108 protein-coding genes (1 of these 108 only partly in view) are annotated in these 113,937 nt (G+C 68.3%); 21 read left to right on the forward strand and 87 right to left on the reverse strand.

The window, feature by feature from the left end; genetic code table 11:
- Positions 1-502 precede the first annotated feature (502 nt).
- The 12 genes from tyrS to argC form a co-directional block, all read right to left on the reverse strand.
- Entirely contained in the window at positions 503-1,810 is a 1,308-nt protein-coding gene (gene tyrS, locus AC5RV3_RS14525; protein WP_494122750.1) for a tyrosine--tRNA ligase, read from the reverse strand.
- Positions 1,811-1,823: 13 nt separating this feature from the next.
- The gene (locus AC5RV3_RS14530; RefSeq protein WP_494122751.1) at positions 1,824-4,082 is read right to left on the reverse strand and encodes a HelD family protein; all 2,259 of its coding nucleotides are present in this window, start codon (positions 4,080-4,082) and stop codon (positions 1,824-1,826) included.
- A 125-nt stretch (positions 4,083-4,207) separates the two neighbouring features.
- The gene (locus AC5RV3_RS14535) at positions 4,208-4,714 is read right to left on the reverse strand and encodes an adenine phosphoribosyltransferase (RefSeq protein ID WP_493977814.1); all 507 of its coding nucleotides are present in this window, start codon (positions 4,712-4,714) and stop codon (positions 4,208-4,210) included.
- Positions 4,715-4,756: 42 nt separating this feature from the next.
- The gene (locus AC5RV3_RS14540) at positions 4,757-5,386 is read right to left on the reverse strand and encodes a DNA-3-methyladenine glycosylase (protein ID WP_494113294.1); all 630 of its coding nucleotides are present in this window, start codon (positions 5,384-5,386) and stop codon (positions 4,757-4,759) included.
- Entirely contained in the window at positions 5,386-6,375 is a 990-nt protein-coding gene (locus AC5RV3_RS14545; protein ID WP_494122752.1) for an SRPBCC domain-containing protein, read from the reverse strand. The genes AC5RV3_RS14540 and AC5RV3_RS14545 overlap by 1 nt, the downstream gene beginning before the upstream one ends.
- A gap of 103 nt (positions 6,376-6,478) precedes the next feature.
- Positions 6,479-8,008, reverse strand: a complete 1,530-nt coding sequence (gene argH / locus AC5RV3_RS14550; RefSeq protein WP_494122753.1) for an argininosuccinate lyase — start codon at positions 8,006-8,008, stop codon at positions 6,479-6,481.
- Between the two features lie 50 nt (positions 8,009-8,058).
- Positions 8,059-8,574 (reverse strand): arginine repressor, encoded by a 516-nt coding sequence (locus AC5RV3_RS14555; RefSeq protein ID WP_493988252.1) that lies wholly within the window; start codon positions 8,572-8,574, stop codon positions 8,059-8,061.
- A 5-nt stretch (positions 8,575-8,579) separates the two neighbouring features.
- Positions 8,580-9,539 (reverse strand): ornithine carbamoyltransferase, encoded by a 960-nt coding sequence (gene argF / locus AC5RV3_RS14560; RefSeq protein ID WP_494122754.1) that lies wholly within the window; start codon positions 9,537-9,539, stop codon positions 8,580-8,582.
- A complete protein-coding gene (locus tag AC5RV3_RS14565) occupies positions 9,536-10,831 on the reverse strand; it encodes an acetylornithine transaminase (protein ID WP_494122755.1) in 1,296 nt (431 codons plus the stop codon). The genes argF and AC5RV3_RS14565 overlap by 4 nt, the downstream gene beginning before the upstream one ends.
- Positions 10,828-11,736 carry an acetylglutamate kinase gene (gene argB, locus AC5RV3_RS14570; protein WP_494122756.1) on the reverse strand — a complete coding sequence of 303 codons (909 nt, stop codon included), beginning with the start codon at positions 11,734-11,736 and terminating at the stop codon, positions 10,828-10,830. Before argB ends, AC5RV3_RS14565 begins: the two co-directional genes overlap by 4 nt.
- Before the next feature lie 9 nt (positions 11,737-11,745).
- Entirely contained in the window at positions 11,746-12,897 is a 1,152-nt protein-coding gene (gene argJ / locus AC5RV3_RS14575; RefSeq protein WP_494113299.1) for a bifunctional glutamate N-acetyltransferase/amino-acid acetyltransferase ArgJ, read from the reverse strand.
- On the reverse strand, positions 12,894-13,925 hold the full coding sequence (gene argC / locus AC5RV3_RS14580; protein WP_494122757.1) for an N-acetyl-gamma-glutamyl-phosphate reductase: 1,032 nt from the start codon (positions 13,923-13,925) through the stop codon (positions 12,894-12,896). The genes argJ and argC overlap by 4 nt, the downstream gene beginning before the upstream one ends.
- 181 nt (positions 13,926-14,106) lie before the next feature.
- Between argC and AC5RV3_RS14585 the strand changes: the two genes are divergently transcribed.
- The 3 genes from AC5RV3_RS14585 (at position 14,107) to AC5RV3_RS14595 (ending at position 20,445) form a co-directional block, all read left to right on the forward strand.
- A complete protein-coding gene (locus AC5RV3_RS14585) occupies positions 14,107-15,072 on the forward strand; it encodes a quinone oxidoreductase family protein (protein ID WP_494113301.1) in 966 nt (321 codons plus the stop codon).
- Between the two features lie 94 nt (positions 15,073-15,166).
- Positions 15,167-19,063, forward strand: a complete 3,897-nt coding sequence (locus AC5RV3_RS14590) for a Pls/PosA family non-ribosomal peptide synthetase (protein WP_494122758.1) — start codon at positions 15,167-15,169, stop codon at positions 19,061-19,063.
- Positions 19,060-20,445, forward strand: a complete 1,386-nt coding sequence (locus AC5RV3_RS14595; RefSeq protein ID WP_494122759.1) for a M1 family metallopeptidase — start codon at positions 19,060-19,062, stop codon at positions 20,443-20,445. Before AC5RV3_RS14590 ends, AC5RV3_RS14595 begins: the two co-directional genes overlap by 4 nt.
- Here the strand turns inward: AC5RV3_RS14595 and AC5RV3_RS14600 are convergent.
- The 3 genes from AC5RV3_RS14600 to pheS all read right to left on the reverse strand — a co-directional run bounded on the left by AC5RV3_RS14600 (position 20,411) and on the right by pheS (position 24,823).
- The gene (locus AC5RV3_RS14600) at positions 20,411-21,121 is read right to left on the reverse strand and encodes a 4'-phosphopantetheinyl transferase family protein (protein ID WP_494113302.1); all 711 of its coding nucleotides are present in this window, start codon (positions 21,119-21,121) and stop codon (positions 20,411-20,413) included. The genes AC5RV3_RS14595 and AC5RV3_RS14600 overlap by 35 nt on opposite strands.
- Before the next feature lie 83 nt (positions 21,122-21,204).
- On the reverse strand, positions 21,205-23,748 hold the full coding sequence (pheT, locus tag AC5RV3_RS14605; RefSeq protein ID WP_494122760.1) for a phenylalanine--tRNA ligase subunit beta: 2,544 nt from the start codon (positions 23,746-23,748) through the stop codon (positions 21,205-21,207).
- 4 nt (positions 23,749-23,752) lie between these two features.
- Positions 23,753-24,823 (reverse strand): phenylalanine--tRNA ligase subunit alpha, encoded by a 1,071-nt coding sequence (gene pheS, locus AC5RV3_RS14610; protein ID WP_494113304.1) that lies wholly within the window; start codon positions 24,821-24,823, stop codon positions 23,753-23,755.
- A gap of 108 nt (positions 24,824-24,931) precedes the next feature.
- On the opposite strand from pheS, the gene AC5RV3_RS14615 reads away from it, so the two are divergent.
- Positions 24,932-25,387 carry a hypothetical protein gene (locus AC5RV3_RS14615; protein WP_494122761.1) on the forward strand — a complete coding sequence of 152 codons (456 nt, stop codon included), beginning with the start codon at positions 24,932-24,934 and terminating at the stop codon, positions 25,385-25,387.
- Positions 25,388-25,443: 56 nt separating this feature from the next.
- The gene (locus tag AC5RV3_RS14620; protein ID WP_494122762.1) at positions 25,444-26,472 is read left to right on the forward strand and encodes an Rv2578c family radical SAM protein; all 1,029 of its coding nucleotides are present in this window, start codon (positions 25,444-25,446) and stop codon (positions 26,470-26,472) included.
- Positions 26,473-26,513: 41 nt separating this feature from the next.
- On the opposite strand, the gene AC5RV3_RS14625 is transcribed toward AC5RV3_RS14620, so the two are convergent.
- Entirely contained in the window at positions 26,514-26,954 is a 441-nt protein-coding gene (locus AC5RV3_RS14625; protein WP_494113342.1) for a (deoxy)nucleoside triphosphate pyrophosphohydrolase, read from the reverse strand.
- 213 nt (positions 26,955-27,167) lie between these two features.
- On the opposite strand from AC5RV3_RS14625, the gene AC5RV3_RS14630 reads away from it, so the two are divergent.
- On the forward strand, positions 27,168-28,373 hold the full coding sequence (locus tag AC5RV3_RS14630) for an MFS transporter (RefSeq protein ID WP_494122763.1): 1,206 nt from the start codon (positions 27,168-27,170) through the stop codon (positions 28,371-28,373).
- Between the two features lie 103 nt (positions 28,374-28,476).
- On the opposite strand, the gene AC5RV3_RS14635 is transcribed toward AC5RV3_RS14630, so the two are convergent.
- The 4 genes from AC5RV3_RS14635 to infC all read right to left on the reverse strand — a co-directional run bounded on the left by AC5RV3_RS14635 (position 28,477) and on the right by infC (position 31,556).
- Positions 28,477-29,400 carry a TrmH family RNA methyltransferase gene (locus AC5RV3_RS14635; protein WP_494122764.1) on the reverse strand — a complete coding sequence of 308 codons (924 nt, stop codon included), beginning with the start codon at positions 29,398-29,400 and terminating at the stop codon, positions 28,477-28,479.
- A gap of 44 nt (positions 29,401-29,444) precedes the next feature.
- The gene (gene rplT / locus AC5RV3_RS14640; RefSeq protein ID WP_494113309.1) at positions 29,445-30,107 is read right to left on the reverse strand and encodes a 50S ribosomal protein L20, sunset domain variant; all 663 of its coding nucleotides are present in this window, start codon (positions 30,105-30,107) and stop codon (positions 29,445-29,447) included.
- A 116-nt stretch (positions 30,108-30,223) separates the two neighbouring features.
- Positions 30,224-30,418 (reverse strand): 50S ribosomal protein L35, encoded by a 195-nt coding sequence (gene rpmI, locus AC5RV3_RS14645; protein WP_493977772.1) that lies wholly within the window; start codon positions 30,416-30,418, stop codon positions 30,224-30,226.
- A 145-nt stretch (positions 30,419-30,563) separates the two neighbouring features.
- A complete protein-coding gene (infC, locus tag AC5RV3_RS14650) occupies positions 30,564-31,556 on the reverse strand; it encodes a translation initiation factor IF-3 (protein WP_494122765.1) in 993 nt (330 codons plus the stop codon).
- Positions 31,557-31,895: 339 nt separating this feature from the next.
- Between infC and AC5RV3_RS14655 the strand changes: the two genes are divergently transcribed.
- Positions 31,896-32,315, forward strand: a complete 420-nt coding sequence (locus tag AC5RV3_RS14655; RefSeq protein ID WP_494122766.1) for a DUF1844 domain-containing protein — start codon at positions 31,896-31,898, stop codon at positions 32,313-32,315.
- A gap of 96 nt (positions 32,316-32,411) precedes the next feature.
- Here AC5RV3_RS14655 and AC5RV3_RS14660 read toward each other — a convergent pair whose 3' ends face one another.
- From AC5RV3_RS14660 to AC5RV3_RS14690, 7 genes are all read right to left on the reverse strand, one after another.
- Positions 32,412-33,260, reverse strand: coding sequence for an SseB family protein (locus tag AC5RV3_RS14660; protein ID WP_494122767.1), 849 nt, complete (start codon positions 33,258-33,260; stop codon positions 32,412-32,414).
- Between the two features lie 9 nt (positions 33,261-33,269).
- Positions 33,270-34,010: a bifunctional 1-(5-phosphoribosyl)-5-((5-phosphoribosylamino)methylideneamino)imidazole-4-carboxamide isomerase/phosphoribosylanthranilate isomerase PriA gene (gene priA / locus AC5RV3_RS14665; protein ID WP_494113312.1), complete on the reverse strand. Its 741-nt coding sequence runs from the start codon at positions 34,008-34,010 to the stop codon at positions 33,270-33,272.
- Between the two features lie 47 nt (positions 34,011-34,057).
- A complete protein-coding gene (locus AC5RV3_RS14670; RefSeq protein ID WP_493988203.1) occupies positions 34,058-34,219 on the reverse strand; it encodes a hypothetical protein in 162 nt (53 codons plus the stop codon).
- A gap of 2 nt (positions 34,220-34,221) precedes the next feature.
- Entirely contained in the window at positions 34,222-34,863 is a 642-nt protein-coding gene (gene hisH / locus AC5RV3_RS14675) for an imidazole glycerol phosphate synthase subunit HisH (RefSeq protein ID WP_494122768.1), read from the reverse strand.
- Positions 34,860-35,477, reverse strand: a complete 618-nt coding sequence (gene hisB, locus AC5RV3_RS14680; RefSeq protein WP_494122769.1) for an imidazoleglycerol-phosphate dehydratase HisB — start codon at positions 35,475-35,477, stop codon at positions 34,860-34,862. The genes hisH and hisB overlap by 4 nt, the downstream gene beginning before the upstream one ends.
- Positions 35,478-35,532: 55 nt before the next feature.
- Positions 35,533-36,642 (reverse strand): histidinol-phosphate transaminase, encoded by a 1,110-nt coding sequence (locus AC5RV3_RS14685; RefSeq protein WP_494122770.1) that lies wholly within the window; start codon positions 36,640-36,642, stop codon positions 35,533-35,535.
- Positions 36,643-36,714: 72 nt separating this feature from the next.
- Positions 36,715-37,068 (reverse strand): LysM peptidoglycan-binding domain-containing protein, encoded by a 354-nt coding sequence (locus AC5RV3_RS14690; RefSeq protein WP_494113316.1) that lies wholly within the window; start codon positions 37,066-37,068, stop codon positions 36,715-36,717.
- 298 nt (positions 37,069-37,366) lie between these two features.
- On the opposite strand from AC5RV3_RS14690, the gene lexA reads away from it, so the two are divergent.
- Positions 37,367-38,116 carry a transcriptional repressor LexA gene (gene lexA / locus AC5RV3_RS14695; protein WP_494122771.1) on the forward strand — a complete coding sequence of 250 codons (750 nt, stop codon included), beginning with the start codon at positions 37,367-37,369 and terminating at the stop codon, positions 38,114-38,116.
- A gap of 104 nt (positions 38,117-38,220) precedes the next feature.
- On the opposite strand, the gene AC5RV3_RS14700 is transcribed toward lexA, so the two are convergent.
- Positions 38,221-40,257, reverse strand: a complete 2,037-nt coding sequence (locus tag AC5RV3_RS14700; RefSeq protein WP_494122772.1) for an ATP-dependent DNA helicase — start codon at positions 40,255-40,257, stop codon at positions 38,221-38,223.
- On the reverse strand, positions 40,250-41,791 hold the full coding sequence (hflX, locus tag AC5RV3_RS14705; protein ID WP_494113319.1) for a GTPase HflX: 1,542 nt from the start codon (positions 41,789-41,791) through the stop codon (positions 40,250-40,252). The genes AC5RV3_RS14700 and hflX overlap by 8 nt, the downstream gene beginning before the upstream one ends.
- 433 nt (positions 41,792-42,224) lie before the next feature.
- On the opposite strand from hflX, the gene AC5RV3_RS14710 reads away from it, so the two are divergent.
- The gene (locus tag AC5RV3_RS14710; protein ID WP_494122773.1) at positions 42,225-42,836 is read left to right on the forward strand and encodes a class I SAM-dependent methyltransferase; all 612 of its coding nucleotides are present in this window, start codon (positions 42,225-42,227) and stop codon (positions 42,834-42,836) included.
- A gap of 10 nt (positions 42,837-42,846) precedes the next feature.
- On the opposite strand, the gene dapF is transcribed toward AC5RV3_RS14710, so the two are convergent.
- The 7 genes from dapF to AC5RV3_RS14745 all read right to left on the reverse strand — a co-directional run bounded on the left by dapF (position 42,847) and on the right by AC5RV3_RS14745 (position 49,222).
- A complete protein-coding gene (gene dapF, locus AC5RV3_RS14715) occupies positions 42,847-43,779 on the reverse strand; it encodes a diaminopimelate epimerase (RefSeq protein WP_494113321.1) in 933 nt (310 codons plus the stop codon).
- Complete coding sequence (gene miaA / locus AC5RV3_RS14720; protein WP_494122774.1) at positions 43,776-44,708, reverse strand: tRNA (adenosine(37)-N6)-dimethylallyltransferase MiaA; 933 nt, start codon at positions 44,706-44,708, stop codon at positions 43,776-43,778. Before miaA ends, dapF begins: the two co-directional genes overlap by 4 nt.
- A gap of 5 nt (positions 44,709-44,713) precedes the next feature.
- A complete protein-coding gene (gene miaB, locus AC5RV3_RS14725) occupies positions 44,714-46,231 on the reverse strand; it encodes a tRNA (N6-isopentenyl adenosine(37)-C2)-methylthiotransferase MiaB (protein ID WP_494122775.1) in 1,518 nt (505 codons plus the stop codon).
- 52 nt (positions 46,232-46,283) lie between these two features.
- Positions 46,284-46,973, reverse strand: a complete 690-nt coding sequence (locus AC5RV3_RS14730; RefSeq protein WP_494122776.1) for a hypothetical protein — start codon at positions 46,971-46,973, stop codon at positions 46,284-46,286.
- A gap of 222 nt (positions 46,974-47,195) precedes the next feature.
- A complete protein-coding gene (locus AC5RV3_RS14735; protein WP_494122888.1) occupies positions 47,196-47,672 on the reverse strand; it encodes a regulatory protein RecX in 477 nt (158 codons plus the stop codon).
- An 81-nt stretch (positions 47,673-47,753) separates the two neighbouring features.
- A complete protein-coding gene (recA, locus tag AC5RV3_RS14740; protein WP_494113325.1) occupies positions 47,754-48,806 on the reverse strand; it encodes a recombinase RecA in 1,053 nt (350 codons plus the stop codon).
- A 194-nt stretch (positions 48,807-49,000) separates the two neighbouring features.
- Positions 49,001-49,222, reverse strand: coding sequence for a DUF3046 domain-containing protein (locus AC5RV3_RS14745; RefSeq protein WP_493988188.1), 222 nt, complete (start codon positions 49,220-49,222; stop codon positions 49,001-49,003).
- Between the two features lie 130 nt (positions 49,223-49,352).
- On the opposite strand from AC5RV3_RS14745, the gene AC5RV3_RS14750 reads away from it, so the two are divergent.
- Positions 49,353-49,835 (forward strand): MarR family winged helix-turn-helix transcriptional regulator, encoded by a 483-nt coding sequence (locus AC5RV3_RS14750; RefSeq protein ID WP_493977755.1) that lies wholly within the window; start codon positions 49,353-49,355, stop codon positions 49,833-49,835.
- A gap of 111 nt (positions 49,836-49,946) precedes the next feature.
- Here AC5RV3_RS14750 and AC5RV3_RS14755 read toward each other — a convergent pair whose 3' ends face one another.
- The 7 genes from AC5RV3_RS14755 to AC5RV3_RS14785 all read right to left on the reverse strand — a co-directional run bounded on the left by AC5RV3_RS14755 (position 49,947) and on the right by AC5RV3_RS14785 (position 58,136).
- Positions 49,947-50,384, reverse strand: a complete 438-nt coding sequence (locus AC5RV3_RS14755) for a helix-turn-helix domain-containing protein (RefSeq protein WP_493988187.1) — start codon at positions 50,382-50,384, stop codon at positions 49,947-49,949.
- 103 nt (positions 50,385-50,487) lie between these two features.
- Positions 50,488-51,009 (reverse strand): CinA family protein, encoded by a 522-nt coding sequence (locus AC5RV3_RS14760; RefSeq protein WP_494122777.1) that lies wholly within the window; start codon positions 51,007-51,009, stop codon positions 50,488-50,490.
- Entirely contained in the window at positions 51,006-51,611 is a 606-nt protein-coding gene (gene pgsA / locus AC5RV3_RS14765) for a CDP-diacylglycerol--glycerol-3-phosphate 3-phosphatidyltransferase (protein WP_494122778.1), read from the reverse strand. Before pgsA ends, AC5RV3_RS14760 begins: the two co-directional genes overlap by 4 nt.
- Positions 51,612-51,673: 62 nt before the next feature.
- Entirely contained in the window at positions 51,674-54,526 is a 2,853-nt protein-coding gene (locus AC5RV3_RS14770) for an FtsK/SpoIIIE family DNA translocase (RefSeq protein ID WP_494122779.1), read from the reverse strand.
- Positions 54,527-54,601: 75 nt separating this feature from the next.
- On the reverse strand, positions 54,602-56,293 hold the full coding sequence (locus AC5RV3_RS14775; RefSeq protein ID WP_494122780.1) for a ribonuclease J: 1,692 nt from the start codon (positions 56,291-56,293) through the stop codon (positions 54,602-54,604).
- Positions 56,294-56,300: 7 nt separating this feature from the next.
- On the reverse strand, positions 56,301-57,212 hold the full coding sequence (gene dapA / locus AC5RV3_RS14780; protein ID WP_494113331.1) for a 4-hydroxy-tetrahydrodipicolinate synthase: 912 nt from the start codon (positions 57,210-57,212) through the stop codon (positions 56,301-56,303).
- Positions 57,213-57,332: 120 nt separating this feature from the next.
- On the reverse strand, positions 57,333-58,136 hold the full coding sequence (locus AC5RV3_RS14785) for an alpha/beta fold hydrolase (RefSeq protein WP_494122781.1): 804 nt from the start codon (positions 58,134-58,136) through the stop codon (positions 57,333-57,335).
- A 115-nt stretch (positions 58,137-58,251) separates the two neighbouring features.
- Here AC5RV3_RS14785 and AC5RV3_RS14790 point away from each other — a divergent pair, with 115 nt between their 5' ends.
- Positions 58,252-59,436 carry a heparan-alpha-glucosaminide N-acetyltransferase domain-containing protein gene (locus tag AC5RV3_RS14790; RefSeq protein ID WP_494122782.1) on the forward strand — a complete coding sequence of 395 codons (1,185 nt, stop codon included), beginning with the start codon at positions 58,252-58,254 and terminating at the stop codon, positions 59,434-59,436.
- A 5-nt stretch (positions 59,437-59,441) separates the two neighbouring features.
- Here the strand turns inward: AC5RV3_RS14790 and AC5RV3_RS14795 are convergent, their stop codons facing one another.
- The 10 genes from AC5RV3_RS14795 to AC5RV3_RS14840 form a co-directional block, all read right to left on the reverse strand.
- The gene (locus AC5RV3_RS14795; protein ID WP_494113334.1) at positions 59,442-59,948 is read right to left on the reverse strand and encodes a tetratricopeptide repeat protein; all 507 of its coding nucleotides are present in this window, start codon (positions 59,946-59,948) and stop codon (positions 59,442-59,444) included.
- Positions 59,945-60,700: a 4-hydroxy-tetrahydrodipicolinate reductase gene (gene dapB, locus AC5RV3_RS14800; protein ID WP_494122783.1), complete on the reverse strand. Its 756-nt coding sequence runs from the start codon at positions 60,698-60,700 to the stop codon at positions 59,945-59,947. The genes AC5RV3_RS14795 and dapB overlap by 4 nt, the downstream gene beginning before the upstream one ends.
- 16 nt (positions 60,701-60,716) lie before the next feature.
- On the reverse strand, positions 60,717-61,145 hold the full coding sequence (locus AC5RV3_RS14805) for a molybdenum cofactor biosynthesis protein MoaE (RefSeq protein ID WP_494122784.1): 429 nt from the start codon (positions 61,143-61,145) through the stop codon (positions 60,717-60,719).
- A gap of 57 nt (positions 61,146-61,202) precedes the next feature.
- A complete protein-coding gene (locus AC5RV3_RS14810; RefSeq protein ID WP_494122785.1) occupies positions 61,203-61,694 on the reverse strand; it encodes a MogA/MoaB family molybdenum cofactor biosynthesis protein in 492 nt (163 codons plus the stop codon).
- The gene (gene moaC, locus AC5RV3_RS14815; protein ID WP_494014178.1) at positions 61,691-62,167 is read right to left on the reverse strand and encodes a cyclic pyranopterin monophosphate synthase MoaC; all 477 of its coding nucleotides are present in this window, start codon (positions 62,165-62,167) and stop codon (positions 61,691-61,693) included. Before moaC ends, AC5RV3_RS14810 begins: the two co-directional genes overlap by 4 nt.
- Entirely contained in the window at positions 62,164-63,375 is a 1,212-nt protein-coding gene (locus AC5RV3_RS14820) for a molybdopterin molybdotransferase MoeA (RefSeq protein WP_494122786.1), read from the reverse strand. The genes moaC and AC5RV3_RS14820 overlap by 4 nt, the downstream gene beginning before the upstream one ends.
- Before the next feature lie 129 nt (positions 63,376-63,504).
- A complete protein-coding gene (locus tag AC5RV3_RS14825) occupies positions 63,505-64,557 on the reverse strand; it encodes a sulfate/molybdate ABC transporter ATP-binding protein (protein WP_494122787.1) in 1,053 nt (350 codons plus the stop codon).
- Positions 64,554-65,366: an ABC transporter permease gene (locus tag AC5RV3_RS14830; protein WP_494122788.1), complete on the reverse strand. Its 813-nt coding sequence runs from the start codon at positions 65,364-65,366 to the stop codon at positions 64,554-64,556. Before AC5RV3_RS14830 ends, AC5RV3_RS14825 begins: the two co-directional genes overlap by 4 nt.
- A 74-nt stretch (positions 65,367-65,440) precedes the next feature.
- On the reverse strand, positions 65,441-66,232 hold the full coding sequence (gene modA, locus AC5RV3_RS14835) for a molybdate ABC transporter substrate-binding protein (RefSeq protein ID WP_494122789.1): 792 nt from the start codon (positions 66,230-66,232) through the stop codon (positions 65,441-65,443).
- 1 nt (position 66,233) lies between these two features.
- Positions 66,234-66,638, reverse strand: coding sequence for a TOBE domain-containing protein (locus tag AC5RV3_RS14840; protein ID WP_494113809.1), 405 nt, complete (start codon positions 66,636-66,638; stop codon positions 66,234-66,236).
- A 113-nt stretch (positions 66,639-66,751) separates the two neighbouring features.
- Between AC5RV3_RS14840 and moaA the strand changes: the two genes are divergently transcribed.
- Positions 66,752-67,855, forward strand: a complete 1,104-nt coding sequence (gene moaA / locus AC5RV3_RS14845) for a GTP 3',8-cyclase MoaA (RefSeq protein WP_494122790.1) — start codon at positions 66,752-66,754, stop codon at positions 67,853-67,855.
- Entirely contained in the window at positions 67,856-68,200 is a 345-nt protein-coding gene (locus tag AC5RV3_RS14850) for a MoaD/ThiS family protein (protein WP_494122791.1), read from the forward strand.
- A 54-nt stretch (positions 68,201-68,254) separates the two neighbouring features.
- Here AC5RV3_RS14850 and AC5RV3_RS14855 read toward each other — a convergent pair whose 3' ends face one another.
- The 7 genes from AC5RV3_RS14855 to truB all read right to left on the reverse strand — a co-directional run bounded on the left by AC5RV3_RS14855 (position 68,255) and on the right by truB (position 75,407).
- Complete coding sequence (locus AC5RV3_RS14855; protein ID WP_494122792.1) at positions 68,255-69,628, reverse strand: M16 family metallopeptidase; 1,374 nt, start codon at positions 69,626-69,628, stop codon at positions 68,255-68,257.
- A gap of 2 nt (positions 69,629-69,630) precedes the next feature.
- Positions 69,631-71,874, reverse strand: a complete 2,244-nt coding sequence (locus tag AC5RV3_RS14860; RefSeq protein ID WP_494122889.1) for a polyribonucleotide nucleotidyltransferase — start codon at positions 71,872-71,874, stop codon at positions 69,631-69,633.
- 313 nt (positions 71,875-72,187) lie between these two features.
- On the reverse strand, positions 72,188-72,457 hold the full coding sequence (gene rpsO, locus AC5RV3_RS14865) for a 30S ribosomal protein S15 (RefSeq protein ID WP_493968104.1): 270 nt from the start codon (positions 72,455-72,457) through the stop codon (positions 72,188-72,190).
- Between the two features lie 163 nt (positions 72,458-72,620).
- Positions 72,621-73,595, reverse strand: a complete 975-nt coding sequence (locus AC5RV3_RS14870) for a bifunctional riboflavin kinase/FAD synthetase (RefSeq protein ID WP_494122793.1) — start codon at positions 73,593-73,595, stop codon at positions 72,621-72,623.
- 62 nt (positions 73,596-73,657) lie between these two features.
- A complete protein-coding gene (locus tag AC5RV3_RS14875; RefSeq protein ID WP_494113814.1) occupies positions 73,658-74,131 on the reverse strand; it encodes a hypothetical protein in 474 nt (157 codons plus the stop codon).
- On the reverse strand, positions 74,128-74,496 hold the full coding sequence (locus AC5RV3_RS14880) for a hypothetical protein (protein ID WP_493988249.1): 369 nt from the start codon (positions 74,494-74,496) through the stop codon (positions 74,128-74,130). The genes AC5RV3_RS14875 and AC5RV3_RS14880 overlap by 4 nt, the downstream gene beginning before the upstream one ends.
- A gap of 2 nt (positions 74,497-74,498) precedes the next feature.
- Positions 74,499-75,407 carry a tRNA pseudouridine(55) synthase TruB gene (gene truB / locus AC5RV3_RS14885; protein WP_494122794.1) on the reverse strand — a complete coding sequence of 303 codons (909 nt, stop codon included), beginning with the start codon at positions 75,405-75,407 and terminating at the stop codon, positions 74,499-74,501.
- 242 nt (positions 75,408-75,649) lie between these two features.
- On the opposite strand from truB, the gene AC5RV3_RS14890 reads away from it, so the two are divergent.
- Complete coding sequence (locus tag AC5RV3_RS14890; protein WP_494122795.1) at positions 75,650-76,777, forward strand: ScyD/ScyE family protein; 1,128 nt, start codon at positions 75,650-75,652, stop codon at positions 76,775-76,777.
- A 114-nt stretch (positions 76,778-76,891) separates the two neighbouring features.
- On the opposite strand, the gene rbfA is transcribed toward AC5RV3_RS14890, so the two are convergent.
- The 5 genes from rbfA to rimP all read right to left on the reverse strand — a co-directional run bounded on the left by rbfA (position 76,892) and on the right by rimP (position 82,460).
- Positions 76,892-77,353, reverse strand: a complete 462-nt coding sequence (rbfA, locus tag AC5RV3_RS14895) for a 30S ribosome-binding factor RbfA (protein ID WP_493988161.1) — start codon at positions 77,351-77,353, stop codon at positions 76,892-76,894.
- A gap of 83 nt (positions 77,354-77,436) precedes the next feature.
- Positions 77,437-80,262, reverse strand: a complete 2,826-nt coding sequence (gene infB / locus AC5RV3_RS14900) for a translation initiation factor IF-2 (protein ID WP_494122796.1) — start codon at positions 80,260-80,262, stop codon at positions 77,437-77,439.
- A gap of 143 nt (positions 80,263-80,405) precedes the next feature.
- Positions 80,406-80,780 carry a YlxR family protein gene (locus AC5RV3_RS14905; protein WP_494113862.1) on the reverse strand — a complete coding sequence of 125 codons (375 nt, stop codon included), beginning with the start codon at positions 80,778-80,780 and terminating at the stop codon, positions 80,406-80,408.
- Between the two features lie 86 nt (positions 80,781-80,866).
- Entirely contained in the window at positions 80,867-81,841 is a 975-nt protein-coding gene (gene nusA, locus AC5RV3_RS14910; RefSeq protein ID WP_494113863.1) for a transcription termination factor NusA, read from the reverse strand.
- Between the two features lies 1 nt (position 81,842).
- Positions 81,843-82,460 carry a ribosome maturation factor RimP gene (gene rimP, locus AC5RV3_RS14915; protein WP_494113864.1) on the reverse strand — a complete coding sequence of 206 codons (618 nt, stop codon included), beginning with the start codon at positions 82,458-82,460 and terminating at the stop codon, positions 81,843-81,845.
- Between the two features lie 127 nt (positions 82,461-82,587).
- On the opposite strand from rimP, the gene AC5RV3_RS14920 reads away from it, so the two are divergent.
- Positions 82,588-83,649, forward strand: a complete 1,062-nt coding sequence (locus tag AC5RV3_RS14920) for a DUF4439 domain-containing protein (protein ID WP_494122797.1) — start codon at positions 82,588-82,590, stop codon at positions 83,647-83,649.
- 27 nt (positions 83,650-83,676) lie between these two features.
- Here the strand turns inward: AC5RV3_RS14920 and AC5RV3_RS14925 are convergent, their stop codons facing one another.
- The 12 genes from AC5RV3_RS14925 to AC5RV3_RS14980 all read right to left on the reverse strand — a co-directional run bounded on the left by AC5RV3_RS14925 (position 83,677) and on the right by AC5RV3_RS14980 (position 97,365).
- A complete protein-coding gene (locus AC5RV3_RS14925) occupies positions 83,677-84,477 on the reverse strand; it encodes a sulfite exporter TauE/SafE family protein (protein ID WP_494122798.1) in 801 nt (266 codons plus the stop codon).
- Positions 84,474-86,273 carry a proline--tRNA ligase gene (locus AC5RV3_RS14930; protein WP_494122799.1) on the reverse strand — a complete coding sequence of 600 codons (1,800 nt, stop codon included), beginning with the start codon at positions 86,271-86,273 and terminating at the stop codon, positions 84,474-84,476. Before AC5RV3_RS14930 ends, AC5RV3_RS14925 begins: the two co-directional genes overlap by 4 nt.
- Before the next feature lie 143 nt (positions 86,274-86,416).
- The gene (locus tag AC5RV3_RS14935; protein WP_494122800.1) at positions 86,417-87,265 is read right to left on the reverse strand and encodes a GNAT family N-acetyltransferase; all 849 of its coding nucleotides are present in this window, start codon (positions 87,263-87,265) and stop codon (positions 86,417-86,419) included.
- 28 nt (positions 87,266-87,293) lie between these two features.
- Positions 87,294-88,460, reverse strand: coding sequence for a flavodoxin-dependent (E)-4-hydroxy-3-methylbut-2-enyl-diphosphate synthase (gene ispG, locus AC5RV3_RS14940; protein ID WP_494111361.1), 1,167 nt, complete (start codon positions 88,458-88,460; stop codon positions 87,294-87,296).
- A 92-nt stretch (positions 88,461-88,552) separates the two neighbouring features.
- Positions 88,553-88,843 carry a YciI family protein gene (locus tag AC5RV3_RS14945; RefSeq protein WP_494107934.1) on the reverse strand — a complete coding sequence of 97 codons (291 nt, stop codon included), beginning with the start codon at positions 88,841-88,843 and terminating at the stop codon, positions 88,553-88,555.
- A gap of 35 nt (positions 88,844-88,878) precedes the next feature.
- Positions 88,879-90,588, reverse strand: coding sequence for a hypothetical protein (locus AC5RV3_RS14950; protein ID WP_494122801.1), 1,710 nt, complete (start codon positions 90,586-90,588; stop codon positions 88,879-88,881).
- 254 nt (positions 90,589-90,842) lie between these two features.
- Positions 90,843-92,255, reverse strand: a complete 1,413-nt coding sequence (locus AC5RV3_RS14955) for a M50 family metallopeptidase (protein ID WP_494122802.1) — start codon at positions 92,253-92,255, stop codon at positions 90,843-90,845.
- Positions 92,252-93,466: a 1-deoxy-D-xylulose-5-phosphate reductoisomerase gene (dxr, locus tag AC5RV3_RS14960; RefSeq protein WP_494122803.1), complete on the reverse strand. Its 1,215-nt coding sequence runs from the start codon at positions 93,464-93,466 to the stop codon at positions 92,252-92,254. Before dxr ends, AC5RV3_RS14955 begins: the two co-directional genes overlap by 4 nt.
- Positions 93,467-93,883: 417 nt before the next feature.
- Entirely contained in the window at positions 93,884-94,273 is a 390-nt protein-coding gene (locus tag AC5RV3_RS14965; protein ID WP_494122804.1) for a universal stress protein, read from the reverse strand.
- Positions 94,270-95,820: a tripartite tricarboxylate transporter permease gene (locus AC5RV3_RS14970; protein ID WP_494122805.1), complete on the reverse strand. Its 1,551-nt coding sequence runs from the start codon at positions 95,818-95,820 to the stop codon at positions 94,270-94,272. Before AC5RV3_RS14970 ends, AC5RV3_RS14965 begins: the two co-directional genes overlap by 4 nt.
- Positions 95,813-96,352 (reverse strand): tripartite tricarboxylate transporter TctB family protein, encoded by a 540-nt coding sequence (locus AC5RV3_RS14975; protein WP_494122806.1) that lies wholly within the window; start codon positions 96,350-96,352, stop codon positions 95,813-95,815. The genes AC5RV3_RS14970 and AC5RV3_RS14975 overlap by 8 nt, the downstream gene beginning before the upstream one ends.
- Positions 96,353-96,354: 2 nt before the next feature.
- Positions 96,355-97,365, reverse strand: a complete 1,011-nt coding sequence (locus AC5RV3_RS14980) for a Bug family tripartite tricarboxylate transporter substrate binding protein (protein WP_494122807.1) — start codon at positions 97,363-97,365, stop codon at positions 96,355-96,357.
- A 193-nt stretch (positions 97,366-97,558) separates the two neighbouring features.
- Here AC5RV3_RS14980 and AC5RV3_RS14985 point away from each other — a divergent pair, with 193 nt between their 5' ends.
- Positions 97,559-99,154: an ATP-binding protein gene (locus AC5RV3_RS14985; RefSeq protein WP_494122808.1), complete on the forward strand. Its 1,596-nt coding sequence runs from the start codon at positions 97,559-97,561 to the stop codon at positions 99,152-99,154.
- Positions 99,151-99,996 (forward strand): response regulator, encoded by an 846-nt coding sequence (locus AC5RV3_RS14990; protein ID WP_494122809.1) that lies wholly within the window; start codon positions 99,151-99,153, stop codon positions 99,994-99,996. The genes AC5RV3_RS14985 and AC5RV3_RS14990 overlap by 4 nt, the downstream gene beginning before the upstream one ends.
- Here the strand turns inward: AC5RV3_RS14990 and AC5RV3_RS14995 are convergent.
- Genes AC5RV3_RS14995 through AC5RV3_RS15025 form a run of 7 tightly spaced genes read right to left on the reverse strand, consistent with a single transcriptional unit; the run spans position 99,986 to position 107,705 of the window.
- Positions 99,986-100,810 (reverse strand): HpcH/HpaI aldolase/citrate lyase family protein, encoded by an 825-nt coding sequence (locus AC5RV3_RS14995; RefSeq protein ID WP_494122810.1) that lies wholly within the window; start codon positions 100,808-100,810, stop codon positions 99,986-99,988. The two genes, AC5RV3_RS14990 and AC5RV3_RS14995, sit on opposite strands and share 11 nt — an antisense overlap.
- Positions 100,807-101,397 carry a MaoC family dehydratase gene (locus AC5RV3_RS15000; RefSeq protein WP_494111373.1) on the reverse strand — a complete coding sequence of 197 codons (591 nt, stop codon included), beginning with the start codon at positions 101,395-101,397 and terminating at the stop codon, positions 100,807-100,809. The genes AC5RV3_RS14995 and AC5RV3_RS15000 overlap by 4 nt, the downstream gene beginning before the upstream one ends.
- Positions 101,394-102,047 carry a CoA transferase subunit B gene (locus AC5RV3_RS15005; protein WP_494111374.1) on the reverse strand — a complete coding sequence of 218 codons (654 nt, stop codon included), beginning with the start codon at positions 102,045-102,047 and terminating at the stop codon, positions 101,394-101,396. Before AC5RV3_RS15005 ends, AC5RV3_RS15000 begins: the two co-directional genes overlap by 4 nt.
- An 11-nt stretch (positions 102,048-102,058) precedes the next feature.
- A complete protein-coding gene (locus AC5RV3_RS15010) occupies positions 102,059-102,838 on the reverse strand; it encodes a CoA transferase subunit A (protein WP_494122811.1) in 780 nt (259 codons plus the stop codon).
- Between the two features lie 27 nt (positions 102,839-102,865).
- A complete protein-coding gene (locus tag AC5RV3_RS15015) occupies positions 102,866-104,029 on the reverse strand; it encodes an acyl-CoA dehydrogenase family protein (protein ID WP_494122812.1) in 1,164 nt (387 codons plus the stop codon).
- A 2-nt stretch (positions 104,030-104,031) separates the two neighbouring features.
- The gene (locus tag AC5RV3_RS15020; RefSeq protein ID WP_494122813.1) at positions 104,032-106,104 is read right to left on the reverse strand and encodes an acetyl/propionyl/methylcrotonyl-CoA carboxylase subunit alpha; all 2,073 of its coding nucleotides are present in this window, start codon (positions 106,102-106,104) and stop codon (positions 104,032-104,034) included.
- Positions 106,101-107,705: a carboxyl transferase domain-containing protein gene (locus tag AC5RV3_RS15025; RefSeq protein ID WP_494122814.1), complete on the reverse strand. Its 1,605-nt coding sequence runs from the start codon at positions 107,703-107,705 to the stop codon at positions 106,101-106,103. Before AC5RV3_RS15025 ends, AC5RV3_RS15020 begins: the two co-directional genes overlap by 4 nt.
- A 171-nt stretch (positions 107,706-107,876) precedes the next feature.
- Here AC5RV3_RS15025 and AC5RV3_RS15030 point away from each other — a divergent pair, with 171 nt between their 5' ends.
- Both AC5RV3_RS15030 and AC5RV3_RS15035 read left to right on the forward strand, forming a co-directional pair.
- A complete protein-coding gene (locus tag AC5RV3_RS15030) occupies positions 107,877-108,494 on the forward strand; it encodes an SACE_7040 family transcriptional regulator (RefSeq protein ID WP_494111379.1) in 618 nt (205 codons plus the stop codon).
- Positions 108,495-108,529: 35 nt separating this feature from the next.
- A complete protein-coding gene (locus tag AC5RV3_RS15035) occupies positions 108,530-108,997 on the forward strand; it encodes a GNAT family N-acetyltransferase (RefSeq protein WP_494107947.1) in 468 nt (155 codons plus the stop codon).
- A 19-nt stretch (positions 108,998-109,016) separates the two neighbouring features.
- Here AC5RV3_RS15035 and AC5RV3_RS15040 read toward each other — a convergent pair whose 3' ends face one another.
- The 3 genes from AC5RV3_RS15040 to pdhA are packed head-to-tail and all read right to left on the reverse strand — an operon-like array spanning position 109,017 to position 112,580.
- Positions 109,017-110,447: a dihydrolipoamide acetyltransferase family protein gene (locus AC5RV3_RS15040; protein WP_494122815.1), complete on the reverse strand. Its 1,431-nt coding sequence runs from the start codon at positions 110,445-110,447 to the stop codon at positions 109,017-109,019.
- 4 nt (positions 110,448-110,451) lie between these two features.
- Positions 110,452-111,459, reverse strand: a complete 1,008-nt coding sequence (locus AC5RV3_RS15045) for an alpha-ketoacid dehydrogenase subunit beta (RefSeq protein ID WP_494122816.1) — start codon at positions 111,457-111,459, stop codon at positions 110,452-110,454.
- Positions 111,459-112,580: a pyruvate dehydrogenase (acetyl-transferring) E1 component subunit alpha gene (pdhA, locus tag AC5RV3_RS15050; RefSeq protein ID WP_494122817.1), complete on the reverse strand. Its 1,122-nt coding sequence runs from the start codon at positions 112,578-112,580 to the stop codon at positions 111,459-111,461. Before pdhA ends, AC5RV3_RS15045 begins: the two co-directional genes overlap by 1 nt.
- 192 nt (positions 112,581-112,772) lie before the next feature.
- Between pdhA and AC5RV3_RS15055 the strand changes: the two genes are divergently transcribed.
- Positions 112,773-113,249, forward strand: coding sequence for an Lrp/AsnC family transcriptional regulator (locus AC5RV3_RS15055; protein WP_494122818.1), 477 nt, complete (start codon positions 112,773-112,775; stop codon positions 113,247-113,249).
- Positions 113,250-113,344: 95 nt separating this feature from the next.
- A protein-coding gene (ald, locus tag AC5RV3_RS15060) for an alanine dehydrogenase (protein ID WP_494122819.1) crosses the window boundary here: on the forward strand, positions 113,345-113,937 show its 5' portion. The gene runs 496 nt beyond the window's last position; only the first 593 of its 1,089 coding nucleotides appear in the window; the start codon lies at positions 113,345-113,347; the stop codon falls past the right edge of the window.

Below are 113,937 nucleotides of genomic sequence, written 5' to 3' on the forward strand. Positions count from 1 at the left end.
ACACACCACAGGGGCGGCACGCCACGGCACTTTCAACCAATAAATAATTGGTATCAACAAACTTGGCACACTATTGAGTTCTCAAACAACAGGAGCAAACGAATACTTTGCATAAGAATCTCTTCCGAAAATCTTTTTGTTTTTCTTCGTTGCGATGTTTCTACTTTATTCCATCCCTTTTCTTTCTGTCAAATCCGCGTTTCCGCTTCATTTACCTAAAGAAAAGGCACGAACCCATCAGAAAAACCCAGCCAATTTGCCTGCGCACTCGGGCGCATGACAATCGCTGTCATTTTATCGAAGGGGCTTGCCGCGTTTCCTGCCGGCTGTTTCACAACCAGCGGCGGCGACTCAGAAAACATTACACGGCGCCGGCGCGGCCCGCAAATCGCCGGCGGGTGACGCCCGCCACCGATGCCGAAGGGCCCGCGGCCTCCCCTCAACACGGGAGACTGCGGGCCCTTCGGCGCGGCCGGGGCTGGCGTTTCGAACGCCGGCGAGATCAGGCAGACACTTCGACCATGGCGAGCGTGCGCTTCCCGCGGCGCATCAACAGGTATTTGCCGTGCAGGAACTCTTCACTGCCGACCGCGGCGTCCGGATCGGTGATCTTTTGGTTGTTAACATAGGCGCCGCCCTCGGCGACGGTCCGTCGCGCCGCGGAATTGCTGGCGGCCAGACCGGACCGGACCAACAGGTCGATGATGCCGGTGGTATCGGCATCGGTGACTGCGCTGGGCAGCTCGGCAGTGGCAGCGATAAGAGTCGCCTCGTCCAGCGCGGCCAGGTCACCCTGCCCGAACAGGGCCGAGGAAGCGGCGATAACCTTGTCGGTCGCTGCCGGGCCGTGCACAATCGATGTCACGTCATAGGCCAAGGCACGCTGTGCCTCACGGGCATGCGGGCGTTCGGCTACGGCGCGCTCAAGCTCTTCGATTTCTTCGCGGGAGCGGAAGGTAAAGACCTTGAGCCGCTGGACGACGTCCGCGTCGGCGGTGTTGAGCCAGAACTGGTACATGGCGTAGGGGCTGCACATGTCAGCATCCAGCCAGATGGCGTTGCCCTCGCTCTTACCGAACTTGGTTCCGTCCGAGTTCGTGATCAGCGGCGTGCCGATGGCGTGAACGGACTGGCCTTCCACCTTGCGGATCAGCTCGATGCCGCTGGTGAGGTTTCCCCACTGATCCGACCCGCCGGTCTGCAGGATGCAGCCGTACTGCCGGTACAGCTCCAGGTAGTCCATGCCTTGCAGGATCTGGTAGCTGAATTCCGCGTAGCTGATCCCCTCCTCTGAGTTCAACCGGGACGCGACGATGTCCTTCTTAACCATCGTCCCGACGCGGAAGTGCTTTCCGATGTCGCGCAGGAAGTCCAGCACACTCATCGGGGCTGTCCAGTCCAGGTTGTTGACCATGCGCGCGGGGTTCGCACCTTCGAAGTCCAGGAAACGCTGCACCTGTCCCTTCAGGCGGTCCACCCATTCGGCGACGGTTTCCTTGGTGTTCATGGTGCGCTCGGCGGTGGGCCGAGGATCGCCGACCAGTCCGGTGGAACCGCCCACAAGGCCCAGCGGCCTGTGCCCTGCCAGCTGCAGCCGGCGCATGGTCAGCAGCTGGACCAGGTTGCCCAGGTGGAGGCTTGGGGCGGTGGGGTCGAAGCCGCAGTAATACGTGATCGGGTCCCCCGCCAGCAGCTTCTCCAGTTCGGCTTCGTCGGTCGACACATGGATAAGGCCGCGCCACTTCAGTTCCTGCCAAACGTTGGCAAAACCAGGGTCGTTGCGTTGGGAAGCGAGAAACGTATTAGTCACGGATACCAAATTATCAGCCTTCAATGCCCTCGGGGACGTCGCCTTCGGCCAGCAGCCGGAGCCGCTGGGTCGGACGGGTCATGGCGACATAGAGATCCCCGACGCGGCCGCCGACACGGTGCAAAAGCTCGGCCGGCTCAAGCACTACGACGGAATCGAACTCCAGGCCCTTTGCCTCCTGCGGGCCAAGTACGCTGATGTCCTGTTCCATCCCCCCGGCACCCCCGCCCACGCGTGCCCCGTAGGCTGCGGTCAGCGCATCCCGGACTTCCGGCAGGCGGTGGTCGGAGGCAATGACAGCCAACAGGCCGCCGTCGGCAGCAGCAAGCTCCTCGGGCATGACCTCCAGAAGCCGTTCGGCCATGCGGCCCTCCGGCACCCGGTCCACGACCGGTGACCAGCGGCCGTCCCGCACCGCCTTCGGAGCCGACACGACCAGGCCCGCAGCGTTGGCCATCCGGACGGCCGCCTGCGCAATCTGGGAAGGAGTGCGGTAGTTCACGGTCAGTTCTTCAAGCTGCCAACGGTCGCCGGCGAACGGCTCGAGTGCCTGTTGCCACGATTCCGCACCGGCAGCCGAACTCGTCTGGGCGATATCGCCGACGACGGTGAACGACTTGAGCGGACAGCGGCGCATCAGCAGTCGCCACTGCATGGCCGACAACTCCTGCGCCTCATCAACCACGATGTGGCCGAAGGCCCAGGTGCGGTCGACGGCGGCCCGTTCGGCAGCCGTGAAGCGGGTCTGCTGCGCCTGGTTGTAACCGGCCAGGTCCTCGGCGCTGACCACGCCGTCGATCCCGATGTCACGCAGCATCTGGTCGACGTTCCGCAGCGACTGTTCGGCATTGGCGACGTCGCGGGCCCGCTCCGCATCCCGCTGGGCCTTGTCACGCCCGCCCGAGGCATCCATGTCGCCAAGCAGCTCCGCGGCTTCATCGAGTAGCGGCACGTCGGCTTCCGTCCACGGCGCGTCCGCGGGGCGCAGCAGCAGATTGCGTTCGGCTTCCGTCAGGTCGGGGGCGGCTGCCTCGAGGTGGGCCGGCTTGCTGAGCAGTTCTCCGATCAGCTTCTCCGGAGTCAGCGGCATCCACGCCAGGTTCAGCGCCACCCTCACATCGCGTGAAGTGCGCACGTCTTCGACAAGGTAGGCGCGATCGGCGTTGTTGCCCGGTCCGGACGATTTCTCCAGTGCCTCACCCAACTGGTCCGCCAGTTCGCGCAGCAGGATCTTCACGAACGTCACCCGGGCGGCGTTGTGTGGTTTGCCGGTCGCCCGTGCCCGGTCGCGTGCCCGTGCCACTTGGCGCGGTGTCAGGGTCAGCATGGTCCCTTCGACGTTGAGCTTGCGCGGTTCCGCCGGAAGTCTCTGGCGGTTGGCTACAGCGTTGGCGACCACGTCGGCCATGGCCAGGCGGCCCTTGATCTCGGCCACGGCGGGGTTGCTCTCGGACACGGCCCGGATCCCGGGCATGAGGCCGCCCAGGGTGGACATCACCACGCCGGTCTCGCCCAGCGAGGGAAGCACACGCTCGATGTACTTCATGAACGAGTTCGACGGTCCCACCAGCAGCACGCCGGCGGACTTCAGCCGTTCGCGGTGCGAATACAGCAGGTACGCCGCCCGGTGCAGGGCGACGGCGGTCTTGCCCGTTCCGGGACCGCCCTGGACCACGAGGATCCCTGACATCGGGGCCCTGATGATGCGGTCCTGTTCGGCCTGGATGGTGCCGACGATGTCGGACATGGCTCCGGTGCGCTTCGAATTCAACGCCGCCAACAGGGCGCCTTCGCCCTGCAGGGTGCCGCCCTCGGCGAGCATGGTCGGATCCAGCACGTCGTCTTCGATGCCCTTGACCTGGTGCCCCTGCAAAATCAGATGGCGGCGCCGCCGAACACCCAGCCGTTCGAAGGCCGTCGCCTGGTAGAACGCCCCGGCTTCCGGCGCCCGCCAGTCGACCATCAGCTGCTGCAGATCTGCTGTGCTGAGTCCGATTCGTCCGATGTAGCGACGGTCGCCGTCGTCCAGATCGAGTCGGCCGAACACCAACCGGTCATCCACGGCGTTCAGTTGCGCCAGCCGGTCCTCGTACATCGTTGCGAACGCGTCACGCTCGGAAATGTTCTGCATGCTTCCCACCGCACCGCTGCTGCGGACGCGGGCCAACTGTTCCTGTTTTTCGGCGCGCAGTTCTTCCAGCCGGCGGTACAGCCCGGCCACGTAGGCGCGCTCAATTTCAAGCTCGGCATGGGCCGAAGGCGATTCAGGCATACGAGTTTTCCCTCCCCAAAAGGCAGACCGTCCATTCTACTACCGGCGCGGTAAATTTTCTTCCGCCAGGAGGACCCTGGGCGGGTGGGCACGTGCCCTTTCGCCAAGGGCGCATAAGGGGGCGGCTATTCACGCACCAGCGAGCGGATGCGGTGTCCGGTCAGGGCGGACCTGCCCCGCAGGGCCGAGAGTTCGAGGACCACGCCGAATCCGGCAACTTGCACCCCGGCCCGTTCGAAAAGACGGCAGGCCGCACCGAGGGTCCCGCCGGTGGCCAGCACATCGTCCAGAATCAGCACGCGCGAACCCGGCACCAGTTCGTCGGCATGGATTTCCAGCGTGGCCGTGCCGTACTCCAGCGCGTAATCTTCGGAGATCGTCCTGCGCGGCAGTTTGCCTTTCTTGCGCACGGTGATGACTCCGGTGCCGGAGGCGTACGCGGCCGCGGCCGACAGCAGGAAACCGCGGGCCTCGACGCCGGCGACGGCGTCGAACTGGCCCTCGAACGGGTCGATCAAGGCGTGCACCAAGGCGTGCAGCGCCTCGCCGTCGGCAAATACAGGAGTCAGGTCCCGGAAGATGATCCCTGGCTTCGGATAGTCCCGGACCGTTTCCGAAAGACGGTTGACCATGGATTCAACTGATTCGCGGGGACGTTCATTCACCCGTCTACCCTACCCGCTGCCGGCGCGCCTCCGCGGCTTCGCGGCCCGGTACTGCGAGACCGTCGGGTCCCCTTCGAGCCAGAAACGCCACGGGTAGGCGGCGGTACCGCCCTCGCCGCTGACGCCCACCCGCGGCCCGGTCCGCACATGCTGATGGGACGCCCGGACCGCCGGTCGTGCCAATTCCAGTTCCCCCTCGGTGAAGGCCCTGCCGTTGTCCTCCAGCGTCAGCCCCAGCGCAGTGGCCAGCCGGGCCGGCCCCCGCGCCAATTCCGCGTCGTTCTTGGCCGAGGCACGCCGGCTTCTGGCAAGGTCAAGGCCTTGCGTGATCTCACCGGCGCGGAGCAAGGCTCCGGTGGCCTGGCCATCGTGGCCACACACGATATTCACGCAATGGTGCATGCCGTAGGTGAAGTAGACATAGATGTGGCCCGGCGGGCCGAACATCGCCTTGTTGCGGTTCGTGGGGCCGCGGAAGCCATGCGATCCCGGGTCGTGCTCGCCCATGTAGGCCTCTACCTCGGTAAGCCGGACGGCTACTGTTCCCTCAGGCGTGGTGTGTGTCAGCCGGGCGCCGAGCAGCCCCGGAGCAACGTCCACGGCGGACCGGCCGAGCCAGTGAAGTAAGGCTGCGTCCACTAGGCCGGCTGCACCCGCTGGTAGAAGCGCGTCAAGGCTTCGAGCCGGTGGGCCGAATCATGCACATGACCGCCGCCAAGCACCGTGGCGAGGGCATCCAGCCGCGCATGCCAGCGGGCCATCAGGCTTTCGGGCGAAATCTCCCGCCCTACGTTGTGCACCAGCAGCAAGCGGGTCTTGCCGTCGGCCGGTTCCAGCATCCAGTGCACGGTCCCGGTGCCCTCCGGAGCGGTCCAGGTGTAGTCGAGCCGGCTGTCGGCGAGCACATACTCCACGTCCCCGTTAACCGTGCGTTCCGGCAGGTTGAATTCGACGGCGCCGCCGGCCTGCAGCTCCACGCGACCGGGACCCAGCCACCTGCCGAGCAGATCCGGCTCCGTCAGGGCCGCCCAGACCTGGGTTTGGGCGGCATCGAGCAACCGATCGAAGCGCAGGCTGGTGCGTCCGGAATCCTTTTCGGCGGTGCCCATCGAATGCGAGAGCTGGTACTGGCGGGAATAGGCTTCCCGCAGCCGCGTCCATCGGTCGGGCTCTGGATCCGGTGGCCGCCCGGCCGCGACAGCGCCGAGCGCGTCCAGGATTGTTTGCCAGCCCGCGCTGCCTTCGGTGAGGAAGTCCGGCCCCTCGGCGCGGGATCGGAACTGCAGCAGGGTCCCGCCGTCGCTCTCCAGCACCCGCCATTCGATGACCGATTCCTGCCCCAACTCGTCCTCCCAGCTGATCTGCAGGCTGAGCGGCGGATTCAGCTGCAAGACCGTGCCGCTGGTGACGCCTCCGCCCAGGTCCAGCTCGTAGGTATGGCCCAGCTGCCAGTCGGCGTCAAGCGTGCCGAGCCATTTAGCGACGTTGTCCTTTTCCGCCAGGAGGCTCCAGATGTAGCTGCGCGGGTAGTCGAGCTGTCGGTCGAAGGCCAGGACGTAGTCGCCGTCAACCCGCTCGATCCGTCCCTCCGGCACCAGCTTTTCCTCGTCCTGGCTCAGCGTCGACATGCCTGCTCCCTCGGCTCAGTGGCTCTTGACCCGTCGCTTCACAAACTACCGCAGCACCATTTGCTACCGGCCGGTAACTTACCCGGGCCGGCGTGCGGCGGGTTCAGGGGCGGCCGCCGGCGGCGTAGCGGCGCGCGCTTTCCAGCCCTGTTTCAAGCGCCGCGATCTGGGCGGCCACGGCGGTCGGCGCGGTGCCGCCCTGCGAGCTGCGGCTGGCCAGCGAACCTTCAACCGTGAGCACTTCGCGCACCTGCGGAGTCAGGTCCGGGGAAATCGCGGCGAATTCCTCGTCCGTCAGGTCCCAGAGTTCCACTTTGCGACTTTCGGCCTGTTTGACGGCGGCACCGGAAAGTTCGTGTGCCTCCCGGAACGGAATGCCTTGCCGGACCAGCCATTCGGCGATGTCGGTGGCCAGCGCGAAACCCTGCGGGGCCAGCGCTTCCAGCCGCTCGGTGTTGAAGACCAGGGTTTCGATCATGCCGGCGACGGCGGGCAGCAGTAGCTCCAGGGTGTCGGCCGCGTCGAAGACCGGTTCCTTGTCTTCCTGCAGATCCCGGTTGTAGGCCAGCGGCAGGCCCTTGAGGGTGGCCAAGAGCCCGGTCAGGTCGCCGATCAGCCGGCCGGCCTTTCCGCGGGCCAATTCCGCGACGTCCGGGTTCTTCTTCTGCGGCATGATCGAGGAGCCCGTGGAGTAGGCGTCGTCCAGGGTCACGAAGGAGAATTCCTTGGTGGCCCAAAGGATGACTTCTTCCGATATCCGGGACAGGTCCACCCCGATCATGGCTGCCACCCAGCTGAATTCGGCAAAGACGTCCCGCGAGGCGGTGCCGTCGATCGAGTTCCAGGCCGCGGATTCAAAGCCGAGGTCCGCCGCGACGGCGTTGGGGTCCAGGCCGAGCGAGGATCCGGCCAGGGCCCCGGAGCCGTAGGGAGAGACGGCGGCCCGCTTGTCCCAGTCCGCCAGCCGCTGGACGTCCCGCAGCAGCGCCCAGGCGTGGGCCAGCAGATGATGGGACAGCAGCACCGGCTGCGCGTGCTGGAGGTGCGTGCGGCCGGGCATGGCAACATCCGGATAGCGGCGGGCCTGGCTGAGCAGCGCGTCAATGGTCGCCAGCACTCCCCCCGCGATGATCCGCGCGTGGTCGCGCAGGTACATCCGGCCCAAGGTGGCAATCTGGTCGTTGCGGGACCGGCCGGCCCGAAGTTTGCCGCCCAGCTGCGCGCCGGCCCGTTCGATCAGCCCGCGCTCGAGGGAGCCGTGCACGTCTTCGTCCGACTCGGCCGCCACATACGCGCCCGACCGCACGTCGTCGTCGAGCTGGTCCAGGGCTGCGAGCATGCCTTGCAGCTCGGCGTCGTCCAACAGCCCGGCCTTGTGCAGCACCTTGGCGTGGGCGCGGGAACCTGCGATGTCGTACTGTGCCAGGCGCCAGTCGAAATGCGTGGACTTGCTCAGCGCGGCCAGGGCATCGGCCGGGCCACCGGCGAAGCGGCCGCCCCAGAGGGCGCCCTCGTTGGTGTGCCCTGCTCCGGTGCTCTTCGGTTCCTGCGTCACGTTATATCTTCCCTTTCCGCCAGGTTGCCCTGGTGACGGTTCCGCACCCTGCCGTGCCGGCCGGCGGAGATGGCTCATGCGCCGGCTTCCGCGCCGGCTGCCGCAGCTGCTGCGACTAGGTTATTGGTTCAGGCGTTGCGCGAGGATTCGTCGGCGAACTGCAGGAACCGCGCGGCGAGCGCCGCTCCGCCGGCCGGGTCCCGTGTCACCAGCAGGACGGTGTCGTCGCCCGCGATCGTGCCCAGAACCGACGGCATGACCGAGTGATCGATGGCCAGCGCCAGGAAGTTGGCGGCCCCCGGCGGTGTCCGCAGGACCACCAGGTTTGCCGAGGCCTCGGCGGTGACCAGCAGGTCGGCACAAAGCCGGGCCAGCCGGGCGTCCAGGATCTCCTGGGTCACGCCGCTCTGCGGTGCGCGTTCCCCGCCCTCGCTGGGCACCGCATAGATCAGCCCGCCGTCCTGGCCGCGCACCCGTACCGCGCCCAGTTCCACCAGGTCGCGCGAGAGCGTGGCCTGGGTGACCTGGACCCCCTCGTCCGCCAGCCGTGCGGCCAGTTCCGCCTGCGAGCGCACCGACTCGCCGGTGAGGATCGCGGTGATCTTGGCCTGGCGGGCGGTCTTGGTGGCCGGCATCGTGTTCATCGCCGTCAGCTCCCGGCCAAGGGGGCCAGCGACGACTTGTCCATCAGCCATGCCATGAGCGCCTTCTGGGCGTGCAGCCGGTTCTCCGCCTCGTCCCACACCACCGACTGGGGGCCGTCGATCACCTCGGCGGCGATCTCGTAGCCGCGGTAGGCGGGCAGGCAGTGGAGCACGACGGCGTCGTCGGCTGCCAGCTTCAGGGCCGCCTGGTCCACGGCGTAGTCCTTGAACAGTTCCAGCCGCTCCGCCTTCTCGTCCTCCTGCCCCATCGAGACCCACGTGTCCGTGGCGACGACGTCGGCCTCCGCCAGCGCCTGCGCAGGATCCGTAGTGATCTGTACCGATCCGCCGGTTTCGGCGGCGCGCGCTTCGGCTTCGGCCACGACCGAGGCGTCCGGGAGGTGTCCGGCGGGTCCGGCGATCCGCACGTGCATCCCGGCTGTCGCGCCCGCGAGCAGGTACGAGTTGGCCATGTTGTTTGCGGCATCGCCCAGGTAGGCCATGGTGAGGCCGGCCAGCTTGCCTTTGTGTTCCTGGACCGTCAGCAGGTCAGCCAGCAGCTGGCAGGGGTGATAGTCGTCGGAGAGCGAGTTGATGACCGGCACACGGGATAGCGCCGCCATCTCCTCCAGCCCGGCATGGGCGTAGGTCCGCCAGACGACCGTGGAGACCATCCGTTCCATCACCTTGATGGTGTCGGAGACGGACTCTTTGTGTCCCAGCTGCGATTCGCCGGGGTTGATGACCAGCGGCACGCCGCCCAGGTCCGCGATTCCGGCGGCGAAGGACACCCGGGTGCGCGTGGAGGTCTTGTCGAAGATCACGGCAACGGTCTTGCGGCCGGCCCCGTCTCCGGCGTACGGCTGGTAGCGGTAGGGAAACTGCTTCATCTCAGCGGCAAGCTGCAGCACTTCCGCCTGCTCGGCCGGGCTGAGGTCGGTGTCCTTCAGGAAGTGGCGGGTCATGTTGCGTCCTTGCTGGTTGCGGCGGCCCGGGCAGCCGCGGTGGTCAGGATGTCCGGCAGCGCGGCGGTGAACCGGGCGGCCTCTTCGGCGGTCAGGATCAGCGGCGGAGCCAGCCGCAGCGTGCGCGGACCGGGGTTGTTGATGATGAAGCCGACCTCCAGCGCGGCAGCCACCGCGGCAGCGGCGATGTCGGCATCCAGGTCGATGCCGATCAGCAAGCCCTCGCCGCGGACCTCGACGACGTGTTCAGTGCCGGCCAGGTCCGCGCGCAGCCGCTCCCCGAGCCCGGTCACATGAGCCAGCAGCCCGCGCGACTCGATGGCCTGCAGCGTCGCCAGGCCGGCCGCCGTCGCCACCGGGTTGCCGCCGAACGTGGTGCCGTGCTGGCCCGCCGTCAGGAGCTCCGAAGTTGTTGCGCCGAAGGTGATCAACGCGCCGACCGGCAGCCCGCTGCCCAGGCCCTTGGCCAGGGTGATGGTGTCCGGGAGGATCTGCTCGCCGCCAGCCACTGCGCCCTGGAACGCGAACCAGTTGCCGGTGCGGCCGACGCCGGTCTGCACCTCATCCAGAATCAGCAGCGCGCCCGCGGCCTCGGTGGCTTCCCGGGCCGCCTTCAGATAGCCCTGAGGCAGCGGCCGGACGCCCACCTCCCCCTGGATCGGTTCCAGCACGACGGCGGCCACGGACTCGTCGACGGCGGCGCGGAGGGCGTCCTCGTCACCGAAGGGCAGGTGGACCACACCGCCGGGCAGCGGTTCGAACGGTTCGCGGTAGGACTGCTTGGCCGTCAGCGCCAGGGCCCCCATGGTCCGGCCGTGGAAGGCCCCCTCGAGGGCAAGGATCTTGGTCCGGGTGGGGCTGGAGTTCCGCCGGGCCAGCTTGAACGCCGCCTCGTTGGCTTCGGTGCCGGAGTTGGCGAAGAACACCTTGGAACCGGCCGGAGCGGCGGCGAGCTGCAGCAGCCGCTCCGCCAGCGCAATCTGTGCCGGGCTGGTGAAGAAGTTCGAGACATGGCCGAGGGTGGACAGCTGGGCGGCCACGACCCCGGTCAGGAACTCGTCCGCATGCCCCAGCGCGTTCACCGCAATTCCGCCGAGCAGGTCGAGGTATTCCCTGCCGTCCGCGTCCCAGACGGTGCAGCCCTTGCCCCGGACCAGGACGCACTGCGGGGTTCCGAAGACCCCCATCAGCGACTGGCGGTACTTCTCCAACAGCTGCTGGTTGTCCAGGCCTTCCAGTCCTTCCAGCCCGGCGAGGCCGGCAGCCGGGGAAACGGTGTGTGCGGTGTTCATGCTGCGTCTCCGTCCGGAACGACCTGGGTGCCGATGCCGGCTGCGGTAAAGATTTCCAGCAGGATGGAGTGCGGCATCCTGCCATCGACGACGGCGGCCCGTTCCACTCCCCCGTCGACCGCCTTTAAACAGGCTTCCATCTTGGGAATCATGCCGGACTGCAGCCGCGGCAGCAGCTCGCGCAGCTCCCCCGCCGTCAGCGACGATATCAAGGAGGACTTGTCCGGCCAGTTGGCGTACAGCCCCTCGACGTCGGTGAGGATGACCAGCCGCGAGGCGTGCAGAGCGTCCGCCACCGCGGCGGCCGCGGTATCGGCGTTGACGTTGAGCACCTGGTTGGTGCCTTCGCCGTCGCCGCCAATTTCCGGTGCCACGGTGGAGATCACCGGGATGCGTCCGGCGTCGAGCAAATCCAGGATGGCGGACGGATTGACGCCCACCACTTCGCCGACCAAGCCCAGGTCCACGTCTTCGCCGTCCACCACGGTGCCGGTGCGCACCGCCTGCAGCAGCCCGCCGTCTTCACCGGAGAGGCCGACGGCGTAAGGCCCGTGCGAATTGATCAGGCCCACCAGTTCCCGGCCGACCTGCCCGGTGAGCACCATGCGCACCACGTCCATGGCTTCGGGAGTGGTTACCCGCAAGCCGCCTTTGAACTCGGACTCGATGCCCAGCCGGGAGAGCATGGCGTTGATTTGCGGGCCGCCCCCGTGGACGACCACCGGCTTGATCCCGGCGTGGTGGAGGAAGACGATGTCTTCGGCGAACGCCTGCCGCAGGTCGTCGTTGACCATGGCGTTGCCGCCGTACTTGATCACCATGGTGGTTCCGGCGAACCGCTGGATCCACGGCAGGGCCTCGATCAGCGTGGCGGCCTTGTCCTGGGCCATCAGCATTGTGTTCATCGTCGGTCCTCAGCTGGAGTAGGCGGAATTCTCATGCACGTACTCGTGCGTGAGGTCATTGGTCCAGATGGTTGCGGTTTCGCTGCCGGCATTCAAGTCGATCACCACGGCCACGTCGCGGCCGTTCAGGTCCACCAGGTCGCGCGGTTCACCCACCCCGCCGTTTCGGCAGACCTGCACGCCGTTCATGCTGACGTTGAGCTGGTCCGGCTCAAAGGCGGCGTCGGTCGTGCCCACCGCGGACAGCACCCGGCCCCAGTTCGGATCCTTGCCGAAAATGGCGGTCTTGAACAAATTGGAGCGGGCCACGGCGCGGCTCACGGTTTCCGCATCCCGCTCGGAAGCCGCGTTGATGGTCGTGACCGCGATGTCGTGGCTGGCGCCCTCGGCATCGGTGATCAGCTGCCGGGCCAGGTCCGCGCAGACGCCGGTCAGCGCAGCCGTGAAGTCTTCCAGCGCGGGAACGGCCCCGGAGGCGCCCGAAGCCAGCAGCACCACGGTGTCGTTGGTGGACATACAGCCGTCGGAATCGGTCCGGTCGAAAGTCAACCGCGTGGCCTCGCGCAGCGCCGCCTGCAGCGCTGGCGGTGCCAGTTCGGCATCCGTGGTGATGACCACCAGCATGGTGGCCAGGCCCGGGGCGAGCATGCCGGCGCCCTTGGCCATGCCACCGATGCTGTACCCGCCGCCGGTGAACAGGGCCTGCTTGGAAACGGAATCGGTGGTCATGATGGCTTCGGCCGCGTCGGCGCCGCCGTCGTAGGACAAGGCCGCTGCCGCCGCTTCGACTCCCGGCAGCAGCTTGTCCATCGGCAGCTGCTCCCCGATCAGCCCGGTGGAGCACACCACCACGTCGCCCGATGAAATTCCGAGCAGGTCGGCCGTTTTCTCGGCGGTGGCATGGGTGTTCTGGAAGCCCTCGGCCCCGGTGCAGGCGTTGGCGCCGCCGGAGTTGAGCACGACCGCGTCCGCCCGGCCGTCGCCGACGACCTGCCGTGACCAGTGCACCGGTGCGGCCGCCACGCGGTTGGACGTGAAGACGGCCGCCGCCGCCCGCTGCGGTCCGTCGTTGACCACCAGCGCGACATCGGGCTTGCCGGAGGCTTTCAGGCCGGCGGTGGCACCGGCGGCGCGGAATCCCTTGGGTGCGGTAACGCTCACGGTGCGATCCCCTGGTGGGTCAGGCCGGCGGTCTCATCGAGGCCGAGGGCGATGTTCATGGACTGGATGGCGCCGCCGCCGGTTCCCTTGGTGAGGTTGTCGATGGCGCAGGTGACGACGGCGCGGCCCGCGTGCTCGTCGAAGGCCAACTGCAGGACGGCGTGGTTGCTGCCCTGCACTGACTTGGTATTCGGCCACTGGCCCTCGGGCAGCAGGTGCACAAAGGGCTCGTCCGCGTAGGCGGATTCCCAGGCGCGGCGCAATGCCTGGGCATCCGTACCGGGCTTGACGCGCGCGGTGGCCGTGGTCAGGATGCCGCGGCTCATCGGCGCCAGGGTCGGAGTAAACGAGATCGTGACCGCCTCGCCGGCGGCCGCCGAGAGCCCCTGCTCGATTTCCGGAGTGTGCCGGTGGCCTCCGCCAACCCCGTACGGGCTCATGCCGCCCATGACTTCCGAACCGATCAGGTGCACCTTGGCGGACTTGCCGGCCCCGGAGGTGCCTGAGGCGGCGACAATCACCACGTCGCCGGGCTCCAGCAGCCCGGCCGCAAAGCCCGGGGTCAGCGCCAGCAGCGAGCTGGTCGGATAGCAGCCCGGGACGGCGATCCGGCGGGCGCCCCGCAGCTTCTCCCGGTGGCCGGGAAGTTCGGGAAGGCCATAGGGCCAACTGCCGGCGTGGGCGGTGCCGTAGAACTTCTCCCAGGACACCGGGTCGACCAGCCGGTGGTCCGCGCCGGCATCCACCACCAGCGTGTCTGCCGTCAGCGCGGCGGCGATTTCCGCGCTGGCACCATGCGGCAGGGCCAGGAACACCACGTCGTGCCCGGCCAGGTTCTCGGCGGTTGTGTCGACCAGGACTTTGTCCGCCAGCGAATGCAGGTGCGGCTGCAGTTCCCCCAACCGCGAGCCGGCATTGCTGTGCGCGGTAATGGCTCCGATGGAGACCTCGGGATGGTTCGCCAGCAGGCGGAGGACCTCGCCGCCCGCGTAACCGCTGGCACCGGACACTGCAACCTTGATTGTCATGGCATCCAGCATACAGCAAAAGTATGCACGAGACAGGATATTTATGCAGAAACGCAGCCGCCGGAGGGGCTGGTTGGACGCGGCACGGCAGCGCCTACGATTGGTTTCAGAGCCGGCCGGCCCCCCGTGGCCGATTCCTGCCGGCACCGACTGCCCCGAGTACGTTTTAAGGAGACCCTACATGGCCAAGGCAATCGTGGCCGCCGCGCCCGGCGGTCCGGAAGTACTGCAACTGCGCGAGGTCGACACCCCGCAGCCCGGCCCGGGCCAACTGCTGGTGAAAGTGGCCGCGGCCGGTGTGAACTTCGTCGAGACCTATGAGCGCAGCGGCGTCTACAACGTCCCGTTTCCCTACACGCCCGGCTCCGAAGCGGCCGGCACGGTCGAAGCCGTCGGCGCCGGCGTCGACGGGTTCGCCCCCGGCGACCGCGTCGCCTTCGCCGAAGGCGACCGCACCTACGCGGAGTACACCGTCGTCTCCGCCGAGGCCGCGCTCCCGGTGCCGGAGGGCGTGGCCGACGATGTGGCGGCCGCCATCCCGCTGCAGGGCATGACGGCGCATTACCTCATCAACTCCAGCTTCAGGGTCCAGCCCGGCCAGACGGTACTCACCCATGCGGGTGCCGGCGGCGTAGGCCTGATCCTGACACAGTTGCTCAAAGCCAAGGGCGCCCGGGTGATCACCACGGTGTCCACCGACGAAAAGGAAGAACTGGCCCGCAGTGCGGGGGCGGATGAAGTTCTCCGCTACGACGATTTTGCCCGGAAGGTGCACCAACTGACCGCCGGGACGGGGGTGGACGTGGTGTACGACGGTGTCGGCAAGGCCACCTTCGACGGTTCGCTGGCCAGCCTGCGTACCCGCGGCATGCTCGTGCTCTTCGGCGGCGCGTCGGGCCAGGTGCCGCCGTTCGACCTGCAGCGGCTCAACCACGCCGGATCGCTGTTCGTCACCCGCCCCAAGCTGGCCGACCATCTGCTGACGCCACAGGAACGGCGCTGGCGCTCCAGCGAATTGTTCGACGCCGTCCTGTCCGGCCGCCTGGACATCCGGATCGGCCGAAAATATTCCCTGGCCGAAGCAGCGCAGGCACACGAGGACCTGCAGGCCCGCCGCACCACGGGAAAGCTGCTGCTGGCCCCGTAAGAACGACACCCGCGGCCGGTTGCCAGTAATGCTTGACAGGGGGTGATCTTGCCCGCACCGGCTCACTGGCGGCCGGGGAATTCATGCTCCGTTCATGTTGCACGGAAAGAATCCACCGGTGATTGCTTACCAGCCGCAGCTGACGAGTGCGGAACGAACGCCTGCTCCCCGCACGCTGATCGATGTGCTGACCGCGACCGCCGAAGCCTTCGCCGACGCGCCAGCGCTCGACGACGGCAAGCGGTCACTAAGCTATGCCCAACTTCGGGAAGCGGTGCGGCTCAAAGCGGACCAGCTGCATTTGGCTGGCCTGGGCGCCGGACACAAGGTCGGGATCAGAATCTCGTCCGGCACCACCGAACTCTACGTCTGCATTCTTGCCGTACTCGCCATCGGGGCAGCTTACGTTCCAGTAGATGCCGACGACCCCCAGGAACGCGCGGACTTGATCTTCGGCGAGGCCAAAGTCGCCGGCATCCTGACCGACGGTACTGTGAGCACCGCTCCGGGCCTCACCGCGCCCTTCCCCGCACGTCGTTCGCCGACCCTGGACGATGACGCCTGGGTGATCTTCACTTCCGGCTCAACCGGAACTCCCAAGGGCGTGGCAGTGACGCACCGTTCGGCCGCCGCTTTTGTCGACGCCGAGGCCCGGTTGTTCCTCCAGCCGGAGCCGCTGGGGCCGCAGGACCGGGTCCTGGCGGGATTGTCAGTTGCGTTCGATGCATCCTGCGAAGAGATGTGGCTGGCCTGGCGGCACGGCGCCTGCCTCGTACCGGCGCCGCGTGCCTTGGTGCGCAGCGGCATGGACCTGGGGCCTTGGCTGCTCAGCCGCAACATCACCGCCGTGTCAACAGTCCCGACCCTTGCCGCGCTGTGGCCAGCCGAAGCCCTGGAGAACGTCCGTCTGCTAATTTTCGGCGGTGAAGCCTGCCCGCCCGAGCTGGCGCAGCGACTCGCGGTTCCGGACCGGGAAGTCTGGAACACCTACGGCCCGACGGAAGCGACGGTGGTGGCGTGTGCCGCCCCGCTGAGGGGCAACGGGCCGGTGCGGATCGGTTTGCCGCTGGACGGGTGGGACCTCGCCGTGGTCGACGAGGCGGGTATACCGGTGGCACCGGGCGGCACCGGAGAACTTATTATTGGTGGCGTCGGCCTGGCCCGCTACCTGGATCCGGCCAAGGACGCTGAGAAATATGCCCCGATGCCCACCCTGGGATGGCCGCGGGCGTACCGCAGCGGCGACTTGGTGACATACGAGCCCGAAGGCCTGCTGTTTGTTGGCCGGGCCGATGAGCAGGTCAAGCTGGGCGGGCGCCGCATTGAACTGGGCGAGGTCGACGCCGCCCTGCAGGCTCTACCCGGTGTGGCCGGCGGCGCCGCCGCCGTCAAAACCACGGCTGCCGGCAATCAACTGCTGGTTGGCTATCTTGCTGCCGGCGCCGATTATGATCTGGAAGTCGCCCGCCGCCAGTTGGTTGGACAACTGCCGGAATCGTTGGTTCCGTTGCTCACCCTCGTGGACACACTGCCCACGAAGACCAGCGGCAAAGTGGACCGCAATGCGTTGCCCTGGCCTCTGCCCGGCGCCACGGACGGCATAGGGTCCGGAACAGTCGAACTGGAGCCGGATGCCGAGTGGATCGCCGAGCAGTGGGCGGCCGTGCTGGGCTCAGAGATCGCAAGCCTCGATGCCGATTTCTTCGCCCTCGGCGGCGGCTCCCTGGCCGCGGCGCAGCTCGTTTCCCGCTTGCGCTCCCGTTACCCGACGATCGCAGTGGCAGAAATCTATGCCCACCCGCGGTTCGGCGCCTTGCTCGAGGCCGCACGGACCTCCATACCGGAGGGCATCCGAGCGCAGCCGCGAGAGCGTTTTGTGCGCCGCACGCGGCGCAGAACGCAAGTTTTCCAGACGCTCATGGGCATCCCGCTGATGGTCTTGGCCGGCATGCGCTGGCTAACGTACCTGATGATCCTGACCAACGTGCTGTCCGCCTTGGCCCTCTTCACGGCAGCGCCAGCGCTGTCTTGGTGGTGGGTCGCGGCCAGCTGGGCTGTGTTCGTCTCCCCGCCCGGAAGGATGACGATCGCGGTGCTGGCGGCACGGCTGCTGCTGAGGGACGTCCGGCCGGGCAGCTATCCTCGCTCCGGGCGCGTGCATTTGCGCCTGTGGCTGGCCGAACAAATCGCGGACACCGCTTCGGCTGTCTCCTTGGCCAGCGCACCTTTGGTTCCCTACTATGCCCGCGCTCTGGGAGCCCGCATCGCTCCGGATGCAACCCTGCACTCCGTACCGCCGGTGACCGGCTGGCTCACGGTGGGCGCAGGAGCTTCGGTTGAACCCGAAGTGGATCTGTCCGGCTGGTGGATCGACGGCGACCGAGTGCATATAGGCGCCGTGCACATCGGCTCGGGGGCGGTTGTCGGCGCGCGCAGCACGTTGATGCCCGGCGCGCGGATCGGTGACGGGGCAGCCGTCGCTCCCGGCTCCGCTGTCACGGGACGGGTCAAGGCCGGAACGAGCGTCTCCGGGTCCCCGGCCCAGCGCACCGGCAGGGCCAAGCCCAGATGGCCCGAACCGCCGACCGCTTCGACGCCGATGTGGAGTATCTTGACGCTGCTGGCTTCCGCGGTAATTGCACTGATCCCGTTTGCGGGAGCGGGGGCGGCTATCGCCGTCGTTCTGCCGCTGCTGTCCGGGCAACCGAGTCTGGTCAACGCCTTCTTCCCGCTGCTGGCTGCGGTACCAGCCGCCGCGCTGGTGTGGTTCCTGACCAACATGCTGCTGACCGTAGCGGCCGTACGGCTGCTCTCGCTGGGCATTACAGAGGGATACCACCGGGTGCGCAGCTTTGTGGGCTGGCGCGTCTGGGCCGTGGAACGCATCCTCGACATGGCCCGCGACATCCTTTTTCCGATTTACGCCAGCCTGTTCACCCCTGTGTGGCTTCGCCTGCTGGGCGCCAAGGTGGGCCGGGATGTGGAGGCCTCCACGGTGCTGCTTCTGCCCAAAATGACCACCATAGGATCCGGGGCCTTCCTGGCCGATGACACAATGGTCGCCTCCTACGAACTCGGGGGCGGGTGGATGAAGATCGCCCCGGCAAAGATTGGCAAGCGCTCCTTCCTGGGCAACTCCGGCATGACGGCTCCCGGACGCCGGGTGCCGAAAAACGCGCTGGTCGCCGTGCTCTCGGCCACTCCTGCCAAAGCCAAAGCAGGGTCCTCCTGGCTGGGGAGTCCGCCGGTGCGCCTGCGCCGCACCGCAGTTGCAGCCGACGTCAGCCGAACCTTCGCACCACCGGTCCGGCTGAGGGTGGCGCGGAGTTTGTGGGAGCTGGGCAGGTTTGTGCCAGTAGCCGTGACGGGCGCGCTCGCCCTGTGCGTGCTGGCCGCCTTCGACCTGCTGGCAGCGTCCTTCGGCTACTTTGCGGCGGCGCTGCTCGGCGGGGTCGTCTTGATGGCGGCCGGGGCAGCGGCGGCCGGCAGTTCCGTGCTCGCGAAATGGCTGCTGGTGGGGCGGATCAAGCCCGGTGAACATCCCCTGTGGAGTTCCTTCGTGTGGCGCAACGAAGTCGTCGACACCTTCGTCGAGATGGTCAGCGCCCCATGGTTCGGGCGCAGCGCCTCCGGAACCCCGGCACTGGTCTGGTGGCTGCGCTGCCTCGGCGCCAAGATCGGCCACGGTGTGTGGTGCGAAAGCTACTGGCTGCCCGAAGCGGATCTGGTCACGCTTGGCGACGGCTCCACCGTCAACCGCGGATGTGTCGTGCAAACGCATTTGTTCCACGACCGCGTCATGAACATTGATACCGTGAAGCTGGCAGCCGGTGCCACAATGGGTCCGCATGGAGTCATCCTGCCGGCGGCCTCCCTCGCCGAGGGAGCCACCGTGGGCCCGGCTTCGCTGGTCATGCGGGGAGAAACTGTCCCCGCAGCCAGCTACTGGATGGGCAACCCCGTACGACCCTGGACATCCAACGCCTCATGACTGCCTCTTCGCATCCCACCCACGCGGCTCGGTCCGGCCCGTTTCCCGTCCTGCCGGATCGTTACACGCCCGGCAGCGGCAGTGCCGCGTACCGGGTGGACCACTATGACCTTGAGCTCGAGTGCAGGCTCGGAGCCAACCGCCTGTCGGGACGTGCCGTGCTGTCCGGGAAGACACTGACGGCCCTCGACCGGCTGGAACTCGATTTGGTGGGACTGGCGGCGGCGAAGGTCAGCGTCAACGGCCAGCGGCCCGCCAAGAGCACCCAGCGCGAAGGCAAGTTGCTGCTGGCCTTGAACGAATGGTTACCCGCCGGGGCGTCTCTGAGCATAGAGATCCGCTACGGCGGAACCCCGCGGCCGCGCCTGTCCGTTTGGGGCGAGGTGGGCTGGGAGGAACTGACGGACGGCGTGATGGTCGCAGGGCAGCCCAACGGAGCGCCGACGTGGTTCCCGTGCAATGACCATCCCAGTCACAAGTCCAGCTACCGGATCAGTTTCACCACGGATGCCGGCTACCGTGCGGTTGCCAATGGCACGCTGGTGTCGCATGCGAAGAAGGCCAGCCGGGAAACGTGGGAATACCGCATGCCCGATCCGATGGCCACGTATCTGGCAACGATCCAAGTGGGCCGGTACCGACTGCTCGAACTCGTCCCCCCGGCCTCCAAGCCGGGCACCCCCAGCGACACCGTGCCCCAGTTTGCCGCGGTTCCCCCGGCCCTGCTTGAACCAACCGGCACTGCCCTGGCAGACCAGGAACACATGATGGAAGTGTTTGTGCGTCGTTTTGGCCCCTACCCGTTCGGTCAGTACACCGTGGTCGTGGCCGACGACGACCTTGAGATACCGCTCGAGGCGCAATCCCTGTCCATTATCGGACGCAACCATCTGGATACCGGATGGGAGTCGCAACGGCTGATCGCGCACGAACTCTCGCATCAATGGTTCGGAAATTCGCTGACGGCGGCTCGGTGGCAGGACATCTGGCTCCACGAAGGATTTGCCTGCTACGCGGAGTGGATCTGGTCCGAGGAGTCCGGTTCCGCAACCGCTGGAGAACGGGCCGAGGCCGCCTGGGTCCGGCTCTCCGGGCTGCCGCAGGACATTGTCATTGGCGACCCGGGGCCGGAGCAGATGTTCGACGACCGTGTCTATAAGCGAGGCGCCCTGGCCCTGCACGCCCTCCGTCAGGCAGCGGGCGACGCAACGTTCTTCCGCATCCTGCGCCGGTGGTGTGCCGGCAACACCCACGGCTCGGTGGATACGCCGGCGTTCCTGGCTCTGGTGGATGAGGAAACCACGGCGGGCGGGCGAAGGGCGGAGCTACTGCTGTCACCCTGGCTGTTCAGCCGTGGACTGCCACAGTTTCCCGGTAAGTGATTTTCGGGTCGGCCGACCCGCCCACCGCCAGTGCCGCGGCGAGACCGGGCGGCACGTCCCCGCCGGCATCCGCCAGCGTGAGGTCCAGCAGTTGCAGCCCGGGACGGTCTCCTGCTTCCCCGGGCCAGCCGGACAGCTCGGGTTCACCGTCCGCACCGGCGACGCCGATCGTATCCGGCGGCAGCCGCAGGCCATGGCCGGTCGACTTCAGCACGGCCTCTTTCCTGGTCCACAGCCGGGCCCGCAGCAGGCGGGGGTCGGCTGCCTGTTCCACCAGGGTCCGCTCCGATTCGGTGAGCATGACGGCATCGATGTTGTCCTCCGGCCGGAAAGCGTCCGCCCAGGCGTCTTCGATGTCGACTCCGAGCAGCACCGGCCGGAAGGACAGCGCGGCCAGCAGCCAGCGGCCCGAGCGGGCGTAGCTCAGGCGGGCGGGCGCCGGAGCACCGTCGAGCAGCAGTTGCGGCTGGCCATGCCGGCCGTCGTTGCCCCGCGGGCATTGGCGGCAGTCGAACGCGAGCCGCATCCGGTCGGCGTCGACGTTGAGTTCCTGCGCCGCCAGCAGGCGGACGGCTTCACGGGTGCGCGCGCGGATGCTGGGACGCCGGTCCGGCTCGCTGGCGGCCGGGAACCCGTTTTGCAGCTGCACCAGCTGCAGTATCACCTGGGCCTTCATGCGTTCCTTTTCCCTTTCCCCCACGACGGCGGGGCCCACCTGCGTCGGTGGGCCCCGCCGTCGTCATTCATGGCAGTAACCGGTTACCGCTGAACGGCACCGCAGCGGTCGGCGGCCAGTTCCACGGCCTGCGCCCGCGCCGCGGAGGCCTCGTCGGCGGTCAGCGTGCGGTCATCCGCCCGGAACCTCAGCCCGAAGGCCAGCGATTTCTTCCCGTGTTCGATCCCGGTGCCCGAATAAACGTCGAACAGGGCTACATCTTCGAGCAGTTCGCCAGCGCCTTCCCGCAGCGCCTCGCGGACCGCCTCGGCCGGAACCGAGGAATCGACGACCAGCGCCACGTCCTGGGTGGACACGGGGTAGGTGGACAGGTGCTTGGCCACGATCACGTCCGCGGCGGCCTCAAACAGCGCCTCCCCGTCCAGCTCCATGGCGGCGGTCCGCGCCGGCAGGTCCCAATCCTGGAGCAGCTTCGGATGCAGCTCGCCGGCATAGCCGACCACCTCGCCGGTGCGCAGCGACAACTGCGCGGTGCGGCCGGGGTGGAAGGCCTGGTGCTGTCCCTGGGCGACGACCAGTTCAATGCCGAGGACGTCGCCGACAGCCAGTGCGGCGTCCAGTGCGTCCGACCATTCCCAGCGGCGGGGTGCGAACCCTGCGCCCGGGGCCGCCTCGTGCCCGATCAGGACCGCGGCCACGTGCCAGGGCTGGTCGGGGATCCCGGCCTGCAGTTCCTCGAGCACCTCGTCCGATGGCTTGGCGCCCAGCGGGGGCAGGATCGAGGACCCGGTCTTGTCGCCGGGCAGGAACACCAGGCCGCCTTCGTACAACGCCAGGTCCCGGAAGCCGCGGGAATGGTTGCGGCGTGCGGTCTCCAGCAGCCCCGGCAGCAGGCTTCGGCGCAAGTACCCGAATTCGGCGGAGATCGGATTCGCCAGCTTGACGGCGGCGACCGTGGACCCGGCCACGGGAGTTCCGAAGGTTTCGTTCTGCCCGATGGACACGAACGGGTAGCTGAGCACCTCGGTCAGGCCGGCGTCGGCCAGCGACTGCAGCACGCGGCGTCGCTGCTGCTGGCCACGGGTCAGGCCACGGCCGGGCGGCGCCACCGGCAGGGTGGCCGGAATCCGGTCGTAGCCCATCAACCGGGCGATTTCCTCGACCAGGTCCTCCTTGATGGCCAGGTCGGGACGCCAGCTGGGCGCCGTGACACGCAGGCCGCCGTCGTACGCTTCGATGGAAGCGCCGACGCCGTTCAGGGCGGATTCGATCTGCTCGGCGGTGTACTCGAAGCCGATGAGGCGGGAGGCGAAACCGTCGGGCAGGTCGATCTCGACCGGCGCCGGACGTGCCCCGGCATCCGTGGCGGTGGTGTCGGCGGTGCCGCCGGCGAGTTCGATCAGCAGGTCCACGGCACGCTGAGCTGCCTCATCCGCGATTTCCCAGTCCACCCCGCGCTCGTTGCGCTTGGACGCCTCCGACGGCAGCTTGTGCCGGCGGCGGGTGCGGCCCATGGAGACGTCGTCGAAGTGGGCGGACTCAATCAGCACATTGGCTGTTCCGTCCCCGACCTCGGTTTCGGCACCGCCCATCACGCCGGCCAGGCCGATGGGGCCGCGGTCATCGGTGATCAGCAGGTCCTCGGTGGAGAGCCGGCGCTCCTTGCCGTCCAGCGTCACCAGGGTCTCGCCCGGATTGGCCCGGCGCACCACGATGGGGCCCTGAAGCTTGTCCGCGTCGTAGAAATGCAGCGGCTGGCCCAGTTCCAGCATCACGTAGTTGGAGATGTCCACGACCAGCGAGATGGAGCGCATGCCGGCCAGGCGCAGCCGGGAGGCCATCCACTGGGGCGTAGGCCGCGACGGGTCGACGCCGCGGACCGTGCGCGCCACGAAGCGGTCGCAGCCGGGCTTGCCGTAGACCGGAGCCTGGTCTTCGAGCCGGACGGGGTGTCCCTCTCCGGTTGCTTCGGAGACATCGACCCGGCTGGCCGGGTCGGTGAATTCGGTGCCGGTGGCGAGCGCGTATTCGCGGGCCACGCCACGAATGGAGAAGCAGTAGCCGCGGTCCGGCGTCACGTTGATCTCGGCCGCCTCGTCAGTCAGGCCGAGCAGTTCCATCGCGTCGGTGCCGATTTCGGGGTCGAGGCCCAGCCGGGAGAGCACGATGATGCCGTCGTGGTCGTCGCCGATGCCCAGCTCCCGGGCGGAGGCGATCATGCCGGCGGAAGTGTGCCCGTAGGTTTTGCGCGGGGTGATCCGGAAATCCCCCGGCAGCACGGCGCCGGGCAGCGTCACCACGACCTTGTCGCCAACCTCGAAATTGTGGGCCCCGCAGACGATGCCCTGCACGCCGGACGGGTCGATGCCGTCGCCGGCGAGCGGCTGTCCGGTGCCTTCGGGTGCCACACGGACCTGGCACCAGTTGATGGTCTTGCCGTTTGACTGCGGCTCCTTGACCAGGTCGAGGACCTGGCCCACCACGATCGGCCCGGAGATCGAATCGGACGGACGGTGGACGTCCTCTTCTTCGAGCCCGACCTTGACGAGTTCGGCCATGACGTCCTCGGCGGTGGCGTCTGCGGGAACCTGCGCGTACTCGCGCAGCCAGGAAAGGGGAATACGCATAGTTCTAGATCTCCATCCCGAAGTGCTGGCTGAAGCGGATGTCGCCTTCGATCATGTCGTGCATGTCCGGGACGTCATTGCGGAACATGAGGGTGCGTTCGATCCCCATGCCGAAGGCGAAACCGGAGTAGACCTCCGGATCGATGCCGGCAGCGCGCAGCACATTGGGGTTGACCATGCCGCAGCCGCCCCACTCGATCCAGCGGGGGCCGCCCTTGGCGCCCGGGTGCCAAATGTCCATCTCGGCGGAGGGCTCGGTGAACGGGAAGTAGGCCGGGCGCAGGCGGATCTTTGCCTCGGCGCCGAACATCTGGCGCGAGAAGTGCTCCAACGTGCCGCGCAGGTCGGCCATCGTGAGCCCCTTGTCCACGGCCAGGCCTTCAAACTGGTGGAAGACAGGCGTATGGGTCGCGTCCAGCTCATCGGTGCGGAACGTGCGGCCCGGGCACAGTACGTACACCGGCAGGTCCCGTTCCAGCATGGAGCGGACCTGCACCGGCGATGTGTGGGTCCGCAGCACCAGATGGGCCTCCGGCGGCTCCACGAAGAAGGTGTCCTGCATCTCCCGTGCGGGGTGGTCCGGCTTGAAGTTCAAGGCGTCGAAGTTGAACCACTCGGATTCCACCTCCGGCCCCTCGGCGACCTCCCAGCCCATGCCCACGAAGATGTCGCTGACCCGTTCCTGCAGCGTGGAGAGCGGGTGCCGGGCACCGGGACGGCGGCGGCGCGGGGCCGCGGTAACGTCCACGGCCTCCTCGACGAGGATCTGTGCCTCCCGTTCGGCTTCCAGTTCGGCGGTGCGGGCGGCCAGCGCCTGGTTGATGCGCCCGCGGGCCGGACCCACGATCTTGCCGGCGGCCGCTTTGTCCTCTTTGGCCAGCTTGCCGATTTCGCGGTTGGCCAGGCTGAGCGGGGATTTCTCGCCGGTGTGGGCGAGCCGGGCAGTCTTGAGCCCGTCCAGGTCGGAGGCAGCCTTGAAAGCCATCACTGCCTGCTCGACGGCGGCGGCAACCGCGGCTTCGTCGAGGGGGCTCGGCACGGGCGGCTCCTGGGCTGGGGGTGTCACGTCAGACATGTGGTGTGGGGACCTCGGATTAGGTTAAAGGGCTTCTGCCCGCGTACGGGCAACCAGTCCAGTCTAGTTCACGGGCTGGCACCGACCCGAAACGCCTACGATAAGCCCATGACGCCGTCCGAGAAGCTGCGTGCCGCCTGGAACCTGCTCAACGGCTCCACCCTGCTGGGGCTGGCCCTCGCCGCCGCGGTCGGCTGCAGCCTGCACCCCGGCCCGCACGGCCTGATCCTGGCCCACGGCTTCCGGCCCGGGCTGCCGAAGGCCGCTGCCTTTACCGTGGGCAACGTGGTGCTGTTCCGCGACGCCGCGGCGGGACTGGCCGGCAATCCGGTGCTGCTGAGCCACGAGTCCCGCCACAGCAGCCAATATGCCTGGTGCCTCGGCCTGCCGTTCCTGCCGCTGTACGCGTGCGCCGTTGCATGGTCGTGGTGGCGAACCGGCGACCCGGCGTCCCGGAATGTCTTCGAGCGGTTGGCCGGGCTGCAGTCGGGCGGCTACGCGGAGCGGCCGGTGCGGCGAGGACCGGGACGGCGCGCTGCGCGGCCCGAACGGGCGGCGGACTGATTTCGGGCCGGACCCTGGACCTATCGCATGCTTCGAAGATGTGTTCTACTTAAAGCATGAGGTGGTCCTCCCAGCAAGCGGAACCCGGCGCCCTGCTTCCGTTGTCCGGACTGGTCCGGAGCGTCCAGACCCCTGGCTTCGCCGGCATTACGTTCCATGAGGTCATGGCCAAGTCGGCGCTGAACCGGGTGGGCGCAGGGTCGCGGATGCCGTTCGAATGGACCATCAACCCCTACCGTGGCTGCAGCCACGCCTGCGTGTATTGCTTCGCCCGCAAGACGCACAGCTACCTTGACTTGGACACCGGGCTTGATTTTGACACCCAGTTGGTCGTCAAGGTGAACGTGGGCGAGGTTCTCCGCCGCGAGCTTGCCAGGCCGTCCTGGAAACGCGAACACGTAGCCATGGGCACCAACACAGATCCTTACCAGCGGGCCGAGGGCCGCTACAAGCTGATGCCGGAGATCATCAGGGCCCTGGCCGGGTCGGGAACGCCGTTTTCGATCCTGACCAAGGGCACCTTGCTGGCCCGTGACCTGCCGCTGCTGCGCGAGGCGGCCAAGGACGTTGACGTCGGCATGGGGATTTCGCTCGGCATGACCGACGCCGGATTGGCGCACCGCGTGGAGCCGGGAACACCGACCCCGCGGGCCCGGCTGGAGCTGATCGCCAAGCTGAGCGACGCCGGCCTGCCCTGTTCGGTGATGGCCATGCCGATCCTGCCCTGGCTGACGGACTCGGAGGACGCGCTCGACGAGCTCTGCGCGGCCGTGGCTGCCGCCGGGGCCACCAGCATGACGGCGGGCGCGCTGCACCTGCGTCCGGGCGCCAGGGAATGGTACCTGCAGTGGCTTGCCAAGGAATACCCGCAACTGGTCGGCAGGTACCGCCGCCTCTACGACGGCGGCACGTATGCCGCCAAGGATTACCGGCGTTGGCTGGCCGCCCGGGTCGGGGAAGCCAAGCGCCGGCACGGTTTGGAAAATTCAGCCCGGCTGCGCGACGTGGCGGTTCGGCCGCCGGCGGATCGCCCGGCGGCGCCGTCCGGCGTGCCGGGCGCAGCGGCACAGGCGACCTTGTTCTGAGTGCCCGCAATGCTGCGGCCCGCAGGGGCCGGCGGGAGCCGTCAGGCGGGACGGTTGGCGGTGTCGCCTGCAGCGGTGAGCACAGCTTCGAGGATCGGAAAATCGGCGGGGATCCAGGGCAAGGCCGCGGCTTCTGCCGCCTCCAGCCGGACCCAGCGCAATTCGTCGTGGTCTTGCAGCGGCTGCGGCAGTCCGTCGGTGATGTAGGCACACCATACCCGCATGGCCGCCGCTTCATTCAGCGGCCACCCCTGCGGGAGCGGACCGAAGACTTCGGCTCCCAGCTCTATTCCGACTCCCAGTTCTTCGCGGATTTCGCGGCGCAGGGCGTCCTCGCAGCTCTCCCCGGGCTCCACTTTGCCGCCGGGGAACTCCCACAGGCCGGCCAGCGCCTCTGGCGCGGAGCGCCGGGCCGCCAGTAATCTGCTCGGGGCTTCGCGGGCATCGAAGATGGCTGCCCCCACAATCTGTTTCAGGCTCAGTTGCACGCCGATCAGTCTACGGTGCCGGTCGCTCCCGACCGCCCGGCCCGGACTATGCCGCAGCCCACAGGCCACACGGGTCCGGAATGGGATGCCGGGCGGTCGCGTTGCCGTACAGTGACAGCCGGTGCCCGCAACTGCCGCCCGTGGCGTATGCCGTGGCATGCCGCCCTTGCGCCGGCGCCCACTTGACCGTTCGACCGAAAGCCGATCATGAATTCCCCCACACTCGCCACCGCCCGGAGGCAGACCGACAACCGCCGGACGGCGTGGGCCATCGTTGCGCTGGCCATGGGCGGCTTCGGCATCGGCACCACGGAATTTGCCATCATGGGCCTGCTGCAGAATGTGGCGGCCGGGCTGAACGTCTCCATCCCGGAGAGCGGGCACCTGATTTCCGCCTATGCCCTGGGCGTGGTGGTCGGCGCACCGCTGCTCGCCGCCCTCGGAGCCAAGCTTCCGCACAAGCACATGGTTTTGGGGCTGATGGTCCTGTTCACGCTCGGGAACCTCTCGTCAGTGTTCGCGCCCGACTACGCCACGATGCTGGTCACCCGGTTCATTTCCGGCCTGCCGCACGGCGCCTACTTCGGCGTGGCCGCCGTCTTGGCCGCCTCGCTGGTCTCCCCCACCCGCCGCGCGCAGGCGGTCGCCATGGTCATGCTGGGGCTCTCCGTGGCCAACGTCGTCGGCGTGCCGTTGGTGACGTGGCTGGGCCAGCAATACGGCTGGCGGCTGATGTTCGTGGCCGTGGGCATCGTGGGCGCGGTGACCGTATTGATGATCCAGCGTCTGGTCCCCTTCAGCCCCGCGCATGCAGAGGCCGGCATCCGCCGGGAACTCGGCGCCCTGAAACGGATCCAGGTCTGGCTGGCGCTGTTGATTGGCGTAGTCGGTTTCGGCGGATTCTTCGCCGTATATTCCTACATCAGCCCCACCATGACCGAAGTGACGGGCCTGGCCCCGGCCGCCCTGCCGCTGATTGTCGGTCTCTACGGGCTGGGTATGGTCGTCGGCACCTTCATTGGCGGCCGGTTGGCGGACCGCTCCGTGATGGGGACCATCTACCAGGTCATGACGGCGATCATCGTGATCCTGGTGTGCTTCTGGGCGGCCTCGTCCGTTGCCGCCCTGGCAATTCCACTCGTTTTCCTCCTCGGTGCCGCAGGATCGAGCCTGATCCCGGCGCTGCAGACACGCCTCATGGACGCCTCCCCCAACGCCCAGACGCTGGCCGCCTCGCTGAACCATTCGGCGCTGAACATGGCCAATGCCCTCGGCGCTTTCCTGGGCGGCCTCGTGATCTCCTGGGGCTGGGGTTATGCCGCGCCGGCGTTGGTCGGCGCCGGGCTGGCTTCCTTGGGACTGGTCATCGCCGCTCTTAGCGGGGCGCTTGAGAAACGGCGCAGCCTCACCTAAGGATCATGCCCCGGCCTGAGGTCCTGGCTTCGACGGATCCGCAGTGTCAGGATCGTTCGCATGCTGCGTACGGCACGTTCCCGGATGGGCCTCTTCGGAGCAGTTATCCGGCCAGCCCGCTTCGCCGCTGGGACCTTGCGGAGGCATACAGGCAGACCGTGGCGGCCGTGCCGACGTTCAAGCTTTCGGCTTGGCCGTAAACCGGCACGGCAACCCGATGGTCAGCGGCTGCGAGCTCTTCCGACGACAACCCTTGGGCTTCGTTCCCAAAGAGCCAGGCGGTAGGCGCCGCCAAATCCGGAAGGCCGGCCCCGCCCTCGTCCCCTGCTGCGGGACCTTCTCCCAGTCGGGCCAGCGCACTGCGGTCCTGCAAATCGTCCAGATCGATGGTGCCGTAGCCGTCAGCTGCCAGCATGGTTGCGCCGGCGGCGCGTACGGCGGCGGCCACGTCGCCGAAATCGTGCCCGTTGACCACAGGGAGGTGGAAGAGCGATCCGGCCGTGGAACGCACGGCCTTGGGATTGTAGATGTCCACGCTGGAACTGGTCAGGATCACGGCATCCGCGCCGGCGGAATCGGCCGCCCGCAGGATGGTGCCGGCATTGCCGGGATCCTGCACCCGGACCATGACTGCCAGCAGCAAGGGTTTGCTTTGCAGGACCTCGTTTAGCGGCCGGTCCAGGTAGTTGCACACGGCCACGATCCCCTGCGGGTTGACGGTGTCCGCCATTGCCGCCAGAACCGCATCGGTGGCCAGTCTCAGCGGCACGCCGTCGGCGAGGGCCGCCAGTTCAGGCAAGCGGTCCAGGCAGGCTTCGGTGGCGAAGACCTCGGCCACGATGCCGCTGTTTCCCGCTCCAAGATGCGCGCGGTGGGCGGACAGGGCCTCGCGGACAGCCTGCGGACCTTCGGCCAGGAATTGGCGGCGCTTTAAACGCACCGAGCGCCCGGCAAGCTTTGCCACATCCCTGACCCGATCGGCTCGGGGGTTGGACATGACGGCTTGCGGGCGCCCGGTAGTGCTCATACAGCGACTATAACGTCGCCGCATGGGCGTTTATGCATCGGTGCTTATTCGGCAACCTTCTGGCGGGCCTCGCCGCCGGCGGGCTCGAAACCGGCAGCCTTGGCGGCTTCCACGGACTCGAACCAGTACACGGGAGTGGTGTTCTCGTACCAGGTGGAGCCCGGCACGTGGTACTTCTTGGACTGGTTGCCCTTGATGCTGTAGCCGGCGGGAGCGTCCTCGCCGTCAACGGCCTTCACGGCGCCAGCAACTTCGCCGGCTTCAGCGGCAGGCGCGGCGGCCTTGGCAGCCGGAGCGGCGGCAGCAGGCTTGGCGGCTGCGGGCTGACGCTCTGCGGGAGCGGAAGTGTCGGCCGGCAGGGCGTCCTTGGCTACCTGCACCAGCGCGGCGAAGGCGCCGGCGTCGGACACGGCCAGCTCGGCCAGCATGCGGCGGTCAACCTGGACCTCGGCGGCCTTCAGGCCCTGGATGAGGCGGTTGTAGGTCAGGCCGTTGGCGCGGGACGCAGCGTTGATGCGCTGGATCCACAGGCGGCGGAAATCACCCTTGCGCTTGCGGCGGTCGCCGTAGCTGTACACGAACGAGTGCAGCAGCTGTTCCTTTGCCTTGCGGTACAGGCGGGACCGCTGTCCGCGGTATCCGGCAGCCCGGTCCAGGATGACCCGGCGCTTCTTGTGGGCGTTGACCGCCCGCTTCACACGTGCCACGTGCGTACTCCTTTTGGTGATTGGTGCCCGGTGTTCGGCCGCCACAATCGGCGGCCGGGGGCAAAACTAGCTGGATGGCCCTTGCGGCGTCACCGCGCGGACCGGAGGGGAGAAAATCAGATGCCGAGCATCTTCTTAATGTTGCGCACGTCGGCCGGAGCAACGATCTTGTCACTGGCAAGGCGGCGGGTCAGCGTGGAAGGCTTGTGCTCTAGGTAGTGGCGGCGGTTGGCCTGCTGGCGCTTGAGCTTGCCGCTGCCGGTGAGCTTGAAGCGCTTCTTGGCGCCGCTGTGGGTCTTCTGCTTCGGCATGGCTGCCGTTCTCCTTACGTCTCCTCGGGTCGCTGCCGACCGTCGGCTCGTGCGGTGCCGCAAACGGGCACCGGCGGTTTACTTGTTTACCGGCGCCGGGCACGGAACCGTGCCCGGCCGAATGCCGGATGCTCTCTGTACGGTCTTAGTTCTTGGAACCGGACCGGCCAGCAGGTTTGGGTGCTGCAGGCCGCGCTGCCGGCTTGGGCCGGGCGGCGGGCTTGGGTGCTGCGGGCTTGGCCTCCGCTTCAGGGGCTGCGGGCTTCGCCGGAAGTGCCGGCTTGGCCTGAGCGGCCGGCTTAGCCTCTGCTTCCGGCTTGGGCTGAGCGGCCGGCTTAGCCTCTGCTTCCGGCTCGGCCGCAGGCTCGGCCTCAACCTCGGCCTCCGCCTCGGCGGCAACCGCAGCCTCGGCTGCAGGCTGCTCCGCGGCCTCGACCTCAACCGGGGACTCAACCTCAACAGCAGGCTCAGCATCAGCCTGCGCAGGTGCTTCGGCGGTTTCCTCCGGCTGGCTTGCCATCGCGGCAAGGCCTTCCGGCATCAAGTCGCCCAGGCTCTGAGTCAGCGGATCCTGGTCGGCGGAGGTGTCCACCTGCTGCTTCTTGGCATCATTCGTTGCCTTGGCGTCGGCCTTCTGGGCGGCCCGCCGGGCCTCTGCCTTGGCTTCGGCCTTGTTCTTGGTCGGGCCGATCACCATGACCATGTTGCGGCCGTCAATGCGCGGAGTCGATTCGATCACGCCGACCTCGGCGACGTCCTCGGCAAACTTCTGCAGAAGGCGAATGCCCATTTCCGGGCGCTGCTGTTCGCGGCCGCGGAACTGGATCATGGCCTTGACCTTGTCGCCGGCCGCGAGGAACCGCAGCGCGTGGCCGCGCTTGGTCTCGTAGTCGTGCTTGTCGATCTTCAGGCGAAACCGGATTTCCTTGAGCACAGTGTTCGTCTGATTCTTGCGCGCCTCACGGGCCTTGACCGCAGCCTCATACTTGTACTTGCCAAAATCCATAAGCTTGCACACCGGAGGCTTGGCCTGCGGTGCGACCTCAACCAGGTCAAGATCCGATTCCGTGGCCAGACGCAGGGCATCCTCAATACGGACGATCCCCACCTGTTCGCCGTTCGGTCCGACTAACCGCACCTCGGGAACGCGGATACGATCATTGATTCTTGGCTCGCTAATGTGTGGCTCCTGTCACTGAAAATCGGCTGCCGCCTGCAATGAAAGAAGGCCTCCCATTGCAAGCGCAATCGAAGGCCTCGAGGTGGCGGCAGGCGGAAACAGCAGACGTTCCACCGGCTGGCCCGGGCGCCTCGCGTGAAGGTTTCCGGCCTCAGCCTGCCGACCTGAACCCGGCAGCTCTGGCTAGCCATACCGACGGGTGGGAGAGGTCTCCGCTTGCAGATTGGATCCTGCTCAGCACGTGCTTTGAGGCACATAAGTAACGGGATCCAATTGGTCTGTGACAAGCTTACCAGTATGAGCAGCTCAGATAACAATCCGCAGACCGACGGCCACCGCCACAGCTTCGCGCCTGACGCCGGTCCTGCCTCCACCCAGGAACAGGAAGTCCTGGGCCAGATGCGCGACATCGCCGAAGTGCCCGCCGTGGAAGTCATTACTACCGCGGCCGTCCACCTGATGAGCGCCGCCGCCGTTAAATGCGGCCTGGCCGCCGGCGATGATGCGGAAGAGCTCAAGGACCTGGATGAAGCCCGCAAGCTGATCACCGCGCTGGCCGGTTTCGTCACCGCCGCCGCGCCGGAAATCGGCAGCCAGCATGCCGGGCCGTTGCGTGATGGCCTCCGCTCCCTGCAGCTCGCCTTCCGCGAAGCATCAGTGATCCAGGACGAGCCGGGCAAGGGCCCGGGCGAGAAGTTCACCGGTCCGGTGAACTGATCAGGCTTCCAGTACTGACAAGGACGACGCCGGTGCCACGCACCGGCGTCGTCCTTTTTCTATGCGCTTCCGGATGAGGCTGCCAGCCGGCGGCACTCAGCGCGTGAACTTCAGCTCCAGCGAATCCACCCGCTCGGCAAACTCCTGCCTGGCTTGGAGCCGCCGTTGGATCCGTCCCGCCAGGGCGCCCAACTCCTCGCGCCCCAGCCCGTCTTGCACCTGCAGGACCAAGCGCAGTTCCGGGCCGTGGCCACCGCCGGCCACTACCGATCCGTCTGCGGCCCGGACCGCGATGCCGGTTCCGGGCTCCACGGACGCGGCCAGGACGGCCTCCTCGCCGCCCGTGGCTTCGGCCACCCATTCCAACAGCGCCGGATCCCGGTACGAGGGCACCCATTCGTGCTGTTTGGCCAACGCCCACACTGCGGGCCGCCGGACCACGAACGTCAGGGCGGCGCCCGGATCCATCACCATCAGTTCGGCGTCTTCGGACACGGCCGCCAGCGCCGCCCGCGGTGCCTCGACGGCAACCGGCCGGGCTTGGGGATGCCAGGCTTCCAGAGCGGCCGTGTTGCTGAATACCGGCAGTGCCCGGCGCCCATCCGGCGCCTGCAACGTCACCACGGCCATGTCCGCCTGTTTATCCGATGTCAGGCCGTGGCTGCCCTCGGCCTCTTCTCCCAGCGTCGCCACGATGGGCACGAAAACGCGGGCGTTCGCCAGGGCAGCCACTACTTCCGCTTCGCCGCCGGTTCCGGCAGCAAGCCATTGCAGCGCCGCCTCGTAGCCGGGATCCGCGCTGCCGTCATCGTGGTCGAACTGATGAAGCGGATTTCCTTCACCGCTCAGGTCCCGACCGGCCCAGCTTTGGCCGGCAGAGTCCCCCGCGCCGCCGGCTTTTGCCAGCGCAGCGGCAATATGGGCGGGCAGCTCCTTCTTGCCCATACTGGTCTCTCAGCGCCGTCCGGCAACGTCGAGCGCTTCGGGCAGCGTGAACTTGCCCGCGTACAGGGCCTTGCCCACAATCGCTCCCTCAACTCCGGCCGGAACCAGGTCGCGCAGCGTCCGCAGATCATCCAGGCTGGAGATCCCGCCGGAGGCCACCACCGGCTTGTCGGTCCGCTCGCACATCTGCCGGAGCAGATCCACGTTCGGTCCGCGCAGCGTTCCGTCCTTGGTCACATCGGTCACCACGTACCTGGCGCAGCCGGCGTCTTCGAGGCGGGCCAGCACCTCCCAAAGGTCGCCGCCATCCTGCGTCCAGCCGCGGGCCGCCAGCGTAGTGCCACGGACATCGAGGCCGACGGCAATGGCGTCCCCGTGCCGTGCGATGGCGCGGGCCGTCCACTCCGGGTTCTCCAGGGCGGCGGTTCCCAGATTGACACGTGCGGCCCCGAACTCGAGCGCACGCTCCAGTGACGCGTCGTCGCGGATGCCGCCGGACAGCTCCACCTTGATCTTCAGTTCGTCGGAGACCCGGCGCAGCACTTCCGTGTTGTTGCCCCGCCCGAATGCCGCATCGAGGTCCACCAGATGCACCCATTCCGCCCCGTCGTTTTGCCATGCCAGGGCAGCTTCCAGCGGATCCCCGTAGCCGGTCTCGCTGCCGGCTTCGCCTTGGACCAGCCGGACGGCCTGGCCGTCGGCAACATCGACTGCGGGCAAAAGTTCGAGGATGGAGGTTTGGTTCGTCATGGTTCTTCCGCTTTCTGCGCGCCGTCAGCTGCGCGGGATGGGTGTGGTTACTCGGCCGGGCCGAGGGTGAGCAGGTAGGCAGCCAGCAGCGACATGCCGGCGAGGATCCAAAAGACGATAACCAACCACTTGGACAGCCGCTGCTGCCGGAACGAGATGGCGCCGCCGGCCAGCAGCCCGGCCAGGGCCATCAGGAGAATGCTGCCCATGGTTACCTCAGCGTCTTCAGCCAGTTGCGCAGCAGCTCGGCGCCGGCGTCTCCCGACTTTTCCGGATGGAACTGGGTAGCACTCAGCGGACCGTTTTCAACGGCCGCTATGAATGGGGCGCCGTGCGTAGACCATGTCACCAGCGGCGGTGTCATCGCGGGTTGGGTCACATCGAAGTTCCAGTGCTGCACACCGTAGGAGTGCACAAAGTAGAAGCGCTCGTCTTCGATGCCGGCAAACAGCCGACTGCCCTCCGCGGCGTCCACGGTGTTCCACCCCATGTGGGGGACGACCTCCGCCGGCAGCGCTTCCACGGTTCCCGGCCATTCCCCGACACCCTGCGTGCGCACGCCATGTTCGACGCCTTCTTCGAACAAAACCTGCAGGCCCACGCAGATGCCCAGCACGGGCCGGCCGCCCGCCACCCGGCGCCCAATCCAGCGAAGCGCGTCGACGGATCTCAGCCCCTTCATGACCGTGGCGAAGGCGCCGACCCCGGGAACCAACAGCCCGTCGGCATCGAGGACGTCGTCGGAGGCATGGCTCAGCGTGACGTCGGCACCCACATGCTCCAGCGCACGGACTGCCGAGCGGACGTTCCCGGAGCCGTAGTCCAGTACCGTGACCTTGGGCGCAGCCGTCACAAGGCTCCCTTCGTCGAGGGAATGCCCTCGACACGTGGATCGGCTTCGACGGCGGCGCGAAGTGCCCGGGCGAAGGCCTTGAACTGGGCCTCGACGATGTGGTGGGGGTCCCTGCCACCCAGCACGCGCATGTGCAGGCAGATCTGGGCGTGCAATGTGATGGATTCGAAGACGTGGCGGGTCAGCGACCCCGTGAAGTGCCCGCCGATCAAGTGGTACTCCTGCCCTGCGGGTTCTCCCGCGTGCACCAGGTAGGGCCTGCCGGAGATGTCCACGACGGCGTGGGCCAGCGCTTCGTCCAGGGGCACGGTTGCTTCGCCGAACCGGCGGATCCCCGCTTTGTTGCCCAGCGCCTCCTTCAGGGCCTCCCCGATCGTGATGGCGACGTCTTCGACGGTGTGGTGCGCGTCGATGTGCGTGTCTCCGCTGGCCTTCACCGTCAGGTCGACCAGCGAGTGCTTCGACAAGGCGGTGAGCATGTGGTCGTAGAACGGCACGGTGGTGCTGATCTCGGAACGGCCGGTGCCGTCGAGGTCCAGTTCAACCAGCACGGACGACTCGCTGGTGATGCGTTCGAGGCGTGCGGTACGTCCGGTGGTGGTTTCCACGGTCATGGGAGTCCTTTGACGAATTGGTCGACCCGGCGCGAGCCGGTTCGCTCTTACTAGTTTAGGAGACGGGGCTGGCCACGAGGGCCTTGATGCCGTCGAGGAAGGCTGTGGTCTCGGCCTCAGTGCCGGCGGTCACCCGTAAATGGCCGGGGATCCCGACGTCGCGGATCAGCACCCCGGCTTCCAGGAGTCCCTGCCACACGGAGCGGGGGTCCTCCAGCCCGCCGAAAAATACAAAGTTTGAGTCGGACGGCGCCGGTTCAAGCCCCAGCCCGGCCAGCCCGTCGACGATGCGGTCCCGCTGCGCCTTGATGTCCTCTACATTGGCCAGCAGGGCATCAGCGTGTTCCAACGCGGCCAGGGCCGTTGCCTGCGTCACCGCGGAGAGGTGATAAGGCAAGCGGACCAGCCGCAGCGCGTCGGTAATCTGCGGAGCGGCGGCGAGGTACCCTACTCTGGCGCCCGCCAGGGCGAAGGCCTTGCTCATGGTGCGGGAGATAATGAGTCGCTCCCGCCCCGGCAACAGAGTCAGCGCGCTCGGCGTCCCGGCGTGGGCGAACTCGGCGTAGGCCTCGTCCACGATCACGATGGCCTGGGAGGCCTGCCCTGCTTCATACACGGCCTCCACGACGTCGAGGCCCAGGGCGGTTCCCGTCGGGTTGTTGGGCGAACAAAGTACGACGACGTTTGCGGCGGAGTCGGCCACGGCAGCGGCGGCAGCGTCCGGCGACAACGTGAAGTCTGCCCCCCGCGGAACGGCCACATACTCCGTGTCCGTCCCGCTGGCCAGCAGCGGGTACATCGAATAGGTGGGCGGGAAGCTCAGCAGGGTACGGCCGGGGCCACCGAAGGCCTGGAGGATTTGCTGCAGGACTTCGTTCGATCCGTTGGCAGCCCAGATGTTCGCTGCGGTGAGGCCGTGCCCCAAGTAGCGGGCCAGTGCCGTTCTCAGCTTCGTGAACTCGCGATCCGGATACCGGTTCAAACCCGCGGCCGCGTCGCTAACGGCCGAGACGATGGCCTGACGGACTGCGTCGGGCAGGCCGTGGGTGTTTTCGTTGACATTCAGGAGGACGGGAACCTCCAACTGGGGCGCACCATAGGGCTCTAAGCCCCGGAGATTGTCCCGCAACGGCAGGCGGTTCAGGCGTTCTAACTGCTCACTCACTGGTCCAGTTTAAGCTTCGGCCCGCCCGGGGCAGGAATCGGGCGGGCCGAAGCAGCTCATATTACGGCTGCCTCAGCGCGCGGACGGGACCAGCAACTGCTGGCCGGCATGGACGATGTCCCCCTGGAGTCCGTTCAATTGCGCGATCTCGAAAATGACATCGTGAGGGTTGCGGTCGGGGGCGGACTGCACGGCCACGTCCCACAGCGTCTGGCCGCTGCCGACCGTGACAGTTGCCGCCGGCCCCGGTCCCAGCTGCCCGGCGGCGGCCATTGCCGGCGCCGTGAAGAAACCGATCAAGGTCAGGGCGGCGGCCGCAGCGAGCATCAGCGGCAGGCCAATCAGCAACAAGCGGCCTCGGCGGGTCAGCCGGAGGTTGGTGCTGGTACGGACGCCGGCGGGCTGCGGTGCGAGCTGGGCGGACATGGTGTCACCTTTCCGATTTTCGATCTATTTCTGCTGGTTTCGATCGTTTGGCAACCGCATTCGAACGTATCTTCGAATGCGTCTTCTATAGTTTTAGCACTGGTGATCGAATATTGTCGAGACTCAGTCGAACAAGTGTTTGAAATTCACCACCGCCTCGCCTAGCGTTGTAAGCGTCAAGCGGCGGTAAGAGCAGTGCACCAGCCGCCACCGACAAAACAGCCAGACAACAACCCATGCGCGGTTCCGCTACCGCAGCGCCGGCGCATGGACCACTACGGGGAGACCGGGGCCGGATATGTCCGAAGAGAGCACCACCACTGCCGGAGCCAGGCGACGCGGCCGACCCGTCAAGGTGGGACGCAGCCTGACGCCGCGGCAGAAGAAGATCCTGGAGACGATCCAGCGCTCCGTCATGTCCCACGGATACCCTCCGTCGATGCGCGAAATCGGTGACACCGTCGGTTTGGCGAGCCTGTCCAGCGTCACGCACCAGCTGGCGCAACTCGAGAAGATGGGCTACATCAGGCGCGACCCCAAGCGTCCCCGTGCGATGGAAATCCTGACTCCGCTGACCCTCGAGCACGGCGGCGTGGAAATCGTCGGGGTCGATGAACCGCAGCAGCTGCGCAGCTCCAGCGGCGTTGCAGTATCCGAACTGACCACTTCGTCCGACACGGCGATGGTGCCGCTGGTGGGACGGATCGCGGCAGGCGGTCCTATCCTGGCTGACCAGGCGGTCGAGGACGTCATGCCCCTGCCGCGCCAACTGGTGGGACACGGCGAGTTGTTCATGCTCAGGGTTTCGGGCGATTCGATGATCGATGCGGCTATCTGTGACGGCGACTGGGTCGTGGTGCGCCAGCAGCACACGGCCGAGAACGGCGACATCGTGGCGGCGCTGCTCGACGACGAAGCAACGGTCAAGACCTTCCGGCAGCGCGACGGTCACACCTGGCTGCTGCCGCAGAACACCCAGTACGAACCGATTCTGGGAGACCACGCAACCATCATGGGCAAGGTTGTCTCGGTGATGCGGGCCCTCTGACCCGCCGCAGGCTCCTCAGACCCCTCTGCCGGTCACCGAGGGCCCGTTGCCCGTTCCCGGTTTGCGCGGGCGACCGCTCCGGCGTGGCTGCTGCCCCAGCCCGTTCAGGCAGCGGCTGCAGCCAGCCTCTCCAGGATCTGACGTGCCATGGCTCCGTCCTTGGTGCTCCAGAACGGCGGCAGGGCGCTGCGCAGGAAGCCCCCGTATCGTGCTGTCGCCAGCCGCGAGTCCAACACGGCCACTACTCCCCGGTCGTTGGAGGCGCGGATCAGCCTGCCTGCCCCCTGCGCCAGCCGCACGGCCGCGTGGGTCGCCGAAACCGTCATGAAACCGTTTCCCCCGGCCTGCGCCACGGACCGGGTTCGGGCAGTCGTTAGCGGGTCGTCCGGCCGGGGGAACGGAATCCGGTCGATGACCACGAGCCGGCACGCTGCACCGGGAACGTCGACGCCCTGCCAGAGCGTCATGGTGCCAAACAGGCATGCGTCCGGTTCCTCGGCGAATTGGCGGACCAGCGCCGCCATCGATGATTCTCCCTGGCACAGGATGGTCAGGTCGGTGCGCTCGCGCATTTCCGCTGCAGCTTCTTCTGCCGCACGCCGTGAGGAAAACAGGCCCAGGGCGCCGCCGCGCGAGGCCAGCAGGAGCCCCTCCAGTTCATCAAGCTGCTCGGGGCTGGTGCCCCGGCCCGGTTTGGGCAGATGTGACGCCACGTACAGCACGCCCTGCCGGGGGTAATCGAAGGGACTGCCCACATCAACGCTGGAATAGGCCGGCGCACCGGCTCCCAGCAGTCCGAGTGACCCGGCTACCGCGTCGAAGGTTCCCCCGACGGACAATGTTGCCGAGGTGAGCACCACCGTGTGTTCGTCGAACAGGCCTTCGCGCAGCCGGGACGCCACGGAGAGCGGCGCTATGTTCAGCGTCACCGGCTGGTCGTCGTTGGCGGCGTAGTCCCCGGTCTCGCCATAAGTACTGGGACGGGTCGCCCAGATGACCTCCCGGGAGTCGGGCGCGGACAGCAGCCGTTCGGCCAGCTCCAGCACGGCAGAGAGCCGCGACCGCGCCATCTGTCGCCCGCCGTCCGCTGCCCCCGCGCCCTCCGGCTTGGAATCGGAAAGCGCTGTACGGGCGGCTTCCCGCAGTTGCGTGAGAACCAACTCATGCTCCTCGCGGAGGCCGGCCGCCAACAGCCCGGTCGGCACCGACTGCAGGACGTCCTCCAGGGCGTCGGCCGCGGAGTTCAGCGGTTCCACGCTGATGCCCGTGTGCTTGCGCGCCGTCGAGGCGGCGGTGCGGACCATGGCAGCGGAGAGTTGCCCCGCGACGGCACTGGTGACGCGGTCCTGCAGCTCATGGGCCTCGTCGATGACCACCACATCGTAGTCCGGGAGCACGGCCACGCCCTCGAAGGCGTTGATGGCCAGCATGGCGTGATTGGTGATCACGATGTCTGCCTCTGCCGCGTGGCCCCGTGCCAGTTCGCTGAAGCACTCGGCCGCCAGGGGACATTTCTGGGCGCCCAGGCATTCCATCGACCCGACGGAGACCTGGCGCCACGCCCGGTCGCTGACACCGGGCACCAGTTCGTCCCGATCACCGGTTTCGGTCTCCTGTGCCCACTCGCGCAGGCGCACGACCTCCTTGCCCAGTGCGCCCGATGCGCCGGATGCCGCCGCGCCGGCCGGAGCAGGATGCGGAACGGCGTCTTCGCCCAGGCTGAACAGTGCCGCCGGCGCATCTTCGTCCGGAAAGCCGCCCGCCAGCTTGTGCAGGCAGAGGTAATTGTTCCTGCCTTTGAGTAAAGCGACGTCCAGCGGCCTGGGAAGCTCGTCGGCGACGGCCTCCAAGAGCCGCGGCAAATCCCGCTTGACGATCTGCGATTGCAACGCCAGCGTCGCGGTGGAGACGATGGCGGGCTTTTCCCCCTGCAGCGCCTGGACCATGAGCGGCACCAGATAGGCCAGCGACTTGCCGGTGCCTGTGCCCGCCTGCACCAGCAGGTGCTGCCTGCGGTCAAAAGCCTCGGCCACTTTCGCCGCCATCTCATGCTGGCCGGCACGGTGCTGCCCGCCCATCCCCTGCACCGCGACATCAAGCAGCCGCAACGCCTCGCCGGCGGGAACCTGGAGATCAGTCATGCCGGATGAACTGTTCCAGCTCCGATGCCAGGCCCTCGCGCACCATCACGTCGAGTCGCGTGCCGTCCTCTCCATGCTCCATGGAGAGGATTTCGGCGTCTTCGTTGTGTAAGCGGCTGATCACTTCGCCCCGGTCGTAGGGCACCAGCAGCTGCAGCTTCACGCTGGGCCGCGGTATGGTCTCGCTGACGAGCCGAAGCAGCTCGTCGATGCCCTGCCCGGTGCGCGCCGAGACGACGACGTGCCGCGGTTCGCGCTGGCGCAGGCGCTCGACCACGAAGGGGTCCGCGGCGTCGGCCTTGTTCAGCACCACGATTTCCGGAATGTGCCGCGCTTCAACCTCGGTCAGTACCTCGCGCACGGCGGCGATTTGGCCCTCCGGGTCCGGATGCGAGACATCGACGACGTGCAGGATGACATCGGCGTCGGCAACTTCCTCCAGTGTGGAGCGGAAGGCTTCCACCAGTTGCGTCGGCAACGACCGGACGAAGCCAACGGTGTCGGCGAGCGTGTAACCGATACCATCCGGTGTTTCCGCCCGGCGGACGGTTGGGTCCAAGGTGGCGAAGAGGGCATTCTCGACCAGCACGCCCGCATCGGTCAGGCGGTTGAGCAGAGACGATTTCCCGGCATTGGTGTAGCCGGCGATTGCCACCGATGGCACCGCATTGCGGCGGCGGTTGGCACGCTTGGTTTCCCGTGCCGGCTTCATGGCGGTGATCTCGCGGCGCAGCTTCGCCATGCGGGTGCGGATGCGCCGGCGGTCCAGCTCGATCTTCGTCTCACCGGGCCCACGGGAACCGATGCCGCCGCCGGCAGCACCCACGCGCCCGCCGGCCTGGCGGGACATCGACTCGCCCCAGCCGCGGAGCCTTGGCAGCAGATACTCAAGTTGGGCCAGCTCGACCTGGGCCTTGCCTTCGCGGCTCTGGGCGTGCTGCGCGAAGATGTCCAGGATGAGCGCCGTGCGGTCAATGACCTTGACCTTCACGATGTCTTCCAAACCGCGGCGCTGCGACGGCGACAGCTCGCCGTCGACAATGACCGTGTCCGCGCCGGTGGACATCACGATGTCGCGCAGCTCCTGCGCCTTGCCGGAGCCCAGGAAAGTCCCCGGATCCGGCTTCAGCCGGCGCTGAACGATCCCGTCCAGCACTTCGGAACCGGCGGTTTCCGCCAGCGCTGCCAGTTCCCGCAAGGAATTGTCCGCGTCGTCGGCCGTTCCTTCGGTCCAGAGGCCGGCGAGGACCACGCGTTCCAGGCGCAGCTGCCGGTATTCAACCTCGGTGACATCCTCAAGCTCGGTGGAAAGACCCGCTACGCGCCGCAGGGCGCGGCGTTCGGCGAGGTCCTGCTGGTCACCGTCGAATTCGGAATGTTCGGCATCAAGTTCGGAGAGCGCCTGCGCTCTGCCGCCGACGCCCGGCTTGCTTCGCGCCGCAGTGTCGCGCGCCAGGATACGGTCGATGACCGCCTGGATCTCATCAGGCGTCATTTCCGGCTCCGGTGTCGGCTGGGGGTGGTTGGTGGTCATGCTCTCCTTCGAAAGGTCCGTGGTCTTATCGTAGTCCTCCGGGATGCGCCCGGCAGGGCCCGAAGATGCAGTTTGTGGATGATTCGCCAAAAGTCCTCCTGGCACGGGGCCCGGGCGGTGCCGGGCAGGGAAATGCATGGCTGCCGGCGCCCGCGGGGCCCGAGCCACCGGGAGTGCCGGGGCCGCCACGGCCTCTCAAGCGGCTACGGCGCTGGATCGTTCGGAAGGGGGACGGAGGCCCTCGGAAACGGTGATTGTCCGGCGGCCGGGGAGGACAAGGCCTCAACCATCGGCACGATCTGTCCCGGTAAGAACGGGGCAGCAGGCTGCGGCGCAATCACTGTTTTTTCATGCGTTCCACGGTACCAGAGCCGACGCTGCTTAGGTGGGCCTTGATACCGATTCCGCTGTATGCGCACTAATCTGGCCGATTATGGGAACAGAGCACTACTTCAGCGCGCAGCCAGGCAATCCCGAGGTTCGCCGCACCCTCACCGTCGAGCTGGACGGCCGCATGCGGCAGCTGCAGACAGCCGGCGGCATCTTCAGCCCGGACGGCGTAGACAAGGGCACGGCGGTATTGTTGGACGAGGTCCCGCCGCCGGCAGCGGAAGGCAACCTGTTGGACGTCGGCTGTGGCTGGGGACCTCTTGCGCTCACCATGGGACTGAAGTCCCCCGGTGCCACGGTGCTGGCCGTGGATGTCAACGAACGCAGCATCGCTTTGACCAATGACAACGCCGCGGCCCTGGGACTGGTCAATGTCCGCGCCTGCCGCCCGGAAGAGGTTGACCCGGGCCTGCAGTTCCAAACCATCTGGTCCAATCCTCCGATTCGGATCGGCAAGCGGGAGCTTCACGAACTGTTGTTGATGTGGCTGCCCCGGCTCGCACCGGGGGGCTCCGCCTGGCTGGTCGTCCAAAAGAACCTGGGGTCGGACTCCCTGCAGCGCTGGCTTTCGGCCGAGTTGCCGTCGGACTATGCCGTCAGCCGTGAAAGCACCGCAAAGGCGTTCCGTGTGCTCTGTGTCCGGCGGGCCGGCTGAGGCCCTTCCCTCAGGCCAGCGTGCCTCGGGACACCAGCACGGCGGGGCCGCTCAGCTCCACATGTTCCCGCCCGTCGGCCGCAGGGATGAACCGGACGCGGACGACTCCGCCCGGCACCCCGACCTGCCAGTCGTCGGGAGCGCCGGCACCCGCCCAGTAGCGGATGGCGGCGGCAGCAGCACAGGCGCCGGTCCCGCAGGACTGCGTCTCCCCCACCCCGCGCTCGTGCACGCGCATGCTGATGTGGCCGGCTCCGTCGGCCACGAGGGGTTCCGCCGGCACGACAAACTCCACGTTCGTACCGTTCTCCGGAACCGGATCCACGGCCGGCGCGTGGAACAATTCGGTGGCGGCCAGTTCTTCGAGCCCTGCGAGGGCGACCACCGTGTGCGGGTTCCCCAGGCTCACCGACAGTGCGGGCCGCGGCACCTGGAGGCCGCCTGCGCTTACCGTGGAATCCATCGCCCTGGCGGCAGCCTCCGCCGGATAGATGAACTCCCACGGCCCCATGTCCACGGCATAGCCGTTGGCGGACCTGCTGACGATTTTGATGCCCGCCCGGGTGCCGATCGTCAGCGATTCCCCCGCCGGCAGCTCGACCAGTCCTTCGGCCAGCAGGAAGTGCACGAACACGCGGACCCCATTGCCGCACATCTGAGAGGTTGAGCCGTCGGCGTTGCGGTAGTCCATGAACCACTCGGCCTCCGGCGCCCTTTCCAGCAGCTCACGGCCCTCGGGCAGGTGCCGGGACCGGACCGCACGGATGAGCCCGTCTGCGCCGATGCCCAGGTGTCGGTGGCAGAGCCCGGCGACAGCTTCGGCCCCGATGTCCTTGACGCCGTCCGGATCGGCAATCAGCACGAAGTCGTTGCCGGTGCCGTGCCCCTTGGCGAAGGACAGCCCGGCGAGGGCCGACAGATGGTCGGGAATGGGGTTGCTCACGGCTCAAGCTTAGCGATGTGCGCGGCCGCCTTGTCCGCCACCAGCGGATCCTCCCAGTCGAGCCAGTGAATCCTGGGATCGGCGCGGAACCACGTCAGCTGGCGCCGCGCGAACTTGCGGGTGGCGGTGATGGTGTCCTCGGCGGCCTCGTCCCGGGTCCATTCGCCGTCGACCACCTTCAGAAACTGTGCGTAGCCGAGCGCCCGCGAGGCTGTTCGGCCCTGGCGCAGACCCCGCCGGTCCAGTGCGGCGACCTCGTCCAGCAGTCCGCGTTCCACCATCGTATGGACGCGACCGGCCAGGCGGTGCCTTAGCTGCTCGCGGTCCACTCGGAGGCCGATCTGCACGGTTGGGCGGACATACTCCCGCTCGGGCATGTAGGAGCTGAACGGACGCCCGGTCAGTTGCCGGACTTCCAGCGCCCGGACGACCCGGCGGGCATCAGCCAGCCGCCCGGCGGAAACCGGGTCGACCTGCCGCAGCCGTTCCCGCATGGCCGCGAGGCCGCGCGCCTCCAGCTCTTCCTCCAGGGCCCGGCGCAGGGCCGGATCGGTGCCCGGAAACTCGATCGCATCGAGGGCGGCCCGTACATACAATCCCGAGCCACCGACGAGGATGGCCCTGCGCCCCCGTGCGTGCACGGCATCGATAGCTTCCCTGGCCTGTTGTTGGTACGCCGAGACACTCGCCTCTTCCGTCACGTCGAGGATGTCGAGCAGGTGGTGCTCGATCCCTTGCCGCTCAGCCACGTCCATTTTGGCCGTGCCGATATCCATGCCGCGGTAAAACTGCATGGCGTCGGCGTTGATCACTTCCCCGCCCATCCGCCGGGCCAGCGCCACGGCGAGGTCAGATTTTCCGGATCCGGTGGGGCCGACGACGGCGATGACCGCCGGGCCGTCCGGCAGCGTTTGCGGGTGGACCGGCATCGCCGTCAGGCGGTTCGGCCGGGCAGCGCCGGCATGCCCAGCGACACCTGGGCAGGCCTGCCCGGGGCCGCGGGTACGGCACAGGAATCTGCCTGGGAGCGGTCCCACGCATCACCGGCCCGTGAGCGGCGCAGCTGGTAGTCCGCTTCGGACAGCGGGTCGGCGATCAGGTGGAAGGGCGCCGCCTCGGTGACTGTCACCGTGACCAGATCGCCCGGCCGCGGCGCCGGCGCGCCCTCGGGCACGGAAAAGTGCACCAGCCGCTGGTCACGGGCCCGCCCGGAGAGCCGGTGGGTTGCTTCCGCTTTGCGTCCCTGCTGGGCTGTCACCATGACCTCGAGCCGTCTGCCCAGTTGTTTGGCGTTCTCTTCGGCAGCAATCCGGTCCTGCAGGGCAATCAAACGCTCGTAGCGCTCCTGCACCACGGCCTTGGGCAGCTGGTCCGGCAGTTCCGCGGCCGGGGTGCCGGGCCGCTTGGAGTACTGGAAGGTGAAGGCACTGGCGAAGCGGGCCCGTTCCACCACGTCCAGCGTGGCCTGGAAGTCCTCCTCCGTCTCCCCCGGAAAGCCGACGATGATGTCGGTAGAGATAGCCGCGTGCGGAATCCGTTCCCGGACCTTGTCGAGGATGCCGAGGAACTTCGTGGACCGGTACGAGCGGCGCATGTCCTTCAGGACCTTGTCCGAACCGGACTGCAGCGGCATGTGCAGCTGCGGCATCACGTTGGGTGTTTCGGCCATGGCGTCGATGACGTCGTCGGTAAATGCCGCCGGGTGCGGGCTGGTGAACCGGACCCGCTCAAGGCCGCTAATGCTGCCGCAGGCGCGCAGCAGCTTCGCGAAGGCGCCGCGGTCGCCGAATTCCACGCCGTAGGAGTTCACGTTCTGCCCCAGCAGGGTGACCTCGATGGCACCGTCGTCGACCAAGGCCTGGACCTCCGCCAGGATGTCTCCCGGCCGGCGGTCGCGTTCCTTGCCGCGCAGCGAGGGCACGATGCAGAACGTGCAGGTGTTGTTGCAACCGACCGAGATGGAAACCCACCCGGAGTACACCGCGTCGCGCTTTGTGGGCAGCGTCGAGGGGAAGACATCGAGCGATTCGAGGATTTCCAGCTGCGCTTCGTTATTGTGCCGGGCACGCTCCAGCAGCGCGGGAAGCGAACCCACGTTGTGAGTGCCGAACACGACGTCCACCCAGGGCGCCTTCTGAAGGATCGTCTCGCGGTCCTTCTGCGCCAGGCAACCACCGACGGCAATCTGCATGCCGGGGTTGCGTTCCTTCACGGGGGCGAGCTGGCCAAGGTTGCCGTACAGCTTGTTGTCGGCGTTCTCCCGCACCGCACAGGTGTTGAACACCACGACGTCGGCCTGCCCGCCTTGGGATTCGACCAGGCCGGCTGCTTCGAGGAGCCCGGCAAGCCGCTCGGAATCGTGTACGTTCATCTGGCAGCCGAACGTGCGCACTTGGTAAGTGCGGGCTTCGGGCTGCAACTCGATGGTCGGGGCAGGGGCAGTCAAACTCACCTTACAAGGGTACGGCCTGCGGCGGGACGGGCCACAATCTGCGGGCCGAAGATCAGTACCAGTTATTGTCCAGCTGGAAGTCCAGTGCCAGGCACGGCGAACCGTACCGGGACTCGATGTAGTCCAGGCCCCGGTCGATCGAGGTCCGGAAGGAATACCCGCCGCTGGTCGCATCGCCAGCGCTGGAGCTTCCTTCCGCTTCCGTGTTCCACAGCGTTTCGAGGCAGCCCAACTCTCCGGCGACCCAGCCTGCGGAAGACAGGGCGCCTCCGGCGTAGGCGTCGGCTGGCCCGGAGTCGCTCCTCGGCGCTTCGGCGGGCGCCCGGGAGCCGTCTTGTTCTGCGGCTGCACCAGCTGCAGCGTGCTCTTCGGCTGCGCCCGGTGCGGCTTGTTCTTTGGCCGCGTCCGCCGCAGCTGCCTTCCCGGCCGTGTCCGCCGGCGCGGCCTCCCGTGCCGGATCCGTCTGCGCCCCGGCGGTCCCTTGTTGCCCCGCACTCTCCGGGGCGGCGGCTTCCTGCTCTGTGCCCTCCGCAGCAGCGGCTTCCTCCGCTTGTCCGGCGGCAGTTTCCTGCTCCCCCGCGTGGCTTGCTTCCCCCGCCCGGGCGGATTTCTGCTGGGCACCCGCGTCTGTGGACGCCCCCTGCTCTTGCTGCCGCTGGGCAGCACGCGCCAACGCCCGCTGTCCCTCGTCCGGGTCGCTCCAACCCATCAGCTGCTCCACCGGGGCTCCGAGGGATTCCACGGCCGCGGATGGGCTTGGACCGTTGTGGAGGCCCGCTGCCGCGGTTGCACCGACGGCAGCGACAGAGCCAAGAGCCAGGCCCGCCGCAATCCGGAGGCGGCGCCGCCTGCGGGTGCTCCTGCGTAGCTGGGTGAATTGTCGACGTTCATTATGCGATGGGCTCACAGTCGCACAATAGTACCGACCATTTCAGGAAAAGTCTCAAAACCATAACGGCTGGGCTTAGTACTCCGGGGTGGCGGCGTCGCCAAGTTCCTCATCCGCAACCCGGTAGGCGAGGGAGGGCGAATAGCCCTTGCGGGCCAGCATGGAAATCAACCGCCGCAGATGCTTGTCCCTTTCCGACCGGTCGGCCAAGTGCCAGTCGGGACGGATCTTGCGGCGAACCAGTCCCCGCGCGGCTTCAAGCTCGTCGTCGGGCGAAAGCTGGTCAAGCGCCTGCTCGGCGGTGTCGCCGGAAATCCCCTTCTCCGCGAGTTCCCGCTTGAGCGCAGCGCGCGCCAAGGAACGGGTCTGGGAGCGGCTGCGCACCCACATTTCGGCGAACTCTGCGTCGTCGATGAGCTTGACCTCTTCGAAACGATCGAGGACCGACTCGGCGACGTCGTCCGGGACGCCGCGCTCAGCCAGCTTAGCGGCCAGCTGGGCGCGGCTCTTCGGGGACCGTGTCAGCGCGCCCAGCACAATCGAGCGTGCCACGGCGTGCGGATCCGCCTCGGGCGCCAGATCGGCCGGGCTGCCCGGCGTGGGCCCGGCGGCCGGCCCGTTCCTGCGGGCCACCTAGAATCCGTCGACGGCCTTGAGCTTCGGCCCGCCTTCTTCTCCGCTGTCCGGAACGGGGTCGATCCCGAGCTTCTGCCGGATTTTGCGCTCCAGCTCATCTGCCAGGTCCGGGTTGTCGATCAGGAACTTACGGGCGTTTTCCTTGCCTTGGCCAAGCTGGTCACCGTCGTAGGTGAACCAGGCGCCTGACTTCTTGACCAGCGAATGTTCCACGCCCATGTCGATCAGGCTGCCCTCGCGGGAAATGCCATGACCGTAGAGAATGTCGAACTCTGCCTGCTTGAAAGGCGGGGCCATCTTGTTCTTGACGATTTTGGCCCGGGTGCGGTTGCCCACCGGGTTGGCGCCGTCTTTCAAGGTTTCGATCCGGCGCACATCGATGCGCACCGATGCATAAAACTTCAGCGCCTTACCGCCCGTGGTGGTCTCCGGGCTGCCGAAGAACACGCCAATCTTTTCGCGCAGCTGGTTGATGAAAATTGCCGTGGTCTTCGATTGGTTGAGTCGCCCGGTGATCTTTCGCAGGGCCTGGCTCATGAGGCGCGCCTGGAGACCAACGTGGCTGTCACCCATTTCGCCCTCGATTTCCGCGCGGGGCACGAGGGCTGCGACGGAGTCGATCACGATGATATCCAGCGAGCCGGAGCCAATCAGCATGTCCATGATTTCCAGGGCCTGCTCACCGGTATCCGGCTGCGACACCAGCAAGGCGTCGGTGTCAACGCCAAGCTTCTTGGCATATTCGGGGTCCAGGGCGTGCTCGGCGTCGATGAAGGCTGCGATGCCGCCGTTCCGCTGCGCGCTGGCCACGGCGTGGAGCGCCACGGTGGTCTTGCCGGAGGATTCCGGACCGTAGATTTCCACCACGCGGCCCCGCGGCAAACCGCCGATGCCCAGGGCCGCGTCCAAGGTGATCGAGCTGGTGGAGATCGTTTCGATGGGGGCGCGCGTGTCGTCACCGAGCCGCATCACCGACCCCTTGCCGAACTGCTTGTCGATCTGCGCCAGCGCAGCTTCCAGTGCCTTCTCGCGGTCAGCTGGTGCGGCCATTGTTCACCTCAGTCTCTTGCGGCCCTCGGGCCTTTTTTGTCTTGACGTCTTCCGACCGTAACCGCCGGTTCGGACAAAATGGGAGCGGCAGCGGAGCGTGTGGATAATCCGTCCACCCGGGGTCTGTGTAGAAGCTTAGCGGGATCCGAACACACTTTCGAACATATCGGCTTTTTGGCGCGGGCGTGTCTGTTTCAGCCGCGCGGCTCGCGGTCCTTGCCCCAGCGCCGTTCCGGGGGAACATCCTGGACATCGCAGAGGGCCAGCCACACGGATTTGGGCGGGATTCCTGCGGCCAGCGCTTCCGCCGCGGTACGGCCCCCGAGTTGCCCCAGCACCAGATCGGCAGCGAGGACATGCGAGTACGCGGGACCGAATTCATCGTCCATCAACCGCCAGAAGTCACTGGTTCGCACGCGTCCATCTTCTCACGTGTCCGTCCGGTAACAACCGGCCGCGACCGGGATTCAGCGCCGGCCGCCGGCGCCTACGGCGCGTCAGGCCTCCGTTGCCCTTCGTCTGCACGCCGCTCATTACAATTAGCCCATGACAGACCATGCCACAGGCAGCGCAGATGCAGGGTTCGATGCGGCCATCGAAGCACTTGAACGGCAGTTGAGCCTGCTCTGGCGCCGGGCCAGGGCGAACTCGCACCGGGTGGCGCGCAACGTCCACCCGGATATGGAGCCTGCCGCTTACGGGCTGCTGCTGATCCTCCAGCGGGAGCGCTCCATGCGCCTGACCGAACTGGCGGCGGCCATCGGCGTTGGCAAACCCTCTGTCAGCCGCCAGATCGCCATGCTGGAACAGTTGGGACTGGTGGGCAAGGAGGCTGATCCACTGGACGGACGGGCCCAATCGATCACCCTGACTCCTGCCGGGCTGGAGAAGCTGGCCGAGGCCCAGGCCGCGCGCAAAGTCGCCTTCCACGAGCGTCTCGGCGACTGGTCCGTCGAAGACTTGTCCACGCTGGGACAGTTGCTGGACCGGCTCAACGCTTCCTACGCGAACGAGCCGCCGGTCCACTAGCAGCAGGGATTCCCGCCGACGCGCAGGCGCGGCCCCGCGGACAATGCCGGGTACAAACAAAACCGGCCGGTCCCGCCACAAGGGCGAAACCGGCCGGTTCGGGTTTTTGGGTCAGTAGCGGGCGGAAGCCAATCCGCGGAGCTCGTCGGGCAGCTCGTCGGGAATGGCCCCGACAAACTCCCGGGACAGTTCCTGCGGGACGGTGTCGGGGATGACAACGCCCTCGGCGTCAGCGACGCGGTCGCTGACTTCCCGGAGCATGTGCGACAGGGGAACGTCCAAGGCCGAGCAGATCGAGGACAAGAGTTCCGACGATGCTTCCTTCTGACCGCGTTCGACTTCGCTCAGGTATCCAAGGGAGACACGGGCGCTGTGCGACACTTCGCGCAGGGTACGTCCCTGACGCTGCCGGACATCGCGGAGGACGTCGCCAATTTCGTGTCGTAGCACCACCATTTTGCGCTCCTTCTGCTCCCTGCGCGGTTCTTCGGCCAATCCCACATCACGCCAACGGACTACACCGTTTACGGACACGGGCTGCTTTACCATCTGTATCGCCTTGCTCCCTCATGAGGTGTGCGGCCTGCGCCGCTGTCTTCCAAGCCTAGGCCAACAACGTAACAGTTGCTGACACCCTTTGATAACTACTGAATCAAAGTTTTTGTTCCCGGGCCCGAATCTCCGTTACCGCCAGGCCTGCCGCCGAGTCGATCGCGCGGCCCAGTTCATCGATGGCGGCTTCACACGCCAGCCGCCGGATGTGGGCGCGGTCCCCCTCGAAGTGGAACTCGACGGCACGCGTGCCTTCCGGGGACGCAACGCCGATCCACACGGTTCCTGGATCCCGTCCGCCGTGCGGTTCCGGTCCCGCCACCCCGGTGGTGGACACCGCGATATCGGCCTGCAACACGCGCCTGGCGCCGTCGGCCATCTGGCACGCGACCGCTTCGGTGACTGCGCCCTCGCGCGCCAACAGCCCCGCGTCGACGCCGAGCACCGCTGTCTTGATCCGGCTCTGGTAAGACACAACGCCGCCCTGGAGCGTACCCGAAGCTCCCGGCACGGTGGCCAGCTCGGCAGCCACCATTCCTGCCGTCAGGGATTCGGCGGTGGCCAACGTCACCTTCCGTGCGATGGCGGCCCCGACGACCACGGACGCGGGTGTGTGGTTCACGGCCGGCCCTGGGTCTTCGCGAGGGCAGTACGGCGCAGTGCCGCGGCTTTGACCACATAGTCGACCCCGGTCACCACTGTAACGACGACGGCGACCGCCATGACGGCAAAGGCCGCCCAGACGGCCCAGGCTCCGAGCCATGCCTCCAGCGGCAGGAGGAAGAGGAAGATCGCCAAGGTTTGCAGTACTGTCTTCAGCTTGCCGCCGCGCGAGGCCGGCATGACGCCGTAGCGGATGATGACGAAACGCAGCAAGGTGATGCCCAGTTCCCGGACGAGGATGACGATGGTGATCCACCACGGCAGGTCGCCCAGCACCGACAGCAGGATCAGGGCCGAACCGATCAGGAGTTTGTCGGCGATCGGGTCGGCGATCTTGCCGAAGTTGGTGATCAGGCCCCGGGACCGCGCCAGGTCGCCGTCCAGCTTGTCGGTGTAGATCGCGACGGCAAAAACCACCACGGCCAACCAGCGGAACAGCTGTCCCGCTCCGGCGTCAACCAGCAGGAACCAGATGAAAAACGGAACCAGCAGGATCCGCACCGTGGTGAGGACGTTGGCGATATTGAGCAGGGGCACGGGCCGGGACACTGAATCAGTCACGGTTTCAAGGCTACCCGCCTGCCGTGCCGCTTCGGCCGCCGACCGGGAGTGCGGCACGCTCGTCAGCGCCCGGTCAGGCTCCAGGCGTCCTCGGACCCTGAATCGTCGCCGTCGTAATAGTCCTCCGCCTGCGGCCGGGAGTCCAGGTCTTCGGCGACCAAGTCACGCGGGCCGTCGAATCCGTGGTTCGCGTTGGCGTTCTCTGCCAGCGCCTCCGTCAGCGAATCGGCTTCGCTTGCCTCGCCCGGGGCGGCCGCCGGCGGCTCGTCGCCCCGTATAGCGGCGAGCGTCGCGGCCAGGTCGTCCGGCTTGACCAGCACGTCGCGTGCCTTCGAGCCCTCGGACGGGCCGACCACGCCCCTGGACTCGAGCAGGTCCATCAGGCGGCCGGCCTTGGCGAAGCCCACGCGCAGCTTCCGCTGCAGCATCGACGTCGAGCCGAACTGCGTGGTGACCACGAGTTCGGTCGCCTGCAGCAGCACGTCCAGGTCGTCTCCGATGTCGTCGTCGATCTGCTTCTTCGGCGCCTCGACGGCGACGTCCTCCCGGTAGACGGCCTGCAGCTGTCCCTTGACGTGTTCCACCACCCGGTGGATTTCCGATTCGGAGACCCAGGCACCCTGGACGCGGATGGGCTTGTTGGCGCCCATCGGCAGGAACAGGGCGTCGCCCTGGCCGATCAGTTTCTCGGCGCCGGGCTGGTCGAGCACAACGCGGGAGTCGGTCACCGACGAGGTGGCGAACGCCATCCGCGACGGGACGTTGGCCTTGATCAAGCCGGTCACCACGTCCACCGAAGGCCGCTGGGTGGCCAACACCAGGTGGATGCCGGCGGCGCGGGCAAGCTGGGTGATGCGGACGATGGAGTCCTCAACGTCCCGCGGGGCGACCATCATCAGGTCGGCGAGCTCGTCCACGATCACCAGCAGGTACGGGTAGGGCTTGATCACGCGCTTGGATCCGGCCGGCGGCACAACCTTCCCGTTGCGCACGGCCTTGTTGAAATCATCGATGTGCTTGAAACCGAAGTTGGCGAGGTCGTCGTAGCGGGTGTCCATCTCCCGGACCACCCACTGCAACGCCTCGGCTGCCTTCTTCGGATTGGTGATGATCGGCGTGATCAAATGCGGCACGCCCTCGTACGCGGTCAGTTCCACGCGCTTGGGGTCCACCATGACCATCCGCACCTCGTCCGGCGTCGAGCGCATCAGGATGGAGGTGATCATCGAATTCACGAACGAAGACTTGCCCGCGCCGGTGGCGCCGGCGACGAGCAGGTGCGGCATCTTGGCCAGGTTGGCCAGCACGAACCCGCCCTCCACGTCCTTGCCCACGCCCATGACCATCGGATGCTCGGTCTTGCGGGCGTTGTTCGACCTGAGCACGTCGCCCAGGGAGACCGTCTCGCGGTCCGTGTTCGGGATCTCGATGCCGATGGCCGACTTTCCGGGAATCGGCGACAGGATGCGCACGTCCGAGCTGGCCACGGCGTAGGAAATGTTCTTCGACAGCGCGGTGACCCGTTCGACCTTGGTGCCCGGCGCCAGCTCGATCTCGTAGCGGGTCACCGTGGGGCCGCGGGAGAACCCGGTCACCTTCGCGTCCACCTTGAACTGGTCCAGCGTCTCGGTCAGCGCCTTGACGACGGCGTCGTTCGCTTCCGAGCGTTCCTTCGAGGGCGGACCCGGCGGCAGGAAATCCGAGGGCGGCAAGGTGTAGGCGACGTCACCGGCCAACTGCAGCTGCTCGGTGCGCTGCGGGATCGGGGTGGCCGGCGGCTGCGGCTGCACCGGGTTGGCCGGCACGGTGGGGGCCGCGGCCACCGCCGCGGCGGTAGGCAACACCGGCAACGCCTCGGTGGCGCCTTCGGGTACCAGCCCCTGGTTGCGTTTGATTTTTTCGACGGCGAGCTCGGCCTGGGTGGGCCTGCGCACCCCCGGCGGCACGGCCGGTGCCGCCTGCTCCGTTCCGGCTTCTTCCTCAGGCTCCTCGGCTTCAATCACCGGTGTTTCGAATGCCTCGTCGAAGTAGAAACCCTCGTCGTCGGCGTCGGCCTCTTCGGTCTTGCGCTTGCCGAACAACTTGCGCCGCGGCTTGCGTTCCTTGGCCGGGGCTTCATCGGCGTAGAGGTAGCTCTGGTCATGCCCGTCGGCGGCCTGCCGGTACTCGGCCTCTGCCGACGGGTCCTGGCCCATCAGGTGCTCGTAGAGCATCCGGAGGCGCATGGGTATGTGGCGGAACGGCGTGGCGGTCACGATCAGGATGCTGGTGAAGGCCAGCAGTCCGTAGAAGGCGACCGGCAGCCACAGGGTGACCGCTGCCAGCGGTGCGGCAAGCAGGAAGCCGGCCATGCCGCCGGCCGCCCACAGGGCATCGAAGCCGTCAGCCAGCGCGGGCTGCCCGCCGATGACATGGGCCAGCCCGGAACCGGACGCCAGCGCCAGGATGAGGCCGATGGAGATGCGGCTGTTGGCGGGAGAGTTCTCCGGGTAGCGCATCAGGCGCACGGCCATGATCAGCAGCAGCACCGGCAACACCAGCGCCATCCAGCCGAAGGTCCCGCCGGCCATGGCATGCACGGCGTCTCCGAACCAGCCGTCCAGCGCCCACCACTCCACGGTGGCCACGCAGGCGGCCAACAGCAGCAGGAAGAAGCCGGTGCCGTCACGGCGCAGTTCGGGATCGGGCCGCACATCGGGGCCCAGCTTCCGGACGCCCGCGGCCACCGGACGCGCCACGCCCATCCACAGCCCATGGATCAGCCGGGCCAGCAGCGGAAGTTGCTCCTCCTGGGGCTGCACATCGAGCACCTTGGTCTTGCTGGAACGCCCCGAGGAGGAGCGCGCAGTGGTGCCTGTAGCCTTACCGCGCGACTGCTGGGTGCCTTTTCGGGCAGGGGAAGTACGAGTCGCCATAGTGGCAAGGTTACCGGCTGACCGGAGTTATCCGCGGGATTTCGCCCCGGCGGATCGGCTGCGCCGGTTGCGGGATCAGGCCTCCAGGACCACGGGAACGATCATCGGCCGGCGGCGGTGCCGCTTGTTCACCCACGTGCCGATCACCCGGCGGACCACCTGCTGCAGTTGGTACGTCGTGTGGTCCATGTTGTTGACCACGGCTTCTTCCAGGGCGGCGATGATCTTGGGTTTGATGTCGTCGAACACCGAATCGTCCTCGGCGAACCCGCGCGCATGGATTTCGGGACCGGAGACGATCTGGCCGGTGCTGCGGTTCACCACGGTGATGACGGAGATGAAGCCTTCCTCGCCCAGGATCCGGCGGTCCTTGAGGTCGGCGTCGGTGATTTCGCCGATGCTGGATCCGTCCACATACACGTAGCCGCATTCGATCTGGCCGACGATGCGTGCCGTGCCGTCCTTCAAATCGACGACCGATCCGTCGTCCGCGAGCAGCACGTTCGCGGCGGGGACGCCGGTCTGCTCGGCCAGCCGGCCGTTGGCGATCAGGTGGCGGGTCTCACCGTGCACCGGCAGGGCGTTCTTGGGCCGCAGGATGTTGTAGCAGTACAGCAGTTCGCCGGCCGCTGCGTGGCCGGACACGTGGACCTTGGCATTGCCCTTGTGGATGACGTCGGCACCAAGCTTCAGCAGGCCGTTGATCACCCGGAAGACGGCGTTCTCGTTGCCAGGAATCAGCGACGACGCCAGGATCACCGTGTCCCCCGCGCCGACCTGGACGCGGTGGTCGCCGTTGGCCATCCGGGACAGCGCCGCCATCGGCTCGCCTTGCGATCCGGTGGACATCAGCACGATCCGGTCGTCCGGGAAGTCCTCGACGTTTTTCAGGTCCACGAGGATGCCGTTGGGGACGTTCAGGTAGCCCAGTTTGGCCGCGATGCCCATGTTCCGCACCATGGAGCGGCCGACGAACGCCACATGCCGGCCGTGGGCCGCGGCGGCGTCGAGCACCTGCTGCACGCGGTGCACGTGGGAGGCGAAGGAGGCGACGATGATGCGTTTTTGCACCTGGCCGAACAATCGCTCCAGCACCGGGCCGATTTCGTTCTCCGCCGTGGTGAAGCCGGGGACGTCGGCGTTCGTGGAGTCGGCCATGAAGAGGTCCACGCCTTCCTCCCCCAGCCGGGCGAACGCGCGCAGGTCGGTGATCCGGCCGTCCAGCGGCAACTGGTCCATCTTGAAGTCGCCGGTGTGCAGCACCGTGCCGGCCGCAGTGCGGATGAAGACCGCCAAGGCGTCCGGGATCGAGTGGTTGACCGCCACGAATTCGCACTCGAAGGGCCCGAACTGCTCGATCTGGCCCTCCGTGACCGTGAGGGCATGCGGTGCGATCCGGTGCTCGGCCAGCTTGGCCTCGACCAGGGCCAGGGTGAGCCGGGAACCGATCAGCGGGATGTCCTGCCGCATCCGCAGCAGGTACGGGACGGCGCCGATGTGGTCTTCGTGCCCGTGGGTGAGGACCACGCCGACGACGTCGTCGAGCCGGTCCTCGATGTACGAGAAGTCCGGCAGGATCAGGTCCACTCCCGGCTGGTGCTCTTCCGGGAACAGCACGCCGCAGTCGACCACCAGCAGCTTGGAGTCGATCTCGAAGACCGCCATGTTGCGGCCGATTTCCCCGAGTCCGCCGAGCGGAACGATCCGGAGCGTCCCCGGTTCAAGCAGCGGCGGCGTGCGCAACTGTGTGATGGTGGATTCGCTCATCGGGTGGTCAGACCCCCAGCGCCAAGCCGGCCTCGGCCAGGTCGGCGCGGACCGGCGCGAGCTCGGCCTCCGTCGGTTCCACCAGCGGGAGCCGGACGACCGAATTCGGCAGGACGCCCTGCCACTTCAAGATTTGCTTGGCGGCGACCGCACCCTGGACGTGTGTCATCACCGCCCGGATGATCGGGTCCAGTTCGAAGTGGAGCCGGCGTGCGGTGGCGAAGTCCCCCGCCAGTGCGGCATCGACGAGTTCGCGGAACTGCCGGGTGGCCACGTGCGCGCTCACGCTGACCACGCCCACTGCGCCGGCCGCCATCAGCGGCAGGGTCAGGCCGTCGTCGCCCGCGTAGACGTCGAGATCCGTGTTGGCCAGGACCCGGGTGGTGGCGGCATAGTCCGCCTTGGCGTCCTTGAGCGCGACGACGAGCGGGTGCTCCGCCAGCCGGATCAGGGTTTCCGTCTCGATGTTGATGCCGGCGCGGCCGGGGATGTCGTAGACCATGACCGGAAGGTCGATGGCCGAAGCGATGGTTTCGATGTGGGCCTGCACACCGGCCTGGCTTGGCTTGTTGTAGTAGGGGGCGGTGACGAGCAGTCCGTCCACGCCGGCGCTGGCGGCGCGCCGGGAGAGGCTGATCGAGTGTCGGGTGTCGTTGGTGGTGGACCCGGCAATCACCTTGGCCCGTCCGCCCACTGCCTCAACGACGGCCCGGAACATTCCCTCGTTCTCATCGTCGGTGAGCGTCGAGGTCTCGCCGGTGGTGCCGGTGACGACGAGTCCGTCGGAACCGTCCTGGACCAGCTTGTCCGCCAGTTCGGCTGCCTTCCCGTAATCGACCTCTCCCTCCTCCGTGAAGGGGGTGACCATAGCGGTGACCATGGTGCCGAAGGGATACTCACGAACGTCAGACTCAACCATAGGGAAAACGTTACCGTGTCCGAAGGCGCTATCAGCAATGGCGTACAAGGCGCGACACAGAGTGTCACGTCACATGCCGTGGCTCCGCCCCGCGCCCAGGGGCGCGCACCCGCGGGTTTCTCAGCCGGGCGTGTGGACGCGTCCCAGGAAATCGGTCAGCAGGGCGGTCACGTCGTCCCGGGCGGAGAGGCACCCGGCGTGGTCCAGGCCCGGGAGCTCGGCAAAGTGTCCGTCGGGCAGCAGGGCGGCAGCCTGGCGCGATTCCGCGGCGCGGGGGTGGTCCTTGCTGCCGGCAATCAGCAGGACCGGTAGCCGGATCCGCTGGACTTGGCGGGGATCGAGGCCGGGCAGCTCTTCGCCCGCGCGGAAGTAGGCGGCAAGGGCTGCCGGGTCGTTGGCCAGGAAGGCCTGCCGGGTGGCCGCGTCAACCGGCACCGCGCGGCGCTCGTTCCAACGGCGGAGGAACTCTTCCATCCCGCCCGCCTCCAGCGCGTCCAGATAGTCGGGAAAGAAGAGCTTGCCGACCTGGCCGGCCATGCTCCGGTGGGTTCCGCCAAGCATCGTGAGCGAACGCAGGCGCTCCCGCCGGTAGACGGCCATCGCGAGTCCGACCCGTGCGCCGAAGGAATACCCGAAGTAGTCCGCGCTTTCCAGCCCGCAGGCGTCCAGCACCGCTTCGACGTCGCCCATGAAACGCTCCATCGTGTAGGCGCCCTCATCGTGCGGCTTGTCGCTGCGGCCGTGCCCGCGCATGTCCAGGGCGATCACCCGGTGCCGCGGTTTGAGGGCACGCTGGTAGCCCAGCCCCCGCCAGGTCGCCTTGGACAGGGCTGTCCCATGGACCAGCAGCAGCGGCTCCCCGGTGCCGGTGTCCTCGAAAGCCAGCCGCACGCCGTCGTCCCCGTTGACCGCGAATCCCATCATGGCCGCTCCGTGAGCGCGGCAGCCGGGTTCTGGAACCTGTTCATTCCCTCACGGTATCGTGCACCGGCCGCTGGTTTCACAGCCGCCTCCCCGCCGGCTGTGAGATTATCGGTGCATGCGCCCAGGTTCCACCCGCCCGCGGATCGCCGGGATTGATGCGGCCCGCGGCATCGCCTTGCTGGGCATGATGGCGACCCACATCTTTTCGCCGTGGACCGCAGGCACGGATCCGCAGCCGAACTTCGTGGGCCTGGTGCTCTCCGGGCGCTCGTCGGCGCTGTTCGCGGTCTTGGCCGGGGTCGGGCTGGCGCTGCTCACCGGCGGCAGCCGCGGCCATCGGGGCGGGAGCCTGGCCGCGGACCGCGGGGGCATTGCCGTGCGTGCGCTGCTCATTGCCACGGTCGGCATGATGCTGGGCGCGCTGGAAGTGAACGTCGCCGTGATCCTGGTCCACTACGGCGTCCTGTTCCTGTGTGCGCTGCCGTTCCTTCAGCTGCGCCGCGGGGTGCTGGCGCTGTGGGCGGCCGGCTGGATCGTCTTCTCGCCGGTGCTGGGCCATCTGCTGCGGCCCTGGGCCGAGGCGGCCGTGCATCCGGCCGAGCTGGGCCACAACCCCATGGTCTACGACCTGCTGACGCCGGCTACGCTGCTCAGCGACATTTTCCTCACCGGCTACTATCCCGTGGTGCAGTGGCTCGGGTATTTGCTGGCCGGCCTGCTGATCGGGCGCATGGAACTGCAGCGCACGGGCGTGCAATTCGGGCTGCTGGCGGTGGGCACGGTGCTGGCCGTGGCCGCCAAGGCCGGTTCCTGGTTCCTGATGGAACGGCTCGGCGGTTATGCGGAGGTAGCGGCGACCGAAGCGGCACGGCGGCCGGACTTCGATCTGGTGTACCAGGTGAACATGAGCTGGATCGAGCAACGCGGCTCGTGGTGGTGGCTGGGCGGCGCGTCGCCGCATTCCGGAACGACCTTTGACCTGCTGCACACGGTGGGCACCTCCGCCGCGGTCCTCGCGGTATGCCTGCTGCTGACGTCCCGGCTGCCGTGGCTGCTGCTGCCGCTCGCGGGCGCCGGCGCCATGACGCTGACGCTCTACTCCGCCCACGTCTGGGTCCTCAGCGCGTTGCCGCCGGCCGCTCCGGAACTTCCGACGTACCTGTGGCAGGTGTTGGCAGCCGTGGCGGTGGGCATGGCTTTCCTGGCCTTGGGGTGGCGCGGACCGTTCGAGCTGGTGACCTCCACCGCGGCGCGGCTGACCCGCGAGGCACTCCGGCCGGCCGGCAGCCGGGGCCGCTGAACGGTTTAGGAGCGGCTGAGGGTGATGGCGTGGCGCATGGACTCGCGGGCGCGCTTGCGGTCCCCTGCGGCGTCATAGGCGCACGAGAGGCGGAACCAGCTGCGCCAGTCGTCCGGCGCGGCTTCGGCCTCGGCCTTGTACACCAGGAACTCCCGGTCGGCCGCCTCCCGCACGATGCGCCCGCCCGGCGTGCGCGGCAGGTCGTCCACCGGCAAGCCTCCTTCGGCTTCCAGGGTCCGGGCCAGCTTGGACATCCGCGAGCCGAACAGCAGTTCCCGGCTCAGCGCCCAGGCCCCGATGATCGGCAGGACCACCAGCGCGACGCCCAGGCCCTTGGCCACGGGGTCGGGTTCGGTGAGCATCAGCCAGGCCCGCTGCAGCGTGGCTCCCAGGTAGCCCACCAGCAGGACGATGATCACACCGACCCAGATCTTGGCTCCGTGCCGGGCATACCAGCCGATGCGGCCGTTGCCGCCGTCCGCTGCGGGGCCCGTGTGTTCGGCGTTGGTCATGAAAGTTCCAGGTACCCGTCTAGTCCGTAGGTCAGTCCGGGCCGCCCGGTGACGGTCCGCACGCCCAGCAGGACGCCGGGCATGAAGGAGGCGCGGTCGAACGAATCGTGCCGAATGGTCAGTTGTTCGCCCGGCCCGCCGAGCAGCACTTCCTGGTGCGCCACCAGGCCGCGCAGCCTCACGCTGTGCACACGCACGCCGTCAACGTCGGCGCCGCGGGCTCCGTCGAGCGCCTTGGTGGTGGCGTCGGGGCCGGCGGGGACTCCTGCGTCCTGGCGGGCGGCGGCCACCAGTTGCGCCGTCCGGACGGCGGTGCCGGAGGGCGCATCCGCCTTGTCCGGGTGGTGCAGTTCGATGATCTCCACCGACTCGAAGTACCTGGCTGCGGTGGCCGCGAAGGCTGATGCCAGCACGGAACCGAGCGCGAAGTTGGGGGCAATCAGCACGCCCGTTCCGGGGTGCTGTTCCAGCAGCTCCGCCAGTGACTCCCGCTTGGCCTGGTCCCAGCCGGTGGTGCCGACCACCGCGTGCAGGCCGTGCTCGACGGCGAAGCGGACGTTGGCCTCGGTGTTGTCCGGCGTGGTCAGGTCCACCACGACCTGCGTCCCCGCGGCCACCAGTTCTTCCAGCGCATCGCCGCGCTTCAGCGCGGCCACCAGGTCCAGGTCGGGGGCGGCCTGGATGGCCCTGACGGCCTCGCTGCCCATCCGTCCGCCGGCGCCCAGCACGGCCACCGCAAGTTGCTCAGTCATGCCGTCCAGCGTATCGCTACTGGCCGATGCCTACCCATTCGGTGCTGCCGTCCGCGAAGTGCTGTTCCTTCCAGACCGGGACCTCTTCCTTGATCCTGTCCACCAGTTCGGAACAGGCGGCAAAGGCTTCGGCGCGGTGCGCGGACGCGACGGCGGCGACCAGGGCCGGATCCCCGATCGCCAACGGCCCGGTGCGGTGCGCGACCCAGATCCGCACGCCGTCGTGCCCCGCGGCGATCTGCCCGGCGACCTCGGCGATCACGCGCTGGGCGCTGGGGTGGGCGGAGTAGGACAGCGCGGCCACGGCCTGGCCGCCGTCGTGGTTGCGGACCACGCCGCTAAAGCTGACCACGGCACCGCATTCGGCTGAATCCACCGCGGCGGCCGCCTCCCCCACGTCGATTGCTTCCCCGGTCACCGCGGCATACAGCACCGTGCTGGTCATCGTTGTCCTCTCATCAGCTGCATGGTTCCAGTATCCCCTGACCGGCAGGGGCGGCGCCTAGCCGGAGTGGCCGGCGTCGGTATCGCCTTCCAGCTGTGCGCAGATGTGGCCGATCAGCGGATCCAGGGCGGCCAGCCCATCGCGCACTCCCCCGGGAGATCCGGGCAGATTGACCACGAAGGTGGACCCGGCGGTTCCGGCCACGCCCCTGCTCAGCGCAGCCAGCGGGGTCTTGGTCCGCCCGTAACTGCGGATGGCTTCCATCACGCCGGGCAGTTCCCGTTCCAGCGCGACGGCGGTGATTTCCGGGGTGCGGTCGTCGGCGGCCAGTCCGGTGCCTCCGCTGGTGACGATGACCCGGGGCCCGGCAGCGAGCATCTTCCGCAGCGCTTGGCGGACGGGTTCGCCGTCGGCAACGATCTGCGGGACGCCGGCGGCCAGGCCGTGTCCGGCCAGCCACTCGGAAATCAACGGCGCGCATTCGTCCTCGTAGGCGCCGGCCGCGGCGCGGGTGGAGGCAACGATGATGCCGGCGGTCCTGGCGCTCACAGCGCCCAGTCCCCGCTCTTGCCCCCGGATTTGGCCAGCACCTTGATGTCGGAGATGACCGCGTGCTTGTCCACGGCCTTGACCATGTCGTACAGGCTCAGCGCCGCCACCGAGGCGGAGGTCAGTGCCTCCATTTCCACGCCGGTGACCGATCGCGTCTTCACCGTCGCCTCGATCCGCACGGACTCCGCGGCCGGGAAAAAGTCAACGGTAACCTTGCTGATCGGCAACGGATGGCACAGCGGGATCAGCTGCGGCGTCTGCTTCGCCGCCATGATCCCGGCCACCCGGCTGACGGCCAACGCGTCGCCCTTGGGCAGCGATCCGGCGGCCAGGAGTTCGACCACGTCGGGGCGGGTGGTGAGCACCGCCTGCGCGGTCGCCTCCCGGGTGGTTTCGTCCTTGCCGCTGACATCGACCATGTGCGCCGTGCCGTCCTCGCGGACGTGGGTCAGGCGTTCTGCTTCGCTCATAGCAGCCATATTTCCACGTCTTGGCCGGCTTCGGCGCGCTCCATCCCCACGGGCAGGTGGACCAGCGCATTGGACTGCGCCAGCGCGTGCACCAAATGGGACCCTGCCCCGCCCACCATCTGCACCCGTGCGCCGTCGTAACGGCCGCGCCGCACCTGGTGTTTGGCGGCGGGCGACTCCGCGGCTTCCGCCAGCGGGGCGCGCAGCACCGTCCGCGGAGCCGGGGCTCCCAGCACGGCCGTCAGCGCGGGACGCAGGAACATCTCGAACGAGACCAGGCAACTGACCGGGTTTCCCGGGAAGGCCAGGAAGACCGCCTCGCCGATCCGGCCGGCGCCCTGCGGCCCGCCCGGCTGCATCGCCACAGAGCCGAAAGCCACCCCTTCGGGCTCGAGCGCCTGCCGGACCACTTCGAAGGCGCCCTTGGAGATTCCGCCGGAGGTCAGCACCAGGTCGGCGCCGTGGCGGCGCAGGTCGTCGTCGAGCCGGCGGCGGAACTCCGGCGCCGAGTCGGCCAGGATCCGGCTCAACACCACATCGCAGCCGGCCTCCCGCAGCGATGCCGCCAGCATGGCGTTGTTGGCATCGTAGATCTGCCCCGCCCCCAACCGTGCGCCGGCGGCCACCACCTCGTCGCCCGTGCTCAGCAGCAGCACCCGCAGCCGCGGCCGCACCTCGGCGGAGGCCATGCCGAGCGCGGCGAGCAAGCCCAGCTGCGGCGCCTTCAGCACCGTTCCGGCCGCCAGCGCGACGTCGCCGGCGGCAATATCGCTGCCGGCGGCGCGGACAAACCGGCCGGCCCGCGTTTCCGGCAGCATGACCGTGTGTCCCTCGCCCTCGGCCGGGAAGGCGTCCGGCACGGCTTCCTCGATCGGCACGACGGCGTCGGCCCCCTCGGGCAGCATGGCCCCCGTCATGATCGGTGCCGCCGAGTTCGGCGGCAGCGCCGGGGCGGCATGTCCGGCGGGAATCGCCGCGGCCACGGCGAGCTCGGCGCCGCCGGCGGTCTCCGCGCTGCGGACCGCGTAGCCGTCCATCTGCGAGTTCGCGAAGGGCGGCAGGCTCATCGGCGCCGCGACATCGGCGGCCAGCACCCGCCCGAGGGCCGACGCCAGGTCCACCGTCTCGCTTCCCACGAGGCAGCCCCGTGCCGCCTGACGGAGCAATTCCTCGACGTCGGCGCAATGCCCGGCAACGCTCTGTGCCACTGGCCCTCCTTGTCGCAGGCGGAACCGGCGGCCGGTAGTGCCGGGGGTTTGTGCCGCCGCTGGTACATGTTCTGGTGCCATCCTAGGGGACGACCGCGGACGGCCCCGCCCCTTACCCGGACGGGACGGTCAGCGCCGGTAGATCGCCACCTCGGCCGCCTTGACCACAAAGTGCACGCGTTCCCCCGGAGCCAGCGACAGGTCGGACACCGCGGCGGGCGTGACCTCGGCGGCCAGCCAGCCGGCCCTGACCGTGACCAGGCCGCCGTGCGGCACCAGTTCGGTCACGGTGGCCGCCACGGCGTTGCGCGGGCTGCCGGCCGGCAGGTCCGGGAACAGCGCCACCGCGGCAGGGCGGAACACCGCCGCTGCCGGGTCGCCGGGACGCAGCCCGGCTTCGGCCTCGCCGCTCCAGTGCGTCCCGTCGGCGCCGACCAGCCCGGTCTCCGTGGCGGTGCCGGTGACGAAATTCAGCCCCGTCATGCCGGCGGCGAAGGCGCTGCGCGGCCGGGCAAACACTTCGCGCACCGGCCCCTGCTCGACGATCCGCCCGCCGTCCATGACCACCACCCGGTCGGCCAGCAGCAGGGCGTCCAGCGCGTCATGGGTGACGATGACGGCGCTGCGCCCTGCCAGGACCCTGCGGAGCAGCCTGCGCAGGGCCGGCGCCGCTGTGATATCGAGGGCGGACATCGGCTCGTCAAACAGCAGCAGCGAGGGGTCGGCCGCCAGCGCACGGGCCACGGCGACGCGCTGCGCCTGGCCCCCGGAGAGCTCGGCCGGCCGGCGGTCGGCCAGCCCGGAGGCGTCCAGTTCCGCCAGCCAATGCCGGGCGGCCTTGCGGGCTTCGGCCCGGGAGGCTCCCCGGCTGCGCAGCCCGTAGGCGACATTGGCCTCGACGCCCAGGTGCGGAAACAACAGCGGGTCCTGCGCCAGCAGGCCGACGCCGCGGGCATGGGCAGGCACCCAGCGGTCCGGCTGCGGCTGCCCGGCGCTGTACAGCACCTTGCCGTCCAGTTCCGCCCGGCCCCAGTCGGGACGCAGCAGCCCGGACACCACGCCGAGCAGGGTGGACTTGCCGGCGCCGTTGGGGCCGAGCACGGCGACGGTTTCTGAGTCGGCAACGCCGAAGTCCGCCTCGAAGCCGCGGGACGGCAGCCGCGCGGTCAGTTCCAGGCTCACCGGACACCCGCCGCCCAGGCCGGGCCGGTCCTGCGGTGGACCAGCACCACCACGGCGACGGCGACCACCACCAGCACGAGCGACAGCGCCACCGCGGCATCGGCATCGGTTTCCCGCTGCAGGTAGATTTCCAGCGGCAGCGTGCGCGTGACTCCCTCCAGGCTTCCGGCAAAAGTCAGGGTGGCTCCGAACTCGCCCAGGCACCGGGCAAAGGACAGCACCGACCCGGAGAGCAGCCCCGGCAGCACCAGCGGCAGGGTCACCGTGCGCAGGACCCGGGACGGCCGGGCGCCCAACGTTGCCGCGACCGCTTCATACCTGGTGCCCGCCGTGCGCAGCGCACCTTCGAGGCTGAGCACCAGGAACGGCAGCGCCACGAACGACTGGGCGAGCACCACGGCGGTGGTGGAGAAGGCGATGTCGACGCCGACCATTTCGAAGGTGCCGCCGAGCAGCCCGCGGCGCCCGAACGTATACAGCAGGGCGAGACCGCCGACGACGGGCGGCAGCACCAGGGGCAACAGCACGAGTGACCGGACCACCTGCTGGCCCGGGAACCTGCTGCGCGCCAGCACCAGCGCCATCGGGACGCCCAGCACGATGCATAAGGCCGTGCTGGCGGCGGCAGTCCGCAGGCTCAGGCCCAGCGCGGCCACCGACGACTCGGAGGTGACGAGCCGGGGAAACTCCAGCCAGTTCACCCGCGCCGCCATCCCGGCCAGCGGCAGCAGGACGAAGACAGCGCCGGCTGCAGCCAGCGGATACACCCAATAAGGCACCGGGGCGCGCACCGCCGTCGTCGTATTCATAGTCTCCCGTTCGTCCCAAAGGTTGTCCGCAATCCCGGCCGGCACCCTCGTCATGCCGGGGTGCGGGGCAGCGGCTACGGCGGGCCGAATCCCGCGGCGGCCAGGGCCCGTTGGCCGGTGCTCCCGGTGACGAAATCCATGAAGGCTTCGGCTGCCGCAGGGTTGTCCGCCCCTTTCAGGCTGACGATCGGGTAGGCGTTGACCGCCTGCCCGGCTTCCGGGAGGGGGATGCCGCGGACCTTGCCCCCGGCGCCCTGCACGTCCGTCGCATACAGCAGGCCGGCATCGGCCTGGCCGGAGAGCACCTTGCCCAGGACGTCGGTGACCGACTGCTCTTCGCTGACCGCCGGAATGTCCACGCCGGCGGCGCGCTGGACGGTGGCGGCCGCGGCGCCGCAGGGAACCTGGGGTGCGCACAGGACGGTTTTCACCCCGGGATCGGCCAGGTCGTCCAGCGAAGCGACACCGGCAGGGTTCCGGGCCGGCACCGCGATCTGCAGGACGTTGGTGGCGAAGGCCTCCGGCGGGCCGTCGGTTAACCCCTGCCCGGCAACCAGGTCCATGGTTGCCTGGTCGGCCGCCGCGAAGATATCCGCCGGGGCGCCCGCCAGGATCTGGGTGGCAAGGTCGGAAGAACCGCCGCTGTTCAGGCGCACGTCCACCCCGGGGTGGTCGGCCTCGAACTCGTTGGCCAGGCCGGAAAAGACGGAGTGCAACGACGCCGCGGCGAAAACGGTGACCGTGCCGTGCAGCCCGGAACCGCCGGCCGCCCCCGGTCCTGGCGGGGCCGGCGCCGCACACGCGCTGCCGGCGAGGACGCAGGCGGCGGCCGCCGCCGGGCCGGCCAGGCGCTGCCAGTGGCGCACCTCAGCTCGTCCCCGACGGGGTCTCGACGACGACCATGGTCGCCTTGACCGAAGCCACCGCCACCGAGCCCGGTTCGATGCCGAGGTCATGGACGGCTTCGGCGCTCATCAAAGACACCACCCGGTGCGGACCGCACTGCAGCTCCACCTGGGCCATCACCGCGTCCCGCCGGACATCCGTCACGATCCCCACGAAGCGGTTGCGGGCCGAGCTGCCGATTCCCGTGGGGTCCTGCGGCAGGGCCGACTGCTCCCGGGCCAGGGCGGCCAGCTCCGCGCCGTCCACCGTCGCCCGGCCGGAGGCGTCCCGGTGCTTGGCCAGGACCCCGGCGTCGATCCAGCGGCGGAGGGTGTCGTCGCTGACCCCCAGGAAGCGCGCCGCATCCGAGATGCGTATTTGCGTCATGTGAAGCAGTATAGTTCCGCAAATGCGGAATGCGACACAGTTCGGTTGCGCCGGGTTTCGCACCCGCCGGGGCCATCCCGCAACGGCCGGCCTCCGCCGGGTACCCTCGAGGTATGAGCGTTGATCTGGGAATGCCGCAGGTTCCGGGCGGGGCCGCGTCCACCGCGGCTCCGGCGCGCCCTGCAGGGACCGGCCCGGCGCTGGTGGACCGCTTTGGCCGGGTGGCCACCGACCTGCGGATCTCGCTGACCGACAAGTGCAATCTCCGCTGCACCTATTGCATGCCGGCCGAGGGCCTGGACTGGCTGGCCAAGGAACAGGTCCTCAGCGACGACGAGGTGGTCCGGCTGGTCCGGATCGCCGTCGGGCAGCTGGGGGTGCGCGAGCTGCGCCTGACCGGCGGCGAACCCCTGGTCCGTGCGGGTCTGGTGGACATCATCGCTGCCGTCCGGAACAACCACCCCGACCTGCCGGTGTCGCTGACCACCAACGCCCTCGGGCTGGAGAAGAAGGCCGCCGCCCTGAAGGCGGCCGGCCTGACGCGGATCAACGTCTCGCTGGACTCGCTGCATCCGGAGACATTCGCGCAGCTGACCCGCCGCCCGTTTTTGGACCGGGTGCTCGCCGGCATCGAAGCCGCCGACGCGGCCGGCCTGGGTCTGCTGAAGATCAACGCGGTGCTGATGCGCGGCATCAACGACGCCGAGGCCCCCGCGCTGCTGGACTGGTCGGTGGAACGGGGCTACGAGCTGAGGTTCATCGAGCAGATGCCGCTGGACGCCGACCACGGCTGGACCCGGCAGAACATGCTGTCGGCCGCCGAAATCCGTGCCCTGCTGGAGCCGGACTTCCTGCTCTCCCCGGATCCGCGCGAACGCGACGGCGCCCCGGCGGAACGGTGGGAAGTGCGACGGCGGAACCGCCCCGACGTCGTCGCCGGCACCGTGGGGATCATCGCCTCCGTGACGGAACCGTTCTGTGCCGATTGCCGCCGCACCCGGGTCACCGCCGAGGGCAAGGTACGCTCCTGCCTGTTCTCGCACGAGGAAACGGACCTGCTGGCCCTCCTGCGCTCCGGTGCGGACGACGACGCGGTGGCGGAGCGGTGGCGGAACGCGATGTGGGCCAAACCCAAAGCCCACGGTATGGATCATGCAGGTCTGGGCGGCACGGACTTCGTCCAACCGGACCGGACCATGAGTGCGATAGGCGGATAGATGATCATCCGGTATTTCGGTGCGGCCCAGGCCGCCGCCGGCGTCGAAGAGGAATTCCTGCAGCTGCCCGATGGCAGCACGCTGGACACGGTGCTGCGCGAAGTCCTTGCCCGCCACAGCCCGGCGGCGTCGAAGGCACCGGTGCCGGCCGGTGCCGGGGCCGGCCCGTCGGCCGGCGGTGCGCTTCCGACGGCTGCGGCACCGGGCAGATCGTCCGCTCCGTCGATGGAGTCGGTCCTCGCCCGGAGCAGTTTCCTGCGCAACGAGGTGGCATGGAAGGACCGGCAGGCACCGCTGGCGGCAGACGACGTGATTGACATCCTGCCCCCGTTTGCCGGCGGCTGACCGCCGCCTCCCTTATTTCCGGGGCCCGGCTATCCGCGGGGCCGGCGGGGCCGCCTACCGGCCGAAGTCCGCCGCAGAGTCGAAGGGTCCGACGACGGTAACAACGCGCGGCGCCGCGGCCAGTTCGCCGGCGAGCTCCCGGACCTGCCCGGCGGTGACGGCCTCGATCCGGGCGAGCGACTCATCGATGTCCAAAAACTCCCCGGACACCAGTTCGGCGCGGCCCAACCGCGACATCCGCGAACCGCTGTCTTCCAGGGCCATCACAATGCCGCCCGAAAGCTGGCCGACGGCCCGGCGCAGCTCGTCGGCGGAGATGCCGTCGGCCGCCAGCCGGTCGAGTTCGGCACCGAGCAGGTCGATGACCTGTCCGGTTTTGGCCGGCGAACAACCGGCATACATGCCGAAGTAGCCCGCATCGGCGTAGGCGCCGGAGAACGAATAGGTGGCGTAGGCCAGGCCCCGTTTCTCCCGGATTTCCTGGAAGAGCCGGGAGGACATGCCGCCGCCCAGCACGGCGTTGAGCACGCTCATGACAAAGCGGCGCTCGTCGGTGGCGTTGATCGACGGGCAGCCCATGACGATGTTCGCCTGCTCGACCGGACGGCGGTGCACGTAGGTGCCGGCGACGGGGGCGATGGCCGCAGCCGCTGTCTCCCGCCGGGGCACCGGAACCGCGCCGGCCTCGAGGTGCCAGCCGGCCGACTCCAGGGCGGCGAGCACCTGGGCGCACACGGCGTCGTGGTCCAGGCCACCGGCGGCGGTGACCACCAGCTCGTCCGGCCGGTAGTAGCGCTGGTAGTGGGCCCAGACGGAGTCGCGGGCGACCGCTTTGATCGCCTCCGGCGTCCCGCCGATCGGCCTGCCCAGGGGGTGCCCGCCGAGCACCGCCTCTACAAATTTTTCATGGCACACGTCGGCGGGATCGTCATTGTCCATGGCGATCTCTTCGAGGATAACCCCGCGTTCCTGTTCAAGCTCCTGCGGGTCGAGGACGGCGGAAGTGACCATGTCCGCGATCACGTCGATGGCCATCGGCAGGTCCGAATCCAGGACGCGGGCGTAGTAGCACGTGCTTTCCTTGGCCGTGGCCGCATTGGATTCACCGCCGACCTCGTCGAAGGCGGAGGCGATGTCCAGCGCCGTCCGGCGCCTGGTGCCTTTGAAGAGCAGGTGCTCCAAAAAGTGGGTCGAGCCGTGTTGGCCCGCAGCTTCATCCCGCGAGCCAACACCAACCCAGAATCCGATCGTCGCCGACCGCTGGCCCGGCATTGCTTCGGTCAGCACCCGCACTCCCCCGGGCAGCACCGAGCGGCGCACGATGGCGCCGCCCGGTTCGCCGTGGACCAGCGTGGGGTCCGACCCGCCGAGCTCGGTGGCGTCGGCATGCTGCATGCTGCCGACCAGCGGCAGGGCGACGACGGTCATACTTACTCGGCCACAGCCTCTTCGGCCGACGCCTCGTCGGCTGCGGCCTCCTCGGCCACGACCGGTGCGAGCGACAGCTTGCCGCGGTCGTCGATCTTGGTGATCTCGACCTGGACCTTCTGGCCCACCGCGACGACGTCGTCGACGTTGTCCACGCGCTTGCCGCCGGCCAGCTTACGCAGCTCGGAGATGTGCAGCAGGCCGTCCTTGCCCGGGGTCAGCGACACGAAGGCACCGAAGGTGGTGGTCTTCACGACCGTGCCCAGGTAGCGCTCGCCCACCTCGGGGATCTGCGGGTTGGCGATCGCGTTGACGGCCGCGCGGGCGGCTTCGGCGGCGGCACCGTCGGTCGCGCCGATCAGCACGGTGCCGTCGTCCTCGATGGAGATGTCCGCGCCGGTGTCTTCCTGGATCTGGTTGATCATCTTGCCCTTGGGGCCGATGACCTCGCCGATCTTGTCCACCGGGATCTTCACCGAGATGATCCGCGGGGCGAATTCACTCATCTCGTCCGGCTGGTCGATCGCGGCATTGATCACGCCGAGGATGTGCAGCCGTGCCTCACGGGCCTGCTTCAGCGCGGCGGCCAGCACGGAGGCGGGAATGCCGTCGAGCTTGGTGTCCAGCTGGATGGCCGTGACGAACTCCGCGGTGCCGGCGACCTTGAAGTCCATGTCGCCCATGGCGTCCTCGGCGCCCAGGATGTCGGTGAGCGCCGCGTAGCGGGTTTCGCCGTCAACCTGGTCGGAGACGAGGCCCATGGCGATGCCCGCCACCGGAGCCTTCAGCGGCACGCCGGCGTTGAGCAGGGACAGAGTGGAAGCGCAGACCGAGCCCATGGAGGTGGAGCCGTTGGAGCTCAGCGCCTCGGAGACCTGGCGGATGGCGTACGGGAACTCTTCACGCGACGGCAGCACCGGCACCAGGGCGCGCTCGGCCAGCGCGCCGTGGCCGATTTCACGGCGCTTGGGCGAGCCCACGCGGCCGGTCTCACCGGTGGAGTAAGGCGGGAAGTTGTAGTTGTGCATGTAGCGCTTGCGCGTTACCGGCGACAGCGAATCGATCTGCTGCTCCATCTTCAGCATGTTCAGCGTGGTGACGCCCAGGATCTGGGTTTCGCCGCGCTCGAAGATGGCGGAGCCGTGGACGCGGGGCAGGACCTCGACCTCGGCGGTCAGCTTGCGGATGTCGCTCAGCCCGCGGCCGTCGATGCGCACCTGTTCGGTGAGGATGCGCTGGCGGACAACCTTCTTGGTCACGGCGTTGAAGGCTGCGGAGATTTCCTTCTCGCGGCCGGCGAATTCCGCCGTCTCGGTGCCGGCCAGCTGCGCCAGGACCTCGGCCTTGAAGGCGTCTGCGGCCTCGTTGCGCTGCTGCTTGTCGCCGATCGAGAAGATCTCCGTCAGCTTGGCGGCTGCGGCCGACTCCACGGCGGCGAAGGCATCGTCCTCGTAGTCCTTGAAGATCGGGAATTCGACGGTCGGCTTGGCGGCGCGCGCAGCCAGATCGGACTGGGCCTCGCACAGCGCCCGGATGAACGGCTTGGCGGCCTCGAGGCCCTCGGCCACGACCTCTTCGGTGGGGGCGGTGGCGCCCTCTTCCTTGATCAGGTTCCAGGCGTTGTCGGTCGCCTCGGCCTCGACCATCATGATGGCAATGTCGTCGCCGGCGGCGATGCGGCCGGCCACCACCATGCTGAACACGGCGCGCTCCAGTTCGGAGTGCTTGGGGAAGGCCACCCACTGGCCGTCCACCAGTGCCACGCGGACGCCGCCGATCGGGCCGGAGAACGGCAGGCCGCTCAGCTGGGTGGACATGGAAGAGGCGTTGATCGCGACGACGTCGTACATGACGTCCGGATTAATCGCCAACACGGTCACCACTACCTGGACCTCGTTGCGCAGCCCCTTGACGAAGGCGGGGCGCAGCGGGCGGTCCATCAGGCGGCAGGCCAGGATCGCTTCGGTGGACGGGCGGCCTTCGCGGCGGAAGAACGAGCCCGGGATGCGGCCGGCGGCGTACATCCGCTCTTCCACGTCGACGGTCAGCGGGAAGAAGTCGAAGCCCTCACGCGGGGACTTGCCCGCCGTGGTGGCGGAGAGCAATGCGGTGTCTTCGTCGATGTAGACCATCGCCGAGCCGGCCGCCTGCTGGGCCACGCGGCCGGTTTCGAACCGGACTACGCGCTGGCCGAACCGGCCGTTGTCGATGACGGCTTCTGAGTACTGAATTTCGGGACCCTCCAAGAGAGCCACCTCCGTTTCTTCGAGTGCGGAGGCTGCCGGTATCTGCCCAAACCTGCGAGGCCGCTTCACGGCCAGCCTGCCTGTACGCCACCCGGTCTTCGATCGAGACCTACGGGCTGCCCTGGGGCGTCCCGGAAGCCACTACCGAGGACCGCGAATGCCGCGATACCGAAAGTCTCCAGTTGATGTAATTATCGGCCGCCGGTCTCCCGCCGGCCGTGGTCCTGCCGCGCCGGAAACCGGCGTGGTAGGAAAAAGGCGGCTCTCCTGTCCCCTAGTCGCAGTGGACGAAAAGAGCCGCCTCGTTCACGTGCTAGCGGCGCAGGCCGAGGCGCTCGATGAGCGACCGGTAGCGCGTGATGTCGGTGTCACGCAGGTAGGTGAGCATGCGACGACGACGGCCGACCAGGGCCATGAGGCCGCGGCGGGTGTGGTGGTCGTGCTTGTGCATCTTCAGGTGTTCCGTCAGGTCGGAGATGCGACGGGACAGAACAGCGATCTGTACCTCGGGAGAACCCGTGTCGCCCTCGTGCGTGGCGTATTCCTTGATGATTTCCTGCTTGAGCGCGGCGTCCAATGCCACAGTAACTCCTAGAAGTTGTGCCGTGAGGCCCGAGTCAGCACTTCGCTGCCGGGGGCTCCGTATTTTGCGCCGGCAGCCAGAGGCTTGCCCGCGGCAGAGCACGGAGGGATACAGCCGCCACGGACCGCAGCCGAATCCACCGGCAAGTTTACCTGTTGCGGGCTCAGTCTGTCGAAAGCAGGCTACGCGTACGCACAACGTCGTCGCGCATTTGGGCGATCAGCGCCTCGGGGCCGGTGTAGGCCACCATGCCGCGCAAGCGTTCCACGAACTCGACCACCACCTGCTGGCCGTAGAGATCGAAGTCGTCCGTCTCCTCCTGCGGCCGGTCGATGACGTGCGCCTCGACCCGGCGGCTGGCCCCCTCGAACGTCGGATTCGAACCCACCGAAATCGCGGCCGGCCACCTGGTCCCGTGCTGGTCCACCAGCCAGCCGGCGTAAACGCCGTCGCCGGGGATCATGCCCGTTGCATGCTTGGACAGGTTCGCGGTGGGAAACCCCAGTTCGCGGCCGCGGGCGTCGCCGTGCACCACTTCGCCGCGCATCCGGTGGGCGCGCCCGAGCACCTCCGCCGCGGTGGCGACATCCCCGGCGGCGAGGGCTTCGCGGACCCAGGACGACGAGTAACGCCGGCCGCTGCCGGCGGCATCGTGCTCCGCATCCGTTTCATATTCGTCGACGACTTCGACGGTGAAGCCGAACTGGCGCCCCAGTTCCTGCATGGTGTTCAGGTCGCCGGCGTTGTTCTTCCCGAACCGGGTGTCGTGGCCGATCACCACGGCAGTGGCCCCGAGGGCCTCCACGAAGACCTTGCGGACAAACTCCTCCGGCGTTTCTCCGGCCAGTTCCAGCGTGTAGGTCATCATCAGCAGCCCGTCCAGGCCGCTGGCCTCCAACGCCTCGACCCGGTCCTGAAGTCCCATGATCAGCTGCGGGGCGGCGTCCGGTCGATGGACCTGGGAAGGATGCGGGTCGAAAGAAATCGCCACCGCCCTCCTCCCCCGGGCGGACGCGGTCTCCACCAGGCGGCGCAGCACCTGCTGGTGTCCGCGGTGGACGCCGTCGAAGTTTCCCAGTGTCACCACTGACGGACCATAGCCGCGGGGTACGTCGGCCAGGTCTTTCCAGTAGTGCACAGTAAACTCCTCGTCGATCGGGCCTTCAGCGGGTGCGGCCCCCGTGGTCGGGACCCCTTCCATTATGGACGATCTTCGGAGGGCTTCAGGCCCGCCGACGGCCGGTGCCGCCAGAGCCACCACAGGCCGATGATCGGCAGCAGCAGGGGAATGTATCCGTACCCCTTGCCGAAGCCTGACCACACCGTGTCCTGCGGAAGCAACTGGGGATCCAGCACGCTCAGCAGCCCGACGGCCAGGACACCCACCAGTTCGATGCTCACGGCCGCCACGGACAGCCAGTAGGAACGGGTGCCGGACTTGGCCAGCGTGACGGTCGCCAGGATATACACGACGGCGGCGAAGGCGGAGAGCAGGTACGCCACCGGCGCTTCTGCGAACTTGGTTGCTATCTGGTAGCCCGCGCGGGCGCTGGCGGAGAGCGCGAAGACCCCGTAGACCGCTACCAGGAGCCGCCCGGGACCGGTGGCGCGGCCGGCGGCGGCGTTCACGTCCCGGGTTTGCCTGGCCCGTTGTTGTTCCTGGCCGGATTTCATACGGCGATTGCTCCGTCCCAAATTTGTTCCATTCTCACCAGCATGACGAATACCGTGATTCCTGCGGCCCCCAGCACCAGGTTGCTCCACCGGCTGCGGTCCATGATGGACCACCAGAAGGCCGCTACCGGAACCAGCAGTGCGGTGATCAGGTAGCCCCAGAATTCCCAGGTTTCCCCGGTGACAGCCTCACCGGAAGCCTGTCTGATGATACCGGCCACCCCGTAGACCAGCAGAAACAACTCCACAGCGGCGACCGAGAGAATCGTGACGTCGTTGGGCCCGTACTTCAGGATGGCGGCCACCACGCAGACGACCGCAGCAAGCAGGGTGACCACCGCGCCGGCAATGAAAAAACCGTCAATGATCACTGTGCTTCTGCCTCGTTTCCCGGTGCGAACACCAGCAGGGGTTTGGCTTGCGAACCGTTGTCTTCCAGCAGCGCTACCAGCGAACCGCCCGGCGCGAACGCCGCCGTCGCGCCAGGTAATCCCCCGGCGGAAATGCGTCGGCCGTGCGAGACGTCGTCGGCTTCCGTGGCGCTGAGTTCCCGGACCGGAAACAGCACCCTGGCGGCCTCGTCCAGGGCCGTCATCTGCAGGTCTTCGGCCAGTTCATCCAGCGTGGCGGCGTCCTCGATCCGGAACGGACCTACCCGGGTCCGGCGCAGGGCCGTCAGATGTCCGCCGACGCCGAGCCGCTGTCCGAGATCGCGGGCCAGGGCCCGGATGTAGGTTCCCGACGAGCATTCGACGGTGACGTCCACGTCCTGCACTTTGCCGCCCCGGCCGCGCCGTATGCCGTGGACCTCGAACCTGTGGACCGTCACCGGGCGGGCCGCCAACACCACGTCCTGTCCGGAGCGTACGCGCGCATAGGACCGCTGCCCGTTGACCTTGATGGCGGAGACGCTGCTCGGCACCTGCAGGATGTCCCCGGTCAGCCCGGCGATCCCGTCCCTGATCTGCTGTTCCGTCACGGCCGCGGCGATGGTTTCCCCGGTGACGTCGCCCTCGGCGTCGTCGGTCACCGTCGACTGGCCCAGCCGGATGGTCGCGTCGTACGTCTTGGAGGCGCCGACGATGTAGGTCAGCAGCCGGGTGGCTTTGTTGACGCCGACCACCAGCACGCCCGTGGCCATGGGATCCAGGGTGCCGGCATGGCCGACCTTCCGCGTTCCGGCCAGGCGGCGCATGCGGCCGACGACGTCGTGGCTGGTCCACCCCTGCGGCTTGTCGACGAGTATCAATCCGGAACGGAGCAGGCCAGAAGTCACGCCTTTCAGTATATGGCGTCCCGGTGCGCGGCCGGTCGGGGCTTAAAGCGTGCATCGTTGACAGCCTCCGCGGGCTGCAATATTTTGAGCTAATCGCGTGCCGTCGATGCGGCCTTACGAGGGATTTCAGCAGGCCACCGGCACAGTCGCCTATTCGGCATCACTAGCCCTTGTTCCTTCGGTCACCCCATCGACCTGCGGGTCATCCGGGGTGCCCTGCGGCTCTCTTCAGGAGCTCAATCGTGAAAAAACCACCGCTGTATCTCGCCCTTCCCCTGGCGCTCGGCCTTGCGTTCGGCACTGGCCTGGCACCGGCATCGGCCCACCGGGAGAGCCCGGAGGCTCCGTCGGCGACCGTGCTTGCCGAGGGGCTGCAATCGCCGCTGAGTCTTGCCGCCGGCCGGCACGGCCTGTTTGTGACACAGAACTTCGCCGGCATCCTGAACAGGATCCCGCGCCATGACGATCCCGAAGTCTTGTACAGCTCCGGCGGCCCCCAGGTCGCAGCCGTCTCCCTCTACAAGCACACGGTCTACTTCTCCGAAGGCACCGGTGCCGGCGGCATGGACGGCCTGCCGAACGTGCAGTGGATCCAGTCCTTGGACCGGCATGACCACAAGGCCACGCCGAAGAAGATCGCTGACGTGGCAGCCTATGAGGCGAAGCGCAACCCGGACGGCCGCGTCACCTACGGCTTCCGCCATGTGGAGGACCAGCAGTGCCTGGACAAGATTCCGGAGGGGATCCCGGCCAAGTACAAGGGCAACGTTGACTCCAACGCCTATGCCACGGCCGCCAACAGGCACAGCATCTACGTCGCCGACGCCGGCGGCAACGCCATCCTGAAGGTCGACAAGCACAGCAAGCGGGTCAGCACCGTCGCGGTGCTGCCTCCGGTTTCCTTCCGGGTGACCGCTGAGCTGGCGGCAGGCATGGGCCTGCCGGACTGCGTGGTCGGCCAGAAGTACTATCTGGAGCCGGTGCCCACGGACGTGGAGTTTGGCCGGCACGGCTGGCTGTACGTCACCTCGCTGCCGGGCGGGCCCGAAGACGGGAGCATCGGCGCGCTCGGGCGCGTCTACAAGGTCCATGCCCACACCGGGAAGGTCGTGCAGCTGGCCGATGGCCTGTCCGGCGCCACCAACCTGGCTGTTAGCTCACGCGGCGACGTCTACATTGCCGAGATGTTCGGCAACGAGATCTCCGTGCTGAAGAGGGGCCACCACGAGGTGGAAACGTTCTTTGAGACCACTGCCCCGGGTGCGCTGGAGATCCGCGGCGACCGGCTCTACGCGACGACGAATGCCCTGCCTGACTTCACCGGGAAGACACCGCCCGCCGGCAAGGTCATCAAGATCCACCTGCACTGATCCCCGACTGCCGGCGCAAAGAAAACGGTGGGCCGCCTGCGCACAGCAGGTGGCCCACCATTTGGTGCAGCGGTCGTCGAGCCGTGCAGCGGTCGTTACGCCGCGCAGCAGCCGTTATTCCGGACGTGCTCCGCGGCCGGATTCGTCCTCGTCCTCATCTTCGGGCTTGCGGTACGGATCCTCTTCCCCGGCGAAAGCGGCGCCTTCGGCCAAAGCTGCCACCTCGGCGTCCTTGGCCTTCGCGGCCCGCAAGAGCTCCTCCAGGTGGCTGGCGTTCACCGGAATCTCATCCGGAACGAATTCCAGCGTGGGCGTAAGCCGGGCGGTGATGTTCCGACCCACTTCTGCCCGCAGGACGCCCTTGGCGGACTCGAGTGCCTTGCGCGTGCCGTCCTGCTCTTCGGCGTCGCCGAACACCGTGTAATAGACGGTGGCGTGCTGCAGGTCGTTGGTCACCCGGGCGTCGGTGATGGTCACGAATCCTAAGCGGGGATCCTTGACCCGGCGCTCGAGCGCCTGGGCCACCACAACTTTGATCCGGTCGGCCATCTTGGCGGCGCGTGCTGGGTCTGCCATGACCCCTCCTCAATTCTCGTGTTGATGGCGGAACAGCGGGCGCCCGGCGGCGATGCCACCGGACGCCCGCTGCAAGCCGGCTGCTAGACGCGCGGCTTTTCGCGCATTTCGAAGGTCTCGATGATGTCGCCTTCCTTGAGGTCGTTGAACGACCCAAGTCCGATACCACATTCGAATCCTTCGCGGACCTCGGTCGCGTCGTCCTTGAACCGCTTGAGCGAGTCAACGGTGAGGTTCTCGCCGATGACCTTGCCGTCGCGGGTGACACGTGCCTTGGTATTGCGGCGGATCGTGCCCGAGCGGACGATGGAGCCGGCGATATTTCCGAACTTGGACGAACGGAAAATCTCGCGGATTTCGGCGGTGCCCAGCTGTGCCTCTTCGTACTCCGGCTTCAGCATGCCCTTCAGCGCGAGCTCGATGTCATCGATCGCCGCGTAGATGACCGAGTAGAAGCGCATGTCCACGCCCTCGCGGTCGGCCAGTTCGGCCACCCGCTCGGCCGGCTTCACGTTGAAGCCGATGATGATGGCGTTGTCCACGGTGGCCAGGTTCACGTCGTTCTGCGTGATGGCACCGACACCGCGGTGGATAACGCGCAGCTGGACATCCTCGCCCACATCGATCTTGAGCAGCGAGTCTTCCAGCGCCTCCACGGCACCGGACACGTCGCCCTTGAGGATGAGGTTGAGGGTGTCGACCTTGCCCTCGGCCACGGCCTTGTCGAAGTCCTCGAGGCTGATGCGCTTGCGGCGCTTGGCCAGCGCTGCGTTGCGGTCCGCGGCTTCGCGCTTCTCGGCGATCTGGCGGGCGGTTCGCTCGTCGTCGGTCACCAGGAAGGTGTCGCCGGCACGCGGGACGGTGGACAGACCCAGCACCTGGACCGGACGCGACGGTTCGGCCTCGGTGACGGATGCGCCGTCCTCATCGAACATGGCACGCACGCGGCCGTGGGCGCTGCCGGTGACGATGGCGTCGCCCACCCGCAGCGTTCCGGACTGGACCAGTACGGTCGCCACGGCGCCGCGGCCCTTGTCCAGGTTTGCCTCGATCGCGATGCCGCGGGCGTCCTTGTTCGGATTGGCCCGCAGGTCCAGCGCGGCGTCAGCCGTCAGCAGCACGGCCGAAAGGAGATCCTCGATGTGCAGGCCCTCACGTGCCGATACGTCCACGAACATGGTGTCGCCGCCGTATTCCTCCGGAACCAGGCCGTACTCGGTCAGCTGGCCGCGGATCTTCTCCGGGTTGGCGCCTTCCTTGTCGATCTTGTTCACGGCGACGACGATGGGCACGCCGGCCGCCTGCGCGTGGTTCAGGGCTTCCACGGTCTGCGGCATGACGCCGTCGTCCGCGGCCACCACCAGGATGGCGATGTCGGTGACCTTCGCGCCACGGGCACGCATGGCGGTGAACGCCTCGTGGCCCGGGGTGTCGATGAAGGTGATCTTCCGGTCCCGGTCATCGTGCTGGAAGTCGATCTGGTAGGCGCCGATGTGCTGGGTGATGCCGCCGTGCTCGCCTTCGCCCACGCGGGTGTTGCGGATGGCATCCAGCAGGCGGGTCTTACCGTGGTCCACGTGGCCCATGACCGTCACGACGGCCGGGCGCCGCTCCAGGTCGTCTTCGCCCTCGGCCTCGAGTTCTGCGTCAAGGTCGATGTCGAACGAGTCGAGCAGTTCGCGCTCTTCGTCCTCGGGGGAGACAACCTGGATCTTGTAGCCCAGTTCGACGCCCAGCAGCTCGAAGGTGTCTTCGTCCAGCGACTGCGTGGCGGTGGCCATCTCACCGAGGTGGAACAGCACGGTGACCAGCGCGGCCGGGTTCGCCTCGATCTTGTCGGCGAAGTCGGTGATGGAGGAGCCACGGCGCAGCCGGACAACGGTGCTGCCGTCGCCGCGGGGTACCGAGACACCGCCCAGCGACGGTGCGCTCATCTGCTCCAGTTCCTGGCGCTTGGCGCGCTTGGACTTGCGCTGCTTGCCGCGGCCGGCGCCTCCCTTGCCGAAGGCACCCTGGGTGCCGCCGCGTCCGCGGCCGCCCTTGCCGAAACCGCCGCCTGCAGCCGGCGGTCCGCCGGCCCCGGGGCGGGCCGGAGCGCCCGGACGTCCGGGGGCGCCGCCGCCACGGCCGGCCGGAGCCGGTCGCTCAGTGCGGTTGGGCATCATGCCCGGAGTAGGCCGGGCACCGCCGGGACGCGGTGCGCCGGGACGTGGTGCGCCGGGCCGCGCGGGAGCACCCGGACGCGGTGCAGCGCCGGGACGCGGTGCGGCAGGACGGGGGCCGCCCTGGCCGGCCGCCGGAGGACGCGGGCCGCCCGGACGCGGCATGCCCTGCGAGGTTGCAAACGGGTTGTTGCCCGGACGCGGTGCACGCTCGCTGTCTCGGTCGCCGCGGCCACGGGGCATGCCCTGCGAAGTAGCGAAGGGGTTGTTGCCGGGGCGCGGGCCGCCGGGGCGCGGAGCACCCGGCCGTGCGGCGGCGGGACCGCCGGGACGCGGAGCTGCAGATCCCGGCTTGGCAGCCGGTGCTTCTGCGCGCTTCGGGGCTTCGGTCGCCTCCGCAGCCGGAGCCGCCGGAGCGGCCGGAGCAGCCGGAGCGGCCGGGGCGGCAGGCGACGGCTTGGCGGCTTCCGCGGCCGGAGCCGGTTCCGCCGCCGGGGCGGCCGGCGCTGCGCTCGGAGCGGGCTTCGCTCCCGGCTTGGGCGCTGCCTTTGGCGTTGTCTTGGGGGCCGCCTGTTCGCCCTTCGGGGCGGCGGCGGGGAACGCGTCGCGAAGCTTCTTCACGACGGGTGCCTCAATGGTCGATGACGCTGAGCGGACGAATTCGCCCAACTCCTGCAGTTTGGATACTGCATCTTTCGAGGTAATACCGAGCTCTTTTGCCAGCTCGTGTACGCGGACCTTGGCCACATTTCTCCTGTCTCGGTCCGCACGAGGCAGGTCTGCCGGGCACGAACCGTCTATTTCTTGCTGCGGCTTTCAGCAGAAAGGGCTGAAACGCCGCGGGCGGAGCACAATGAAGTACTCATCACTTGGCACTCATCGGGTTTCCATCAGTTTTCTGACCCGCTTTCAGGTTGGACGGTTGGGGTGACGGGGCCGGCCGCGGTGGCCGCCTCGTCGTCAGCACGGAACTGGTGTGCAACAGCGCTGCTGTCGACAGTGGCCCGGAAGGCCCTGCCGAAGGCACGCCGTTTCAGTGCCAGCTCCATACATTCCGGTTCGCGGTGCATCCAGGCACCGCGTCCGGGCCTGCGGCGGGCCGGATCGACGACGACGGTGGGAACACCGCCGACCTCTTCGACTGCCAGCCGCAGCAGAACGGCCTGGTCTTCCCGGCGCCGGCAGCCTATGCAGGTCCGCTGGGGCGGCGTGGCCGCCTGGGCGCGCGCCTGCATGGGCTTTTGACTGTCGGGAAACCCGGCCATGGATATTCTACCGCTTCCAGTGCCCGGCCAACGAACCGGGCGTGTTGCAGGCTCGCAGCCTGGCTTGGTCTTCGCTTCTACAGGCGCTATCCGGCCATGGCCGCGTCGGACACGATGTCGATCCGCCAGCCCGTCAGTTTCGCCGCCAGACGGGCGTTTTGCCCTTCCTTGCCGATCGCCAGCGAGAGCTGGTAATCCGGCACCACGACCCGGGCGGAACGGGTTTCCGCGTCGGTAATCGTCACGGAGCTGACCCGCGACGGCGACAGCGCGCTGGCGATGAACGTCGCCGGATCCTCGCTGAAGTCGACGATGTCGATCTTCTCGTCATGCAGCTCGGTCATGACGGCCCGCACGCGCGAACCCATCTCGCCGATGCAGGCACCCTTGGCATTCAGTCCGGGCACGTTGGCCTTGACGGCGATCTTTGTCCGGTGGCCGGCCTCCCGCGCCAGGGCAACGATCTCCACGCTCTTGTCCGCGATTTCAGGTACTTCAAGTTCGAAGAGCTTGCGCACCAACCCCGGATGGGAACGGGACAGCGTGATCGAGGGGCCCTTCATGCCGCGGTGGACATCCACCACATAGGCGCGCAGGCGGGTGCCATGGACGTAGCTTTCCCCCGGGACCTGTTCGGGCGGCGGCAGCAGTGCCTCCACCGTGCCAAGGTCCACCTGGACCATATGGGGGTTGTGGCCCTGCTGGATCAAGCCGGAAACCAACTCCCCCTCCTTGCCGCGGAACGCGCCCAGGACGTTGTCGTCCTCGGCGTCGCGCAGCCGCTGCAGGATGATCTGGCGTGCCGTGCTGGCGGCGATCCGGCCGAACCCGCTGGGCGTGTCGTCGAACTCACCGATCACGGTGCCGTCGTCGTCCACCTCGGCTGCCCAGATGGTGACGTGGCCGCTCTTGCGGTCCAGCTCGGCCCGGGCCTGGTCGATCGAGCCGGGGGACTTGTGGTAGGCCACCAGCAGGGCCTGCTCGATCGTGGGGATCAGCAGGTCCAGCGGAATTTCGCGTTCGCGCTCAAGCAGCCGCAGGGCGCTCATATCGATATCCATCTCAGGCCTCCTCCTCGTTCTCCAGCTCGCCGTCGGCGTCGGCTGCAGTCGTGTCTTCGTCCGCCGGGGCAAATTCCACTTCGACCTTGCCGGAGCGGATGTTCGCAAAGTCCAGCTGGACCGGTTCGCCCGGACGGGGCTTCATGCCCTTCTTCGGCGCTTCTTCCGGCCGCACTGTCACGCCGCCCTCGCGGACTTCCAGCAGGCGGCCGGAAACGTCTTCCCCCGCCACCAGCTTGACCTTGACCAGCCTGCCCACGTTCCGGCGCCAGTGGCGCAGCTGGGTCAGCGGCCGGCTGAGCCCCGGCGAGGATACCTCCAGGCTGTAGGCCCGGCCGTCGTCCCGCGGATCCTCATCCAGCGTCTTGGAGAGCGCCTGCGACACGTCGGCGATGGCATCGAGCCCCACGCCGCCGGTCTGGTCCTCGGGGAGATCCACGACGACGTGGACGGTGCGCTGTGATCCGGCGTAGCGGATTTCAACATCCTCAAGGAACAACTCGTGCGCGGCCACGGACGGTTCCAGCAGCTCTTTCAGGCGTGCGGCCTCCGCGGACGTGTCGGTACCGGATGTCCCTCCGGTAGTGGGCACGCCGCTGTGATCGCGCCGCTGGGCCATGCTGCCTCCCTGTCTTGTAAGTCTGTCTTCTAGACTAGCGACTTTACCGTGACTGGTGGCCTCCCCGCCGCCAGTACCGGCTGCCGCCGGTGCAGCGGAGGCCGAACCCGTGACATCATTTCCAGTTGTGGGATCTACTTCGAGGCGCCGCGGCGACAAGCAGGCCGCGCCATCCCGGGCATGGCGCCGGGCGCCGCTGCTGTTGCTCACCGCGGCGATCGTGGTCAGCACCGGCACCGTGGTGGCGAGCATCACCGAGTCCGTCCCGCCCCCGAGCACCACCGAGCAGGCCCGCCTTGACGCTGTGGCGGGCCTGGAGGGCCTGGCGTCGGCCTTCGAGGAACACGACGACGACGGCGCCTCCCCCACCGCCGACCTGCTCCGCACCCAGGCGGACCTGCTGAAGCTGACCACGTCCTGGCCATCCGGATCCCCTGCCGCGCCCGGGACCGCCGCGCCGCCTTCCGCCGCCGCCTCGGCCAGCGGCTCACCGCAAGCCGTGCCGCCACCCGGCCCCAGAGACCTGGCCGCGCTGGCCGGCGACCTGCTCGCCGATGCCCAGGAGACGGACCCGGGGCTCGCCCGGCTGCTGGCCTCGATCGGCTCCGCCGTCTTCGCCCAGGCGCAGGCGTTGGCCGGCGGGACGGAAGTAGCTGTGCCGTGGGACGCTCCGGAGAAACCGCTGGCGGCCGCCAGTTGCCCCGGCACTTCCGCTCCGGCGGAGGACGGGCGCGAGTCGCCAACGGCCGGCGCGCCGACCACGGCGGAGGCCATGGCCGCCGTCGTCCGCAGCCACGAACGCCTGGCGTACGCCTATGAAACGGTGCTGCCGCGCCTCGCCGGCGCCGAACGCGGGGCTGCTGCCGAACGTCTGGCGGCGCATTCCGACGCGGCCGGGAACTGGCGGGCGGTGGCGGCCGCCGAATGCCTAAACCTGCCGTTGCCGGAGCCGGCGTATGCCCTGGGCAGCGACTTCGCGGCCGATCCGCTGCCCGCGCTGCAGGACGCCGAGGAGGCCGCCCTCAACCCGCTGGCCGACCTGGTTTCGCTCAGCAGCGGCAGGGTGCGGCAGCACGCGGTCTCCGGCCTCGCCGCCGCAACGGCGGAGTTGGCGGCCTCCACCGGCGTCGTGCCGCCGGCCCCGGGACTGGACGACGAACTGTCGGCCGCGCATGCCACCGCCTCGTGAGGGCGTGCGTCCGCGCTCGATGTGGGCTCAGCGGCCCAGCACGTTCTCCTGCAGCACGTCGTAGCCAAGCTTGAGGATCAGGGCCGCGACCACGACCAGGAAGACCACGCGGATGAACCTGCTTCCTTGCGAGACGGCCATCCGCGCACCGACATAGCCGCCGGCCATGTTTGCGACGCCCAGCACCAGCCCGAGCCCCCACAGCAGCGCTCCGCTGGGCAGGAAAAAGGCCAGGGCGCCCAGGTTGGTGGCCATGTTGACGATCTTGGCCTTCGCGCTGGCGGCCAGGAAGTTGTAGCCGAGCAGCGCCACCATCGCGATGATCAGGAACGACCCGGTACCGGGACCGATCAAGCCGTCGTAGAAGCCAATGACCAGGCCGATTGCGGCCGCCGTGCCCAGGTGCCGGGCGCCCTTGTACCTCAGCTTGGTCAAGGAACCTGCCGTCGGGCGGAGCGCGGTAAAGACGGCCACCGCGATCAGCGCGACGACGATGATCGGCTTGAACACCTCGGCGGGCAGCACGGTGGCCACGATGGCCCCGCCGAAGCTACCGGCCAGCGCGATGCCGGCCATCGGCAGGGCGGTTTTCAGGTCCGGGTGCGCCCTGCGGTAATAGGTGACCGCGCTGGTGGTGGTGCCGAAGATGGAGCCCATCTTGTTGGTGGCGAGTGCCTGCACGGGGCTGATCCCGGGGATCAGCAGCAGCACCGGCAACTGGAGCAGGCCGCCGCCGCCCACCACGGCGTCCACCCAGCCGGCGGCGAAGCCACCCACCACCACGAGGGCGAGGGTGGCCAGCTGCAGTTCCTCGAGTCCGGAGCTCACCTCCCGGCCAGTGCCGCCAACTGCGCCGCCGCCTCGACCAGGGGCACGTTTTCGGCCTGGCCGGTGGCCCTGTCCTTGATTTCGACGACGCCGTCGGCCAGCCCGCGGCCGACCACCACGATGGTGGGCACACCGATGAGTTCGGCGTCGGAGAACTTCACGCCCGGGGAGACCTTGGGCCGGTCGTCGTAGATGACCTCGACGCCGGCGCCGGACAGTTCCTCGGCCAGCTTGTTGGCTGCCTCAAAAATCTCCGTGCCCTTTCCGGTGGCGACGATGTGGACATCGGCCGGGGCCACGTTGCGCGGCCAGGTTAGGCCCTTGTCGTCGTGGTAGGCCTCGGCCAGCGCGGCGACCGCGCGCGTGACGCCCACGCCGTAGGAGCCCATGGTCACCGTGGCCAGTTTGCCGTTGCGGTCCAGCACCTGCAGTCCCAGCGCCTCGGCATATTTGCGGCCAAGCTGGAAGATGTGGCCCATTTCGATGCCACGGGCCGCCTCCAGCGGACCGGAGCCGTCGGGGGCGGGGTCGCCTTCGCGGACCTCGACCGACTCGACGACACCGTCCCAGCCGAAGTCGCGGCCGGCGACCAGGCCGAACACGTGCTTGCCGTCCTCGTTCGCGCCGGTGATCCAGCTCGTGCCGGGTACCACCCGGGGATCCACGAGATAGAGCAGGCCGGTGGCTGACTCGGTCCCGAGGACCGCGGCATCCAGGCTCTCGCCGGGACCGATGTAGCCCCTGACCAGGCCCGAATGCTTCTTCAGGTCTTCCTCGGTGGCTGCCTCGACCTCGACTTCGCCGCCGACAGGGAGGAAGGCACCGATGTTCGCCTCGACGCGCTTGAGGTCGACGGCGCGGTCGCCCGGTACGCCAATGACCACCAGGCTCCGCTCTCCGGTGGGCAGCTTGATGGCCAGGACAACGTTCTTCAACGTGTCCGCGGCGGTCCATTCCCCGTCCGCGCGCGGTGCCAGCTGGTTGGCCGCGGCCACCAAGGTATCGATGGTCGGGGTGTCCGGGGTGTCCTTGACCTCGGCAGCCGGGGCATCGGCGTAGTCCACCGGCTCCGGAGCAACGGTGGTGACGGCCTCCACGTTGGCGGCGTAGCCACCGGGCGAACGCACGAAGGTGTCCTCGCCGATCGCGGTGGGATGCAGGAACTCCTCGCTCTTTGACCCGCCCATGGCGCCCGAGGTGGCCTTGACGGTCACGACTTCCAGGCCCAGGCGCTTGAAGATCCGCAGGTAGGCGCGGCGGTGCGCGTCATAGCTGACGTCCAGGCCCTCGTCGTCGATGTCGAAGGAGTAGGAGTCCTTCATGATGAACTCGCGGCCGCGCAGCAACCCGGCGCGCGGGCGGGCCTCGTCCCGGTACTTGTTCTGGATTTGGTACAGCGTCACCGGCAGGTCCTTGTACGAGGAGTACAGATCCTTGACCAGCAGGGTGAACATCTCCTCGTGCGTGGGGGCCAACAGGTAGTCGGCACCCTTGCGGTCCTGCAGGCGGAACAATCCGTCGCCGTACTCGGTCCAGCGATTGGTCGCCTCGTACGGCTCGCGCGGCAGCAGCGCCGGGAAATGGACTTCCTGGGCGCCGATGGCATTCATTTCCTCGCGGACAACTGCCTCCACCTTGGCCAGCACCTTCAAGCCCAGCGGCAGCCAGGAATAGATGCCGGGGGCGGCGCGGCGGATGTAACCGGCGCGCACCAGCAGCTTGTGGCTGGCAACTTCGGCATCGACCGGGTCATCGCGCAGGGTGCGCAGGAACATGCTGGACAGGCGAAGAACCACTGCAGGAATCCGTTCTCAAGGTTTGGGCCGGCAGCGGCCCGCGACATCAACTGCCTTCTAATCTACTGGCTCCGCACGCGTGCCAGCGACAGCCCGCGGGGCCGGGCGGCGGCGGGCGGCAGGGGCGCCGGCCCGGCCCGCGCCTAGAACAAGACGGTGGCGAAGGTGCCGACCTGCCGGAAGCCGACCGCGGCGTAGGCGGCCATGGCCCGGTGGTTGTAATCGTTGACGTACAGGCTGGCCACCGGCGCGTACTTTCGGGACAGCTCGACGACGGCGGCCATGCAGCCGGAGGCCAGCCCCCGGCCACGGTAGGCGGGGTTCACCCACACGCCCTGGATCTGCACCGCGTCGGCGCTGACGTTACCCAACTCTGCCTTGAAGACGACCTCCCCCTGGTCGTCCCGGCGGATCAGCGAGTGTCCCTTCCCAATCAGGGTGGCCACGCGCTGCCGGTAGTGCTGCCCGCCGCCGATCAGCGGCGAGTACCCGACTTCTTCCTCGAACATCGCCACGCAGGCGGGCACCAGCACGTCAAAATCGTCGTCGGTGGAGAACCGCACCTGCGGGTCGGCGGGCACGGCGGGAGTTCCGCGCAGCTCCATCAGGGGCTGGTTGGGCCGGACGTCGAAGGCCCGCGGATGGGCGTGCCGGAACGAAGACCAGATGCCGAGCACGCCTTCTGCCGGCCCGAAGATCGAGGACATGCGCCGCCCGCCGGCGGCCAGGTGGGCGCCCAACCGTGCGCCCTGTTCGGCATCCAGCCCGGACGGGACCACATTCACACCGGCCCAGCAGGCCCCGGTGAGGACGCCGTCGTCGTACATTCCCAGGATCTGCGCACCGGACGGGGTGGGGCCGGCGGTGCCGGCGGACTCCAGGTGCGCGGCGAGGAAGACGTTGGCTACCGGATCGGCGCGCACCAGCTCCCACAGCTCGCCGGTATCCGCATGCTCCAGCGGCCGTATTCCGGCATGCTGATCGGCGGGCACGGCAGCTGCCGCACCCGCCGTGTCACGGCTAGCTGACGTTAACCACGGGGCTACCCTTGACAGCATTCTCGCCATCGGAGTCACCCATTTCCTCGGCAATCCTGAGTGCTTCTTCAATCAGCGTTTCCACGATCTGGTCTTCCGGGACGGTCTTGATGACCTGGCCCTTCACGAAGATCTGGCCCTTTCCGTTTCCGGAGGCCACACCGAGGTCGGCTTCGCGGGCTTCGCCCGGTCCGTTGACCACGCAGCCCATCACGGCGACCCGCAGCGGCACCTCCATGCCCTCGAGCCCGGCGGTGACTTCGTCGGCCAGCTTGTACACGTCGACCTGTGCGCGCCCGCAGGAGGGGCAGGAAACGATCTCGAGTTTGCGTTCCCGCAGGTTCAGCGACTGCAGAATCTGCAGGCCCACCTTGATCTCTTCCGCCGGCGGGGCGGACAGGGAGACGCGGATGGTATCCCCGATCCCCTGCGAGAGCAGCGCCCCGAAGGCGGTGGCGGACTTGATGGTGCCCTGGAAAGCGGGACCGGCCTCGGTGACACCGAGGTGCAGCGGCCAGTCGCCGCGTTCGGCCAGGAGCTCGTAGGCGCGGACCATGACCACCGGGTCGTTGTGCTTGACCGAGATCTTGAAGTCGTGGAAGTCGTGTTCTTCGAACAGCGAGGCCTCCCAGACGGCGGATTCCACCAGCGCCTCCGGAGTCGCCTTGCCGTACTTCTGCATCAGCCGCGGGTCCAGCGAGCCGGCGTTGACGCCGATCCGGATGGATGTGCCGGCGGCCTTCGCGGCCTCGGCGATCTCCTTGACCTGGTCGTCGAACTTGCGGATGTTGCCAGGATTGACGCGGACGGCGGCGCAGCCGGCATCGATCGCGGCAAAGACGTACTTGGGCTGGAAGTGGATGTCCGCGATCACCGGGATCTGGGACTTCTTGGCGATGATCGGCAGGGCCTCGGCGTCGTCCGCGCTGGGGCAGGCCACCCGGACGATGTCGCAACCGGAGGCCGTCAGTTCGGCAATCTGCTGCAGCGTGGCATTGATGTCCGTGGTGGGCGTGGTGGTCATCGACTGCACGCTGATGGGCGATTCCGACCCGACCCCGACTGACCCGACCTTGATCTGCCGGGTCTTGCGGCGCGGCGCCAGGACTGGCGGTGGTGAAGCTGGCATTCCAAGATTGACCGAGGTCAAAACGTCCTCCATGTGCCGGTAGGCAGTTGCTGATCAGGTTTCATTATCCCCTTCCCGCACGGCCTTGGCACATGCTGCGCGAGTGGGATGAATCATGCGTGGTCGGCGAACGCCCCGGTGACCGGCTTCCAGTCGGTGACTTTCAGGCCGGAGACGAAGTTGTTGACGTTGAACGGATCCTGCTTCAGCTCCTCCAGCAGGCTGGCTTCGTCCTCGGCGGTGAAGATCAGCAGCGCGCCGGTGCCGTCGGCATAGGGGCCGGAGGCCAGCAGGCGGCCCCGGTCCACGAAACCGCCCAGCCAGGCGCGGTGGGCGGGACGGTACTCGTCCCGGCCGGACTCGGAATCGGCGGCGTAGACGTATTCGACGGCAAAGACACTCATGGTCTTCACCTTACCCGCCGGCGGATGCGGGCGGGCTACTGGTAGGAAACGAACCACGGAACCGGCTTAACGCCGGTGTAGGTGCGCTCCGGGCTGAAAGTCGGGGTGTCTTCGTCGTAGAAGTTCTTCCAACCCATCCAGATGTTCTTCGGCAGGTCCTCCCGGAGGACGCGCCAAGTATCCAGTTTCTGGCCGGGGTCGCCATGGCCGTCGGCGTGCAGCACCATGGCCAGCTCCTCGTGGCCGGTTTCCAGCTTCTCTCGGTCCGATATCATCTGGTACTGGAACTGGTGCAGGATCAGCACCTTCTGGGGCAGGGAGTTCTTCCGGGTAAGTTTCGCCAGCCAGTCGCTGACCTGGTTGATCTCGGCAGCGGACACCGAGCCGATCTGCTCCATGTGCCGCTGCCCCTTGCCCAGCCGCCATTCCGGGTCCAGGGCCAGGCCCACGTGCGGTTCCTTCAGCAGGTCCTCGTAGATTTTGGCCTGGGTGAGGAAGTCCGACCGCCCCGGCTGCAGGTCGAGCACCACGTACACCCCCGCCTCGCCGGCGGCATCAATCCAGGGGCGCAACTCGTCCGGATCGGTCTCCTCCGAATAGTCGCCGTCCTTTCCGGCCGAGGCACTGGCAACCGTGGCGATGATCTCGAACGCCGGAACCACCGGTTCCTTGCTGTGCGGTTGGTACTGCTTGGCGAGTTTCTTCACGCGCGTCACCGACCCCTTGGCATCCTGCTCGCCGAGTGCGCCGAGGGCGGGCCCGGAGGGGTGCCCGTACAGCGCCACCATCCGCCGGGACGGGAAGGCGAACTGCCCGCCGCCGGGCAGTTCCGGCACTGTCAGCGCTGCCGTGGTCCGGCGGGCGAAGGTGTCGCCGTTGCCAAAAGCTTCGCCGACGGCGAGCACGCGGTTGTCGGGCTCCTTGCGCAGGAAGTCGATGGTGTCGCCGCTCCGCCGCGGGTCTGCGTGCGGGTCCTGGAAGACCCGGGCGCCGGCCGCCTCCACGACGGCCAGGGTCGCGGGATAGCCCTGCCCGCCGTCCTTGCCGGTCAACACCGACACGGCCGCGGGCTCGTCCGGACGCTCGGGCGCCTTGACGTCCCCGTCCGGGGGAAAAATTTCCGCGCCCGCCAGCAGCGGGGCCCACGCCTCGATGCCGCGGCCCGGTTCGGTGTCCGACACGGTCGAGGCTGTGTTCCGGGCGGCGGAGCCGGCAGCGTTCGAGGCGGAGGGCTCCGCCGCGGAGCCCTCCGGCGCGGCGCTCGGGGAGTCGGCCGGCTCGGCGGGCGGCTGGCCGAAAGCCTTGACCCGGCGGACGCCGAGCCGCTTCAGCTCTTCGGCCAGCCCCTCTCCGGCCAGCAGCAGCGGCACGCCCATCGGCACCGACTCGGCAGCCGCGGCAGCGATGGCCTTGGCATCGTCCGGCGGTGCGACGAACGCCACGGGGCTCGAATCAAACAACGCCTGGCTGGCGGCCAGCGATGCTTCGCCGTCGGAGCCGGCGAGCACCTGCAAATCCGCGGCTCCCGCCCTCAGCTGCACGCGCTCCGGGGCGGCCTCCGCCGAAGCTTCCGATGATTGCGGACCCTGCGCTTCGCCCGGCGCGGTGCAGCCGGCAAGTGCCACAGCGGCCGCCACGACTGCGGCCGCGCCGGTCCGGAACCAGGTCCTGCGGCGCGTCGTCTCCTCCCGCGCAGTGTCCCTAAGGCTCGCTGCGGTACGGACTGTCCGCGGTGCCGTGCTCACGGGTTGTGGCTCCCTTCGCCGGTTCCGGCCAGTCTAACCACGGGGACCTCCGGGGTTCCAACCTCCGGACGGCGTGCCGCGCATGCCGGCGCGCATCGCCGTCGTGCCGAGCCAGGGAGGCGGCGGTTCGCAGAGGCCGCCGCCGGGAACGCGGGCGGATGGCATCGGGCGCCGCCCGCCGCCGCGCACCGCCGTCATCGTGCCGGGCCAGGGAGGCCGCGGTTCGCGGGGCGCCGCCGGGAACGCGGCCGGGGTCAGCCGAAGATGTTGACCGGTTTGACGATGTCCGCGTAGATCAGCAGCGCGCCCATGCCCATCAGCACCACGGCCACCACGTAGGTCAGCGGGAGCAGTTTGGCGATGTCCACCGGTCCCGGATCCGGGCGGCGGAACAGCTTGGCGACGCCGCGGCGGATGGCTTCCCAGAGCGCACCGGCCACGTGCCCGCCGTCCAGGGGCAGCAGCGGGATCAGGTTGAACACGAACAGCGCCAGGTTGACCGAGCCGACCAACCCGATCAGCGAGGCCGCCCGCGCCTCGAAGGGGATCTCGTCCATCGCGCTGATCTCGCCGGCAATCCGGCCGACGCCCACCACGCTCATCGGCCCGTTCGGGTCGCGCGGAGCATCGCTGAAGGCGGCTTCGGCCACGTCGGCCAGCCGCTGCGGCAGATGGAGCACCACGCCGGTGATCGCCTGCAGGTTCTCCCCCACGGCAGGGAGCACGTCGCCGGCCGGCTGCGGCACCAGGGCGGTGGTGGCGCCCATCCCCACGAAACCTGCCTGCTCCGTCACCGGCTCGCCATTGCCGTCCAGCAGCGGTTGCCCGGCGTCGTCGAACACCGGACGTTCCGTGAGGATCGGGGTGATGGTGGTGGTGATTTCCCTGCCGTCGCGCAGCAGCGTGATCGGCGTCTCCTCCCCCGCTGCGTCCCGGATCCAGGCGGTCAACTGGTACCAGTCGGTGACCGGCTTGCCGGCGAAGGCGACGACGGTGTCCCCCGGCCGGATCCCCGCCGCCGTGGCCGGAGCTTCGGGATCGCTGGGCAGGCAGTCGGTCTGGCCGGTCTCGGCGGCCTGCGACGCCGGGACCACGCATTTATTGACCTGGGCAATGGTGGTGGTGGCCTGGGCGGAGCCGAAGCCGACCAGCACGATGCCGATCAGCACCGTGCCGATGACCAGGTTCACGAACGGGCCGCCGAGCATGATGATGATCCGCTTCCAGACCGGCAGTCTGTAGAACATCCGGTTCCCGTCGCCGGGCTGCAGCCGCTCGGCTTCGGCCTGCCGGGCGTCGTTGGCCAGTTGCTGGAACATGCCGGTGCTGGACCGGCGGACCGAGCCGCCGCTCGCGCCGCCGCCGATGCCGCTGCCGCCGCTGGCGCTGCCGCCGTCGCCGCTGCTGCCGCCGCCACCGCTCTCCTTGGCCGGCGGGTACATGCCGATCATCGAGACGTAGCCGCCGAGCGGGATGGCCTTGACACCGTATTCGGTCTCGCCGCGCCGACGGGAAAAGAGGGTCTTGCCGAAGCCGACCATGTACTGGGTGACCCGCACCTTGAACAGCTTGGCGGGCAGCAGGTGGCCCACCTCGTGCAGGGCGATGGACACGGCGATGCCGACGGCCACGAAGAGGACGCCGAGAATGAAAAGCAAGATGGTCACAACATAGCCAAACGTTCGTGGGCCCGCGAGCGTGCCCAGTCCTCTGCGGCCAGCACGGCGGCAACCGTCGGTTCGCCGGAGGGCGCGTGTTCGTCCACCACGGCAGCCACCGTCTCCACGATCTCGTCGAAGCGGATCCGGCCGTCGTGGAAGGCGTCCACGGCTTCCTCGTTGGCCGCGTTGTAGACGGCCATGAAGGTACCGCCGCGGCCGGCCGCCTCCTTGGCCAGCCGCACCGCGCCAAAAACCTCCTCGTCCAGCGGCTCGAAGGTCCAACTGGTGGCCCGGCTCCAGTCACACGGCTGCGCGGCGCCCGGCACGCGCTCCGGCCAGCCCATGCCGAGGGCGATCGGCAGGCGCATGTCCGGCGGCGAGGCCTGCGCGATGGTGGACCCGTCGGTGAACTGCACCATCGAGTGCACCACCGACTGCGGGTGCACCACCACGTCGATCCGCTCCAGCGGGACGTCGAAGAGCAGGTGGGCTTCGATGACTTCCAGCGCCTTGTTGACCATGGTCGCCGAATTGGTGGTCACCATCCGGCCCATGTCCCAGGTGGGGTGGGCCAGCGCCTGCGCCGGGGTGACGTCGCGCAACTCATCCCTGCTGAAGCCGCGGAACGGACCGCCGGATGCGGTGACGATCAGCCGTTCCATTTCGGCGGCCGTGCCCGAGCGCAGCGCCTGGGCCAGCGCCGAGTGTTCCGAATCCACGGGCACGATCTGCCCGGGACGCGCCGCCTGCTTGACCAACGGCCCGCCGGCAATCAGGGACTCCTTGTTGGCCAGTGCGAGCAAATGTCCGGCCCCCAGCGCGGCCAGTGTAGGCGCCAAACCAATGGACCCGGTGATGCCGTTAAGCACGACGTCGGCGTCCGGCCACGCGGCGATCCTCGCGGCTGCGTCGGGTCCTGCGAAGAGCTCGGGCGAGTAGCCGGAAACGCCGGCGTCCGCCGCGGCGGCCTCGACCGCAGTCGCCAGGTCATCCACCGTTCCGGCGGCGGTTCCGAGGGCCTGGGCCCGGGTGTGCACGGCCTGCCGGGCCGCCAGTTCCACGTTGCCGCCGGCGGCGAGCGCCGTTACCTCGAAGCGCTCCGGGGCCGCGTCCACCACGTCGATCGCCTGGGTGCCGATCGAACCGGTGGAACCCAGCAGCACTACTTTGCGCCGGGCGGGAAGCGGGGCGGCGCGGGGCGGATCTCGGAACTCCATGCGCTCAATTATCCAGCACCGGCGGTCCGCCCGCCGAGCACGGGCTGTGTGGCGTCCAAGTTACCCCCTGGCTTCGAGATCACCGGTTATACGGGGTGACCTCGAAGCCATTACCTGACCTGGTGGCGAGATCACCCTCCACGGCGGGTGATCTCGACGACAACCCTTGGCCGCGCGGGCTGCTCCCCCCGGTCGCGCGGGACATGGCACCGGGTACAGGGAAAAACTGCCGGGGCAGGGTTCGTGCGCCCTGCCCCGGCAGCGGAACCCTGCCCCGGTGAATCCGGTCCTCAACGATTGCGGCTCCCGGCGGGCGCGGGATAGACGGGCGGTAGGGGCTGCCCCTCGGCGGTCCGCCCGGCGAGCTCGGCGTTGCCGACTGCGGCTGGTCATATCGCCGCCGGGCACCGGTTACCCCTACTTCACCGCCAACACGTTGCAGGACGCGCCCAGCAAAATGGTTTGCGCCGTGGAACCCATGACCAGCTTGCCCACCGGCGTGCGGTTGCGCACCCCGATGACAATCAGGTCCGCCCCGGACTCTTCGGCGGCGTCGAGCACGTCGTCGGCGGCCAGTCCGTCCGAGATGCCGTGCCTGATGCTGAAGGTGACGCCGGCCCCGGACAGGACTGATTCCAGCCGGGTGACGTCGGCGGCGTCCGCATAGGTCGGATCCACCAGCCGGTCCGCCCGGGTGGTGTTGACCACCAGCAGCTCCGCCGAACGGCGGCCGGCCTCGTCGATCGCGGCGGCCAGTGCGGCGTCGCCCAGGGCGTTGGGAACATACCCCACCACTATCGTGGTCATGCGCTGACCTCCTTGCCTTGCGGGTTGTCATCGTCGAGCACCGCCGCTTCCATCAGGCGCTGGCGCTTCTTCAGCCAGAAGGACAGCACGAAGATGACCACCAGGGCGATGTAGATGCCGGCCGAGATCGGGGTGGACACCAACGCCATCGAGTCGCCCTGGGAGATGGCCAGCGAACGCCGCAGCTGGCTCTCGAAAATCGGCCCCAGGATCATGCCCACCACGAGCGGGGCAATCGGGTAGCCGTACCGGCGCATGAAGAAGCCCAACACACCCACCACCAGCAGCACGAACACGTCGACCGGGGTGAAGTTCACCGAGAACGCGCCCATGGCCGCGAAGACCAGGATGCCTGCGTAGAGGTACGGCCGCGGGATCTGCAGGATCTTCACCCAGATGCCCACCAGCGGCAGGTTCAGCACCAGCAGCATCAGATTGCCAACGTAGAGGCTGGCAATCAGTGCCCAGACCAGGGCACCCTCGACCTCGAACAGCAGCGGCCCAGGCTGGATGTTGTAGCGCTGGAACGCCACCAGCATCATCGCCGCCGTCGCCGTCGTCGGAATGCCCAACGTCAGCAGCGGGACCAGCACGCCGGCCGCGGCCGCGTTGTTGGCCGACTCGGGCCCGGCCACGCCTTCGATGGCGCCGCGCCCGAATTGCTTCTTGCGCGCGCCCCTGGCCAGTTTCTTCTCGGACGCGTAGGACAGGAAGGTGGCCACGTCGGCGCCGCCGGCCGGCATGGTGCCGATCGGGAAGCCGATGAACGTCCCCCGCAGCCACGGCTTCCAGGAACGTTTCCAGTCCTCCTTCTTCATCCACGACGTCCAGCCGCCGGTCACCGGGATGACCTTGACGGGCCCGTGCCGCAGCCGGGACGCCACATACAGCGCCTCGCCCAGTGCGAACAGCCCCACGGCCACCAGCACCACGTCGATCCCGTCCGCCAGGAACGGGCTGCCGAAGGTGTAACGCTGCTGGCCGGTCATCAGGTCCACGCCCATGAACGCCATGAACAGTCCCAGCCCCAGCGAGGCCAGGCCGCGCAACACCGACGCGCCCAGCAGCGCGCCGACGGTCAGGAACGCCACGACCATCAGGGCGACGTACTCCACCGGACCGATCTGCACGGCGAACGCGGCCACGTAGGGCGCCACGAAACTCAGCAGCACCGTGGCGACCGTGCCTGCAATGAAGGAGCCGAGCGCCGCCGTCGCCAGCGCCGCTGCACCGCGGCCGGCTTTGGCCATCCGGTTGCCCTCGAGCGCGGTGACGATGGAGGCGGATTCACCCGGCGTGTTCAGCAGGATCGAGGTGGTCGAACCGCCGTACATGCCGCCGTAGTAGATGCCGGCGAAAACGATGATCGCCGCCGTCGGCTCGAGGCTGTACGTGATCGGCATCAGCAGGGCAACGGTCATCGCCGGCCCGATACCCGGCAGCACGCCCACTGCCGTTCCGACCAGCACGCCGCCCAGGGCGTACAGCAGGTAAATCGGCTGCATGGCCACGGAAAAGCCCTCCAGGAGGGCGTAGAAGTTATCCATCCAGGAACGGCACCCCTTCGAGCACGCCGGCAGGCAGCGAGACGCCGAGGAGCCCGGCGAAAGCGAACTGCAGCAGCAGCGCCATGACTACGCCGACCACGGCCGCACGCCACAGCGGCTTGGCGCCGAGCGCCCAGGCGGCGCCGATGAACAGCACCGCCGCGGCAACCGGCCAGCCCAGCGGCACGATCAGGAAAATATGGACGACAACGGCGCCCGCCATCTTGGCGACGGTCAGCCAGTCCGTCTTGACATTCGGATCGATGTCTTCGCCCTCTTCGGCCTCGCCGGTGACGCCGCGCAGCAACTGCACGATCAGCCCGGCACCGACGGCCACCAGCAGGCCGGAGACGATGTAAGGCAGCGCCCGGGGCCCGATGTCGCTGGCCGAGTCGGGCGTCTGGATTCCTGCCCCGGCCACGAAGCCGACGATCCCGATGCTCAGGATCACGGTCGCGAAGATTATTTCTCCGAGCGGCTTGCCCGGGGCGGCGGTGCCGCCCCGGGCCGCTCCAGCAGTGGAAGAGGCCATGATTACTTCAGGAGACCGATATCCGTCAGGGTTGCCGTGACGGTCTTGATGTCCTCCGTCAGGAAGCTGGCGAATTCGTCGCCGGCCAGGAAAGCGTCGCCCCAGTTGTTCGTGGACAGGGTCTCCTTCCACGCATCGGTGCCGTGCAGCTCGGTCATCAGCGCGGTGAGCTTCTCGGCCTGGGCATCGTCGATGGACCCGGGAGCCACGACGCCGCGCCAGTTGGTGAGTACCACGTCCACGCCCTGTTCCTTCAGCGGCTTGACCTCGGGCAGCTGCGGCGCGGCCTCCGGGCCGGAGACCGCCAAGGCACGCAGCTTGCCGGCCTTGACCTGCTCCGCATACTCGCCCACGCCGGAAATGCCGGCCGAGACCTTGTTGCCCAGCAGCGCCGCCAGCGATTCGCCGCCACCGGAGTACGGGATGTAGTTCAGCTTGTCGGCGCCGATTCCGGCCTCCTTCAGCATCAGGCCGGCCAGGATGTGGTCGGCGCCGCCGGCGGAGCCGCCGGTGATCGAGACGCCCTTGCCCTTGGCCTTGACGTCAGCGATCAGGTCGTCGATCGTCTGGTACGGCGAGTCGGCGGGAACGACGACGACGAGCGGCTCTTCGGTGAGCCGGGCGATCGGCGTCGTGTCTTCGATCCGGTTTTTCGACTTGTTGGTTTCCACGGCGCCGACCATGACGTACCCCATCACCATCAGGGTGTCCGGGTTCTGTTCGGTGGCCAGCTTCGCCAGCCCATTGGTGCCGCCGGCGCCGCCGATGTTGACCACCGAGGCGCTGGAAACCAGGTCGTTCTCCTGCAGGTCCTTCTGGATGGCGCGGCCGGTTTGGTCCCAGCCGCCGCCCGGGTCTGCCGGGACAATGATGTTGAGCTTGTCGATGCCGGCCTCTTCGGCGCCGTTGCCGCCGCCACCAGTAGTGGATCCGCAGGCTGCCAGGACCAGGGCGGACGCTGCCGCGGCGGCCACCAGGGCCGATCGGCGTCTCATCGTACGGTCGAGCTTCATGTGGGTTCTTCCTCCTCCAACCGGCGTGATGGGCATCACCATGCCGTGCGCCCCAGCGTAGGGGCCGGTTCTGCGCCCGGGAAGAATGCGGTCATTGTGGCCGTATTGGTCATTGTGGTCACAGCCGGGCCCGGCCGGGGCGCAGCTCACAGCACTAAGAGTGGCGCAGCTAACAGCATGCGAAAATGGTGGTGTGTTCCGATCCCTGTCGCTGCGGACCCAGCTGTTTGTGCTGCAGCTGTCCATCCTGCTCGCCGTCGTCCTGGTGGCCGGCTCGGTCGCCATATCGATGCAGGAGCAGCAGATCCGCGATGCCTACGAGGGACGGATGATCGGCGTGGCGCGCTCGGTGGCGCAACTGCCGTCCATCGTGGAGGCCTTCGACGACGAAGACCCCAGCAAGACCATCCAGCCGATCGCCGAGCTCATAGCGCAGTCCACGGGCGTGACGTACGTGGTGGTCACGGACGACCGCGGGATCCGCTACTCCCACCCCAACGAGGCGCTGATCGGACAGATGGTTTCCACCGACCCGTCGATCCCCTTGTCCGGCGAGACGTTCGTCGGCAGGCAGACCGGCACGCTGGGCGAGTCGTGGCGGGTGAAGGTGCCCGTGTATGACCGGTCGGGGAGCACAGTGATCGGCACCGCGTCTGTCGGCACGTTGGAATCCACGCTGCGCGACGACCTCAACGACGACCTGCCCGTCCTGCTGGCCTGGCTCATCGCGGCGGCACTGGTCGGATCGGCCGGCGCCATCTACATCTCGCGGCTGGTCTGGCGGCGGATCTACCAGCTCGAGCCGGAGGAGATCGCCGCCCTGCTCGAAACCCGCGACGCCATGCTTCACGGCATCGGCGAAGGCGTGGTTGCCGTGGACGACCGCGGGCGCATCGCGTTGCTCAACGATGAGGCGAAACGCCTCCTGGAGGTCTCCGACGCCGCCTTGGGCCAGGCGGCCGGCAAGATCCTGGATCCCGTGCTGGCGGCCATGCTGGCGGCCACCGGCGGCGCCGACGAAACGGTCCTCGCCGGCGAACGAGTGCTGCTGGCCCGGGCCAACGCGGCCACCGTGGACTCGCGCCGCGTGGGCAGCGTCCTCATCCTGCGCGACCGCACCGAACTGCACCAGCTGCTGCAGGATCTGGACGGCGCCCGGGATGTCACCCAGGCACTGCGGGCCCAGGCACACGAATTTTCCAACAAGATGCATGTGATCTCCGGCCTGCTGGAACTGGGCCGCGCGCAGCAGGCAGTGGACTTCATCTCGCGTGCCGGCCACGGCGGTTCGGTGGTGGCGGGCGAACTGGCCCCGGGCATCATCGACCCGGACGCGGCCAGCCTGCTGATGGCCAAGACCACTATTTGCGACGAAAAGGGCATCAGGCTACTCATCGATCCGGCGTCCGAGCTCGCTCCGGACGGCACGACGGACCCGGTCACCGTGCTCGGAAACCTGATCGACAACGCCATCGAAGCCGTGGGTGTGCAGGGAACCATCACGGTTGCCATCACCAGTGGCCCGGGCGGTTGCACCATCACGGTCGCCGACGACGGTCCCGGCGTCCCGCCGGAGGAATACCAGCGCATCTTCGAGCCGGGCGTCTCCGGCAAGGAGGCCGCGCTGCCGGGCAGCCGCGGTTTCGGCCTCGCGCTGGTCAGCCGCGTTGCGGCGCGGCGCGGCGGCAGCGCCCGGGTGGCGGCCTCCGCCTCCGGCGGCGCCGAGTTCACGGTAACGTTCTCACCGACCCCGCCGAACGCCCGACCGCAAGGAGTTCCGGTTCCATGAGCCTGATCCGCACTGTCGTCATCGACGACGACAAAGAGGTCGCGGGGGTGCACACCGGCTTCCTGCTGGCCCACGGCGCCTTCGATGCCGTGGGCACCGCGTACACCGGGGCCGAGGGGCTGGCAATGGTCGCGAAGCTTCGCCCCGAGCTGGTGCTGCTGGACATTCATCTGCCGGACATGAGCGGCATCGAAGTACTGCGCGCGGTCCGGAACCTTCCCGGGGAACCCGTTGACGTCATCGCGATTACCGCGGCGCGCGAACTGGACACGGTGCGGGCCGCGATGGCCGGCGGGGTGCTCCACTACCTGGTCAAGCCGTTCAACGCGCGGGTTCTCATGGAGCGGCTGGACGCGTATGTGGAGCACCGCCGGCAGATCAGCGGCGACGACTCCGCCGTGCTGGACCAGGACGGCATTGACCGGCTGCTCGCGCCGCAGCTCGACGCCGGCAGGGACTCCGCCCGGGCGGATGCGGACAGCACCGCTGAAGGGCCGGCGTCCGGCCGTGCCCCCGGCCAACCGACGCTGCGGGCGCGCGCTGCTGCGCCCGGAAGCGGCGCCGGCCGCGCCGCGGTTTCCGCCGTCACGCTGTCCGGCCCGGGGGCTGCTGTTCCGCTGCCCAAGGGCCTGTCCTTGCCTACCTTGGAGGCCGTGATCGCCGACCTGAATGCGGCCGGCGCGGCCTCCTCTGCGTCCGAGGTCGCCGGGCGGCTGGGCTTGGCCCGGGTCAGCGCACGGCGCTATCTGGAGTACCTGGTGTCGCGCGGCGAGGCCCGGATCACCCCGCGGTACGGGGCGGCCGGCCGGCCGGAGAAGTTCTACGTCCCGCTCACCCGTTAGGACTGAACTGCCGGGCCCGCCGCAGGATCTGCTCCGCGTGCTTGAGGACCGGCCCGTCGACCATTTGGCCCCGGAACCGGAAGGCGCCGGATTCATTGGCGGCGGCGGCCAGCAGCGCCACCGCATGGTCGGTTTCCTCCTCGCCCGGGCGGTAGGCGGCCCGCACCACGTCGGCCTGGCTGGGGTGGATGATGGCCTTGGCTGCGAAACCCGAGGCGACCGCATCCTCGGCCTCGGCCGCGAGCCCGCCGAGGTCCGGTATGTCGATGTAGACCGAGTCGATGGCGGCCTTGCCGTAGGCGCCGGCGGCTAGCAGGACCTGCGAACGCGCGTGTCTGGCGACGTCCCGGTAGGTTCCGGACGCGAACCGGCTGGAACTGCCGCCCAGTGAGGCGACCAGGTCCTCCGCCCCCCACATCAGCGCGGTGACGTTCGCGCAGCGTGCCAGTTCCGCGGCGTGCAGCACGCCGAGGGCCGTCTCGCACAGGGCCACCACCGAGTACTCCCCCAGCCCGCCGGCCGCCGCCGCGTCCTCCGCCTTGGCCAGCATGATGGTGCGGTAGCCGGACCGGCGGACGGCGTCCAGGTCCGGCGCGTGGTCGGCTGTGCCGGCCGCGTTGACCCGCACGATCGTCCGTTCGGGGTCGAGCGGGTTGTCGATGATGGCTGACCGCGCCGCGGCGCGGTCCGCGGGAGCAACCGCGTCCTCCAGGTCCAGGATCACCGCGTCGGCGCGTTCGGCGGCCTTGCCGTACCGGTCGGGCCGGTCTGCCGGACAAAACAGGATGGCCGGTCCCATGCCGAAGCCGGTCATCGGACGCCCCCGGGCCGGCCGTCCCACAGTTCGGCGTCGCCGGTTTCCGAGCCTGCGATGGCTTCGGCGTGGCCGTCCTTGGTCCACATCAGGCAACTGCGCGTCACCGTGGCCACGACATCCCCGTGCTGGTTCCGGCCGGTGTGGTGCATGGTCACCACGCCGGTCCCGGGCCTGGACTTGGAGAGCCGCTTGTCGGTGACCACCGTCTCCGTATACAGCGTGTCCCCGTGGTAGAGCGGGTGCGGGAAGGTTACGTCCGTCATGCCCAGTTGAGCCACAATCGTGGACTGGGTGAGTTGGCCGACGGACTGGCCCACCACCGTGGCGAGGGTGAACATGGAATTCATCAGCCGCTGGCCGAACGGCTGCCCTGCCGCCCACGCCGCGTCCAGGTGCAGGGCCTGGTTGTTCATGGTGACGGTGGTGAAGAAGACATTGTCCGCCTCGGTGACGGTGCGGCCCGGCCGGTGCGCGTAGATGACGTCCGCTTCGATCTCCTCGAAGTAGAGCCCCCGCTGGATGATCACTTTCTGCGCCCCGGCGGCTTCGGAGGGGGTCGCCGCTGCCCCGGCGTCGGTGTTCACCGGGCACCCGCCTGGTACTGGTCGATCCGGAGTTCGGCTTCGGTGGCGGCCACGACGTCCTGCACGTCGACGCCCGGGGCCGTCTCGCGCAGCACTAGTCCCTGCTCAGCGACGTCGATGACGGCCAGGTCGGTGATGATGGTGTCCACGCAGCCCCTGCCGGTGAGCGGCAGCGTGCATTCGGTGAGGATCTTGGGGTTCCCGCCCTTGTCCACGTGCTCCATCATGACGATCAGCCGTTTGGCACCGAAGACCAGGTCCATGGCACCCCCCATGCCCTTGACCATCTTGCCCGGGATCATCCAGTTGGCCAGGTCTCCGGTCCGGGACACCTGCATGGCGCCGAGAACGGCGACGTCGACGTGCCCGCCGCGGACCATGCCGAAGGAAGCGGAAGAGTCGAAGATCGCCGCTCCGCGGTTGAGCGTCACGGTCTCTTTGCCCGCGTTGATCAAGTCCGGGTCGATATTGTCCTCGGTCGGATACGGGCCGACGCCGAGGATCCCGTTTTCGGAATGCAGGATGACCTCCACGCCGTCGGGAATGTAGTTGGGAATCAGGGTGGGCATGCCGATGCCCAGGTTTACGTACTGCCCGTTTTCCAGTTCCCGGGCCACCCGGGCAGCCAGTTCGTTGCGTGTCAGGGCCATGGAGTGCTCCTTTACTTCCCGGTCGCGCCGGTGTCTTGGCCGGCCAGCCGCACCGTGCGTTTTTCGATGCGCTTTTCCACCTCCGGTGCCACCACCACCCGCTGGACGAAGATGCCGGGGGTGTGGATCTGCTGGGGGTCCAGTTCGCCCGGTTCCACGAGTTCTTCGACTTCGGCGATCGTGATCTTGCCGGCCATGGCGCACAGCGGATTGAAGTTCATGGCGGTCACGTGGAACACCAGGTTGCCCAGCCGGTCGCCCTTCCAGGCATGCACCAGGCCGAAGTCCGGCCGCAGCGACTCCTCCAGCACGTAGTCGGCCCCGCCGAAGCTGCGGACTTCCTTCGGTTCCGATGCCTTGGCGACCCCGCCGTCGGCATCGTATTTGCGCGGCAGCCCGCCCTCGCTGACCTGCGTGCCGACACCGGCGGCCGTGTAGAACGCGGGAATCCCGGCGCCGCCGGCCCGCAGCTTCTCCGCCAGCGTCCCCTGCGGGGTCAGCTCCACTTCCAGCTCGCCGGCCAGGAACTGCCGGGCGAACTCCTTGTTCTCGCCCACGTAGGAGCTGATGGTGCGCCGGATCCTCCCGTCGGCCAGCAGCACGCCCAGCCCCCAGTCGTCCACGCCGCAGTTGTTGCTGATGGTCTCCAGGTCGGTGGTGCCGGCGTCGTGCAGGGCCTGGATCAGCGCCACCGGAATGCCGCACAGGCCGAAGCCGCCCACGGCCAGCGAGGCGCCGTCCGGAATATCCGCCACGGCCTCCGCGGCGGAAGCCATTACCTTGTTGATCACTGCGTCCTCCTTTGCCTGTGCGCTCCGTCAAAGCCCCAGTTCGCGGGCGATGAGCATCAGCTGCACTTCGGTGGTCCCTTCCCCGACCTCCAGGATCTTCGAGTCGCGGTAGTGGCGCGCCACCCGGAATTCGTTGATGAAGCCGAAGCCGCCGAAAATCTGCGTGGCATCGCGGGCGTTGTCCATGGCGGCTTCGCCTGCCACCATCTTGGCAATCGCCGACTGCGTTTTGAAGTGCCGGCCGGCGAGCATCCTGGCGGCGGCGTCGTAATACGCCAGCCGCGCCGTGTGCGCGCGGGCCTGCATCCGGGCGATCTTGAACTGGATGGCCTGGAAGGAGCCGATGTTGGTGCCGAAGGCCTGGCGCTCCTTCGCGTAGCGCACCGCCTCGTCCACGCAGCCCTGCGCTGCGCCCGTGGCCAGCGCGGCGATGGCGATCCGGCCCTCGTCCAGGATTTGCAGGAAGTTGGCGTAGCCCCTGCCGCGGGTGCCCAGCAGGTTTTCTTCCGGGACGCGGACGTTGTCCAGGGTGAGCGGATGCGTGTCGGACGCGTTCCAGCCCACCTTGTTGTACGCCTTCTCGGCGGTGAAGCCCGGGGTGTCCGTGGGAACCAGGATGGTGGAGATTTCCTTCTTCACCGACCCGTCTTCGCGCTTGGAGGTGCCGGTGACCGCGGTGACGGTGACCAGCCGGGAGATCTCGGTGCCGGAGTTGGTGATGAACTCCTTGTGCCCGTTGACCACCCATTGCCCGTCCACGAGCTCGGCCCGGGTCTTGGTGCCGCCGGCGTCCGAGCCCGCTTCGGGTTCGGTCAGGCCGAAGCCGGCGAGCGCCTCGCCGCTGGCCAGCATGGGCAGCCACTGCTGCTTCTGGTCCTCGGTGCCGAAGCGGTAAATGGGCATCGCCCCCAGCGAGACCCCGGCCTCCAGGGTGATCGCCACCGATTGGTCCACCGCCCCGAGTTGTTCCAGCGCCAGGGCGAGCGCGAAGTAGTCGCCGCCCATGCCGCCGTATTCCTCGGGGAAGGGGAGGCCGAACAGGCCCATCTCGCCCATCTGTTCCACGACCTTGTACGGGAAGCTGTGCTCCTCGTCGTGCCTGGCGGACACCGGGGCGACCACCTCGCGGGCAAATTCCCGCACGGTCTCCACCAGGTCCTGGTAGTCCTCGCTCAGTGAGAAGTCAGGCATGGTCATGCCCCTTTCTGTTCAGGTTCTTCGGGGACAGGATCCGCTGCCCGCACGACGGCGACGATCTGGCCGGCCTTGACCAGGTCGCCGGGTTTGAGGTTGATGCTGGCTTTGCCGTCGATCCCGGCGCTCAGCTGGTGTTCCATCTTCATCGCTTCCACCGTCAGCAGCGGCTGGCCGGCCACCACCCGGTCGCCGTTGGCCACCGCCACGGACGTCACCGTCCCCGGCATCGGCGAGCGCACTTCGGGTGATGCCTCGCCCTCGGACTGGCGGACCCCTGCCAGGGCGTCGGCGAGCCTGCGCTCCCGGCCGCGGACGGTCACCCGGGCCGACCAGCCGGCGTCGCCCAGCCAAATCGTGCCGTCCTCGCCGAACGCGTGGCGCAGCGGCCTGCGGACGCCGTCGACCTCCGCCGCCTGCCCGGCCCGGTCCAGCACGACGGCGTAGCTGCCGCCGCCGGCCGTCACCAGGGCACCGGAGGGCCGGCCGGCGGCCGCGTCCCCCGTCCAGGCCACCGACATGTCGCGGTGTTCTCCGCCGCCGAGGTCGAAGCTGACGGTGCACGGACGCGGCCCGCTCAACCGCCAGCCCTCGCTCCGCCAGGCGGACCCCGGCCGGCCGGCCGCGCCTGTCCGGATCCGCCCGTCCCGTTGCCGGAGCAGCCAGTCCACGGCGGCCACGGACAGTTCGGCGTCACCGGGCCGGCGGAACTGCTGGTGTTCGATCTTCCGGTCGATCAACGTGGTGTCGAGCCGCCCGGCCCGCACGTCGTCGTCGGCCAGCAGGCTGCGAAGGTGCTCGATGTTGGTGTGGACGCCCAGCACCATGGTGTCGGCCAGCGCACCGTCCAGCCGCGCCAGGGCCTGCTGCCGGTCCTCGCCCCAGGCGATCACCTTGGACAGCAACGGGTCGTAGTCGGAAGGGATGACCAGGCCCGGCAGCAGCGAACTGTCCCCCCGCACGCCCTCCCCGGCGGCTTCGGCCAATTCCAGCACAGTGCCGGCCGAGGGCAGGAACTGCTGCGAGGGATCTTCCGCGTAGACGCGGGCCTCGACCGCATGCCCGGTGAGTACGACGTCGGACTGCGCCAGCGTGAGGGCCTCACCCGCAGCGATGCGCACCTGCCACTCCACCAGGTCCAGGCCGGTCACCAGTTCGGTGACCGGGTGTTCCACCTGCAGCCGGGTGTTCATCTCCATGAAGAAAAACTCGTCGGGTGCGTCGTCGGAGACCAGGAACTCCACGGTTCCGGCCCCGGTGTAGTCCACCGAGCGGGCCGCGTTGCAGGCCGCCTCGCCGATTCTGGCGCGGGTGGCGGCGTCAAGGAGCGACGACGGCGCCTCCTCGATGACTTTCTGGTGCCGGCGCTGCAACGAGCACTCGCGCTCCCCCAGGTGGATGGCGTTGCCGTGCCTGTCGCACAGCACCTGCACTTCGATGTGCCGCGGCCGGGCGATCAGCCGCTCCAGGAAGAGGGTGTCGTCGCCGAAGGCGGAGGCGGCCACCCGGCGGCCGGCGGCGAGCGCCGCGCGCAGTTCCACGGGCCGCTGCACGGCCATCATCCCCTTACCGCCGCCGCCGGCCGACGGCTTGATCAGCAGCGGGTAGCCGACCTCTTCGGCGGCCCGGACCAGCCCGTCGTCGTCCAGCCCCGGTTCCGCGATTCCGGGGATCACCGGGACCGAATGCGATGCCACGTGGTTCTTGGAGCGGATCTTGTCCCCCATGATCCCGATCGCCCCCACGTTGGGCCCGATGAACACGATGCCGGCCGCCTCCAGCGCCTGGGCAAACGCGACGTTCTCGCTGAGGAAGCCATAGCCGGGGTGCACGGCCTCGGCGCCCGTGGCCTTGCAGGCTTCGATCACGGAGTCGATGCGCAGGTAGCTCTCGGCCGCGGGCGCGGGGCCGATCCGCACCGCGATGTCGGCCTCGCGCACGTGGCGGGCCCCTGCGTCGGCATCCGAATAGACGGCAGCGGCACGGATGCCCATGGCGCGCAGCGTGCGGATGACCCGGCAGGCGATTTCGCCGCGGTTGGCAACCAGGACGGTTTCGAACACGCTGATCACATCCTGAACAGGCCGAAAGACGTATCGGGCAAGGGGCTGTTGGCGCAGACGTCGAGGGCGAGGCCGAGCACGGTGCGGGTCTGCGCCGGGTCGATGATCCCGTCGTCCCAGAGCCGCGCGGTGGAATAATACGGGTTGCCCTGGGCTTCGTACTGCTCCCGGATGGGGGCCTTGAACGCTTCCTCGGCCTCGGCGCTCCACTCCTCCCCGCGGGCTTCCAACTGGTCCCGTTTAACGGTGGCAAGGACTGAGGAAGCCTGGTTGCCGCCCATCACGGAAATGCGCGCGGCCGGCCACATCCAGAGGAAACGCGGCGAGTAAGCGCGTCCGCACATGGAATAGTTGCCGGCACCGAAGGACCCGCCGATCACCACGGTCAGCTTCGGCACCCGGGCGGTGGCGACGGCGGTCACCATCTTGGCCCCGTGCTTGGCGATGCCGCCGGCCTCGTAGTCGCGGCCCACCATGAAGCCGGAGAGGTTCTGCAGGAAAACCAGCGGGATGCCGCGCTGGTCGCAGAGTTCGATGAAATGCGCGCCCTTAAGGGCGGATTCGGAAAAGAGCACGCCGTTGTTCGCCACAAGGCCCACCTGATGCCCGTGGAGCCGGGCGAAGCCGGTGACCAGCGTGGTGCCGTACTCCCGCTTGAACTCGTGGAAGCGGCTGCCGTCCACCAGCCGGGCGATGACCTCGCGGACGTCGTAGCCGGCGTTGACGTCCACCGGAACGGCTCCGTAGATTTCCTGCGGGTCGGCCGCTGGCGCCTCGACGGGCGCCGTCTCCCAGGCCGGCGTCCGGCACGGGAGCGTGGCGACGATGTCGCGGACAATCTCCAGCGCGTGCACATCGTTCTCCGCCAGGTGGTCGGTCACCCCCGAGGTCCGTGCATGCAGCTCGCCGCCGCCCAGTTCCTCGGCCGTGACAACTTCGCCGATGGCCGCCTTCACCAGCGGCGGGCCGCCCAGGAAGATGGTGCCCTGGTCGCGGACGATCACGGTCTCGTCGCTCATGGCCGGAACGTAGGCGCCGCCGGCCGTGCAGGAACCGAGCACCGCGGCGATCTGCGGGATTTTCGCCGCCGACATCCGCGCCTGGTTGTAGAAGATGCGGCCGAAGTGCTCGCGGTCCGGGAACACGTCGTCCTGTTTGGGCAGGAACGCGCCGCCGGAGTCCACCAAGTAGATGCACGGCAGGTTGTTCTCCAGCGCCACCTCCTGGGCGCGCAGGTGCTTCTTGACGGTCATCGGGTAGTAGGTCCCGCCCTTGACGGTCGCATCGTTGCAGACCACCAGCACGTGGCGGCCGTGCACCAGGCCGATGCCGGCGATCATCCCCGCCCCCGGCGAATCGCCGTCGTACATTCCCTCGGCGGCCAGCGGCGCGATCTCCAAAAACGGGCTGCCTTCGTCCAGCAGGGTGTCGACCCTGTCCCGCGGCAACAGCTTGCCCCGCTCCAGGTGGCGCCGGCGCGAGCTCTCCGGCCCGCCCGCCGCCACCGAGGCCAGGCGGCGGTGCAGCTCGTCGGCCAGCCGGCGCTGCGCCGCGTCGTTGGTCCGGAAGCTGTCACTGGTAGTGTCCACCCGGGAAGCCAGTGTCTCCATCGACACCTTCCTGGCCGAAGCCGTCGCGCGTCCGCAATTCGCCGCCCACCGCTGGGGAGCAACTGGCCTGCAGGACGCATTTTGGTTAGTCTGTACTAACTGAAATCAGGCTAGTGGCCGCTAACTGTCTTGTCCAGCACTTATTCAGCATCTGCGCGAGGGAACCGATCCATGTCAGCACCGCATGCCGCCGCCGCGACGCGCCAGACCGGCCGGAGCCTGGCCAAGGCGACCCGCAGGGCCGCACTGCTGGACGCTGCCGCCCGCCTCTTCGCCGAGCGCGGCTTCAACGGCGTTTCCATCGAAGACCTCGGCTCGGCGGCCGGCGTCAGCGGCCCGGCCGTCTACCGGCATTTCGACAGCAAGCATGCGGTGCTGGCGGCGCTGCTCACGGGCGTCAGCCAGGACCTGCTCGACGGCGGTCAGGACGTGGCGGCAGGCAAGCAGGACGCCGAGGAGGCACTCCGGGGATTGGTCGCCTTCCACGTGGACTTCGCCTTGAAGCATCCCGACGTCATCCGCGTCCACGACCGGGACCTGGACAGCCTGCCCGCCGAGGACTCGGCGTTGGTCCGGACGCTGCAGCGCACCTACGTGGAGGTGTGGGTTTCCGTGCTGGCACGGCTGCTGCCCGAGGCCGATGCAGCGCAGCTGCGGGTCCGCGCGCACGCCGTCTTCGGACTGATCAACTCCACGCCGCATTCGACCCACCGGAGCCGGCAGCCGCGGGAAGCCTGGCGCCGCAATCTGCTGGAACAAATGGCCTGGGCCGCATTGAAAGCCGAGTAGGGTGTATCAGACACCAACTAGCCGAAAGGTCTGCTGTGATTGAGCTTCGTCCTGTAGAACCTGCCGACCTCGACGAGTTCTTCGAGTACCAGCAGGATCCCGACGCCAACCATATGGCGGCATTCGCCGCCCGGAATCCGTCTGACCGCGGCGTGTTCGATCTTCACTGGCAGAGCCTGCTCGACGACGAGACCATCACCGTGCGCACCGTCACCGTCGACGGCGAGGTGGTGGGCAGCGTACTGGCCTACCCGAACGAGGGGTACCCGGAACTGAGCTACTGGACCGCGAAGTCGCAGTGGGGCAAGGGGGTCACCACCGCGGCCGTCGAGGCCTTCTTGCGGGAATTCACCGCGCGCCCCATCCGCGCGCGGGTGGTCAAGGACAACCTTGGCTCGGTCAAGGTCCTGCACAAGCTCGGCTTCCGGACCGTCGGTGAGGCCCAGGGCTTCGCCAATGCCCGCGGCGCCGTGGTTACCGAGGAGATCCTCGAACTGGCCTAAAGCCGCCTCCCCGCCGGCATCACACCATGGCCAGCACCATGGCCGGGTCCGACAGGATGGTGCCGATGTCGGCGAGGAAGCGTCCCGCCTGCTCTCCGTCCACCACGCGGTGATCGAAGGACAGGCTGAGCGTCACCACATCGCGCAGCGCCACCTCCCCCCGGTATTCCCACGGCTGCCGCCGCACCGCGCCGAGGGCCAGGATGGCCGACTCCCCCGGGTTCAGGATCGGCGTTCCGGCGTCGATGCCGAACACCCCGATGTTGGTGATGGAGATGGTTCCCCCGCGCAGTTCGGACGGGGCGGTCCTGCCGGCCCGTGCCGTCTCGGCCAGCTCCCCCAGGGCCTCGGCCAGCCGGCGCAGGTCCATCCGGTGCGCATCCTTGATGTTCGGCACCGTCAGTCCGCGCGGGGTCGCCGCGGCGATGCCAAGATTCACGTAGTTCTGCTGCACGATCTCGCCGGCGTCCCCGTCCCAGCGGGAGTTCAGCTCGGGGCGGCGCTCCAGCGCCAGGCACAGCGCCTTGGCAGTGATGGTCAGGGGCGTGAGTTTCAGCCCGGCGAACGCCTTGCCCGCCTTGAGCCGCCGGATCAGTTCCATGCTCTCCGTGGCGTCGACGGTGAGGAACGACGAAGCATGCGGGGCGGTGAAAGCACTGGCCACCATGGCTGCGGCGGTGTGTTTGCGAACGCCCTTGACCGGGATCCGCGTCTCCGCCCCGGCGGCGCCACCGAGCCAGCCGACGGCCGTTCCGGGCACGGCACCCCCGGCCGCAACGGCCGGGGCCGCTGCCGCCTCGTGGAAGGCCCGGACGTCGTCGCGGGTGATCAGGCCCCGTTCCCCGGTCCCGGCCACCTGTGCCAGATCGACGCCGAGGTCCTTGGCCAGCTTCCGGACCGGCGGGGTTGCGCGTGGCCGCTCCGGGATCTTCCCGGACGGTTCGGCCGGGGCCTCGTCGGGCGCGCCGGCCGGCCGGCCGGCGGCGTGAACATCCGCGGTTCCGGCGCGCTCCGCGTCCGCTGCGCGTTGTGTCAGGGTCGCCGGGAGCGCTGCCGGGACCGCCGTGGCGAACGCCGCCCCGCCGGTCTTGCGTCGGCGCCGGGCCGGCCGGCCGTTCCCCTCGGCCGCCGCACCGTACCCCACCAGGTTCGCCTCGCGGCGCGGCTCCGGCGGTTTTCCGGCCGCCTTCACGCCGTCGTCTCCCGCGTCTTCCACCTCGATGGAGACGATTGGCTCGCCCACGCTGACGGTGGTGCCGGGCACTTCATGCAGGGTGCGGACCACCCCGGAGAACGGCGAGGGCAGCTCGACCACGGCCTTGGCAGTTTCCACCTCGCCCAGGATCTGGTTGAGCTGGACCGCATCGCCCTCGGCCACGTTCCAGCTAACGATCTCCGACTCGGTGAGCCCCTCGCCCAGGTCCGGCAATTTGAATACCTTGATCCCCACGGATTCAGTCCTCCAGTCCGGTCAGCGAGTTGGGCCTGCCGAGCACTCGGTCCACACCGTCCAGGATGCGGTCCAGATCCGGCAGGTGATGCCGCTCCATCTTGGCCGGAGGGTACGGGATGTCCATCCCTGTAATCCGCACGGGAGCGTGTTCCAGATGATAGAAACAGCGTTCGGTCAGGCTGGCCGCGATCTCCGCGCCGAGCCCGCCGGTCCGGGCCGCCTCGTGCGTGATCACCAGGCGGCCGGTCTTGCGCACCGAGGCCTCCACGGTGGGAAAGTCCAGCGGCGACAGCGAGCGCAGATCAATGACTTCCACCGACACGCCGTCGTCCTCGGCGGCCTGGGCCGCTTCCCGCGCCGTCTGGACCAGCGCACCGTAGGTCACCAGGGTCACATCGGATCCGGGCACCTCCACCCGTGCGCTGCCCATCGGCAGCGCGGACTCCAGCGCATTCTCGTCCACCTCGCCCTTGGTGTGGTAGCGCCGTTTGGGTTCGAAGTAGACCACCGGATCGTCGGCGGCGATGGCCTGCTGGATCATCGTGCAGGCGTCCTGCGGGTTCGACACTGCCACCACCCGCAACCCGGAGGTGTGGGTGAAATACGCCTCCGGCGATTCCGAGTGGTGTTCGGCGGCGCCGATGCCGCCGCCGAAGGGCACCCGAATGGTCAGCGGCATCTTCACCCGGCCGCGGGTGCGGTAGTGCAGCTTGGCCACCTGGCTGACGATCTGGTCGAACGCCGGGTAGATGAAACCGTCGAACTGGATCTCGCAAACCGGCCGGTACCCCCGGTAGGCCATGCCGACGGCGGTGCCCAGGATCGCGGACTCTGCCAGCGGGGCGTCGATCACCCGGTGGGCGCCGAAGTCCTTTTGCAGTTCGTCGGTAATGCGGAACACCCCGCCCAAGGCTCCAATGTCCTCGCCGATAATCACCACCCTGGGGTCATTCTCCAGGGCCTTGCGTAGCCCGGTGTTGATGGCGCGTCCAAACGTCATGGTGGTCATCAGCGGCCTCCCTCGGCAGCGTCGAACGAATCAAGATAGCGCTCGTAGTGCGCGCGCTGTTCTGCCAGCACGGAGTGCGGCGCCACGTAGACGTTCTCGAACAGTTCCAAGTCGGCAGGGTCGGCCATCGTCGTGCAACCGGCGCGCATCTCGGCTGCGGCCTGGTCGGCCGCGTCCCGGACCCGCTTTTGCAGCCCCTCGTCCAACAGGCCCTCGGCGGCCAGGAGGGCGGCCAGCCGGTCGATCGGATCCCGGCTCTTCCAGTCCTCCAGCTCGTTGGCATCGCGATAGCGGGTGGGATCGTCGGCGGTCGTATGCGGTCCCATCCGGTAGGTGACCGCTTCAATAAAGGACGGGCCGCCGCCGCTGCGCGCATGCTCCAACGCCCTGCGGGTCACGGCCAGGCAGGCCAGAACATCGTTGCCGTCCACGCGATAACTGGGAATGCCGAATCCGGGTGCACGCTCGGACAGTTTGCCTTGTGCCTGAAGGGTCACCGGTTCGGAGATCGCCCACTGGTTGTTCTGGCAGAAGAAGATCACCGGTGCCTGGAAGCTGGCGGCAAACACCATGGCCTCGTTCACGTCGCCCTGGCTAGTGGCGCCGTCGCCGAAATACGTCACCGCCACCGCATCGTCGCCGTCGAACTTCACCGCCATGGCGTAGCCGGTGGCGTGCAGCGTTTGAGCCCCGATGATGACCTGCGGGGTGGCCATGTTGATTTCGTAAGGGTCCCAACCGGAGGGCCTGTTGCCGCGCCAGACGCGGATCATGTCGGTCAGGTCCACGCCGCGGCAGTAGGCGACGCCGTTTTCCCGGTAGCTGGAAAAGACGAAGTCGTCCTTGCGCAGGGCGCGGCCGGAACCGATCTGGGCCGCCTCCTGCCCCAGCAGCGGCGGCCACAAGGCGAGCTCTCCCTGCCGCTGCAAGGCGGTGGCTTCCTGGTCCAGGCGGCGGACCACCACCATGTCCTGGTAGAGACCGGCGAGACGGTCGCCGTCGATATCCTCCAGCCAGGGGTCGAACTCCCCGTTGGGGACCCGCGTACCGTCCGGCGCGAGCAGTTGGATGTAGCTTTCCTGGTTGAGCGGACCGGCCGGGTCCGTGCCTGGTAAGAACACTTGCGACACTCCCTTTGCGTCTTCAGGGCCGGGAAGGTCTTGTGGACCTCTCGGCGCCGGACAGCACCGCCTGCACCTTTGCCCGCGGTTGATTGTGACACTACTCACATCCCGCAAGTCGCGCAATGATCCGGAAAAAAGTTGAGCAGAATGCCCTGCCGGGGCGGTGCCGGGCGTGCTAGTCTGCGCACTATGCGGAATTTGGACGGCACCGACCTGCGGTTGCTGGGAGCCTTGGCGCAAGATCCGCGGCGGACAGTGGTGGCCCTGGCGCAGATTTTGGGCCTGTCGCGCAACACGGTGCAGGCGCGCATGGCCCGCCTCGAAAGGGACCACGTGTTCCTCTCCTTTGACCGGCGGATCAATCCTGCCGCCGTGGGCTATCCGCTGGCGGCCTTCATCCACATCCACGTGCACCAGCCGAAACTGCAACAAATCACCGACGAACTGGCCCGCATCCCGGAGGTACTCGAAGCCATTGGCATCACCGGCCAAGCGGACATCCTGGCCCGCGTCGTCTCCGAGGGCGCCGAGGACCTGTTCCGCGTCAACGGCAAGATCCTGGCGATCGACGGCGTGGAGCGGACCGACACGTCGCTGGCCATGCACGAACTGATCCCGTTCCGGATCGAACCGCTGCTCTCCCGCGGGGTCCGGGCAGCCGGCTAGCTGTAAGCTCGGGTGCATCGGGCAGGCCCCGTACCGCTGGCCGGGGTCCGGGGACCGGACCGCCAGCCGGCGTCCGACCAGAAGGGACGGCGTCCATGCGCATTGGAGTGCCACGCGAGGTCAAGAACAACGAGTCCCGGGTGGCCATCACGCCGCCCGGCGTCCATGAATTGAGCGCCGCCGGCCATCAGGTACTGGTGGAGACCGGCGCCGGCCTCGGCTCCTCCATCACCGACGGCGATTACTCGGCGGCCGGCGCGAGGATCATGGATTCGGCCGACGCCGTCTGGGAGCAAGCGGAGCTGGTCCTGAAGGTGAAAGAACCGGTGGCAGAGGAATACCACCGGCTGCGCAGCGACCTGACCCTGTTCACCTACCTGCACCTGGCCGCCGACGCCACCCTCACCCAGGAACTGTGCTCCCGCGGCACCACCGCGATCGCCTATGAAACCGTGCAGCTGCCGGACAGGTCGCTGCCCTTGCTGGCCCCGATGTCCGAAGTCGCCGGCCGGCTCGCCGCCCAGGTTGGGGCGTACTCCCTGATGCAGCCGCTGGGCGGGCGCGGCGTGCTGATGGGCGGCGTCCCCGGCACCCGGCATGCCGACGTCGTCGTGATCGGCGCGGGAGTGGCAGGGGCCAACGCAGTGTCCATGGCGGTGGGCATGCGGGCCAACGTCACCGTGCTGGA

The sequence above is a fragment of the Arthrobacter sp. Y3221114 genome (genome assembly GCF_059092625.1).

Coding starts and splice junctions, on each gene's coding strand:
- AC5RV3_RS14620 (WP_494122762.1), top strand. CDS start 25,444: ATGAGGTGGTCCTCCCAGCAAGCGGAACCCGGCGCCCTGCTTCCGTTG.
- AC5RV3_RS14750 (WP_493977755.1), top strand. CDS start 49,353: ATGACAGACCATGCCACAGGCAGCGCAGATGCAGGGTTCGATGCGGCC.
- AC5RV3_RS15005 (WP_494111374.1), bottom strand. CDS start 102,047: ATGGCCCTGACACGCAACGAACTGGCTGCCCGGGTGGCCCGGGAACTG.
- AC5RV3_RS14660 (WP_494122767.1), bottom strand. CDS start 33,260: ATGGGCAAGAAGGAGCTGCCCGCCCATATTGCCGCTGCGCTGGCAAAA.
- hflX (WP_494113319.1), bottom strand. CDS start 41,791: ATGACCACCAACCACCCCCAGCCGACACCGGAGCCGGAAATGACGCCT.
- AC5RV3_RS14785 (WP_494122781.1), bottom strand. CDS start 58,136: ATGATGGGATTCGCGGTCAACGGGGACGACGGCGTGCGGCTGGCTTTC.
- argF (WP_494122754.1), bottom strand. CDS start 9,539: ATGACCCGCCACTTCCTGAAGGACACCGACCTCAGCCCGGCCGAGCAG.
- AC5RV3_RS14535 (WP_493977814.1), bottom strand. CDS start 4,714: ATGGTCAACCGTCTTTCGGAAACGGTCCGGGACTATCCGAAGCCAGGG.
- AC5RV3_RS14690 (WP_494113316.1), bottom strand. CDS start 37,068: ATGTCCGCCCAGCTCGCACCGCAGCCCGCCGGCGTCCGTACCAGCACC.
- argC (WP_494122757.1), bottom strand. CDS start 13,925: ATGACAATCAAGGTTGCAGTGTCCGGTGCCAGCGGTTACGCGGGCGGC.
- AC5RV3_RS14630 (WP_494122763.1), top strand. CDS start 27,168: ATGAATTCCCCCACACTCGCCACCGCCCGGAGGCAGACCGACAACCGC.
- AC5RV3_RS14670 (WP_493988203.1), bottom strand. CDS start 34,219: ATGGGCAGCATTCTCCTGATGGCCCTGGCCGGGCTGCTGGCCGGCGGC.
- AC5RV3_RS14990 (WP_494122809.1), top strand. CDS start 99,151: ATGAGCCTGATCCGCACTGTCGTCATCGACGACGACAAAGAGGTCGCG.
- AC5RV3_RS14590 (WP_494122758.1), top strand. CDS start 15,167: ATGTTGCACGGAAAGAATCCACCGGTGATTGCTTACCAGCCGCAGCTG.
- AC5RV3_RS14830 (WP_494122788.1), bottom strand. CDS start 65,366: ATGAATACGACGACGGCGGTGCGCGCCCCGGTGCCTTATTGGGTGTAT.
- hisB (WP_494122769.1), bottom strand. CDS start 35,477: ATGACCGTGGAAACCACCACCGGACGTACCGCACGCCTCGAACGCATC.
- argH (WP_494122753.1), bottom strand. CDS start 8,008: ATGAGCCATCTCCGCCGGCCGGCACGGCAGGGTGCGGAACCGTCACCA.
- AC5RV3_RS14595 (WP_494122759.1), top strand. CDS start 19,060: ATGACTGCCTCTTCGCATCCCACCCACGCGGCTCGGTCCGGCCCGTTT.
- priA (WP_494113312.1), bottom strand. CDS start 34,010: ATGACGAACCAAACCTCCATCCTCGAACTTTTGCCCGCAGTCGATGTT.
- AC5RV3_RS14530 (WP_494122751.1), bottom strand. CDS start 4,082: ATGCCTGAATCGCCTTCGGCCCATGCCGAGCTTGAAATTGAGCGCGCC.
- AC5RV3_RS14855 (WP_494122792.1), bottom strand. CDS start 69,628: ATGACCGTCGTCGCCCTGCCGCTGGTCGGCAGCATGCAGCATGCCGAC.
- AC5RV3_RS14555 (WP_493988252.1), bottom strand. CDS start 8,574: ATGAACACGATGCCGGCCACCAAGACCGCCCGCCAGGCCAAGATCACC.
- AC5RV3_RS14635 (WP_494122764.1), bottom strand. CDS start 29,400: ATGAGCACTACCGGGCGCCCGCAAGCCGTCATGTCCAACCCCCGAGCC.
- pheS (WP_494113304.1), bottom strand. CDS start 24,823: ATGTCTGACGTGACACCCCCAGCCCAGGAGCCGCCCGTGCCGAGCCCC.
- AC5RV3_RS14970 (WP_494122805.1), bottom strand. CDS start 95,820: ATGGATAACTTCTACGCCCTCCTGGAGGGCTTTTCCGTGGCCATGCAG.
- AC5RV3_RS14615 (WP_494122761.1), top strand. CDS start 24,932: ATGACGCCGTCCGAGAAGCTGCGTGCCGCCTGGAACCTGCTCAACGGC.
- rimP (WP_494113864.1), bottom strand. CDS start 82,460: ATGGCCCAGCGGCGCGATCACAGCGGCGTGCCCACTACCGGAGGGACA.
- AC5RV3_RS15015 (WP_494122812.1), bottom strand. CDS start 104,029: ATGCCTGACTTCTCACTGAGCGAGGACTACCAGGACCTGGTGGAGACC.
- pheT (WP_494122760.1), bottom strand. CDS start 23,748: ATGCGTATTCCCCTTTCCTGGCTGCGCGAGTACGCGCAGGTTCCCGCA.
- AC5RV3_RS14875 (WP_494113814.1), bottom strand. CDS start 74,131: ATGAAATCCGGCCAGGAACAACAACGGGCCAGGCAAACCCGGGACGTG.
- AC5RV3_RS14770 (WP_494122779.1), bottom strand. CDS start 54,526: ATGGCGACTCGTACTTCCCCTGCCCGAAAAGGCACCCAGCAGTCGCGC.
- AC5RV3_RS14980 (WP_494122807.1), bottom strand. CDS start 97,365: ATGAAGCTCGACCGTACGATGAGACGCCGATCGGCCCTGGTGGCCGCC.
- nusA (WP_494113863.1), bottom strand. CDS start 81,841: ATGGATATCGATATGAGCGCCCTGCGGCTGCTTGAGCGCGAACGCGAA.
- moaC (WP_494014178.1), bottom strand. CDS start 62,167: ATGAGCGAAGCAGAACGCCTGACCCACGTCCGCGAGGACGGCACGGCG.
- AC5RV3_RS15025 (WP_494122814.1), bottom strand. CDS start 107,705: ATGGAGACACTGGCTTCCCGGGTGGACACTACCAGTGACAGCTTCCGG.
- AC5RV3_RS14790 (WP_494122782.1), top strand. CDS start 58,252: ATGCGCCCAGGTTCCACCCGCCCGCGGATCGCCGGGATTGATGCGGCC.
- AC5RV3_RS14905 (WP_494113862.1), bottom strand. CDS start 80,780: ATGGCCGGGTTTCCCGACAGTCAAAAGCCCATGCAGGCGCGCGCCCAG.
- AC5RV3_RS14545 (WP_494122752.1), bottom strand. CDS start 6,375: ATGTCGACGCTGAGCCAGGACGAGGAAAAGCTGGTGCCGGAGGGACGG.
- AC5RV3_RS14565 (WP_494122755.1), bottom strand. CDS start 10,831: ATGAACACCGCACACACCGTTTCCCCGGCTGCCGGCCTCGCCGGGCTG.
- AC5RV3_RS14795 (WP_494113334.1), bottom strand. CDS start 59,948: ATGACCAACGCCGAACACACGGGCCCCGCAGCGGACGGCGGCAACGGC.
- lexA (WP_494122771.1), top strand. CDS start 37,367: ATGTCCGAAGAGAGCACCACCACTGCCGGAGCCAGGCGACGCGGCCGA.
- AC5RV3_RS14755 (WP_493988187.1), bottom strand. CDS start 50,384: ATGGTAAAGCAGCCCGTGTCCGTAAACGGTGTAGTCCGTTGGCGTGAT.
- AC5RV3_RS14600 (WP_494113302.1), bottom strand. CDS start 21,121: ATGAAGGCCCAGGTGATACTGCAGCTGGTGCAGCTGCAAAACGGGTTC.
- AC5RV3_RS14710 (WP_494122773.1), top strand. CDS start 42,225: ATGGGAACAGAGCACTACTTCAGCGCGCAGCCAGGCAATCCCGAGGTT.
- AC5RV3_RS15030 (WP_494111379.1), top strand. CDS start 107,877: ATGTCAGCACCGCATGCCGCCGCCGCGACGCGCCAGACCGGCCGGAGC.
- AC5RV3_RS14805 (WP_494122784.1), bottom strand. CDS start 61,145: ATGACCAGCACGGTGCTGTATGCCGCGGTGACCGGGGAAGCAATCGAC.
- AC5RV3_RS14945 (WP_494107934.1), bottom strand. CDS start 88,843: ATGAGTGTCTTTGCCGTCGAATACGTCTACGCCGCCGATTCCGAGTCC.
- AC5RV3_RS14700 (WP_494122772.1), bottom strand. CDS start 40,257: ATGACTGATCTCCAGGTTCCCGCCGGCGAGGCGTTGCGGCTGCTTGAT.
- AC5RV3_RS14965 (WP_494122804.1), bottom strand. CDS start 94,273: ATGACCACGATAGTGGTGGGGTATGTTCCCAACGCCCTGGGCGACGCC.
- rpmI (WP_493977772.1), bottom strand. CDS start 30,418: ATGCCGAAGCAGAAGACCCACAGCGGCGCCAAGAAGCGCTTCAAGCTC.
- moaA (WP_494122790.1), top strand. CDS start 66,752: ATGAGCGTTGATCTGGGAATGCCGCAGGTTCCGGGCGGGGCCGCGTCC.
- dapA (WP_494113331.1), bottom strand. CDS start 57,212: ATGGTTGAGTCTGACGTTCGTGAGTATCCCTTCGGCACCATGGTCACC.
- recA (WP_494113325.1), bottom strand. CDS start 48,806: ATGGCCGCACCAGCTGACCGCGAGAAGGCACTGGAAGCTGCGCTGGCG.
- AC5RV3_RS14775 (WP_494122780.1), bottom strand. CDS start 56,293: ATGAGCGAATCCACCATCACACAGTTGCGCACGCCGCCGCTGCTTGAA.
- rbfA (WP_493988161.1), bottom strand. CDS start 77,353: ATGGCAGACCCAGCACGCGCCGCCAAGATGGCCGACCGGATCAAAGTT.
- AC5RV3_RS14585 (WP_494113301.1), top strand. CDS start 14,107: ATGGCCAAGGCAATCGTGGCCGCCGCGCCCGGCGGTCCGGAAGTACTG.
- miaA (WP_494122774.1), bottom strand. CDS start 44,708: ATGCCGGTCCACCCGCAAACGCTGCCGGACGGCCCGGCGGTCATCGCC.
- argB (WP_494122756.1), bottom strand. CDS start 11,736: ATGAACACAATGCTGATGGCCCAGGACAAGGCCGCCACGCTGATCGAG.
- dxr (WP_494122803.1), bottom strand. CDS start 93,466: ATGGAGTTCCGAGATCCGCCCCGCGCCGCCCCGCTTCCCGCCCGGCGC.
- dapB (WP_494122783.1), bottom strand. CDS start 60,700: ATGACTGAGCAACTTGCGGTGGCCGTGCTGGGCGCCGGCGGACGGATG.
- AC5RV3_RS14850 (WP_494122791.1), top strand. CDS start 67,856: ATGATCATCCGGTATTTCGGTGCGGCCCAGGCCGCCGCCGGCGTCGAA.
- AC5RV3_RS14655 (WP_494122766.1), top strand. CDS start 31,896: ATGAGCAGCTCAGATAACAATCCGCAGACCGACGGCCACCGCCACAGC.
- AC5RV3_RS14975 (WP_494122806.1), bottom strand. CDS start 96,352: ATGGCCTCTTCCACTGCTGGAGCGGCCCGGGGCGGCACCGCCGCCCCG.
- AC5RV3_RS14995 (WP_494122810.1), bottom strand. CDS start 100,810: ATGACCGGCTTCGGCATGGGACCGGCCATCCTGTTTTGTCCGGCAGAC.
- AC5RV3_RS14840 (WP_494113809.1), bottom strand. CDS start 66,638: ATGACGCAAATACGCATCTCGGATGCGGCGCGCTTCCTGGGGGTCAGC.
- AC5RV3_RS15055 (WP_494122818.1), top strand. CDS start 112,773: ATGCGGAATTTGGACGGCACCGACCTGCGGTTGCTGGGAGCCTTGGCG.
- AC5RV3_RS15045 (WP_494122816.1), bottom strand. CDS start 111,459: ATGACCACCATGACGTTTGGACGCGCCATCAACACCGGGCTACGCAAG.